The organism is Christiangramia sediminis, from assembly GCF_020552705.1.
GTDB classification, from domain to species: domain Bacteria; phylum Bacteroidota; class Bacteroidia; order Flavobacteriales; family Flavobacteriaceae; genus Christiangramia; species Christiangramia sediminis.
Map to the genome: position 1 here is coordinate 345,753 of NZ_JAJBZG010000001.1, position 115,343 is coordinate 461,095.

The 115,343-nt window shown below is 36.8% G+C and carries 97 protein-coding genes (1 of these 97 only partly in view); 39 read left to right on the top strand and 58 right to left on the bottom strand.

Annotated features, from left to right (window positions below; genetic code table 11):
- The 3 genes in view from LGQ90_RS01745 to LGQ90_RS01755 are tightly spaced (at most 52 nt apart) and all read right to left on the bottom strand, a layout consistent with a single transcriptional unit that may run on beyond the window.
- A protein-coding gene (locus tag LGQ90_RS01745; RefSeq protein WP_229337498.1) for a TIGR02757 family protein crosses the window boundary here: on the bottom strand, window positions 1–623 show its 5' portion. 148 nt of this gene lie to the left of the window's left edge; the window shows 623 of its 771 coding nt (coding positions 1–623); its start codon is at window positions 621–623; its stop codon lies off the left edge, out of view.
- A 21-nt stretch (window positions 624–644) separates the two neighbouring features.
- Entirely contained in the window at window positions 645–1,304 is a 660-nt protein-coding gene (locus LGQ90_RS01750) for an ABC transporter ATP-binding protein (RefSeq protein ID WP_229337500.1), read from the bottom strand.
- Window positions 1,305–1,356: 52 nt separating this feature from the next.
- Complete coding sequence (locus LGQ90_RS01755; RefSeq protein WP_229337502.1) at window positions 1,357–3,795, bottom strand: DUF5916 domain-containing protein; 2,439 nt, start codon at window positions 3,793–3,795, stop codon at window positions 1,357–1,359.
- Window positions 3,796–3,941: 146 nt separating this feature from the next.
- Between LGQ90_RS01755 and msrA the strand changes: the two genes are divergently transcribed.
- From msrA to LGQ90_RS01770, 3 genes are read left to right on the top strand one after another with little or no spacing between them, the layout of a single operon-like run.
- The gene (gene msrA / locus LGQ90_RS01760; protein WP_229337505.1) at window positions 3,942–4,484 is read left to right on the top strand and encodes a peptide-methionine (S)-S-oxide reductase MsrA; all 543 of its coding nucleotides are present in this window, start codon (window positions 3,942–3,944) and stop codon (window positions 4,482–4,484) included.
- A gap of 7 nt (window positions 4,485–4,491) precedes the next feature.
- On the top strand, window positions 4,492–5,088 hold the full coding sequence (gene folE / locus LGQ90_RS01765) for a GTP cyclohydrolase I FolE (protein WP_229337507.1): 597 nt from the start codon (window positions 4,492–4,494) through the stop codon (window positions 5,086–5,088).
- 42 nt (window positions 5,089–5,130) lie between these two features.
- Window positions 5,131–5,433, top strand: coding sequence for a hypothetical protein (locus LGQ90_RS01770; RefSeq protein ID WP_229337509.1), 303 nt, complete (start codon window positions 5,131–5,133; stop codon window positions 5,431–5,433).
- Window positions 5,434–5,517: 84 nt separating this feature from the next.
- Here LGQ90_RS01770 and LGQ90_RS01775 read toward each other — a convergent pair whose 3' ends face one another.
- Together LGQ90_RS01775 and LGQ90_RS01780 are read right to left on the bottom strand one after the other, a co-directional pair.
- The gene (locus tag LGQ90_RS01775) at window positions 5,518–6,156 is read right to left on the bottom strand and encodes a hypothetical protein (RefSeq protein WP_229337511.1); all 639 of its coding nucleotides are present in this window, start codon (window positions 6,154–6,156) and stop codon (window positions 5,518–5,520) included.
- Between the two features lie 6 nt (window positions 6,157–6,162).
- Complete coding sequence (locus tag LGQ90_RS01780) at window positions 6,163–6,657, bottom strand: RNA polymerase sigma factor (RefSeq protein WP_229337513.1); 495 nt, start codon at window positions 6,655–6,657, stop codon at window positions 6,163–6,165.
- Window positions 6,658–6,783: 126 nt separating this feature from the next.
- Between LGQ90_RS01780 and LGQ90_RS01785 the strand changes: the two genes are divergently transcribed.
- The gene (locus LGQ90_RS01785) at window positions 6,784–8,091 is read left to right on the top strand and encodes an NAD(P)/FAD-dependent oxidoreductase (protein WP_229337515.1); all 1,308 of its coding nucleotides are present in this window, start codon (window positions 6,784–6,786) and stop codon (window positions 8,089–8,091) included.
- Window positions 8,092–8,124: 33 nt separating this feature from the next.
- Here LGQ90_RS01785 and LGQ90_RS01790 read toward each other — a convergent pair whose 3' ends face one another.
- The gene (locus LGQ90_RS01790) at window positions 8,125–8,559 is read right to left on the bottom strand and encodes a hemerythrin domain-containing protein (RefSeq protein ID WP_229337517.1); all 435 of its coding nucleotides are present in this window, start codon (window positions 8,557–8,559) and stop codon (window positions 8,125–8,127) included.
- Window positions 8,560–8,738: 179 nt separating this feature from the next.
- On the opposite strand from LGQ90_RS01790, the gene LGQ90_RS01795 reads away from it, so the two are divergent.
- From LGQ90_RS01795 to LGQ90_RS01805, 3 genes are read left to right on the top strand one after another with little or no spacing between them, the layout of a single operon-like run.
- A complete protein-coding gene (locus LGQ90_RS01795) occupies window positions 8,739–10,064 on the top strand; it encodes a 2TM domain-containing protein (protein ID WP_229337518.1) in 1,326 nt (441 codons plus the stop codon).
- Window positions 10,064–10,378, top strand: coding sequence for a 2TM domain-containing protein (locus tag LGQ90_RS01800; protein WP_229337520.1), 315 nt, complete (start codon window positions 10,064–10,066; stop codon window positions 10,376–10,378). The genes LGQ90_RS01795 and LGQ90_RS01800 overlap by 1 nt, the downstream gene beginning before the upstream one ends.
- 25 nt (window positions 10,379–10,403) lie before the next feature.
- Window positions 10,404–11,162 carry a LytR/AlgR family response regulator transcription factor gene (locus LGQ90_RS01805; protein ID WP_229338526.1) on the top strand — a complete coding sequence of 253 codons (759 nt, stop codon included), beginning with the start codon at window positions 10,404–10,406 and terminating at the stop codon, window positions 11,160–11,162.
- A gap of 248 nt (window positions 11,163–11,410) precedes the next feature.
- Here LGQ90_RS01805 and LGQ90_RS01810 read toward each other — a convergent pair whose 3' ends face one another.
- From LGQ90_RS01810 to LGQ90_RS01850, 9 genes are all read right to left on the bottom strand, one after another.
- Window positions 11,411–12,217, bottom strand: coding sequence for an anti-sigma factor (locus LGQ90_RS01810; protein WP_229337522.1), 807 nt, complete (start codon window positions 12,215–12,217; stop codon window positions 11,411–11,413).
- Window positions 12,218–12,220: 3 nt separating this feature from the next.
- A complete protein-coding gene (locus LGQ90_RS01815; protein ID WP_229337524.1) occupies window positions 12,221–12,751 on the bottom strand; it encodes an RNA polymerase sigma factor in 531 nt (176 codons plus the stop codon).
- Between the two features lie 91 nt (window positions 12,752–12,842).
- Window positions 12,843–13,436, bottom strand: a complete 594-nt coding sequence (locus LGQ90_RS01820) for a superoxide dismutase family protein (RefSeq protein WP_229337526.1) — start codon at window positions 13,434–13,436, stop codon at window positions 12,843–12,845.
- 109 nt (window positions 13,437–13,545) lie between these two features.
- The gene (locus tag LGQ90_RS01825; RefSeq protein WP_229337527.1) at window positions 13,546–14,757 is read right to left on the bottom strand and encodes a bifunctional alpha/beta hydrolase/OsmC family protein; all 1,212 of its coding nucleotides are present in this window, start codon (window positions 14,755–14,757) and stop codon (window positions 13,546–13,548) included.
- Window positions 14,758–14,850: 93 nt separating this feature from the next.
- Window positions 14,851–15,600, bottom strand: a complete 750-nt coding sequence (locus LGQ90_RS01830; RefSeq protein WP_229337529.1) for a 3-keto-disaccharide hydrolase — start codon at window positions 15,598–15,600, stop codon at window positions 14,851–14,853.
- A gap of 10 nt (window positions 15,601–15,610) precedes the next feature.
- Window positions 15,611–16,663, bottom strand: coding sequence for a sugar phosphate isomerase/epimerase family protein (locus LGQ90_RS01835; RefSeq protein WP_229337531.1), 1,053 nt, complete (start codon window positions 16,661–16,663; stop codon window positions 15,611–15,613).
- A 12-nt stretch (window positions 16,664–16,675) separates the two neighbouring features.
- Complete coding sequence (locus LGQ90_RS01840; RefSeq protein WP_229337533.1) at window positions 16,676–17,812, bottom strand: Gfo/Idh/MocA family protein; 1,137 nt, start codon at window positions 17,810–17,812, stop codon at window positions 16,676–16,678.
- A gap of 10 nt (window positions 17,813–17,822) precedes the next feature.
- Window positions 17,823–19,058 (bottom strand): nucleoside permease, encoded by a 1,236-nt coding sequence (locus LGQ90_RS01845; RefSeq protein ID WP_229337535.1) that lies wholly within the window; start codon window positions 19,056–19,058, stop codon window positions 17,823–17,825.
- Between the two features lie 20 nt (window positions 19,059–19,078).
- Complete coding sequence (locus LGQ90_RS01850; RefSeq protein ID WP_229337537.1) at window positions 19,079–20,077, bottom strand: sugar phosphate isomerase/epimerase family protein; 999 nt, start codon at window positions 20,075–20,077, stop codon at window positions 19,079–19,081.
- Between the two features lie 148 nt (window positions 20,078–20,225).
- Here LGQ90_RS01850 and LGQ90_RS01855 point away from each other — a divergent pair, with 148 nt between their 5' ends.
- The 8 genes from LGQ90_RS01855 (at window position 20,226) to LGQ90_RS01890 (ending at window position 36,670) form a co-directional block, all read left to right on the top strand.
- Window positions 20,226–21,929, top strand: coding sequence for a GMC oxidoreductase (locus LGQ90_RS01855; RefSeq protein WP_229337539.1), 1,704 nt, complete (start codon window positions 20,226–20,228; stop codon window positions 21,927–21,929).
- Window positions 21,930–21,940: 11 nt separating this feature from the next.
- Window positions 21,941–22,585, top strand: coding sequence for a gluconate 2-dehydrogenase subunit 3 family protein (locus tag LGQ90_RS01860; protein WP_229337542.1), 645 nt, complete (start codon window positions 21,941–21,943; stop codon window positions 22,583–22,585).
- A 283-nt stretch (window positions 22,586–22,868) separates the two neighbouring features.
- Window positions 22,869–25,967 (top strand): SusC/RagA family TonB-linked outer membrane protein, encoded by a 3,099-nt coding sequence (locus LGQ90_RS01865; RefSeq protein ID WP_229337544.1) that lies wholly within the window; start codon window positions 22,869–22,871, stop codon window positions 25,965–25,967.
- Between the two features lie 10 nt (window positions 25,968–25,977).
- Entirely contained in the window at window positions 25,978–27,579 is a 1,602-nt protein-coding gene (locus tag LGQ90_RS01870) for a RagB/SusD family nutrient uptake outer membrane protein (protein ID WP_229337547.1), read from the top strand.
- A 200-nt stretch (window positions 27,580–27,779) separates the two neighbouring features.
- Entirely contained in the window at window positions 27,780–31,136 is a 3,357-nt protein-coding gene (locus LGQ90_RS01875; protein ID WP_229337549.1) for a VCBS repeat-containing protein, read from the top strand.
- Window positions 31,099–34,398 (top strand): VCBS repeat-containing protein, encoded by a 3,300-nt coding sequence (locus LGQ90_RS01880; protein ID WP_229337551.1) that lies wholly within the window; start codon window positions 31,099–31,101, stop codon window positions 34,396–34,398. The genes LGQ90_RS01875 and LGQ90_RS01880 overlap by 38 nt, the downstream gene beginning before the upstream one ends.
- 1 nt (window position 34,399) lies before the next feature.
- Window positions 34,400–35,746 (top strand): vanadium-dependent haloperoxidase, encoded by a 1,347-nt coding sequence (locus tag LGQ90_RS01885; protein WP_229337553.1) that lies wholly within the window; start codon window positions 34,400–34,402, stop codon window positions 35,744–35,746.
- Window positions 35,747–35,749: 3 nt separating this feature from the next.
- Window positions 35,750–36,670, top strand: a complete 921-nt coding sequence (locus LGQ90_RS01890) for a GyrI-like domain-containing protein (RefSeq protein WP_229337555.1) — start codon at window positions 35,750–35,752, stop codon at window positions 36,668–36,670.
- 15 nt (window positions 36,671–36,685) lie between these two features.
- Here LGQ90_RS01890 and LGQ90_RS01895 read toward each other — a convergent pair whose 3' ends face one another.
- The gene (locus tag LGQ90_RS01895) at window positions 36,686–37,558 is read right to left on the bottom strand and encodes a diacylglycerol/lipid kinase family protein (protein WP_229337557.1); all 873 of its coding nucleotides are present in this window, start codon (window positions 37,556–37,558) and stop codon (window positions 36,686–36,688) included.
- A 70-nt stretch (window positions 37,559–37,628) separates the two neighbouring features.
- On the opposite strand from LGQ90_RS01895, the gene LGQ90_RS01900 reads away from it, so the two are divergent.
- Window positions 37,629–38,594 carry an App1 family protein gene (locus LGQ90_RS01900; protein WP_229337559.1) on the top strand — a complete coding sequence of 322 codons (966 nt, stop codon included), beginning with the start codon at window positions 37,629–37,631 and terminating at the stop codon, window positions 38,592–38,594.
- 56 nt (window positions 38,595–38,650) lie between these two features.
- Here the strand turns inward: LGQ90_RS01900 and LGQ90_RS01905 are convergent, their stop codons facing one another.
- The 6 genes from LGQ90_RS01905 to LGQ90_RS01930 all read right to left on the bottom strand — a co-directional run bounded on the left by LGQ90_RS01905 (window position 38,651) and on the right by LGQ90_RS01930 (window position 44,847).
- Complete coding sequence (locus LGQ90_RS01905) at window positions 38,651–39,493, bottom strand: PRC-barrel domain-containing protein (RefSeq protein ID WP_229337561.1); 843 nt, start codon at window positions 39,491–39,493, stop codon at window positions 38,651–38,653.
- Between the two features lie 14 nt (window positions 39,494–39,507).
- Window positions 39,508–39,708 (bottom strand): hypothetical protein, encoded by a 201-nt coding sequence (locus LGQ90_RS01910; protein WP_229337563.1) that lies wholly within the window; start codon window positions 39,706–39,708, stop codon window positions 39,508–39,510.
- Between the two features lie 177 nt (window positions 39,709–39,885).
- On the bottom strand, window positions 39,886–40,734 hold the full coding sequence (locus LGQ90_RS01915) for a dienelactone hydrolase family protein (RefSeq protein WP_229337564.1): 849 nt from the start codon (window positions 40,732–40,734) through the stop codon (window positions 39,886–39,888).
- A 14-nt stretch (window positions 40,735–40,748) separates the two neighbouring features.
- Complete coding sequence (locus LGQ90_RS01920) at window positions 40,749–42,104, bottom strand: M28 family metallopeptidase (RefSeq protein WP_229337566.1); 1,356 nt, start codon at window positions 42,102–42,104, stop codon at window positions 40,749–40,751.
- A 107-nt stretch (window positions 42,105–42,211) separates the two neighbouring features.
- Window positions 42,212–42,496 (bottom strand): YtxH domain-containing protein, encoded by a 285-nt coding sequence (locus tag LGQ90_RS01925; protein ID WP_229337568.1) that lies wholly within the window; start codon window positions 42,494–42,496, stop codon window positions 42,212–42,214.
- 137 nt (window positions 42,497–42,633) lie between these two features.
- Window positions 42,634–44,847, bottom strand: coding sequence for a bifunctional alpha,alpha-trehalose-phosphate synthase (UDP-forming)/trehalose-phosphatase (locus LGQ90_RS01930; protein WP_229337570.1), 2,214 nt, complete (start codon window positions 44,845–44,847; stop codon window positions 42,634–42,636).
- A gap of 95 nt (window positions 44,848–44,942) precedes the next feature.
- On the opposite strand from LGQ90_RS01930, the gene LGQ90_RS01935 reads away from it, so the two are divergent.
- Entirely contained in the window at window positions 44,943–46,739 is a 1,797-nt protein-coding gene (locus tag LGQ90_RS01935) for a glycoside hydrolase family 15 protein (RefSeq protein ID WP_229337572.1), read from the top strand.
- A gap of 200 nt (window positions 46,740–46,939) precedes the next feature.
- Here the strand turns inward: LGQ90_RS01935 and LGQ90_RS01940 are convergent, their stop codons facing one another.
- The 8 genes from LGQ90_RS01940 to purL all read right to left on the bottom strand — a co-directional run bounded on the left by LGQ90_RS01940 (window position 46,940) and on the right by purL (window position 61,824).
- On the bottom strand, window positions 46,940–48,697 hold the full coding sequence (locus LGQ90_RS01940; RefSeq protein ID WP_229337574.1) for a mechanosensitive ion channel family protein: 1,758 nt from the start codon (window positions 48,695–48,697) through the stop codon (window positions 46,940–46,942).
- Window positions 48,698–48,820: 123 nt separating this feature from the next.
- The gene (locus LGQ90_RS01945) at window positions 48,821–49,888 is read right to left on the bottom strand and encodes a zinc metalloprotease (protein WP_229337576.1); all 1,068 of its coding nucleotides are present in this window, start codon (window positions 49,886–49,888) and stop codon (window positions 48,821–48,823) included.
- Between the two features lie 164 nt (window positions 49,889–50,052).
- Window positions 50,053–51,861, bottom strand: coding sequence for an acyl-CoA dehydrogenase family protein (locus LGQ90_RS01950; RefSeq protein ID WP_229337578.1), 1,809 nt, complete (start codon window positions 51,859–51,861; stop codon window positions 50,053–50,055).
- Window positions 51,862–51,971: 110 nt separating this feature from the next.
- The gene (locus LGQ90_RS01955) at window positions 51,972–53,162 is read right to left on the bottom strand and encodes an acetyl-CoA C-acyltransferase (protein WP_229337580.1); all 1,191 of its coding nucleotides are present in this window, start codon (window positions 53,160–53,162) and stop codon (window positions 51,972–51,974) included.
- A gap of 42 nt (window positions 53,163–53,204) precedes the next feature.
- On the bottom strand, window positions 53,205–55,610 hold the full coding sequence (locus LGQ90_RS01960; protein WP_229337582.1) for a 3-hydroxyacyl-CoA dehydrogenase/enoyl-CoA hydratase family protein: 2,406 nt from the start codon (window positions 55,608–55,610) through the stop codon (window positions 53,205–53,207).
- A gap of 18 nt (window positions 55,611–55,628) precedes the next feature.
- Window positions 55,629–56,081, bottom strand: coding sequence for a MarR family winged helix-turn-helix transcriptional regulator (locus LGQ90_RS01965; protein ID WP_229337585.1), 453 nt, complete (start codon window positions 56,079–56,081; stop codon window positions 55,629–55,631).
- A gap of 160 nt (window positions 56,082–56,241) precedes the next feature.
- A complete protein-coding gene (locus tag LGQ90_RS01970) occupies window positions 56,242–58,023 on the bottom strand; it encodes an AMP-dependent synthetase/ligase (RefSeq protein ID WP_229337587.1) in 1,782 nt (593 codons plus the stop codon).
- Between the two features lie 123 nt (window positions 58,024–58,146).
- Window positions 58,147–61,824, bottom strand: coding sequence for a phosphoribosylformylglycinamidine synthase (gene purL, locus LGQ90_RS01975; RefSeq protein ID WP_229337589.1), 3,678 nt, complete (start codon window positions 61,822–61,824; stop codon window positions 58,147–58,149).
- A gap of 340 nt (window positions 61,825–62,164) precedes the next feature.
- Between purL and LGQ90_RS01980 the strand changes: the two genes are divergently transcribed.
- A complete protein-coding gene (locus tag LGQ90_RS01980) occupies window positions 62,165–62,731 on the top strand; it encodes a DUF4377 domain-containing protein (protein WP_229337591.1) in 567 nt (188 codons plus the stop codon).
- Between the two features lie 39 nt (window positions 62,732–62,770).
- Here LGQ90_RS01980 and LGQ90_RS01985 read toward each other — a convergent pair whose 3' ends face one another.
- Complete coding sequence (locus LGQ90_RS01985; RefSeq protein WP_229337593.1) at window positions 62,771–63,982, bottom strand: RsmB/NOP family class I SAM-dependent RNA methyltransferase; 1,212 nt, start codon at window positions 63,980–63,982, stop codon at window positions 62,771–62,773.
- 72 nt (window positions 63,983–64,054) lie between these two features.
- Between LGQ90_RS01985 and LGQ90_RS01990 the strand changes: the two genes are divergently transcribed.
- The gene (locus tag LGQ90_RS01990) at window positions 64,055–65,122 is read left to right on the top strand and encodes a WD40/YVTN/BNR-like repeat-containing protein (RefSeq protein ID WP_229337595.1); all 1,068 of its coding nucleotides are present in this window, start codon (window positions 64,055–64,057) and stop codon (window positions 65,120–65,122) included.
- Between the two features lie 78 nt (window positions 65,123–65,200).
- Here the strand turns inward: LGQ90_RS01990 and LGQ90_RS01995 are convergent, their stop codons facing one another.
- The 3 genes from LGQ90_RS01995 to LGQ90_RS02005 are packed head-to-tail and all read right to left on the bottom strand — an operon-like array spanning window position 65,201 to window position 66,770.
- Window positions 65,201–65,656 (bottom strand): hypothetical protein, encoded by a 456-nt coding sequence (locus tag LGQ90_RS01995; protein WP_229337597.1) that lies wholly within the window; start codon window positions 65,654–65,656, stop codon window positions 65,201–65,203.
- Window positions 65,657–65,659: 3 nt separating this feature from the next.
- On the bottom strand, window positions 65,660–66,193 hold the full coding sequence (locus LGQ90_RS02000) for a hypothetical protein (RefSeq protein ID WP_229337599.1): 534 nt from the start codon (window positions 66,191–66,193) through the stop codon (window positions 65,660–65,662).
- 31 nt (window positions 66,194–66,224) lie between these two features.
- Window positions 66,225–66,770, bottom strand: coding sequence for an RNA polymerase sigma factor (locus LGQ90_RS02005; protein ID WP_229337600.1), 546 nt, complete (start codon window positions 66,768–66,770; stop codon window positions 66,225–66,227).
- A 355-nt stretch (window positions 66,771–67,125) separates the two neighbouring features.
- Between LGQ90_RS02005 and LGQ90_RS02010 the strand changes: the two genes are divergently transcribed.
- A complete protein-coding gene (locus LGQ90_RS02010; RefSeq protein ID WP_229337602.1) occupies window positions 67,126–67,485 on the top strand; it encodes a hypothetical protein in 360 nt (119 codons plus the stop codon).
- A 15-nt stretch (window positions 67,486–67,500) separates the two neighbouring features.
- Here the strand turns inward: LGQ90_RS02010 and LGQ90_RS02015 are convergent, their stop codons facing one another.
- Genes LGQ90_RS02015 through LGQ90_RS02030 form a run of 4 tightly spaced genes read right to left on the bottom strand, consistent with a single transcriptional unit; the run spans window position 67,501 to window position 72,608 of the window.
- Entirely contained in the window at window positions 67,501–69,324 is a 1,824-nt protein-coding gene (locus tag LGQ90_RS02015; protein ID WP_229337604.1) for an ABC transporter ATP-binding protein, read from the bottom strand.
- A 10-nt stretch (window positions 69,325–69,334) separates the two neighbouring features.
- Complete coding sequence (locus LGQ90_RS02020; RefSeq protein WP_229337606.1) at window positions 69,335–71,065, bottom strand: phospho-sugar mutase; 1,731 nt, start codon at window positions 71,063–71,065, stop codon at window positions 69,335–69,337.
- 49 nt (window positions 71,066–71,114) lie between these two features.
- Window positions 71,115–72,074 carry a glycosyltransferase family 2 protein gene (locus tag LGQ90_RS02025; RefSeq protein ID WP_229337607.1) on the bottom strand — a complete coding sequence of 320 codons (960 nt, stop codon included), beginning with the start codon at window positions 72,072–72,074 and terminating at the stop codon, window positions 71,115–71,117.
- A gap of 3 nt (window positions 72,075–72,077) precedes the next feature.
- Window positions 72,078–72,608 (bottom strand): DUF4199 domain-containing protein, encoded by a 531-nt coding sequence (locus LGQ90_RS02030; protein ID WP_229337609.1) that lies wholly within the window; start codon window positions 72,606–72,608, stop codon window positions 72,078–72,080.
- Window positions 72,609–72,756: 148 nt separating this feature from the next.
- On the opposite strand from LGQ90_RS02030, the gene LGQ90_RS02035 reads away from it, so the two are divergent.
- Window positions 72,757–73,011 carry a type B 50S ribosomal protein L31 gene (locus LGQ90_RS02035; RefSeq protein ID WP_108171751.1) on the top strand — a complete coding sequence of 85 codons (255 nt, stop codon included), beginning with the start codon at window positions 72,757–72,759 and terminating at the stop codon, window positions 73,009–73,011.
- Window positions 73,012–73,161: 150 nt separating this feature from the next.
- On the opposite strand, the gene LGQ90_RS02040 is transcribed toward LGQ90_RS02035, so the two are convergent.
- The 8 genes from LGQ90_RS02040 to LGQ90_RS02075 all read right to left on the bottom strand — a co-directional run bounded on the left by LGQ90_RS02040 (window position 73,162) and on the right by LGQ90_RS02075 (window position 80,487).
- Window positions 73,162–75,450, bottom strand: a complete 2,289-nt coding sequence (locus LGQ90_RS02040; protein WP_229337611.1) for a TonB-dependent receptor — start codon at window positions 75,448–75,450, stop codon at window positions 73,162–73,164.
- Window positions 75,451–75,500: 50 nt separating this feature from the next.
- Window positions 75,501–75,818: a hypothetical protein gene (locus LGQ90_RS02045; RefSeq protein WP_229337613.1), complete on the bottom strand. Its 318-nt coding sequence runs from the start codon at window positions 75,816–75,818 to the stop codon at window positions 75,501–75,503.
- Window position 75,819: 1 nt separating this feature from the next.
- Window positions 75,820–76,125, bottom strand: a complete 306-nt coding sequence (locus tag LGQ90_RS02050) for a DUF6787 family protein (protein WP_229337615.1) — start codon at window positions 76,123–76,125, stop codon at window positions 75,820–75,822.
- 29 nt (window positions 76,126–76,154) lie between these two features.
- A complete protein-coding gene (locus tag LGQ90_RS02055; protein ID WP_229337617.1) occupies window positions 76,155–76,583 on the bottom strand; it encodes a DUF6146 family protein in 429 nt (142 codons plus the stop codon).
- A 38-nt stretch (window positions 76,584–76,621) separates the two neighbouring features.
- Window positions 76,622–77,188 (bottom strand): hypothetical protein, encoded by a 567-nt coding sequence (locus LGQ90_RS02060; protein WP_229337619.1) that lies wholly within the window; start codon window positions 77,186–77,188, stop codon window positions 76,622–76,624.
- A 119-nt stretch (window positions 77,189–77,307) separates the two neighbouring features.
- On the bottom strand, window positions 77,308–78,270 hold the full coding sequence (locus LGQ90_RS02065) for a D-2-hydroxyacid dehydrogenase (protein ID WP_229337621.1): 963 nt from the start codon (window positions 78,268–78,270) through the stop codon (window positions 77,308–77,310).
- Window positions 78,271–78,294: 24 nt separating this feature from the next.
- Window positions 78,295–79,359 carry a 3-phosphoserine/phosphohydroxythreonine transaminase gene (gene serC / locus LGQ90_RS02070; protein ID WP_229337623.1) on the bottom strand — a complete coding sequence of 355 codons (1,065 nt, stop codon included), beginning with the start codon at window positions 79,357–79,359 and terminating at the stop codon, window positions 78,295–78,297.
- Between the two features lie 69 nt (window positions 79,360–79,428).
- A complete protein-coding gene (locus LGQ90_RS02075) occupies window positions 79,429–80,487 on the bottom strand; it encodes an acyl-CoA reductase (RefSeq protein ID WP_229337625.1) in 1,059 nt (352 codons plus the stop codon).
- A gap of 141 nt (window positions 80,488–80,628) precedes the next feature.
- Between LGQ90_RS02075 and LGQ90_RS02080 the strand changes: the two genes are divergently transcribed.
- The gene (locus LGQ90_RS02080) at window positions 80,629–80,982 is read left to right on the top strand and encodes a 4Fe-4S dicluster domain-containing protein (RefSeq protein ID WP_229337627.1); all 354 of its coding nucleotides are present in this window, start codon (window positions 80,629–80,631) and stop codon (window positions 80,980–80,982) included.
- Window positions 80,983–81,054: 72 nt separating this feature from the next.
- Here LGQ90_RS02080 and LGQ90_RS02085 read toward each other — a convergent pair whose 3' ends face one another.
- Window positions 81,055–82,332 (bottom strand): carboxypeptidase-like regulatory domain-containing protein, encoded by a 1,278-nt coding sequence (locus tag LGQ90_RS02085; protein WP_229337629.1) that lies wholly within the window; start codon window positions 82,330–82,332, stop codon window positions 81,055–81,057.
- Window positions 82,333–82,500: 168 nt separating this feature from the next.
- Between LGQ90_RS02085 and LGQ90_RS02090 the strand changes: the two genes are divergently transcribed.
- Window positions 82,501–83,241, top strand: a complete 741-nt coding sequence (locus tag LGQ90_RS02090) for a class I SAM-dependent methyltransferase (RefSeq protein ID WP_229337631.1) — start codon at window positions 82,501–82,503, stop codon at window positions 83,239–83,241.
- A 110-nt stretch (window positions 83,242–83,351) separates the two neighbouring features.
- Window positions 83,352–84,548 carry a hypothetical protein gene (locus tag LGQ90_RS02095; RefSeq protein ID WP_229337633.1) on the top strand — a complete coding sequence of 399 codons (1,197 nt, stop codon included), beginning with the start codon at window positions 83,352–83,354 and terminating at the stop codon, window positions 84,546–84,548.
- A gap of 1 nt (window position 84,549) precedes the next feature.
- On the opposite strand, the gene treS is transcribed toward LGQ90_RS02095, so the two are convergent.
- Window positions 84,550–87,864 carry a maltose alpha-D-glucosyltransferase gene (gene treS / locus LGQ90_RS02100; RefSeq protein WP_229337635.1) on the bottom strand — a complete coding sequence of 1,105 codons (3,315 nt, stop codon included), beginning with the start codon at window positions 87,862–87,864 and terminating at the stop codon, window positions 84,550–84,552.
- A gap of 218 nt (window positions 87,865–88,082) precedes the next feature.
- On the opposite strand from treS, the gene ychF reads away from it, so the two are divergent.
- From ychF to mscL, 5 genes are all read left to right on the top strand, one after another.
- Window positions 88,083–89,177 carry a redox-regulated ATPase YchF gene (gene ychF, locus LGQ90_RS02105; protein ID WP_229337637.1) on the top strand — a complete coding sequence of 365 codons (1,095 nt, stop codon included), beginning with the start codon at window positions 88,083–88,085 and terminating at the stop codon, window positions 89,175–89,177.
- Window positions 89,178–89,448: 271 nt separating this feature from the next.
- Window positions 89,449–91,311: a DNA topoisomerase IV subunit B gene (locus LGQ90_RS02110; RefSeq protein WP_229337640.1), complete on the top strand. Its 1,863-nt coding sequence runs from the start codon at window positions 89,449–89,451 to the stop codon at window positions 91,309–91,311.
- A complete protein-coding gene (locus LGQ90_RS02115; protein WP_229337642.1) occupies window positions 91,308–91,802 on the top strand; it encodes a hypothetical protein in 495 nt (164 codons plus the stop codon). Before LGQ90_RS02110 ends, LGQ90_RS02115 begins: the two co-directional genes overlap by 4 nt.
- Window positions 91,802–94,441 (top strand): DNA gyrase/topoisomerase IV subunit A, encoded by a 2,640-nt coding sequence (locus LGQ90_RS02120; RefSeq protein ID WP_229337644.1) that lies wholly within the window; start codon window positions 91,802–91,804, stop codon window positions 94,439–94,441. Before LGQ90_RS02115 ends, LGQ90_RS02120 begins: the two co-directional genes overlap by 1 nt.
- Window positions 94,441–94,887, top strand: a complete 447-nt coding sequence (mscL, locus tag LGQ90_RS02125; protein ID WP_229337646.1) for a large conductance mechanosensitive channel protein MscL — start codon at window positions 94,441–94,443, stop codon at window positions 94,885–94,887. The genes LGQ90_RS02120 and mscL overlap by 1 nt, the downstream gene beginning before the upstream one ends.
- On the opposite strand, the gene LGQ90_RS02130 is transcribed toward mscL, so the two are convergent.
- Window positions 94,884–95,261 (bottom strand): DNA topoisomerase IV, encoded by a 378-nt coding sequence (locus LGQ90_RS02130; RefSeq protein ID WP_229337647.1) that lies wholly within the window; start codon window positions 95,259–95,261, stop codon window positions 94,884–94,886. The genes mscL and LGQ90_RS02130 overlap by 4 nt on opposite strands.
- Before the next feature lie 31 nt (window positions 95,262–95,292).
- Entirely contained in the window at window positions 95,293–95,715 is a 423-nt protein-coding gene (locus LGQ90_RS02135) for a helix-turn-helix domain-containing protein (RefSeq protein WP_229337649.1), read from the bottom strand.
- A 280-nt stretch (window positions 95,716–95,995) separates the two neighbouring features.
- Between LGQ90_RS02135 and LGQ90_RS02140 the strand changes: the two genes are divergently transcribed.
- The 6 genes from LGQ90_RS02140 (at window position 95,996) to LGQ90_RS02165 (ending at window position 102,557) form a co-directional block, all read left to right on the top strand.
- Window positions 95,996–97,162 carry a M14 family metallopeptidase gene (locus LGQ90_RS02140; RefSeq protein ID WP_229337651.1) on the top strand — a complete coding sequence of 389 codons (1,167 nt, stop codon included), beginning with the start codon at window positions 95,996–95,998 and terminating at the stop codon, window positions 97,160–97,162.
- 73 nt (window positions 97,163–97,235) lie between these two features.
- On the top strand, window positions 97,236–97,715 hold the full coding sequence (locus LGQ90_RS02145) for an Lrp/AsnC family transcriptional regulator (protein WP_089664830.1): 480 nt from the start codon (window positions 97,236–97,238) through the stop codon (window positions 97,713–97,715).
- A gap of 93 nt (window positions 97,716–97,808) precedes the next feature.
- Window positions 97,809–100,382 (top strand): phosphoenolpyruvate carboxylase, encoded by a 2,574-nt coding sequence (locus tag LGQ90_RS02150; RefSeq protein WP_229337653.1) that lies wholly within the window; start codon window positions 97,809–97,811, stop codon window positions 100,380–100,382.
- Window positions 100,383–100,901: a DinB family protein gene (locus tag LGQ90_RS02155; protein WP_229337655.1), complete on the top strand. Its 519-nt coding sequence runs from the start codon at window positions 100,383–100,385 to the stop codon at window positions 100,899–100,901.
- A complete protein-coding gene (locus LGQ90_RS02160; RefSeq protein ID WP_229337657.1) occupies window positions 100,901–101,911 on the top strand; it encodes a YihY/virulence factor BrkB family protein in 1,011 nt (336 codons plus the stop codon). Before LGQ90_RS02155 ends, LGQ90_RS02160 begins: the two co-directional genes overlap by 1 nt.
- Before the next feature lie 97 nt (window positions 101,912–102,008).
- Window positions 102,009–102,557 carry a type 1 glutamine amidotransferase domain-containing protein gene (locus tag LGQ90_RS02165; protein ID WP_229337659.1) on the top strand — a complete coding sequence of 183 codons (549 nt, stop codon included), beginning with the start codon at window positions 102,009–102,011 and terminating at the stop codon, window positions 102,555–102,557.
- A gap of 50 nt (window positions 102,558–102,607) precedes the next feature.
- Here LGQ90_RS02165 and LGQ90_RS02170 read toward each other — a convergent pair whose 3' ends face one another.
- Together LGQ90_RS02170 and aroB are read right to left on the bottom strand one after the other, a co-directional pair.
- Entirely contained in the window at window positions 102,608–102,919 is a 312-nt protein-coding gene (locus tag LGQ90_RS02170) for a hypothetical protein (RefSeq protein ID WP_229337661.1), read from the bottom strand.
- Between the two features lie 91 nt (window positions 102,920–103,010).
- Window positions 103,011–104,081, bottom strand: a complete 1,071-nt coding sequence (aroB, locus tag LGQ90_RS02175) for a 3-dehydroquinate synthase (protein ID WP_229337663.1) — start codon at window positions 104,079–104,081, stop codon at window positions 103,011–103,013.
- Window positions 104,082–104,169: 88 nt separating this feature from the next.
- On the opposite strand from aroB, the gene LGQ90_RS02180 reads away from it, so the two are divergent.
- Both LGQ90_RS02180 and LGQ90_RS02185 read left to right on the top strand, forming a co-directional pair.
- Window positions 104,170–105,369: a proline dehydrogenase family protein gene (locus tag LGQ90_RS02180; RefSeq protein ID WP_229337665.1), complete on the top strand. Its 1,200-nt coding sequence runs from the start codon at window positions 104,170–104,172 to the stop codon at window positions 105,367–105,369.
- A 9-nt stretch (window positions 105,370–105,378) separates the two neighbouring features.
- Window positions 105,379–105,918, top strand: coding sequence for a 1-acyl-sn-glycerol-3-phosphate acyltransferase (locus tag LGQ90_RS02185; RefSeq protein ID WP_229338528.1), 540 nt, complete (start codon window positions 105,379–105,381; stop codon window positions 105,916–105,918).
- On the opposite strand, the gene LGQ90_RS02190 is transcribed toward LGQ90_RS02185, so the two are convergent.
- The 4 genes from LGQ90_RS02190 to gcvT all read right to left on the bottom strand — a co-directional run bounded on the left by LGQ90_RS02190 (window position 105,919) and on the right by gcvT (window position 109,023).
- Complete coding sequence (locus LGQ90_RS02190; RefSeq protein ID WP_229337667.1) at window positions 105,919–106,644, bottom strand: YebC/PmpR family DNA-binding transcriptional regulator; 726 nt, start codon at window positions 106,642–106,644, stop codon at window positions 105,919–105,921. It abuts the gene before it with no gap.
- Window positions 106,645–106,738: 94 nt separating this feature from the next.
- Window positions 106,739–107,029 (bottom strand): 4a-hydroxytetrahydrobiopterin dehydratase, encoded by a 291-nt coding sequence (locus tag LGQ90_RS02195; protein ID WP_229337669.1) that lies wholly within the window; start codon window positions 107,027–107,029, stop codon window positions 106,739–106,741.
- Window positions 107,030–107,119: 90 nt separating this feature from the next.
- Window positions 107,120–107,935 (bottom strand): sugar nucleotide-binding protein, encoded by an 816-nt coding sequence (locus tag LGQ90_RS02200; RefSeq protein ID WP_229337671.1) that lies wholly within the window; start codon window positions 107,933–107,935, stop codon window positions 107,120–107,122.
- Between the two features lie 5 nt (window positions 107,936–107,940).
- Window positions 107,941–109,023: a glycine cleavage system aminomethyltransferase GcvT gene (gcvT, locus tag LGQ90_RS02205; RefSeq protein ID WP_229337673.1), complete on the bottom strand. Its 1,083-nt coding sequence runs from the start codon at window positions 109,021–109,023 to the stop codon at window positions 107,941–107,943.
- 127 nt (window positions 109,024–109,150) lie between these two features.
- Here gcvT and LGQ90_RS02210 point away from each other — a divergent pair, with 127 nt between their 5' ends.
- Both LGQ90_RS02210 and hutH read left to right on the top strand, forming a co-directional pair.
- On the top strand, window positions 109,151–110,680 hold the full coding sequence (locus tag LGQ90_RS02210) for an NAD(P)H-hydrate dehydratase (protein ID WP_229337675.1): 1,530 nt from the start codon (window positions 109,151–109,153) through the stop codon (window positions 110,678–110,680).
- A 100-nt stretch (window positions 110,681–110,780) separates the two neighbouring features.
- Entirely contained in the window at window positions 110,781–112,286 is a 1,506-nt protein-coding gene (gene hutH, locus LGQ90_RS02215) for a histidine ammonia-lyase (RefSeq protein WP_229337677.1), read from the top strand.
- Here hutH and LGQ90_RS02220 read toward each other — a convergent pair.
- Together LGQ90_RS02220 and LGQ90_RS02225 are read right to left on the bottom strand one after the other, a co-directional pair.
- A complete protein-coding gene (locus LGQ90_RS02220) occupies window positions 112,283–112,657 on the bottom strand; it encodes a DUF7793 family protein (RefSeq protein ID WP_229337679.1) in 375 nt (124 codons plus the stop codon). The two genes, hutH and LGQ90_RS02220, sit on opposite strands and share 4 nt — an antisense overlap.
- A gap of 115 nt (window positions 112,658–112,772) precedes the next feature.
- Window positions 112,773–115,325 (bottom strand): ATP-dependent Clp protease ATP-binding subunit, encoded by a 2,553-nt coding sequence (locus tag LGQ90_RS02225; RefSeq protein ID WP_229338530.1) that lies wholly within the window; start codon window positions 115,323–115,325, stop codon window positions 112,773–112,775.
- Window positions 115,326–115,343: the final 18 nt, after the last annotated feature.

Consider the following 115,343-nt stretch of genomic DNA (forward strand, 5'->3'; position numbering starts at 1 on the left):
CTTGCCACGTTTCCGGAGTGCACATCTAAAGGGCAGGAAAGTTGTGATGGAGATATAGTTTTCCATAATCCAAAATCTACCCCCTTTTCATCATTTCTTACCATCCACCTCAGGAACATATTAATGCGTTTTGCGGCTGATTTTTTTAAAGGATCACTCACGTGTTTTTCGGTCCTTTTTAGATGCGGCAGTTCAAAGAAAATGTTTTTAAAATGATGAATTGCAGGTTGTAAGCCTTTAGCGGTGGCGTAAGTATTAAAAATACTTTCTAATCCTCTATGCTTGGAATAAATATTCTTCAAGGCTGTAATAAAATACTTTAGATCTTCAGCATTAAAAGTTCTGTGAACAAATCCGTCCAGGTTATCCAGATCACTTTTCTCATGGTTTAAAATAAAATCCAGCGGGCTCATATCCATGAGCTTCATGAGTTTCTCTGAATTATTCAGAATACTTTTTCTGTTTCCCCAAGCTATAGTTGCTGTTAGAAATCCGGCAATTTCAATATCCTCTTTCTGGTGGAATAAATGCGGGATTTGAATAGGATCAGATTGTATAAATTCAGGAGTATTATATTTTTCAACTTTGAAATCGAGAAAAGACTTTAATTCAGATTTATTCAAAAACCTATTGAGTTTAAAAGATTAAACAATCTCACCATCTACCATGGTAAGTTTCCGGTCGGCCATATTGGCCAGTTCCTCGTTATGTGTAACGATCACAAAAGTTTGATCGAACTCATCCCTTAAACGAAAGAATAATTTGTGAAGATTTTCAGCAGATTCGCTATCAAGATTTCCGGAGGGTTCATCCGCAAAGATTACCGCGGGATTATTTATAAGGCTCCTAGCCACGGCAATTCTCTGTTGTTCACCACCACTTAATTCACCTGGTTTGTGAGAGGCTCTGTTCTTCAGCCCCAGAAAATTTAAAAGTTCCATAGCTCTTTTCTCAGCCTCTTTTCTGGGAGTTTTTTTTATAAATGCAGGAATACAAATATTTTCTAGAGCAGTAAATTCTGGTAATAACTGGTGAAACTGAAAGATAAAACCAATGTGTTTATTCCTGAACCTGGAAAGCTCCCTGGATTTTAAGCCATAAATATCGGTACCGTTTATCTTAAGTTCAGAATTCTTCTTTTTTGAGGGTTTATCCAGCGTCCCCATTATTTGCAAAAGAGTTGTTTTACCAGCTCCCGAAGCACCCACTATAGATACGATCTCACTTTTTTTAATATGAAGATCCACAGATTTTAATACATGCAGGTCTCCGTAATATTTATGAATGTTTTTGGCAATTATCATTTAGGAAAAATAAGAGCACCGAAAATAGCCAAATTAGCCAGATTCCCCAAGTTTAACTCTGGAATAAGTTCTTAACCCTATTGTAATCTATAAAATAAACAACACGCAAGCTTAAATTATGCCTTGCAGGCTGGGCAAAAAGATTGTCCAAACTCTTATTAAAATCCAGATAGCTAAGTTTATCCTCCTTAAATATGGCATTTCTGTAGAGTAGAACGGCTTCACTACCGGGAGCAAAACGCCACCTGTAGCTTAGATCCAGGTTCCAGATATTGAAATTAGCATCGGGATTGTTTCTATCGGTGATCTGGTAATTTATAGGATTTAATTTTCCCTGGCCCATCAATTCGGTATAACTGTCTTCTAAAAAACTGGCGGTAGACCAGAAGTGCCTGAAACTTAAATTCAATCCCTGGTTTGTATTGAAATTATAAGTACCATTAAGGGAATTTTCGATACTTTTTTGATCCCTTATTCCAAATATTACCTGATCACTGGTCTGGTTTACATAACTAGGCCTGTCATTTTGATAGGAATACTGGAATTCATAGATCATATTGAATTTGTCACTAAATCGGTATCTGGGTTCAAGACTAAGATTAAAATCACTCTGGGAAGATTGATGATATTCTTCAAAGTAAACTCTAATGTCATAAGCAAAAGTCTTTCTGTAATCTGTAGAAACGAAAGCGTTCAGGCTTCCAAATGGTTTATACAGGATATAAGTATTTTCAGCTCTGGGTTCAAAATAATCCCTGAATTCAGAATTTATATCCATTGATCCTCCGAAAGCAAATCTCTTTCGGGTCATTCCAAAGAATTCTCCACCAATTCCCGTATTCACCGGTACGTCTGGCCTGTATCTTCTAAGATGTTGCCCATATAAGCCAATTCTATAATTGTTATAATTTCCGGTTGGTTCAAAGATCTGGTAAGAGGCACTCCAGGAAAAGTTGTTGTAATTATTGGTGAAATTTATTCCCAGATCATTAATATCGAAAGTTTCGTTAGCAAATTCATTAGAAAGATTATAGCGAATATTTCCCTTGGTGCGTTCCACCGATAGAAAAGAAGCGAAACCTGTCTTGTTTTGTCCAGGAAGATTGACGTTACTCATTTTCGCCTGACCTTCAAAATTGAAAGAATTGTTCTTGTTATAAATATCGAATAGAAAGCCGGTAACATTTCCATCTCTAAAATGCCCATCCCGGGTTACATTAGTATTTGTCAATGAAATGGAGGAATTTTTATTAAAACGCTGATCCAGCACCAGAATATTATAATTCGCAACAGACTCCGTTACTTTTCTTCTGGTATTGCCTGTAATAGTATCCCGAAAAAGGGCTTCCTGTTTATCTGTAATTGCATTAAAGAATCCAATTCCGAGACCTTTGTCCGTCCGTCCGGATACTTTTAAAGCGTTTAAAAGATCAGCTTTATCTGGGTTTTCAATAATCTCTTCATTCTCCAGAGCTTCCCTTTGCGCATCATTAAATCCCAAAGGTGTGCTACCCACTCTTCTTGAATAAAAGAGATTTCCTTTATTGAATAGCTCTGTTCCTTCCGTAAAAAAAGCCCTGTTCTCGCCAAATATCTGTTCAAAAGGTCCCAGGTTTAATTCTACCTCGTCAAAGGCGGTTTGTCCAAAATCTGGTACCAGGGTCATATCTAAGGTAAATGAATCATTGATCCCGTATTTAAGATCCATCCCCGCATTAAAATTAAAGTTGGTATTCCCATCGAACTGGTCCAGCACCAGGGAAGTAAAAGGGTAAAGGCTAAGGCGTACCGGCGGATTAATATTGGAAATCCCTGTCAATAGACCAGTGTATTGACTCATTTGTCCCACAGATTTATCGATGTAATTCCAAACATAAGTAGCGTTTAAATGGGTAATCTCCCTGGCGAATTGAATTCCCCATAGCTGCTTTGGCTTCTCCGGAAATCTCAAGGCCGAATATGGTATTTTCATTTCTACATACCATCCATTTTCATCTTGAGACACGGCTGATTCCCATACTACGTTATAGGCGTAATCTTCATTAGTTCCAGTCATTCTCGCATCTGCCTGAGTTCCGGTAGAAGTGACAATAAATCTCGTTTGGTTCTCTCCGTCATCATAGGTATTAATGTCTATAAGAAAGTATTCAGATTGATTTAAGTTATCCCTCTGCGTAAACTGACGCATTGTTTTTTCAGGATTACTCTCTTTCATAATCGCAGCCACATAGATCGCTTCATCATCATAAAGAATCTTTGCAGTGGTTGCGTGTGATTCCGGGATTTTATCCCCATCACCAGGTTCTACCATCACAAAATTATTTGCATCAGCGGCTTTTTCCCAAATTTGGTCATTGGGAATTCCGTCAATTTTTGGAGAGCTTATAATTCTATTCGCATTATAAATCTTTCTCTCTGTAGGTATATTTTGGGAATATGAGTATAGACTGGAAATAAAAAGAATTAAAAATAGACTTCGATTTAGGGGCATTGATTGTTGAATTGTTATTTAATAACCAGCCAAATGTATTATTGTTATTAATATTGGGCAAAACTTTTCTTTAAAATCAAGTTAAACTGAGATTGTTTTGTTTATTAAAAAGTTAGTTTTGCTAAACAAAAAAGTATATTGTTTGTATGAATGAGTTAAAATTGAAGAAGGCCACCTTAGCGGGAGGATGTTTTTGGTGTACGGAAGCTGTTTTTCAAAGACTGGACGGAGTAGAGAACGTTAAATCTGGTTTTACAGGAGGAGAGATCAAGAATCCAGCATATCGTGAAATAATAACAGGAAGAACCGGCCACGCAGAAGCTATTCAAATGGAATTTGATCCCAATACTATAAGTTTTGAAGAATTGTTACTTGTATTCTTCTCCACGCATGATCCAACTACTTTGAACAGGCAGCAAAATGATGTGGGTACTCAGTATAGAAGTGCTGTTTTTTACCATGATGAAGAACAAAAGAGAAAGGCAGAAGAGGTAATAACTTTGTTAGAAGAAAAAAAGATGTTTGAAAAATCAATCGTTACAGAAGTAAGCGAGGCATCAGAATTCTATGTTGCAGAACTAGAACATCAGGATTTTTACAATCAACACAGGCAGCAACCCTATTGTCAATATATTATCGATCCTAAGATCACCAAGCTAAATAAATTATTTTCTGATAAATTGAAATAAAAATTTTATGTCCTATAAATATTTTGAAGAGTATGATCAAGAGATCACTGAAAGCATGAAAAATAATTTTCATGAGATCATAAAAGGTGTAGGTGAAAATCCCGATAGGGAAGGAGTTCTGAAAACTCCGGAAAGAGCAGCCAAAGCCATGCAGTTTCTTACCCAGGGGTATTCTATGGATGCCGAAGAGATTCTTAAACAGGCGGTATTTGAAGAAAGCTACGATGAAATGGTAGTGGTTAAAGATATAGAGCTATACTCCCTTTGTGAACATCATATGCTTCCTTTCTTTGGAAAGGCTCATATAGCTTATATTCCCAATGGAAAAATTATAGGTTTAAGTAAACTGCCCAGGGTAGTGGATGTATTTGCACGTAGACTACAGGTTCAGGAACGGCTTACCCATGACATTCTGGAATGTTTGAATAAAACCTTGCAGCCCCAGGGGGTAGCCGTGGTCATTGAAGCTGTGCATATGTGTATGATGATGAGAGGAGTACAGAAACAGAATAGTGCGACTACCACTTCAGGTTTTAGGGGACAATTCAAAAAAATTGAAACCAGAAATGAATTTCTAAAACTTATCAGCTCCGACCTTAAATAGGCTTTGGCACCTTATTTGATTTATGTAACTAAAATAAAAAAAATGAGATTATTTAGAGATAAAACTTTTATAAAAGGACTTGCTTATGATCTGGCCGGTATGGCTACTGTTGCAATTCCTCTATTTGGTCCCTTTCTGGATCTTATCTGGGCGCCATATGCTGCTAAGAAAATGAGAGAAATGTATCCTGGCAAAAAAGGTAAACTTGCATCTGTGCTTGTATTTGTAGAGGAGATTCTACCGGGAACTGATATTATACCAACTTTCACCTTAATGTATTTGTATACTTATGTATGGAAGAAAGAACCATCAAGAGTGCAGATGATTGAAGTTGAAAGTTATTAGAGTTTGTTTAATTAGTTAGAAGAAAAAGGCTGTCAGAATTTAGACAGCCTTTTTTTATATCTATAAGGAAGAATTCTTCGAGATTTATTCCATTTCAAGCTTTTTGAGCTCTTTATAATTCTTATTCAATCTTCTAAGGAGTATACCATAAACCACTCTGTAAATAAGCCAGATAATGCCAAGAAGAATGGCAAGCACCAATAAAGTTCCACCTATAAATATAAACCACTGACTCATGTCAAATTCCATATTGGTAGTGGTAGCCTCGGCAGTAGTGGCGTGATTGCGAAGCATTAAATAAAGGGTAACTAAAAATACCACCGCACTGGAAATTAATATAAACCCAATATAATGTTTAACGGTTTTACGGGTTCTCAAAATACTCTTCATTAATTTGGAAGCACTGTCTGTACTTGAGATTTTTTTATAATTCATATAAAATTTATATATGAAGTAAAAGGTAATAGCATAAGTAAAAATATAGACTCCAATAATAAATTCAGTGAGTTTATATTTTTCCATTTGCAGCCAGTATTCTTCATCGGCCAGTACAAAATTTAATACAGCTCCCAGTAGAAATTCAATAATACTAATGATAAATATCCATTTAACAATCGAAGAAGATTTCTTCCAGATCATTTTATAGATTTCATCGTAGGAAAGATGAGGCAGATTCTTTTCCTGCTTTTTCCAATCCTTTTTTAATAGATCTAAATCATCCATAACATATTAAGGATTTATGAGGTTCTTTAATTTGGTTTTTACCCGGTTCATTTTCACTCTCGCATTAACTTCGGTGATCCCAAGGGTATCAGAGATCTCGGCATAATTTTTATCTTCCAGGTATAAAAAAATAAGTGCTTTGTCAATATCGTTTAGCTGCCTTATGGCATCATACATCAGTTTTAAATGTTGTTCAACTTCGTCGTTATATTCTTCAGACTTTATTTTAAAATGTACGCTGTCATAATCCTGGGTGCGTATGCTTCGTTTTTTCTTTCGGTATAAAGTAATTGCTGTATTAAGAGCCACTCTGTACATCCAGGTGCTAAATTTAGAATCACCTCTAAATTTTGGGTATGCTTTCCATAACTGAATCGTAATTTCCTGAAAAAGATCATTATGAGAATCTTTATCATTGGTATAGATACGGCAGATCTTGTGCGCAATATTCTGGTGTTTCTCCAGATTGGTTACAAACTGATGTTCTAATTCTTTGTTCACGAATCCTTGGTTAGCTTATAATAGGTAGTTAATATACCGGTGATGTTACAAAAAACTTTAATTTAAAGTTAATCCATCCCTCATTACTTCTATAAATAGTAAATTTGATCTAAACCAGCCGAATTTATGAATATTCCAAGAACTGACTTACCCAGAGTAGTAATTATAGGAGGTGGTTTTGCCGGTATGGCACTCGCCAGAAAGATCTTAAAAGAAGACATGCAAATGGTGATGTTGGACAGGCATAATTACCACACGTTCCAACCACTATTATATCAGGTTTCCACCTCAGGGCTTGAGCCAGATTCTATCGCCTATCCATTGCGAAAGATCACCCGGTCGAGTAAAAAATGTTTTTTCCGTCTTGCTGAAGTAAAATCCATTTCTGCGGAAAATAATACCGTGCATACCAATATTGGGGACCTTATCTATGATTACCTGGTAATTGCCACAGGTTCCAAGACTAATTTCTTTGGAAACGAGAGTATTGAAAAACATGGTATGTGGATGAAAACGGTTCCACAGGCTTTAAATATCAGGAGTCTTATTCTTGAGAATCTTGAACAGGCTACCATTACCGAAGATCCTGAAAAAAGAAAGGCATTGCTGAATTTTGTTCTAGCAGGTGCCGGTCCCACCGGAGTCGAATTAAGTGGAGCTATAGCTGAATTAAGGAATCATATCGTTCCTAAAGATTATCCAGATCTTGATCCAAACGAAATGAATATTCATCTGCTGGAAGGTCTGGACAGGGTTTTGCCACCTATGAGTGAGCACGCCTCTAAAAAAGCGCACGAAATGCTTGAAGAGCTCGGCGTGAAGATTCATCTAAATACCATGGTGGAAAATTATGATGGCCATTTGGTTGAAACCAATACTAAACTTTCTATTAAGACTGAAACTTTTATCTGGTCTGCTGGGGTTACCGGTGCACCAGTAGAAGGTTTAAACGCTTCAGCCCTTGTTGAAAAGGCAAACAGGTATGAAGTAAATGCCTTTAACCAGGTGAATGGTTATGAAAATATATTTGCAATTGGAGATATTGCCCTAATGCAATCTGAAGAATTTCCAAAAGGGCATCCTATGGTTGCTCAGCCCGCTATTCAACAGGGTAAACATTTGGCCAAGAATATAAAACATCTTATAAGGGGACAAAAACTTGAGCCTTTTGAATATTTTGATAAAGGCACCATGGCCACGGTTGGCAGGAACAGGGCAGTAGTAGATCTTCATAAATGGAAATTCTCTGGTTTCTTTGCCTGGTTTGTGTGGATGTTTGTACATCTATGGTTTCTTGTAGGCTTTAGAAACAGGACAGTGACTTTCTTTAACTGGATATATAATTATGTGAATTTTGATAAAGCTGCCCGGTTAATCATTCGTCCTTTTAAGGGCCGGGAAGAAACAATGACTATGGATAAGGATAAAGTATAAAAAAAAAAGGCTGCCAAATGGCAGCCTTCTCAATTATCTATTCTTTCTGATCTCGTTATTATAACTATCTGCCAGATCTGTTTTTTGTTTATCGGTAAGTACTTTTCCAGCCATCTGGAAAACTTCATGTTCTTCTTCTTCTAAATGGTGAATCAGTTGATGTTCCAGATCTTTTGCCAGTTTTAACCAGTTTGAGGCGTCCATCTCGGTATCTTCCATTTGCTCAACCAGCTCATCCATTTCATGATGTTCTGCAACACTATGGCGGGCTTTTTCCTGCGTCATATCTTTCTTCATTAAAGGAACGTAAAAGTGACGTTCTTCTGCATCTTCGTGGATCTTTAATTCATGTTTTAGATTTTCGAAGAGCTTTTTGCGGTCTTCGGTTTTTCCCTCGGTCTTTATCAGTTTGTCTATGAGGTGTCTCTGGATTTCATGTTCCTGTCTTAATGCTTCAAATATGGTCATTTACTTAATTTTTTGTATTTGTTCCAAGTTATTCAATTTAATGTTAAAGAATATTTAATTTTAGAATTGAAAAGCTAAAACTATTGAATTGACAGTTCAGCGTTAAAATATGACGGTTCAGAATTTTAATTTTCAAAACAAGCTATGAAGTTTTAATATTTGTTTCCTCATCAAAATTTATGAAGCTATTATTTAAAATATTAAAAATTACAGTGATCATCTGTTTAATGGTAGTACTAATAGATACTACATTTTCAAACAGGCCGCTGGAGAGACTTCTTCAAGTTGAATTGTGGGGAATGTATTTAATGTATACGTTCGTCCTTACCAGTATCAATGGGTTATATTTTTATTATTTCAGTGAAAAAATAGGTTGGGAGGGAGCCAGTTTAAAAAGGGTTTTGGGCGCAGCTATTGGTTCTATCATTTTAACCCTTATAGGCTTTTTCTTTTGTAGAATGATAGATAAAACTTTAATCAACGGGCAATCTGTTGAGGAGTTTCTAAGCAATGAATCTATAAACAATTACTTATTTCCTTTACTATTCACTGCAGTAGTCTCCATGTTTTTTCATTTGGTCTATTTCTACAAAGCCCTTCAGGAAAAGAGAGTTAAAGAGCAAAAGATCATTGCAGGTACGGCTTCAGCTAAATTTGATGCGCTAAAAAATCAATTAGATCCCCACTTTTTATTTAACAGTCTTAATGTACTGGCATCGCTTATTGATGAAAATCCAGATCAGGCACAGCGGTTCACAACAGGTTTATCTAAAGTTTACAGGTATGTTTTAGAACAAAAAGATAAAGAATTAGTGAGTCTTGGAGAAGAACTCAAATTTGCAGATACCTATATCAAGCTTTTGAAAATGCGTTTTGAAGATAGTATCTTCTTTGATATTCCTGAAAAACTTTCTAATGAAGATGCCAAAGTGGTTCCCCTTTCTCTGCAGTTATTACTTGAGAATACCATTAAACATAATATTGTTAATGAGAGCAATCCCTTAAGAATAAAAATTTATGAGGCTAACGACTATCTTATTGTGGAGAATAACTTTCAGAAAAAGGATGTTTTAAGCAGCAGGAAAGGAGTAGGGCTACATAATATTGTAGATCGATATAATTTAGTGACTGAAAGAAAAGTGCTAATAGAAAAAAACGATGATATTTTCAGGGTAAAATTACCCGTACTAACTCAACAAATTTCAATTATGGATACCAACGAAATTAACCAGGAAAATGCCTATTTTAAAGCAAAACAGCGAGTGAAAGAGATCAAGGAGTTTTATGGAAATCTTATTTCTTACTGTGTAGTGATTCCCTTCTTAATATTTATCAACTATTATACTTACTGGGAATTCCAGTGGTTCTGGTTTCCACTATTTGGATGGGGTATTGGATTAACAATTCACGCATTCTCCATATTTGGTTATGGCTCTAATTGGGAAGAACGTAAAATACAGGAGATCATGGAGAAAGATCAGCAACAATCAAAATCATGGAGGTAATGGAAAAGGATTTTAAAAAAGAGTTCAGCTATAAAGCTGCTCAAAAACGGGTAAAGGATATCAAAGGCTTTTATGTTCATTTAATAGTCTATTTATTTATCAATACGGCAATTTTAATTGTTACCACCAGGGGTGAAGGATTGATAAACGGATTGGGAGATATTTCCAGTTATTCTACTGTTTTCTTCTGGGGAATAGGTTTATTAGCCCATTGGGCAAGTGTATTTGGTCCTAGTTTTATCTTTGGAAAGAAATGGGAAGAGCGTAAGATTAAGGAATTGATGGACCGTGAGAAGAAGCAGATTTGGAAATAATTATAGATCAATATTCTAAAGCGTGATAAAAGTTATAATTATTGAAGATGAAAAACCCGCTGCAAGAAGACTTCAGCGTATGCTTTCAAAACTTGGAATAGAAACAGATACTATGTTGCATTCGGTGGCTGAATCTATAGAGTGGTTTAGTAATAATGCACATCCAGATCTTATATTTTTGGATATACAGCTCAGCGATGGTTTATCTTTTGAAATTTTTGATCATGTAAAGACTGAAAGTGCTATTATATTCACCACTGCTTACGATGAATATGCTTTAAAGGCATTTAAGCTGAATAGTATAGATTATCTATTAAAACCAATAGATGAAGAAGAATTACAAGTCGCCATTAATAAGTTTAAAAATACCCAGCAGCCATCAGAAAATATTAATGTAAAGGAGCTTAGGTCATTATTAAATAATTCATCTACCGGAAAAAAATCTTATAAATCACGCTTTACCGCACAAATAGGACAGCACATAAAACTTGTGGAGGTTGCTGATATTGCCTGTTTTTATTCTGAAAATAAAGCCACTTATATTCATTGTTTCTCCGGCAGGAATTATCCCATTGAAGTTCCCCTGGAACAACTTGCCGATGAGCTTGATATGGAGCGGTTCTACCGGATTAATCGTAAATGTATTTTGAATATCAATGCAATTAAAGACATTGTATCCTATACAAATTCAAGATTAGAAATAAAACTTGATAATTTTAATGAATTTCAACTCATAGTAAGCAGAGAAAGGGTTAAAGACTTCAAGACCTGGCTAAATAGCTGAAAGTGAAATGTTAAAATTCAATTTTTAAAAACCAGCCCGTATTTACTTTCGTATATCTTAATACATAAACTCTAGGTTTGTTTGAATAATTTATTTGGTCAAATTATGTCGATTTTGAGTTTTTGATTTTTTTGGTTGGTTAGATACCTGGAGCTAGAATTCCTTTTGGAATTTCCAGGTATTCTACAAAAAATAAGCCTCATGCTTTCGCATGGGGCTTATTTGATATATTGGTACTTAAAATCGGTCTAGGGTGCCGCAACTGCTCCCAGTACATAAAGTTGATCCATTGTTGGAGATTCACTACCTCCTTCAGGTTCAAGAGTAATTCCAAATGCTTCAGACTCATTGGCATTTTCAAGCGCAAAGATCTTATTCTCATCTACGGTGAAATCAGCCAAAAGACCAATACTGGTAGGGGTTAAAGGTTCGAGCTTTAACGACCATACCTGGTAAACTTTTCCTCTAGGAGGTTCAGGAAGATCTTTCGCATCTATATATGCGGTATTCTCTTTTTTGTTCCAGTAAACAGCTGCATAAGCTCCCGGATCTACATTTTGTCCCTGTAACGATATTTTTGAAACATCTTTGTCTCGAAGTACCGCAAGCAGTTCCTCAGTCTTTTCAGCATCATCCCTGGCATCGGCAATCTGCTGTTCCATTCTGGCATTACGAGCTTGTTCGGTATTGAGTTGTTCACGAAGATTATTTCTATCTTCAAATACGAAGAAGAGTCCGATAAGCAAAAGAATCGTTGCAGCCCAGCCGAAGTATGAAACCCAATCTGTTTCCTTTTTCCTTTCAATATTGATAACAGTATTATCAGATTTATTTGATAACTTCTGTTTTATACTCGCTAGCAATGCCTCTGCATTGTAAGACGGAGCAACTGCAGCAGATAATTTCTGTAAAGCAATTTCAATTTCCTCAACTTCTATACGAATTTCAGGGTGTTCCTTTAATGCCCGGGTTACCTCAAGACTTTCGGCTTCGGTAAGGGCTCCGTAAACATAGAGTTCGAGTACTCCAGATGATATGTATTCCTGTATATCCATTTTTTATTCTACTAAGATTTCCCGAAGTTTATTGATACAAGCCCTGTTCTTTGTTTTAACAGTGCCTAAAGGCATATCAAGTTCTTCGGCTGTTTCCTTTTGTGTAAATCCTTGAAAGAACAACAGGTCTATTAATTTCTTACATACCGGTTTTAAAATATCGATATATTTTTTAATTCCTATTGCATCTGCCTTCGATGAAAAATTAGAACTGCTCTCCAAAATATCTACGAAATTATCTGCCTTCAGGTTTTTTTGCGAGTTTTTATGACTTTTAGATCTTATTTGATCTATAGACGCATTTCGGGCAATATTAAGTACCCATGTAAAAAACCTTCCTTTATCTGAATTGTAAGAAGAAGAATTATTCCAGATTTTTAGAAAAACATCCTGAAGTATCTCTTCAGCAACTTTTTCATCGTGTACGATGCTATATATTATTCCGTAAGTACTCTCCGAGTATAATTCATAGATTCGTTCAAAAGCCCTCTGGTTACCGTTTTGTAATTCGAGGATTAATCCGTCTTGCTGCATAGGTGTTATTTGAGGAACTAAATATAACTTTAAATAATAAATAAAAAAAGCGGCAATTAAGCCGCTTTAATACTTCTAATTTTTAGAAAGCTTACATCTTGATAACACCACAACCTACTCGGGTTCCGGCTGCACCAGATGGTTGAGAAGTATAATCATCTACACCATCATGAACAATCACGGCTTTACCTAAAATATCTTTTTTATCATCTCCACAATCAATGCACCATTCATCTGTACTAAAGTTAACGGTACCGTTTCCATTGGCATCTACTTCAAAATTGCCAATATCTCCTTTGTGGTATCCATCTGCGCTTCCCCATTCACCATGTTGGGCATCTGTTGGGTTCCAGTGGCCTCCGGCAGATTTACCGTCGGCAGCAGAACAATCTCCTTTTTCGTGGATATGAATAGCATGCGTACCTTCAGCAAGTCCTGAAATAATAGCAGTCATAGAGACTTCACCATTTTCTTCAGTAAAAACAACATTTCCGCTCAGGTTTGAATCGCTAACAGCCTGCAGAGAAACTTTAACTTTTTTTACTTCTTCCTCTTTTTGGGTTTCCATATCAGAATTCATTTCAGATTCTGACTGTGCATCCATTTCTTGTTCTTTTTTCTCATTCTTACATCCGGTAAAAATTAATCCCGCGCAAAGAATAAGAGATAAACTAATTCGTTTCATAGTTTGGATTGGTTTAATATTACTATTATTAAACTAAATTAAGCCTATTCACAGGTATCACCAAAGATTTAAGGATAGCTTAACAAAGGCTGTGAAGCTATGAATTTTACTAATCTATTAGTTTGGTAATGATCTGTGCTTTGGAAGATAAAGTCTTGTGAACAGGACATTTGTCTGCAATTTCCATAAGTCGTTCTAATTGTGTTTTATCCAGATCTCCTTTTATGGATATTTCTCTTTCAAAACTGTCGATCTTAGCCATATCGTTCTCACAGTTCTCACAATCTTCTGCGTGTTTTTTTGAGTAGCTAACATGAGTTTCCACGTTACTGATCTCCCATTCTTTTCTACGCGCATACATTTGGATGGTCATAGAAGTACAGGCTGCCAATCCGCTGGACACTAATTCGTAAGGATTTGGTCCCAGGTCACTGCCACCTACTTTAACCGGTTCATCGGCAATAAGATGATGATTGCCTGCTATAATCTGAGTTGTAAACCCGGAAGCCCCAAGATTGGCCATTACTTCATGATCTGTTTCTAACTCAGGAGTTTTTGGCTCTTTGATATATTTACTTGCCCATGCCGAAATTACTGTTCCAACATATTCTGAATCTGCTTTGGTACTTAACATATGATCTGCACCATCCAGGGAAACAAAACTTTTAGGATGCCATGCAGCTTTATATAGTTCTTCGGCATGATCTATGGAAACTATTTCATCTTGCGGGGAATGCATTATCAATAATGATTTTTTAATATCTTTTAAAGCCGAAGCATCCTGATTCTTTTTAAGATCATTGATAAATTGTTTCTTGATCTTGAAACTGCGTCCTCCGATCTTAATATTCGCAAAACCTTCTTTTTCTATTTCCTCCAGGCTTGATTCAAAATGTTTCTGAACGTGAGAAAGATTTGATGGCGCATTAATGGTGACCATACATTTAACTGATTCAAGTTTTTTTGAAGCGAATAGGGCAGCAGCGCCTCCGAGAGAATGCCCGATGATCATTGACGGAGCCTTATACTCTCTTTCTAGAAATTCAGCAGCAGCCAGCAAGTCGTCTACATTGCTTGAAAAGTTTGTGTCTTCAAATTCACCCTCACTATCTCCGAGACCGGTAAAATCGAATCTTAAAATTCCATAACCTTTAGAAGCCAGGCTTTTACTGATATTTGAAGGTGCATGGAAGTTCTTATTGCAGGTGAAACAATGAGCAAAAAGTATAAAATTTGCAGGTTGGGTATTGGTAGGTAATTCCAGAACACCTTTAAGTTCTTTTGAATCAGAATTTTTAAAACTGACTTCTAGCTTTTGCATAATTACAGGGTTTTCATTTCAAACAGAGCCTAATATAAGGCAATAAAAAAAGCTGCCGTAAAAGGCAGCTTTAAAAAATATATAAATTCTAAATTAAAGTTCTTTAATCTTTATATTTCTAAACCATACCGGGTCACCATGATCCTGTAGAGCGATATGTCCTTTTTTAGTGGCTCCAAAACCTTCCCATTCACTGAATTTGGATTTGCTTACCATTTCTTTCCATTCATCTCCCTGTACCGGGAATTCAACTACTTTGGTTCCATTTAGTTCTACCCAGCCTTTATTTTTGCTGTAATCTATATGAATCACTTCCTTGTTCCATTCGCCTGCAGGTTTTGTCGCATCCTCGCTTGGCGCAACCATATCATACAAAGCACCGGCAGTGCGATTTAGTCCATTTTTAGCATCAGGATGTCTTTCATTGTCCAGCACCTGAATTTCAGGACCTGTTAAGTATGGTTCATCATATTTTTCTTCTTCCTGAACAGCCCACATAATCCCGCTATTTCCAGCTTCTGATATTTTCCATTCCAGAGATAATTCAAAACTTTCAAATTCATCTTCAGTAATAAGATTCTCTGATCCCGATCTTTCTCCTTCAGAAGGTGTGAAAGAAATCGTGCCATTTTCAGCCTTCCACTGGTTGGAAATTGAATCCTTATTAAAAGCTTTCCATCCCTGAAGATCTTCACCATTAAAAAGCTCCTGCCATTCTGATTCCTGATTTTCCTCTTTAATTTCGGTGTTTTCAGCAACTTTGGTTTCTTCAGCTTCTTTATTTTCATTTTTACATGCGGTGAAAGCAAGTATTGAACATCCTATTATTAATATTTTTTTCATTTTAATTGTTTTAAATTCCTAATATTCGTTTTAGTTTATTTTCGTCTACTTCAGATCCTGAGAAATCATCAAATCTTTTTTGAGTGGCTTCAATAATATTACTGGCTATAAATGGCGCACCTTCTTTTGCTCCCTGTTCCGGAGATTTTATGCAACATTCCCATTCTAATACTGCCCAAACATCACAACCATATTCAGTTAGTTTAGAAAATATGGTTTTGAAATCTACCTGTCCGTCGCCGGGATGTCGATATCTTCCGGCCCGGTCTTTCCAGTCTCCGTAACCACCAAACATTCCTTTTTTTCCGGTGGGATTAAATTCAGCATCCTTTACATGGAACATTTTAATAAAATCGTGATAATGGTCTATATACTCAATATAATCAAGCTGCTGAAGCACGAAGTGACTGGGATCGTATAATATATTTACTCTTTTGTGATTATTGGTGGCATCCAAAAAACGTTCAAAAGTAACCCCGTCATGAAGATCTTCTCCCGGATGTATTTCATAGCAAACGTCTACTCCCTGTTCATCAAATTCATTCAGAATAGGCATCCATCGTTTCGCTAATTCGTTAAAGCCCATTTCCAGAAGACCTTCCGGTCTTTGAGGCCAGGGATGAGCAGTGTGCCATAAAAAGGAACCGCTAAAGGTTCCATGAACATCAATTCCCAGATTTCTACTTGCCTTTGCCGCATATTTTAATTGCTGTATGGCCCAGTTAGTTCGTTTTTCAGGATTGTTTTTATATTCATCCGGGGCGAAATTATCAAACATGATATCATAGGCAGGATGTACCGCTACCAGTTGTCCCTGTAGGTGAGAACTTAATTCGGTGATCTCTAATCCATAGGATTGAACCTTTCCTTTAAGTTCATCACAATAAGTTTTGCTTTCAGCTGCTTTTTTCAGATCTATAAGTCTCGTTTCCCAGGTTGGGATCTGAATTCCTTTATAACCTAAACCTGAAGCCCATTTACATAAACCGTCCAGAGAATTGAAGGGTTCCTTGTCATCCATGAACTGAGCTAAAAAAACAGCTGGTCCTTTAATAGTCTTCATTTTTGTTTTTTTTTAATCTTCTAAGTTTATCCAAACATTCCCTTTTTTATGAGAATCGACGGTTTTTTCTATAAAATTCATTCCGCGTAAGCCATCATTTAATTTAGGATAGGCTCCTTCATGTTTCGACCTATCCTTGATAGCCATGGCTACCCCGTAATAGATATTCCCCATGGAATCGAAAATCCCTTCAGGATGTCCGGGTGGAAGTTTAGTTCCTTCCAGAGAAAACTCACTATTATATTCGTGGCCCGGTTTTAAAACCTGAAGTGCCATCCCTTCTTTTAATAAATAAAGATAATTGGGATTTTCCTGTTCCCATTTTAAACCGCCATTATCCCCGTAAACCTGAACCGTAAAATTATTCTCTTCTCCGGTAGCGATCTGGCTGGCCCTCAACACTCCTTTGATATTTTCCTGAAATCTAAGCAACACCGTTCCGTCAATATCCATAGGATTATCTTCATAAAGATAATTGAGATCTGCCAGCACTTTATCAACGTTTAGTCCGGTAACATATTCCGCCATATTGTAGGCATGCGTACCAATATCACCAATACAGCAACTAATACCCGACTTTTCAGGATCCAGTCTCCAGGTGTTGGATCTTTTTTCCTTATCGTGGATCAGCGGGTTTATCCAACCCTGATAATATTGCACATCTACCTTCTGGATCTTTCCGATTTCTCCGTTTGCGATCATGGTTTTCATTTGCCTGATCATAGGATATCCGGTATATGTATAAGTGACCGCAAATATGGTATTGTTTTTTTGCTGAATTTCATTCAGAATTTTAGCTTCTTCATAGGTGATGGTCAGCGGTTTTTCGCAAATAACATTGTACCCGTTCTCCAGCAATTGCTTTGCCATGGGAAAATGTAGAAAGTTGGGGGTAAGTACTGAAACAGCCTGAATTTTTTGATTTTCCGGAAGTTTAGCTTCCTTCGCAATCATGTCATCAAGATCCTTATAAATCCTTGAACTATCAAGCTGAAGCTTTTCTCCAAACTTTAAGCTTTTTTCATGCTGTACGTCAAAGACTCCTCCAACAATTTCGAACTGATCGAACATATTCGCGGCTACTCTGTGCAGAATTCCTATCAATGAATCTTCTCCGCCTCCTAATATTCCGAGTCGTATTTTACTCATAAAGTGTGTTTTATATTTCTATATCTTTCTTATCTATCTTTTCATTCTTAAAGAATAAAGCAAAAAGTAACATAACTAAAAAGGCAAATGCTGCCGGATAAATCCAGATGGTTTCCCAGTCGTGCATTTTTTCTCCTGTAAGATAAGCATTCGTGATAAGTCCCGCTACATAAAAACCTATAAGCATCCCAACTCCATAGGTAGCCAGAGTGATTAATCCCTGTGCGGAACTCTTATATTTTGATCCTGCTTTAAAATCTGTATAGATCTGTCCTGATACAAAGAAGAAGTCATAGCAGATTCCGTGAAGAGCAATACCTGTTAGGAGCATGAATATGAGTTCTCCTGAATCACCATACGCGAAGAGAAGATACCTGATAGTCCATGCGAGCATTCCTGCGATAATGGTTAATTTGAAACCGAACCTTTTAAAGAAAAAGGGCAACAATAACATAAATAATACTTCAGAAGCCTGGCCGATGGTCATTAAGCCTGTAGGATTATCAACTCCAATTTCCGAAAGGAATGGATTCGTATTCTGATAATAAAAAGCCAGAGGGATACAGATCAATACTGAAGCTACAAAGAACATTAAGAAGTTACGGTCTTTTAATAATCCCAGAGCATCAAGTCCAAGAGTTTCTACGATACTTACTTTTTTTGACCTGTCTGCCGTTGGTGGTGTTTTAGGAAGGGTGAAACTGAAAAGTCCTAGAAATGCGGAAGCTATACTCACCATAAGGAAGGTATATTTTAGCAACCCATCCTGACGTCCCTCTGCAGCATCCCAACTTAACCAGCTAATTACAAGACCAGCGACAATCCAGCCAACGGTTCCAAAAACCCTGATAAAAGAGAATTCTTTCGCCGGATCTTTCATTTGATTAAAACTAACTGAATTCACCAGGGCCAGCGTAGGCATATAAGCGATCATATAACCCAGAACTAATGGGTAAAATTCTATAAAATCTGTGCTTTGATACATCAGATATAATAGAACGGCTCCCACCAAATGTAAAATACCAAGAATTCTTTCAGCATTGAAAAACCTGTCGGCAATTAGTCCAATTATAAAGGGGGCTATAATAGCTCCCCATGATTGGGTTGAAAAAGCTGTGGAAATTTGAACGTCTGTTGCTTCCAGATTGTATCCAAGATAAGTTCCAAGTGTTACAAACCAGCCTCCCCAAATGAAGAATTCCAGAAACATCATTAGGGAAAGTTGAAATCGTATAAGTTTATTCATAATCTAAAAGGTTGGTGGTTTTAAAGTTCACTGCCGGCTTTAATTAATAAATCTTTTGTGGCCATAATGCCTTTTTCTGCAGAAATATCGCTTCCTTCAAATTCAACTCCTATATAACCTGAGTATCCGGCATCCTTTATTATCTGAAGCATTTTTTTATAATCAATAAGATCTTCATTCCCTTTTTCATCAAAAGTGTAAGACTTAGCACTAACAGCTTTTGCGTAAGACATCAGTTTTTCAACTCCTTCATATCTTGGAAATTCTTCAACGCATTTCGCATTCCATCTTTCTCCCCCTTCACGTTTTAGACAGAAATTTCCAAAATCGGGAAGAGTACCGCAATTCTCCATATTAACTTCCTTCATCACTTCTACAAGGAGATCGGCATTTGAAGATAAATACCCATGATTTTCTACCAGGACATTAATTCCTTTTGTTTGGCCATATTCTGAAAGCTTTTTTAAGGCATCCACAGAATTGTTTTTCCATTCTTCAGCATTATCACTTCCGAATAAATTTACACGTATAGAGTGACAACCAAGGTACTGGGCAGCATCTATCCATTTTTTATGATTTTCTACAGATTTATTTCTTTCTACGGAATCATTTATGGCAAGATCGCCTTCGCCATCTATCATTAATAATAAATTTTTAACCCCATATTTTTCGCTTCTGGCTTTAAGAGTGTCCAGAACTTCTTTCATCTTCGCTTCGGGATTTTCAGCATTTTTGATTGGGCCAGCGTAAAAACCTGTAACGTATTCTATACCTTCAAAACCCATTTCGCTTGCTTTTTGAGCAAAATCCATAGGATCCAGTTCCTTATTCTCAATTTGTGTGTGTAAAGACCATTGTGCAAGAGATAATTTGAAAAATAACGAATCCGAAGCTGGTTCTGGATTTTCTTCCTGGGCTATATCAGATTCATTTTTTTTAGTCTCCTTACAGGAGACCAGAGATAAAGAAAACGTAGTTAAAACCAGGATTAATAATAGTTGAAAGGATTTTAATTTCATAGTTATGGGATTGAATAGTATGTCTTTGATTTAGTTAAGAAAAATGAAAAATAAATGTAGGCTTTTTTTTAAAGATGTAAAATAATCCCTTTAAATTTATATATTTGAAAGACTTCGAGCTTAATTTTTATCAATAAAATAATCAATTGTGAGTAACTATTACGAAAATGACAATTATGACGCCATAGTTGTTGGAACAGGCATCAGCGGCGGATGGGCTGCTAAGGAGCTTTGCGAAAAAGGATTTAAAACTCTGGTTTTAGAAAGAGGAAGAATGGTGGAGCATGTTAAAGATTATCCAACCATGAATGACGATCCCTGGGACTATAAATTTAAAGGACAGGTTCCTCGGGAAGAAAAGAAACGCCAGCTTAAGCAAGCAAGAACAGGGTATACGGTAGCTGAACCTAGCAAACATTGGTTTGTAGATGATATTAAACATCCCTATAACGAAGTAAAGAGATTTGACTGGATGCGTGGTTACCACGTTGGTGGTAGATCTATCATGTGGGGAAGACATAGCTACAGATTGAGCGATATGGATTTTGAAGCCAATAAAAAAGATGGTCATGGTGTAGACTGGCCTATTAGATACAAAGATATCGCACCCTGGTATGATAAGGTTGAATCTTATATAGGTGTATGTGGTGAAAAGTTGGGGCTAAGTCAGTTGCCTGATGGGCAGTTCCTTCCGCCCATGGATCTTAATTGCGTGGAAGATTATTTTAGGGAAAGTATTGCCGAGAATTTTGATGGTCGGGTAATGACCTCAGGAAGGGTAGCTCATATAACCGGAGATAAAAAGTTTGAAGGTCGGTCTAAATGTCAATTTAGAAACCGATGTATTAGAGGTTGTCCTTATGGAGCATATTTTAGCAGTAACTCTTCTACCTTACCTGCAGCCGAAAGGACCGGAAATATGACCTTAAGACCTAATTCAGTAGTAAGCCAGGTTGTATATGATCCTGAAACTAAAAAAGCTTCCGGAGTTAAGGTTATTGATGCTAATACAAAGGAAACTATGGAGTTTAAGGCCAATGTGATCTTTCTTTGTGCTTCTGCAGTTGCTTCAACAAGTATTTTAATGCAATCTAAATCTGATAGATTTCCTGACGGAATGGGTAATGATTCGGGTGAGCTGGGACATAATGTTATGGATCATCACTTCAAGGCAGGTGCTTCAGGAAAGTATGACGGATTTGAAGATTCTTATTATAAAGGTAGAAAACCTAATGGTATCTATTTGCCAAGATTCAGGAATTTGAATGATAATGATAAAAACCTCGGATTTCTGAGAGGTTATGGGTATCAGGGGGGTGCAAGTAGAGGTGACTGGTCTAGTAGCATAGCTGAGGCAGCTTATGGAGAAGATCTTAAAAAAGCGATCACACAACCAGGAGGATGGACCATGGGACTTATGGGCTTTGGAGAAACCCTGCCATATCATGAAAATAAAATGACTCTGGATTATAATAAACTGGATGAATGGGATCTACCTACAATAACTTTTGACGCAGAGTTTAAAGAAAATGAACTCAAAATGAGGGAAGATATGGTCTCCCAGGCAGTAGAAATGTTAGATAAAGCAGGTTTTAAAGATGTGAATGGGTACGATGATATTGGAGCACCTGGATTAGGAATTCATGAAATGGGGATGGCTAGAATGGGTCGTGATCCAAAAACATCTGTATTAAATGGGAATAATCAGGTTCACGGAGTTCCTAATGTATATGTGACAGATGGAGCTTTTATGACCTCTGCAGGGTGCCAGAATCCATCTTTAACGTATATGGCAATGACCGCCAGAGCGGCAGATCATGCTTCAAAGAATTTCAAAAAGTCTAATGCTTAAATAATAGAATCATGAAAAGGAGACAAGCCTTAAAAAATATAGGACTAGGAGCAGGGATTTTTATTGTAGGTCCTTCAACGTTAAGCTTATTGCAAAGTTGTAAGAACGAGCCTGAATATGACTGGCAACCTACCTTTCTATCGGCATCTCACGGTTTTGCACTTCAGAGAATACTGGATATAATATTACCAGCTACAGATACTCCGGGAGCATCAGATCTTAATATAGCCCAATTCATAGATTCTTATATGGATCAGGTGGCAGATGAGGAAAGACGAAATCGATTTGAACGATCGGCAGGATCTTTTTCAAAAGCCTTTAAAGCTGAATATGATAAGGAGCAGGGGGAAGGAAAAGACGAAGAATTTGAGAATTTGATCAAGAAATATCTGAAAGCTACACCTGCAGAAAAAAAGGAGTATGCTAAAAGAAATACGGAAACCCAGGATGCTCAAAAACAGCAATCAGACATGGAAATTGATCCTGATGCAGGAGCATATGCTTATTTAACCACGGTTAGAGAAATGGGGATCTGGGCCTGGAAGAATAGTGAAGAGATCGGGGAGAATGTATTATGGTACGATCCAGTTCCAGGTGAATATATTCCTTGTGGCCCTGTTTCAGAATTAGGGAATGGTAAAGCAATGTCCCTCTAGATTGCGATTTTAATAAGTTTTTCTTTACTTATTAACAATTGTGAGTAAAATTTTATTTTTTATTGAATTTATAATAATTAGGTGATAATTAATTAATTTTTATCGAATTTATAGCGTATTTCGATTATTGCTAATAATTCTATGTTTTTTTTGTGTAAATTTTACATATAAATACTTCTAAAAATTTATTTCATAAAACCTAATTGTTTTATTAACAAATATTTGCATAATTTTATCCTAATTCAGATATTTTTCTGAATCATTCCAACTAAAACTTTAATTTATGAAACAAATTATCTTCAGGGGCTTTTTGTTTGCGGCTATCTTCCTATTTTATGGAATGGTCAATGCACAACAAACGGTCTCCGGGACAGTTACCGATGAATCTGGTCCGCTTCCCGGCGCAACAGTAGCTATTAAAGGAACTTCTACCGGTACTACTACTGATTTTGACGGAAACTACACTTTAAACGATGTGCCCGATGATGCTACACTTGTTTTTAGTTTTGTAGGTTTTGTAACTCAGGAAGTAGCTCTTAATGGTAGAACTACTATTAATGTCAACCTAGCTACAGATGCATCAGAACTTGAAGAAGTAGTGCTAATTGGTTACGGGCAGACTACAGTGCGGGATGCAACGGGAGCAGTTGCTTCAGTTAGTGCTGCAGAATTCAATAAAGGTAATATATCCTCTCCCGAGGAGTTAATCCAGGGTAAAACTGCGGGGGTGCAAATTACCCAGGCCAGTGGTGAACCTGGAGCAGGCGTGGCGCTTCGTATTCGAGGTACAACTTCCGTAAGATCCAATAATAATCCTCTTTTTGTAGTAGATGGAGTACCTCTAGCAGGAGGTGATACAGCAGCAGGAACAGGAGACCTTGGTTTTGGTTCCAGTTCTGCCAGAAACCCTCTAAACTTTATTAATCCAAGTGATATAGAAAGTATAAGTATCCTAAAAGATGCATCAGCAACGGCTATTTATGGTTCGAGAGGTGCAAACGGAGTGGTAATTGTTCAAACTAAATCTGGTAGAGGAGCTCAAGGTGGAGCTTTTACATATGATGCTTCCTTAAGTGTTGCATCTCCAGCTAATGAATTTGATTTATTAGACCGTAACGAGTATTTAGATGCTATTGAACAATTTGGAGGAGATGTGGAAGCTCAGGATTTTGGAGCTGACACAGATTGGCAGGATGTTATTACCAGAACTGCAATCTCTCAGAATCATGCGTTGTCTTATATGAATAATTATAATTCAGGGAACGTTCGTGTTTCTTTTGGATATAATGATATAGAAGGTGTGGTAGAGAATTCAGCTTTAGAACGAATTACGGGAAGAGTAAATGCTAACCATAGATTTTTTGATGATAAACTAAACCTTAGTTTACAATCAACCATATCCAGAGTTAACGATAAAGCTGCTCCTGTTACAAATACTGCAGGATCTTCAGGAGATTTAATAGGATCTGCTTATTACGCAAACCCAACCTGGCCAGCAACTTTAGATTTTTCACCGGGTGGAGGTAACTTAAATCCTTTGCAATTACTAAGATTTTCTAATGACGAAACTGAAACCGACAGGGTTTTAATCAATTTTTCTGCAGATTATGATATCCTTCCAGCACTTAATGCAAAAGTTACCCTTGGATATGATAAATCTGAGTCAGAAAAAACAGCTGTAGTTTCAGGTGATATTACCGGAGTAACTAATGGTACTCCTGGGAATGGGAGAGGTTTTATTTTTGATAGAGAACTTACCAATACCCTTTTTGATTTTGTATTAAACTACGAGAAGGAATTTGAAAATTCCAGCTTTACGGCATTAGCAGGATATTCTTATCAAAAATTCGATAGTCAGGGAAGAGATGCTTCTGCCTTTGGATTTGCTACTACAAACCTGGGTGAGATGGCTAATAATTTCAGAAGTGATCTTGATGCCCTTGCAGGTACTATAGACCGTTCATATAATCAATTTTATTACAGCAATGCAGGATTTTTTGCTGATGGACTTTTCCCAGAAATTTACCAAGGACAGGAATTTACTGCTCCCGGAAGTGTGTCTCTACAATCTATAACCAATGGAACATTTGATAATTATGACGAATTACAGTCCTTTTTTACGAGACTGAACTATTCATTGATGGATAAGTATTTATTTACTTTCACATTAAGAGCTGATGGTTCTTCAAGATTCGGACCTGAAAATCAATATGGTTATTTTCCATCAGGTGCATTTGCATGGAAGATAGATCAGGAAGATTTCATAAATAAGGAAACCTTCTCTACGTTGAAACTTCGTCTTGGTTACGGTATTACAGGAAACCAGGAAGGACTTGGATATGGGAACTTCACAATTAGAAGAGTTTTGAACGGATACGGGATTAATAACGGTGGCGATATAACCGGGGGTGGTCTTGGAACCGCTGGTTTTGCAAATCCTGATCTTAAATGGGAAGAAACCGCACAGGCAAATATTGGTCTGGATTTCGGATTTTTCAATGATAGGTTATCAGGAAGTTTGGATTTCTATCACAAGGATACTCAGGATCTCCTATTGGAAGCTCAAAATGCCCAGCCAAGCCCGGCTCCCTCTTCTTTTAGAAATATTGATGGAAGCGTGATAAATAAAGGGGTGGAATTTGCTATTGATTATGATATTTTTGATGATGAAGACTTCTTTTGGAATATAGGATTTAATATAGCTTACAATGATAATGAATTACAGGATTTTGATGGCTTAATTGAAAGTGCTCAGATTTCTGGACAGGGATTAACAGGAGCTTTTGCGCAACTGTTGGCTGAAGGAAGACCATTATTTTCTTATTATCTAAGAGAGTTTGCAGGTTTTGATGAAAACGGAATATCTATCTATCCAAATGGTGATGAACAGGAATTTGTAGGTAAGAGTGCTTTACCAACTACCAATGTAGGTATTAACACCAGAGCAGAATATAAGAACTGGGATGCGTCCTTATTCTTCGCTGGTCAGTTTGGACATTATATTTATAATAATACCGAGAATGCATTTTTCACAGCAGGAAGTATTAATGGAGGAAGAAATGTAATTCAGGACGTGCTTACAAATGGAGAATCGGCTGCGAATGCACCAGATGTTTCTACCAGATTTTTGGAAAGTGGTGATTTTCTTCGTTTGCAAAATGCCAGTCTGGGATATACATTTGACTTAGGTGAAAATTCTTTTCTTGATAATTTCAGACTCTATGTGAATGGCCAGAATCTATTTGTTATTACAGATTATAGTGGTTTAGATCCTGAAGTAAATACTCAAACTCCGCTGAATGGTATTCCAACAGCAGGGATTGATTATACAGCTTATCCAAGACCAAGAACATTTACTTTTGGTTTTAATGCTAAATTTTAAAAAATTGATCATGAAATATTCGAATTTAAAATTTTTAATCCTCGGTGCCTTAGCATTAAATATAAGCTCATGTACCGACCTTGAAATTGAGGAAACTGATTCCTTAATTGTAAATCAAACCGGAGAATTTACCGGTGTTGAAAATGTAGATGCTACTTTAGATGGTATTTACGATACTTACCGAGGGCAAATTGCTACTCAGGAGAATCTTTATGCCTTAAATGAGGTTAGTACAGATGAATTATTAGTGCCAACCCGTGGGACAGACTGGGGTGATAATGGACTATGGAGATCTTTACACCAGCATACCTGGTCATCTATCCATCCTTTTGTAAGAAATGTGTGGAATGATCAGAACTCCAATATTTTCCGTACTACGGAAGTTATTGATGAAAGAAGTAATCCTTCTCCTCAACAGGCTGCTGAAGCAAGATTTTTAAGAGCTTATAGCATGTTCTGGATCATGGACCTGTATGGACAGGTGCCTTTTAGAGCACCAGATGAGGGGATTGAGATAGATCCTATAGTTTATACCCGCCAGGAAGCATTCGAATTTATTTTGGATGATCTTACTACCGCCATGGATGACCTTCCTACTATTGGCCCAGGAGAAGGTACCATGCGAGCAAATAAAGCAGCAGCGCATTTTCTATTAGCAAAATTATATCTTAATAAGCATATTTATCTTGGAACCGATTCTGCTGCTCCGGCAGATATGGAAATGGTTGTAGAGAATGTAGAGGCAATTGAGGATATGGGGTTCGGTCTCGTAGAAGGTTATTTTGGAATTTTTTCTCCAAAACTTGATAATGAAACTATTTTCCATACTAATGCAGACTGGGGAAATAAAATATGGAATACTTTACATTATAATCAGAATTCTCCAGGAAATACTGGCGGTGGATGGAATGGTTTTACCACTTTATCTGAATTTTATGATCTATTTGAAGGAGATCCTAATACTAACTTTCCGGGAGATGGACAGGAAGAAAGAAGAGGTTTTGTTCCACTAGCAGGGACACCTATGAGTGGTGATATAGATTTTGATGGAGACGGCATTCCAGAAGAAGATACCGATTCAGATGGATTTGTAGATGCATCAGATATTGGTTTTGGTTTCCTTATTGATAATCAATATAATCTTCAGGGAGAAACTAAAAAGAACCGTCAAGGAGGAGATCTTTCTTATACAAAAGAATTGCCTGGTTTATTAGGTAATAACGAAGATACCGGAATCCGGGTTATAAAATATCACCCAACAAACGGAGCATTTACGGGACATCACATTTTATTCAGATTTTCAGATGCTCATCTTATGAAGGCCGAAGCTATTATGAGAGGTGCTGCAGGAGATGCAACTTCATTAGTTAATCAGTTAAGAGAATTGAGAAAAGCCTCTCCGCTTTCCAGTGTAACTGAACAGGATATGATTGCTGAAAGAGGTAGGGAGTTATATGGGGAATATTGGAGAAGAAACGATCAAATACGTTTTGGTACCTTTACCAATACATGGTCTTTTAAAGACAGTACTGAAGAATTCAGGGTACTTTATCCTATACCTGCCTCTGCAATTATTTCAAATCCTAACCTTACTCAGAATGAGGGTTATTAATCAATAATTTAACTGTATAAAAAAGAAGGCAATTATGCCTTCTTTTTTTATTCAATATTTCTATATTTAACAATATTTTATAAAAAAATTCAGCAAAATTTAAATTGGTTTGAAAAGGGATTTTAAAACATTTTCATGCCCTATAATGACTTTAGTTTAGCTTTATAAAAAGTTATTTTCGAAGACCCTAAATGCAGATTATGAGATTCTCTTCCTTCATAAAATTATTATTTTTCTTTTTTCTAATTTCCTGTGGATCCGATTCTGAAGAGGAAAATCAGGAAAAGCAGAAAAGTGATGAAAATACCTTGTATACCTTACTCGATTCAGAGGAAACAGGTATTGCATTTATAAACGAAGTAAAGAACAGCCCCGATTTCAATATTTTTAAATACCGTAATTTTTATAACGGTGGTGGTGTTGCAATTGGTGATATCAATAATGACGGCCTACCGGATATCTATCTTACGGCCAATATGAAACCCAATAAACTTTACCTTAATAAAGGAAATTTCAAATTTGAGGATATTTCAAAATCCGCCGGCATAGAAGGGAACAAGCCGTGGTCTACCGGTGTAAATATGGTAGACATCAATCAGGATGGTTTACTGGATATTTATGTGAGTAACGCTGGTAATATGGAAGGTGATAATCACAATAACGATCTCTATATTAATAATGGTGATCTTACTTTTACAGAGAAAGCTGCCGAATATAACCTGGCCGAAACAGGATTTAGTACTCATGCTTCATTTTTTGACTATGATAAAGATGGTGATTTGGATGCGTATATTCTGAATAACAGTAATATTCCTGTTAGTAGTCTTGGTTATGCTGAACAGCGTGAAGTAAGAGCCCAGGATTGGGAGGGAGTTCCAAAAATATTTCGCGGTGTGGGCGATATGCTTTTACGTAATGATAATGGGAAATTTGTGGATGTAAGTGAAGAGGCTAATATCTACGGAAGCCTTATTGGCTTTGGTCTGGGTGTTATGGTAAGCGATTTTAATAATGATCTCTATCCTGATATCTACGTTTCCAACGATTTCTACGAACGGGATTATCTATACATCAACAATCAGGATGGAACGTTTACGGAAGATATTGAGAATTGGACTTCCCATCTATCACTTTCTGCTATGGGAATAGATATGGCTGATATAAATAATGATGGCTTTGCCGATATCTTTATAACAGATATGCTTCCCGATACTGAAGAGCGCGTCAAGTCTGTAATGGAATTTGAAGGATATAATGTTTTTAAGCTTAAACAGAGTAAAGACTTTTTTCAGCAGTATATTCAAAACACTCTTCAACTGCACAATGGTAACAATTCTTTTTCTGAAATTGCAAATTTTAGTGGCGTAGAAAGTACCGACTGGAGCTGGGCCGGACTTATTTTTGATATGGATAATGACGGGAACCGGGATATCTACGTAACCAATGGAATTAACCATGATCTTACCGATCTCGATTTTGTGGAATTTTTTGCCAATGAGATCATTCAGAAAATGGCACTTACGGGAAAAAAAGAGGCTATAGATTCAATTATTGATAAAATGCCGGTTACCAAATTGCCTAATTATGCTTATAAGAATACCGGTAACTTAAAATTTAAAAATTCAGCAGAAGAGTGGGGTCTTGGAATTCCAAGCTTGTCAAACGGTTGTGCTTATGGAGACCTTGATAACGATGGAGACCTCGACTTGGTTGTAAATAACGTTAATATGGAGTCTTTTGTTTATCGAAATAATTCAGATAAACTAGAAGACAGAAATTATCTTAGGGTTAAGCTCAAAGGGAATAAGGAGAATAGCTTCGGAATTGGTAGCATATTGAGGCTTTATTACGGAAATGAAATAATAATGCAGGAACAAAATCCCTCGCGTGGTTTTCAGTCTTCCATGGATTATACCATGAACATGGGACTGGGGGAGGTTACTAAGATTGATTCCCTGCGTATAATCTGGCCTAATAGTAAAACACAATTGATGACAGATATTAAAGTTAACCAGACTTTAATTTTGGATCAAAAGGAGGCTTCAGAAATATTTACTCCGGAGAAACCGGTTCAGCAGAAAAAATTACTGACCGAACTTCCCAATAACAATTTTGAATCTCATCAGGAAAATAATTATACCGACTTTGATTTTGAAGGTATGATCTATAAAAAACTTTCTCAGGAAGGTCCTGCCTTAGCGGTGGCCGATGTTAATGGGGATGGTAGTGAAGATGTTTTTATTGGTGGAGCCAGAGAACAGGAAGGTTTCATTTATATCAACAACGGAGATGGAAATCTTAAATTAAGTAAGCAACCGGCCCTAAAAAATGATTTAAATTTTGAAGATACTTCCGCTGCATTTTTTGACGCTGACGGGGATGGTGATCAGGATCTTATGATTGGTTCAGGAGGTAATGAGATTGGAGAGGAAAATAATTACAGAGCCAGACTTTATATAAATGATGGTAGAGGCAATTTTACGCGTTCAACAAATACAATTCCATCCATTAACCAAAATATTGCGGTAATTGCTCCAAATGATTTTGATTCAGATGGCGATATCGATGTATTTATCGGTAGCAGAAGTGTAGCCGTAAATTATGGGCTGGATCCTCAGCACCTGTTTCTGGAAAATAGAGGTAACGGGGAATTTGTCAATGCCACTGAACGTATCTCTTATGATGTTAAATATGCAGGTATGATCACTGCTGCGATATGGCAGGATATAGATGGAGATGATATCAAGGACCTTATAACAGTTTCTGATTGGGGAGCTCCAAAGATCTTTAAAAATTCAGGAAGGAGACTCTCAAATTATAAAACCAACCTGAATGAGTATACCGGCTGGTGGAATACAGTGGAATCTGCAGATCTGGATAATGACGGAGATCAGGATCTTATTCTAGGAAACAAAGGCTCCAATATTCCTTATGAAACTTCTTTTGAAGCACCCATGAAAATGTGGGTCAATGATTTTGATAATAACGGAACTATAGAACAGGTGGTCACCACACATAAAGATGGTAAGGATTATCCGCTGCACATGAAAAGAGAGCTTACTTCCCAATTAGTATCTCTAAAAAAAGAAAATCTAAAAGCTTCCGAATATGCGAAGAAATCTATCACCGAATTATTATCTAAAGAAAAACTTGCCAACGCGCTGGTTAAAGAAGCAGTTATCTCAGAAACTATTTTAGCAGTGAATGAGGGGAATGGAAAATTTAGGATTAAAGAGTTGCCGGGACGTGTGCAATTCTCCTGTATTTGTGGAATATCCTGTATAGATGTAAATCAGGACGGGAATTTGGACCTGGTAATGGCGGGTAATAATTTTGAATTTAAACCCCAATTTTCACGTCTGGACGCAAGCTTTGGAAATGTTCTGCTTGGTGATGGTAAGATGAATTTCGAATGGCAGGATTACGGTGTTAGTGGTTTCAATATTAAAAGTGAAGTGAAATTTCTTAGGAAGTTTCAAGACAAGAATGGTAAAACGTACATTATAGCTGCGATAAATGATGAAAAACCGAAGATTTTTGAAGTTAGTAATCTATAAATTAGTCATATTTCAAATTCTGGTTATTTGTCTCTACGGATGTACTAAAAAGGAAGAAAAATTCTTTTCGAATCCAACGACAAAACTTTCCGGAATAGATTTTAATAATCAACTCACCCAGAACAGGGACCAGAATATTCTTGATTATTTGTATTACTATAATGGAGGAGGAGTGAGTATTGGAGACATCAATAATGATGGACTTGCAGATATTTATTTCACCGGAAATCAGGTAAAAAACAAACTTTACCTGAATAAAGGCAACCGGAAATTTGAAGATATCACTGCGAAAGCCGGGGTAGAAGGGAACAGTACCTGGAATACTGGAACCACAATGGCCGATGTAAATGGGGATGGCCTTTTAGATATATACGTGTCGGCAGTTGTAGGTATTAATGGATTTGTGGGGCATAATGAACTTTTTATCAATAACGGGGATCTCACATTTTCAGAAAAAGCACAGGAATTTGGCCTCGATCTGGAAAACTATTCTTCCCAGGCGGCATTTTTTGATCTTGAAAATGATGGTGATCTGGATGTTTATATTTTAAACCATGCAGTGCATACCAATGAATCTTATGGTCCCGCAGAGATCAGGAACAAAAGGGTTTATGAAAGCGGAGATAAATTATTCCTGAATGAAAACGGCAAATTTAAAGATATCAGTGAAGAAGCAGGTATCTATGGTGGAGCTAACAGTTATGGCCTTGGAATAAGCACTGCCGATTTCAATAATGACGGATTTACAGATTTATACGTAGGAAACGATTTTCATGAAGATGATTATTATTATTTGAATAATGGCGACGGGACTTTTAAGGAAGCTCTAAAATCTAATTTTGGACATATTTCCCGATTTTCCATGGGAAGCGATGCGGCTGATATTAATAATGATGGTTTTACAGATATTCTCACGCTTGATATGTTACCTGAAGATGAAGTCGTTTTAAAATCTTCAGCTGGTGATGATAATGTAAATCTTCATAATCTTAGAACTGAGCAATTAGGCTATCATCCGCAGTATACCCGAAATATGCTTCAGATGAACAAAGCAGGAGAATATTTTTCTGAAACAGCTCTAATGAGTGGGATCGCTGCAACAGATTGGAGTTGGGGCGCTGTTTTTGCAGATCTTGATCAGGACGGACAACAAGATGTGTTTATTAGTAACGGAATCCCAAAACGGCCTAATGATCTGGATTATATTAAATTCACCTCCAATGAACAGATAAGAAAAAAACTGGATCAAAGCACTTTAGTAGATAATCAGGCGCTGGAAAAAATGCCCTCGGGAGCAGTTACCAATTATATATTTAAGGGTGAGAAGAATGGAATGTTTGAAGATATGTCTGATGTTTGGATAGAAAATGATTCCATCATTTCTACAGGGCTGGCATATGGCGATCTGGATAATGACGGCGATCTGGATATCGTTACCAATAATATTAATAGTTCATCAAGTATTTATATAAACAATCATACTTCAGGAAACTTTCTAAAACTTAGGTTCGATTATAAAAGTGGCAATAATTTTGGAATTGGAACCAAAGCTATTTTATATACAGATGAAGGAAAACAATTCAGGCAACTTTACACCACTAAATCCTGGCAGTCTTCCTCTGAGCCGGTAATTCATTTTGGACTCTCCAAACAAGCTAATATTGATTCTCTGAGCATTATCTGGCCAGATCAAAGCATACAGACTCTAAAATCTGTTAAACCAAATACGTCTCTCGTCCTGGAACCCAAACCATCGGACAAACGTATTGATATTAAAAAATTATTTTACCGTGATAGTAAAACCTGGTTTTCTAAGGCTGAAAATGATTTTGGACTGAACTATGTTCATGAAGAGAATGCTTTCAATGACTTTGATGTTCAAAAACTTATTCCTCATAAAATGTCTGATCACGGGCCTGCGGTAAAGGTGGCTGATATTAATAACGATGGCTTAGAGGATGTGATCTTTGGAGCTTCAAGGTATATTTCTGCTCAGGTTTATCTTCAGGGAAATGATGGTTTTAAATCTGAAAAGCTGGATGAAGTAGCAAAAGATTCTCTTGCGGAAGATACCGATGTGATGGTAAAGGATTTTAATTCAGATGGAAAGGTAGATCTACTTTTTGCGTCAGGTGGCGGGGAACCTATTGGTAGGGATAGTAAACTTCTGGATCGGTTTTATTCTGGAAAAGGTGACTCAAAATTTAAAAAAGATGCTGTTTTTCCAGAGATGTATAGTAATTCTTCCGTAATACGAGCGGCAGATTTTGATAAAGACGGAGATGAAGATATTTTTATTGGGGCCAATGCAGTAAATTATAATTACGGAGCGATTCCTAAATCTTTTTTATTGAAAAACGAGAAAGGTAAATTTTCAATTTCTGAACAACCAGAAATTTTTGAAAATCTGGGTATGGTCAATGATGCCGTCTGGATAGATTTTGATAATGATGATGATCTCGATCTTATTGTGGTGGGCGAGTGGATGTCACCCAAATTTCTGGAAAACCAAAATTCGAAATTTAAAGATGTTTCAGCTCAAAAGCTGGGTGAAAAACTAAACGGTTTATGGCAAAAGATCTTGCCTGCTGATATAGATAATGATGGTGACATGGATCTTCTATTAGGCAACTGGGGATTAAATTCAAAGTTAAAAGCCTCGGCGGAATATCCTCTTTTAATGTATTATAAAGATTTTGATGATAATGGTCTAACCGAAACTTTACTGGCTACCGAAAAAAATGGGGACTATTATTTTCTATACGGGATGGATGAACTATCTGCTCAGTTAAGTCAGTTAATTAGGAAAAGATTTACCACGTATAAGGATTTTGCCGGAAAGACCGTAAATGAGATATTCAAACTTGAAGAGCTGGAAACTGCGGAAGTTCTTAAAGTTTATGAACTCGCATCTGGATACCTGGAAAATAATGCTGGGAAATATAAATTCAGGAGATTTGAAAATCAGCTGCAAACTGCTCCCATCATGGCAATGTTGAACTATGATTTCAATAAAGACGGACAAAAAGAAGTGCTGGTGGGAGGAAATTATTTTGGGGTTACTCCATATCACGGGGCTTTTGATGGTATGGGAGGGTCTTTAATAATTAAGCCGGATAAAATTCTGAATTCCAATGAAATTGGCTTAAATTTAACACAGAAGGCAGTGAAGGATTTTTCTATCATTACTATCAAGAATACACCATATCTACTGGTAACCGTTAATGATGGAAAAGCTGAACTTTATAAAATGAATTTTTGAGATGAAAAAACTCTTAATACTCCCAATATTATTTTTAACACTAATTTCCTGTGATCAAAAGGCTCAGGAAATAGTAGTTACCGGAGATGATTTTCATATGGCAAATGAAAATCTAAGCAAGACCATGGTGCATGATATTTTTTCGCCCCCGGTAGCAAGCAGAGTATATGCCTATTCTAATATAGCCGCTTATGAGGTAATGTCTCAGTTTAATCCGGAGTATAATTCCCTGGCGGGACAATTAAACGAATTTGGACCCACTCCCAAACCAGAATCTGATAAGATAAACCCGAATATAGCAGCGCTCACCGCATTTTATGAAATTGGGAAGAGTCTTGTTTTTTCAGAAGAAAGGATGACTGGCAAAAGAGATAGTCTTTTTGCTAACTGGAGAGAAAAGGACGAAGCGGTATTCATAGCTTCAGAAGCCTATGGGATGAAAGTAGCTCAGCATGTGAAAGACTGGATGAAGAATGATAATTATGCTGAAACCCGTACCATGCCGAAATTTACAGTTAGAACAGATGAAACCAGTAGATGGCAACCCACACCACCTTCTTATATGGATGGGATAGAGCCGCACTGGATGAAAATAAGACCTTTCGTAATAGATTCTTCAAGTCAATTTAAACCCGCACCACCACCGGAATTTTCAATGGAAGAAGGGAGTAGGTTTCATACCGAGTTGATGGAAGTCTACAACATTCGGGAAGAAATTGCCCAGGATGAAGAAAATAGTGATAAAATGGCTATTGCTAAATTCTGGGATTGTAACCCGTATGTTTCTATTCTTCGGGGGCATCTAATGTTTGCCACAAAAAAGATAACTCCTGGTGGGCATTGGATAGGAATTACCAAGATCGCCTGTGAAAAATCTAATGCCGATTTTGATAAATCGGTCTATGCCTATACTAAAACATCCATGGCGATTGCAGATGGTTTTATTAGCTGCTGGGAAGAGAAATACAGGAGTAATCTGGTAAGACCGGAAACCCTTATTAATAAGTATATAGATGAAAGCTGGAGTTCTGTTTTACAAACGCCGCCTTTTCCTGAATATACTAGTGGACATTCGGTAATTTCAGCCGCTGCAGCAACTGCTCTCACCGATATTTTTGGTGATAATTTTAGTTTTGAAGACGATACTGAAACAGAATATGGATTACCGGTTAGAAATTTCACCTCATTCAATGCAGCGTCTATAGAAGCTGCTAATAGCAGACTTTACGGCGGAATCCATTATCGCGCAGCGATAGAAGTTGGTTTAAAGCAAGGCCAGGACCTGGGAGCTTATGTTGTGAATAAACTTAAAATGACCAATTCAAAAGATAAAATTGCTTCTAAATAATTTATGAAGAAACTTCTATTTATAGTCCTGATACTTCTTTTTTCGGGATTAGGCTGGTATTTATTTATAAAAAAATACGATTACGAATTTCAAATGCAACTCAAGTATGGGCCAGGGGTCAGCTATTTTGAGGTTTCAGATTGGAAAAACTTCAGTTCAACATCTAAAAAAACAGATATCAATATTGTTAGCAGGGATCCCTTCAATACTATTACTCAGAAAATAGAGGGCGGTAAAACCGGGGATCTTGAGTTGTTCTGGGAGTTTGAGAAAAATAATGATTCTGTAACCAATGTAAATTTAAGTGTACGTTCATCTAAAGATCAATTGGCTAACAGATGGGATATTATAAATCCTTTTGTGTCCAGTATTTATATAGATACTTTAAAGCAAAGGATGTTAGGATTTAAAAAAAGACTGAATGAAGTACAGCAGACTTACAGAGTTAGCTTACAAAATGAGATAACCAGATCTCCAGATATGAACTGTATTTGTCATTCTTCAACCAATATTCCCGTAAAATCTAAAGCACAGGAGATGCTGGCCACCATTGGATTTTTAGAGAATTATGTATTAGAGAGAGACATTAAACTAACTGGGGCGCCTTTTGTTAAGATTACAAAATGGGATAGAGAAAGTGATCTTATAGACTTTGATTTTTGCTTCCCCGTTAACCTGGCGCAGGATATAAAACCTACCCCTCAGATTGATTTTAGAGAAATGAAGTCATTTACCGCTTTAAAGGCTGTTTTTAATGGGAACTACAGGCTTTCTCATCTGGCATGGTATGATCTACTTAATAAAGCCGAAGAACAGGATTTAAAAACAAATGCCCTGCCTTTGGAAATCTTTTATAATAATCCAAAAAAGGAAATTGAATCTGAAAACTGGAAGACTGATGTTTTTCTTCCAATTATTAAATAAATAGAAGAGTATTATTTAGGGAACCGCAATTCTTAGTTTTTCGGCTAATATTTTTATTTCGATTTCTGTTTCTTCTCCTATATATTCTCCATCTATCTGAAAGGATACAGGTTTTTTACAACTGATCTTCGCAGAGGTCGCTGGAATAATTTCCACGAAATCTGGATCATGATCTGTTTCATTACGTAAGGTCTTTAAGATCTCCAGGAGATTTAATTTTTTGAAGACCAGGATCTCGAAAATTCCATCATTTGGTTTACCATTAGGATTCACATTTGCCCCGGTTCCATATTTATTTGCATTCGCAATACCCAGTAAGACTGCTTTAGCATCCCGGGTTGTATTATTTGTTTCAATAAAAAAGTTAAAAGGATATTCACTTTTAATAAGAGTTGGAATAGAGTTGATAAAATATCCAACTTTTCCCCTAATTGAAGAACTTTCATAGTTTTTAATGAGTTCGGCATTAATCCCCAGGTCGGCAATATGAAGACATATTGCATCATTAAGACATAAGATATCCAGGTCTATAAAATTAGATCCCAAGGCAGTTTCCAATTGCTCTTCCAGGATCTGAGGTAGATTAAGGTTTTCTGCCAGGCCGTTAGCAGAACCCGCTGCAATAATACCTAAGGTGATTTTAGTTTTTTTAATAGCTTCGGCTACCAGATTAATGGTACCATCACCACCCGCAACTATGATTCGCTCAATACTATTTTTTGTGATCTCAGATTGGATCTTTTCTTTATCATTTTTCCCCGTGGTCGCATAAAGATGAAAAATCAAATTCTTTTCATTTAATTTTTTTTGAACTATAGAAATGATTTTTTTCTTATCTGTCTGTCCTGAAATAGGATTTACAACCAATAAAACTTCCTTAAAATTCATACGGTCTATATCTGAAATCCCTAAAATTAATTAATTTGGAGTGAAGGAATTTTAAAAAAAGGCTAATATTTTGAAACTCGACCTAAAGCTTTACAGAGGATATGTAAATGATGAAGAACTGATAGTTTTTGGACATTTATTTGAATCCTGGGCGCCAGATAAGTACAGTATTGAGAAAAGAGGAATCAAGCATGCCTATGCTATTCTGCATAAATTCCGCATAAAGCCATTAGAAAACTTTGAGGTAAGATTGAAATTCAAGGACCTGGATGTGACTACCAAAACTCAGGAAGACGGCTATTTTAGGTTTACGATACCTTATAAGGCTGATCTGGATCCGGGTTGGCATACTTACGAGGTGAGTTGTAAAATGTATGAATTCGGGATGGTGGAATTAGGGGAATTATTAAAACCCTACCCAGGCAAACTTGGAATAATTTCAGATATAGATGATACTTTTCTTATCTCCCATAGTAACAGCTTCTTTAAAAAGCTATACGTTATGCTTTCCAAGAATATTAATAAAAGAAAAATCTTCAACGATGTGGTCAAACACTACAAACGTTTAAGCAGGGCAGGGCAGGATAGTGAACACTCGTCGAATTCCTTTTTTTATGTTTCCAGCAGTGAATGGAACCTGTATGATTTTATTGCCGAATTTGCAGATCTTCATGAACTTCCCAAAGCGGTGATCAAGCTAAAGAAGATTAAAACAGGATTACGGGATTTTGTAAGATCGGGTAGGGGTAACCATGATCATAAATTCATCAAGATAAAAGATATAATTTCGTTTTATCCTCATATTCAATATGTCCTAATTGGTGATGATTCACAACATGATCCCTATTTGTATGAGCGAATTTGCAAGACTTTTCCGAAGAATATAAAAGCCGTTTATATTAGGCAAACTACCAGTAAGCAAAATAAGAAAGTTCAAAAAGTTATGGCGAATTTAAACAGTATGAATGTTAGCACCTGTTATTTTAGAGATAGTGAAAAAGCGATACATCATTCTGAAAGAGAGAATATCATTTAATATACCTCCTATGTATAAAAAAAAGGGAAGCTTTTAGACTTCCCATTTTTAGTAGTTTATTCTCTGTTATAGAATTCTCGCCGGTCATAAAAATCCTCATCAGTTCTATTTCTATTACGCCTGTTTTCGTGAAAATCTTCATCTTCAAAGTTGCGATCATCTCTTAACCAGTTACTATCCTCATCGAGACTTCTTTCTGGCTGAAGATCATGATGAGTATCATGATGGTGCATAGCCCGATTATGATCGTCTACCGGCCGGTTATGCTCTTGACTCTTATACCTGAGGTTTTCTTTTTCTCTGCGAATTCTTTCCTCTGTCTCATTTTCATTTCGGTCATCATGTAACCTGGAATCATTTATGCCAGCAGCTTCTTCTTTTCTCCTTCTTTCTTCTAACTCAGCATCGGTATAGGCAGTTCTGGTTCTTTTTAACTCATCTTCTCTGTTGTAGTGATCTTTTCTTCTTTCATAAGAACCTAATACATGCTGTTCATAATCCCTGCTAATTGTATTTCCTGAACGGTAACGCTTGGTTTCAGCAAATGTCTGATAATTGATGCTTTGCGTATATACATATTTATCATCCAGATTAAGATCAATTAGCCCAATGGGAATGATAATATGATTTTCCCCGTCTTTATTAAGGAATTCTTTAATTTCAGAATTAGGATTCGAGGAATAAGGATCATGGTTGGTATCTATAATACTTTGATCTACTTCCACATCTACATAGACCACTTTCCCTAGTTCTTTATTTACCAGCAGGTTGTCAACTTTACCAATAATCCTATTGTCCAGGTCTTTAACCATCCAGCCTCTAATATCCTGATCTTTATGGTTTACCTTATAATCCTTCAGTTCATTTAAATAATATAAGTGCTTCTCTTTTGTACTCATAACTTTCGTTTTAATTAACTAATCTCCTTTACATTTTTATGTAAATCCAATTGTGGTTTTACATAAGTCACTTCTTCTAATTCAGGTTCCTTATCATCGTTTTCTTCACTGTCCATGCTTCCGTATATATACAGAAATGCCACCACAGCTAAAATGACGATTAGTAGTATCCATGGCCAAACTGGCTTCTTTTTTTCTATTCTGATATCTGCCATAATTCAAATTTATTTGGTTGATCATATCTAAATTACCAAGGACTAGTGCTAATTTTAATTAATCTTAGTGTAAAGTATTGTTAATTAGTCTTTTGTTTGGAGTAGAGGTAAAATTTTGAAAATAAAAAGCCGGACATTTTTAAAATATCCGGCTTTTGAAATATTATTTATATTGAACTACGGAAGTAGCTCTAATAATCTTTTCCAGGCTTTATCATGTGCTTTTTTATTCCCTTCTTCAGCATTTGTTTCATGGCCACTTCTCATAAATGCGTGACCGGCATTCTCGTAAATTTCATATTCATAGGTCTTACCTGCATCATTCATCATCTTTTCAGTGTTTTCTATAGTTGAATTAACCCTGTTGTCATTCCCACCATAATAGCCATAAACAGGCGCTGATATATTTGAAAAAACTGATGCATCTTCTGGGGCAGTTCCATAGAATACATGAGCGGAAGTTATATTTTTATTATTGGTCGCATATCTGAAAGTTTGTGAGCCTCCCCAGCAAAAACCTACCACAGCAACCTCCCCGGTAGAAGCAGGGTCATTTTTAATATATTCATAAGCAGCATCGAGATCTGCCGTAACCTGTTCGGGTTTAAGATCATAAATAGCATCCCTGGCCGCATCTGAATTATCAAAATCTGTAGTCCGCTTTTTTCCTTCCACAGTATTCGAAATTAGGTCTGGAGCTATTACCAGATATCCTTTTTCCGCAAGCTTATCAGCAAATAGGCGAGCCCAATCATTTAATCCTCTATTCTCATGGATAACAATAACCGGTTTAGCTTTTTCCTTTTTTTCCGGATATACCACAAAAGCCTCAAATTCTCTGTCTCCGTGAGATAATGTTACCCATTCATGATGCCTGGGGGAATTAGAAAGCTCTCCAGATTCTGAAGTCGTTTTTACCTGACTTTTTACTTCCACAGAAGTTTTTTCAGATTTCTTTTCATTCTTACAGGAATAAAAACTTAGGCTAAGAATAACAAGAGCAAAGACAAATTTTATATTTTTCATAAACTGAATATTAATTATCTAAAAGTTCCGGAAGGAAAAACCACCATGCTTTCATGCCCATTTTCTCCAACTGCAGCCACCCCAAATAAATAGTTATCTATTACGATGCCTTCTAAGGTAAATTCTGTAAGCTTCCCTACAAATCTCGAGTGCTGCCATTGTGAGGCCGTAGTATCACGCCAATATATTTTATATCCAACAATATTACCATCAACAGGTTCCCATCGAAGTTTAGTGCTTGGTTCTACAATTCCTCCAATTTCCACTTTCGACGGAGCTGGAGGAGCCCAGGCCAGACTTGCAAGGTTTATAGCATTGACTGCGGTGAGTTTCTTCGCGTAATTAAAATTCACCCCTTCAATCACATCACCATATTCAATACCATTTTCGGTACGTATATCCTGATGCTGACGATTATAATTTTCATGAGCTTCCATTATACGAATACCTGCAAATCCAAGATCGTTAAAAGGTCTATGGTGACCGCCACGGCCAAATCTATCCAGGCGATAGATCATCATAGGATTCATTTCTGGCATATAGGTTTCTACTGTATGATGAACATATCTGGCAAGTTGTCTTGAGATTCCATCAACTTCTCCACCATAAAATCTTCGCATTCTTCTTTCCTGTTCAGTTTCGGTAGGAGGGACCGGTTCAGAAAATATTCTGAAACTTCGGTTATCTATCACTCCGTCCACACCTTCAATATTCCCGATCATATCGTTATTAAGAATGCCAATAACTTCCCAGTTATTCTTTTTAGCATATTCCGCAAGACCTTTACCACCGAACAAACCCTGTTCTTCACCGGAAAGTCCTACATAAATAATACTACTTTCAAAATCATATTTAGACAATACCCTGGCAGCTTCCATGGTACCGGCCATTCCGCTGGCATTGTCATTTGCTCCAGGAGCATCCGTGGTAAAATCCATAGTGTTGCTTGCACGCGAATCTATATCTCCACTCATGATGATATATCTATTGGGATACCTGGTCCCTTTTTGAATTGCAACCACATTAACCACCCAGGCCGCATGTGGGATACGTTGCCCATCTTCTGGAGTTACATGATCTTTCTGATAGAAAACATCCAGACAGTTGTCGCAATTATCTGATATATTATCAAATTCAGATTTAATCCATCTTCTTGCGGCACCTATTCCTCTGGTATCAGATACAGTATCACTAAAAGTATTTCTGGTGCCAAAACCCGCCAGTTTTCTAATATCGTGTTCGATACTGTCGGCTGAAACTTTTTCAATTATTTCATATAGTCGCTTATCTGTATCCTGAGCATTTACAGATTGAGAAAAAACGGCTACGCTTAACAGGCTTAGAATTTTAATGGGGGATATTATTTTCATAGTATTTATTTAATTAGGTCCCTAAAATACAGAAGTTTCCGGTATATATAAAATAACAAAGCCCCGGGGAAATCCCGAGGCTTTGTTATTATCAATTTTTCTATAAATTAACTGGCTACATCGTGCATTTCTGCTTTCGCCTTGTTCATTTTCTCTTCAGATTTTGATCCTGCTAGATTCGCTTTTGTTCTAGCTTTAAGAGCTTCCATTTTATGATTTACAGAATCTGTAAATTCATGGATACTTTTATTGGCTCCTTTGATGTAATCATCTCCTTTATCTGTGATAGCTTTACGCGTATCTTTTCCTTTTTTAGGTGCATATAAAAGTCCAACTACAGCTCCCGCTAGAGCTCCGGATACAAGACCTAATAACAATTTTCCTGATTTCATAGAATTTGGTTTTAAATTGGTTCGATTTAAATTCAATGGTAAAATTAAGCAGAAAATGAAGTTAAGCCATCTACTTTGAGTTAATGTATATTTAAACTTTTACAGGAATTCCTAAATAATTTAACATGGAAATTCAGCTACATATTTTCTTTAAATTTTTCTAATAGATCACGAACTTTAGAAGTTCCCTCTACATAGTATCTGGCACTGGTTTTCTTGATCCCAACTTTCACAGTATAAGAAGTTTCAGGAAGATCCTGAAACATATATTCGTCTGTCCAGTCATCGCCAATAGCAAAGATGAAATCATAATCTTTTCCCACTAGTTTTTTGGAAGAAGCCTTTCCCTTATTTACACCGCTACTTTTTATTTCCAGTACCTTATTTCCTTCCAAAACACTCAAGCCCCGATTGGAAATTAGTTCTTTTAATACATTACTTAATTCATTAGCTCTAATTTCTCCTAGTTCCGGATCGGCTTTTCTATAATGCCAGGCTAGGGAGTAATTTTTTTCTTCGATAAAGGTACCCGGGGTGCGATCTACGAAATTTTCAATGACCGGTCTAACGGCATCCATCCATTCACTTTTTACATTTTCTGAAAGTTCCCATTCTCCATCAATTTGTCTCATCCATACCCCATGTTCAGAAATCAATTCTACAGGGACATCTTTCCACCAGGTCCCAAGGGTATTTTTGTCTCTACCACTTATCAGAATTACATCTGTATTTTCCTGAGAATTCAATGTTCTAATCAGTTCTTTTAAATCTGAATCTGGTCGCGCATTTTCAGGTTTATCTACAAAATTCACCAGCGTTCCGTCATAGTCTATAAATAAGACTCTTTTTTTGGCATTCTGAAATTGGTTCATCATTTCCTGAGAAATTTCAGAAGTCACTCTTATAGATTTAAAGGAATCCCTATTCTCTTTGGTTCCCTTCAATGATTTCATAAAATCTTCTGCCCATTTCTCCACGCTATAACGTCTTAACCTCTTCTGAAGCATTTTGTTTCTTTCTATCTGCTCTTCTTCAGGCATTTCAATCGCTGTTTTAAGCGCTTCTGAGATCTGTTCGAAATTATTAGGATTAATGATCAGGGCTTCATTCATTTCATGTGCAGCACCTGCCATTTCACTTAAAATAAGAACACCTTTTTTATTGGTCCTGGTGGCGATATATTCTTTGGCTACCAGATTCATCCCATCTCTAATAGGTGTTAGTAAGGCAATATCGCAAGTGGTATAAAGATCTATTAAATTTTCAAAAGGCATAGATCTATAAAAGTACCAGATTGGTGTCCAGCTAACCGTGGAGAATTTACCATTTATCCTACCCACCAGTTCATCTATTTCTCTTTTTAGTCTTCTGTATTGCGGAACATTGGAGCGGGAAGGAACGGCTAGCATTACCAGTCTTACTTTTTCGATATATTCCGGATTTTTGTCAAGGAAATATTCATAAGCCCGTATACGGTGGGCAATTCCCTTAGTATAATCCAGCCTGTCTATACTTAGTATCATTTTAGCATCTGGTGTGGCTTCCAGATGATGATCTAATCTTCTCTGTAATTCAGATTGATCTGCAGAGGTGCTTTCAAAATGATCCAGGGCCGCCTGCTCAAACTTTTTATAATCTATTCCCATGGGGAAGGAGTCAACCTTTACAATCCTGTCTGGCAAAGTAATTTCATTAAAATCTACCTGATATCGTAAAATACGACTTACCGAACTCAAAAAGTGACGTTCATAGTCGTAAGTATGAAATCCTATAAGGTCTGCACCAAGAACTCCTTGAAGCACTTCATCCCGCCACGGGAGTGTTCGAAATACTTCATAAGAAGGAAAGGGAATATGGTTAAAGAAACCAATGATCGCGTCTGGTGCCTTCTCCCGAATCATATTGGGTACTAGTAGTAATTGATAATCATGAACCCAGATTACATCTCCATCTTCATAATGTTTAAGAATTTCATCAGCATATTTTTGATTTACCTGCTTATAATAGCGCCAGTAATCGTCATCAGATTCTGTATATTCCATAAAATAATGGAATAGCGGCCAAATAGTTCTGTTACTAAAGCCGTAGTAAAATCCGTCAATCTCATCTGAAGTTAAGTGCAGGGCTACACAATTTTCTTCTTTAGCCTTTTTCTGAACTTCATCTTTAAGATGAGCGGGAATTTCTTCTTCAGTCAATCCTGGCCAACCAATCCAGATACTATCTCCATCCTTATGAAATGATTTTAAGCCTGTTGCAAGTCCTCCCACGCTCGGAGTCACTTCCAGCTCGTTGTTTTCTATTGAAACCTGTAATGGTAATCGGTTGGAAATAATGATCGTTTTACTCATAATTTAATGTAAATGCTGTTGTGACGAATTCGATTTTTACTAAATTTCCGAAAATCATTTTACACAGCCATTGATTTATAAGATTTTTAAGATATATGGATAACCTTGATTACGGTATAATAAGCAATTGTAGAAGTGCAGCATTAATTTCAAAAACAGGTTCCCTTGACTGGTGTTGTATGCCTAATTTTGATTCATCAGCTATGTTTGCCAAAATACTGGATGAAAAAAAAGGAGGTAGCTTTGAGATAGAAATTAGTGATGAGTATGATATACAACAGGAATACCTCTGGGAAACCAATATTCTAAGTACTGTTTTTGATAATGGTAAAGACTCGTTTCAGCTTATAGATTTTATGCCGAGATATCCGCGGGAAGATGGCTCTTATTATGCTCCGCCAGATGTGATTAGATTTTTTAGACTAATTAGCGGAAAACCAAAATTCAGGATCAAGTATGATCCAAAACTGGATTTTGCCAGAGAAAAGACTTATAACGAGAACAAAGGTGAATACATTAAAAGTTTTACCAAGGAAGGAAAATACGATTCAACTTATTTCTACTCCAGTTTTAACCTGGATGATATTCTCCAAAAAAATGAACTTACACTTACCGGAAATTCATATTGCCTGGTTGGTTACCACGAAAAACTGGTAGAGCAATCTTTAGACAGGTCTTATTTAAAATTTCAAAGGACCAAGGTTTACTGGATGAACTGGAGTGATAAATCAACCCGTTATACTCATTACGGAAATGAGATCATGCGAAGTGCACTGGTATTAAAAGCTCTGAGTTATAAAAAATCTGGTGCCGTGCTTGCAGCAGCTACCACTTCATTGCCAGAAACAATTGGAGAGGAACGTAACTGGGATTATAGATTCTGCTGGATTCGTGATGCATCTATGGTTATAAAGGTAATGGCAGGACTTGGACATATAAAATCGGCTAAAGGCTTCCTGCAATTCATATTGGATATCATACCTCATAAAGATGAGAAGATACAGATCATGTATGGTATAAATGGTGAAAAGGAACTTACCGAGCATATTTTAAACCATCTGGAAGGTTATAAGGGTTCCAGTCCGGTTAGAACAGGTAATGCTGCCTATATTCAAAAGCAGAATGATATTTATGGAATTCTGATGGAAGTTATCTATCAGCAATTCTTAATGTTTGAAACCTCGCTTGAAAATTCAGAAGCCCTTTGGACCGTGGTTAGAGGAATTGTGATGATTGTAGAGGAGAACTGGAAGAAACCAGATAAAGGTATCTGGGAATTAAGAACCGAAGATCGTCATTTTGTATTCTCAAAACTTCTATGTTGGGTAGCTATAGACAGAGCTATTAAAATAGGGGAGGTGTTACGAATGGGAATCAATGATACCAAATGGAAAGCCCTAAGAGAAGATATCTATCAGGATATTTATCAGAATGGATGGAATGAAGAAAAGCAGGCCTATACACAATATTATGGCTCCTCAGATCTTGATGCTTCTACACTCCTGATGCAATCTTATGGATTTATAGAGGCAGATGATCCAAGATTTATAAGTACTGTTCAGGCTACTGAGAGAGAGCTTTGTGAAGACGGTTTGATGTACCGATATAGAAATAATGATGATTTTGGAAAACCAACTTCATCCTTTACTATTTGTACTTTCTGGTTAATTGACAGTCTTTACAAGATCGGGGAAAAGAAAAAAGCCAGAGCAATGTTTGATCAGCTTCTTTCTTATAGTAATCATTTAGGATTGTTCAGCGAGGATATAGATTTTAAGACAAAACGGCTACTGGGAAATTTCCCCCAGGCATATTCTCATCTAGCTCTTATAGAGACTGCGGCTAATTTTAGCAAAGGAATTGCTACCGAAGGTATGATGTTTCAGGATTAATTACTGATTTTATACAATTTGTCTCAGGATATAATAGACGATAGAAAAACTGATAACAAGAATCACTATTCCGCCAATAATATAAAGAGTCTTTTTTTTTCAGTGCAAGTATTCAATTGGAGTTTTCAATTTTAAGGTTAGTCAATATACTGAAAATCATAAATTTGGTAGCATAGTTTAACCTGTAAGCTTTTCGAAGACTATTCAGAGTTTTTCTTTTTTTCCAGTTCTACTCTTTCCTTTGTTAAATAGAAACCATCTTCTAATTCTGAAACATATTTTACGATCTTTTCTCTTAACTCGCAGTGTAGATCCCAGGTAGTGATAAAATCCTTACCGCTACATAGGCATCTTATTTCGAGAGCCTGGTGGGTCATTTCAGTAACCTGAACCGCGGGACTTTTTTCTTCATCACCATCCCAGAGTTCTGAACTTTTGACAAGTTCAGCCCATTTTTCACGAACCTTTGAAACGTCTATACGATGATCTGCATAGACTTTAACAATTCCATTCGTTTGGGAATTGGTCATGGAGAGATTTTCAAAACTATTTGATATGACCACTTTTAATGGAATAACTTTCCTGCGAAGATCCCAGGTCTTTAAGACCATATAGGTAAAGGTAATATCCTCTACATACCCAAATGAATCTTCTATGATAACAGAATCCCCGATTTTCGCAGGTTTGGTAATAGCTATCTGCACCCCGGCAATAATATTACCTAAAGTACTCTGTGCAGCAATACCAAAGACAATAGTTGCGATCCCGGCTGAAGCCATTAAAGAAATTCCAAGTCTCTCTAAGGACGGGAACTGCGAAAATATCACTGAAATGCCCAGGATCACAATAATAAAAATAAAGATCCTTCTACCTATAGAAATATAGGTCATCATTTTCTTTGCGTCTTCATTTTGTTCCTGGAGCTCACCCACTTTATTTTCCGCAAAGAAATCCATTATATAATCTATCACCCTCATTACAAGCCAGGTAAAAATACTAATAAAGGCAATTAGTAGGAGGGTGTATAAACCTCTGGCCAATTCACCGGTAAAGGAAATTAAGTTATTTAGTAAAAGATAAAATACCAGAATACCTACGGCGGCACCAGCAGGTGATGCGAGACGAATTGCAATATTTTTGATCCAGTATTTGTTTGTATTAGAAAATATTTTTCTGATGTAATGCGAGACGACCTTCGCTACAAAGTAGCCTAACATTAGAAGCAGGATAGTACCTATAAGTTTCCATATTGGAATACCCAGTATCTGAAAACTGATCCATTCAGGGATCATTCTGTCCAGTTTTCGTGGACCAAATGATCTATATAGCGGTTCAATATTTTCAACCGTTTGAGCGGAAATAAGCCAGATGGGACTTTTGTCTTTGTATTTCACTCTCTGAAGCCTGAACGTGATATCCCTGTTCTTAAAATCTGTTTTACCAAAACTTACACTTCTCCTAACTTTTCCTGCGATCGCCTTGTTGGTCGAGGTACTGAAATCTATCTGGCCGTCTGGTCGATCTGATAGTTCCTCCCAACCCACAGCTATTTTTTTCTCCATTAAAAAATAAAGCTTTTCTGCAAGTACCGCGGCCTGTTCCATATTGATATCATCAGGCAATAAATTCATATTAAGAACGTAAGCTGCCTGTCTGAAATCCTTATTCCTGGAGTTGATGATGAAGTGTTCCAGAGCTGCCTGAGGTGTTTGCAGATTGATATCCTCTGGAGGATAACCAATTCCTTTATTCCAGCGATTAACCTTGTAATATGCTTCGTTATATTCTCCTAAAGAATTACCTGCATTAGCAGTACTATCTTCAATAACTTCGTTCTTCAGGGGTAGTTTTTGATCTTCAGACTGGTTGATAGTATCATCCTTTTGCTGTTGAGGATAACTTACAGAACAATTCAGCAGTATTAGTAAAAGAGCCAGCTTAATCTTGGTAGAGTTCATTGCTATTTTTTTGGTCGGTAATTCAAGATAATATAAATAGGAATAGAATTAAAATCTCATGGATATTACAAATAAAAAAAGCCACCCGAATGGGTGGCTTTAATTTTTTGATATTAAATTAATTTAGTTCACAAAACCAGTTCTTGATCCACCATCCATAAAGATAGTTCTCATACGTGATTTTTGACCTTCAGAGAACATATACATGCACTCATCATATACATAATCCATATAGTTCATAGTCATATCTGTAGATCTACAGTTAACAGTAGGGTATGAAGGACATCCGTAGTTAGGACCATCAGAATCTGGAGTATCCGCTACGAAATCATCTTGCTTACATCTTCCATCACCCCAGATGTGACGAAGGTTTAAGTAATGACCAACTTCATGGGTTGCAGTTCTACCTCCATCATATGGAGCGGCTACATAACCTGTAGTTCCGAAGTATTGCGGAGAGATTACAACACCGTCGGTAGCTGCCGGACCTCCTGGAAATTGTGCATAACCTAGAATTCCACCACCAATATTTGCCACCCAGATATTCAAGGTTGAAGATGGTGAAGTTGGAGGGTAAGTAGCTTTTACTTCATCTCTGGTTCCCCATTCAGTTCTTGAATTACTGTAACGGTTTACAGCAGCAAGTGTAAATGAAACTTCTGAATCTGCTACGAGATTTGCAAATTCTGAAGGTGTATTACCCGCATCGCTATTGGTAGCTCTAAAATCTTCATTCAAAACAGCGATCTGGGAATTAATTTGTTGATCTGAAATATTCTCCTGAGAGTTACTGTAAACTACATGAACTACTACAGGGATATTAACTACACCAAGATTGTCTGTAGGATCTGTAGTTCCACCATCTCCACCATCATTTCCTCCACCACCGTTTCCATTTCCGGCACCATCAGGTTTTTTTGCGAGGATTTTTCTGGTATGAAATTCTACATCATACATTTTTTTGTGTAAACCTTTATTCTCGTTAAGAAGACGGTTAAGATTTCTCATAGAATAACATTTGGCTTTGCCATTTTCAGCACTTTTACCATCTGAATCGGCATCGGTGTAAAGGTAGAAATCACTCATGTCTACCTGAGCCTGTTGATCTTCTGTCACAGTTTCTTTGGGGTCCTGCTCACAAGAAGCAAATAGAAATGCCATTGCTGCCATTCCTAGAATAACTTTTTTCATAATTAATAGGGTTTTGTTTGATTTTGCCCGAATATATTTAAATTTTTAAGTTTTCTTAATATAATTCGAAAGTTTTTGTGCCGTTATTGAAATTTTATTCAAAATAGTGAATAAAAAAAGCCACCTCAGTGGGTGGCTCTTTTCAGTTTAAAAGAATGTTTCTATTAGAAACAATATTTATTTTCTGAAGTCAGTTTTTCTGCAATAGTATTTCTAAGTTCTACAACATTTGGCATATTGGTGTATTTAGTGAATCGTTTAAGACCCATCAACATCATTCGTTGCTCATCACCTTCAGCGAAAGAACCAATTCCTTCCTTAGCTTTCGTATTTACAGTATCAACGGCATGATATAAATATAATTTAGCCATAGCGATCTGTTCCTTTTGAGCATCAACACCTAATTTTTTAGCATTTTTCTCAGCTCTTAGAATTCCAGATTCAGCCATATAGATCTCGATCAGAATATCTGAAGCAGCCAGTAATAATTGCTGATGTTCTTCCAGTTGAGGTCCAAATTTCTGAACTGCACTACCAGCAACCATCAAAAATACTTTTTTCAGTTTGGCTACCATCTCTTTCTCTTCAGCAAACAATTCTGAATAATCAGGTTTTTCCATCGAAGGAATTCCAGTAAGCTCATCAGCCACCTTTGTAGCTGGACCTAAAAGATCTACATGACCTTTCATTGCTTTTTTCACCAACATTCCAACAGATAACATTCTGTTGATCTCATTGGTACCTTCATAAATTCTGGCAATTCTTGCATCTCTCCACGCAGATTCCATTGGAGTATCTGCAGAGAATCCCATACCTCCGTATACCTGGATTCCTTCATCACTACAATTCTGAACATCTTCAGAACAGGCAACTTTAAGAATAGAACATTCTATAGCATATTCTTCCACACCTTTTAATTCAGCTTCAGAATGTGAAGCTCCTTCTTCAAGGCGTATGTTGATCCTGTCCTCAATATTTTTGGCGGCACGATAAGAAGCTGCTTCACCCACATAAGCAGAAGTGGCCATTTCAGCCAATTTAGATTTAATGGCTCCAAACTTAGAGATAGGAGTGTCAAACTGTACTCTATCATTGGCATATTTTACAGAAAGATCTGTAACTCTTCTTTGCGCATCTAAAGAAGCTGCTGCTAATTTGATACGACCAATGTTAAGAGCGTTCATGCCGATCTTGAATCCGTTTCCACGTTCAGAAAGCATATTCTCCACAGGAACTTTCGTTTCATTGAAAAATACCTGACGGGTAGAGGAGGAGTGAATTCCTAACTTTTTCTCTTCTTCTCCGAAGCTGATTCCGTTTTCTTTATCATTTTCAACGATAAATCCGGTGATGTTTTTATCATCTTCGATTCTCGCGAAAACGATGAAAACATTAGCGAATCCTGCATTTGAGATCCACATTTTCTGTCCGCTAATGCTATAATGTTTACCATCTTCAGAAAGAACCGCCTTGGTCTTTCCTGAATTGGCGTCAGACCCAGCACCTGGCTCCGTTAAACAATAAGCACCGAACCATTCACCGGTAGCCAGTTTCGGAACATATTTTTTCTTTTGCTCTTCTGTACCATAAAGAGTAATGGGCATCGTACCAATTCCTGTATGCGCACCAAAAGCAGTAGCTACAGATCCTGTAGCGCCCGAGATATAATCACAAACCAGCATGGTAGAGACGAATCCCATTCCTAATCCATCATACTCTTCAGGAACGGCCACCCCAAGGAACCCCAGTTCCCCGGCTTTTCTCATTACCTCTTCGGTAAGAGCATAATTCTTCTTTTCAAATTCTTCCTTATGAGGCCAAATTTCACGTTCTACAAATTCCTTAACGGAATCGCGCATCATTATTTGTTCCTCGTTGAAATCTTCTGGAGTAAAAACGTCTTCACTCTTAGTTTCTTTAACTAAGAACTGACCACCTCTCAAAAGATCTTTTTTAGCTGTATCTGTACTCATTTTTTATTTGGATATTAGTATTGAGATGTGAGATCTTAGACTCAGCCTCTCAATTATAGTTATTTTTTAATTTTTAAAGAATCTCATTTTGAAGATCTTAGATATTATGTCTAATTAAGAAATTCGAAAATGCCGGCAGCACCCTGTCCTGTACCCACACACATCGTTACCATACAATGTTTATTTTTCAATTCACGCTTACGCATTTCATCAAAGATCTGAACAGATAATTTAGCTCCGGTGCATCCAAGTGGGTGCCCCATAGAGATCGCACCACCGTTTGGATTTAATTTATCTTTATCTAAACCTAATTCCCTTATTACGGCTAAAGACTGAGAAGCGAATGCTTCGTTCAATTCAATTAGCTCCATATCATCTTGTTTAAGGCCTGCCTGTTTTAAAGCTTTTGGAATTGCATGAACCGGTCCTATACCCATAATTCTTGGTTCTACGCCCACTGCAGCGTAGCTAACCATCCTGGCAATAGGCTCCAGATTCAATTCTTTCACCATATCCTCGCTCATTACCATTACAAATGCGGCACCATCACTCATTTGTGAAGCGTTTCCGGCAGTGACGCTTCCACCTTCAGCAAATACAGGTCTAAGCTTATTAAGAACTTCAATAGAAGTATCCTTTCTTGGACCTTCATCTTTATTTACGGTATAAGATCTTGTTTGTTTTTTACCATTCTCATCCACATAAGTTTCATCGATGGTGATAGGTGCTATCTGATCCTGAAAACGATCTTCAGCCTGTGCTTTAATCGCTTTTTGATGCGAATTGAATGCAAATTCATCCTGATCTTCACGAGATACCTTGTATTTATTGGCAACTGCTTCCGCAGTTAATCCCATTCCCCAGTAATAATCTTCATTTCCTGCTTTCGCTACTTCATAATCCGGGACCGGTTTGTAACCTCCCATGGGAATATAACTCATACTTTCTGCTCCACCTGCGATGACACAATCGGCCATACCGCTCTGAATCTTTGCGGTGGCGATAGAAATTGTTTCTAATCCTGATGCACAATATCTGTTAACAGTCATCCCCGGAACATCCTCGATCTTTAATCCCATAAGAGAAATTAATCTACCCACGTTCAATCCCTGTTCTGCTTCCGGCATGGCATTTCCGACCATCACATCGTCAATACGTGTTTTGTCGAAATCAGGTAATTTGTCCATCATGTACTGGATGGTTTCAGCCGCCAGTTCATCTGGTCTTTTAAAACGAAACACGCCTTTAGGTGCTTTTCCTACTGCGGTTCTGTATGCTTTTACTATATACGCTGTTTTCATTGTTTTTAGTATTTTTTGATTTTTAGAACTTTTAATCCCCTATTAATTTCTTAGCGGTTTCCCTTTTTTCAGCATATGCTGTAGTCGCTCCAGGGTTTTTCTTTCTCCTGTAAGCGATAGGAATGCCTCTCTTTCCAGTTCTAATAAATACTGTTCAGTTACTAGTTGATTTTCTGAAAGATCTCCCCCCGCCATTACATAAGCTAGTTTATTGGCGATCTTTTTATCATGTTCGCTAATATATTTTCCTGCAGCCATTTGATCTGTTCCTACTAGGAATGCTCCTAACGCCTGTTTACCAAGAACTTTTATATCTCTACGTGCAATTGGCTGAGTATATCCATTTTCAGCCATTAGCAAAGCATGCTTTTTAGCGATCGCTAATTGCCTATCTGGATTTACCACTACGATATCTTTTCCTTTTTGAAGAAGACCAAGATCATAAGCTTCATAGGCTGAAGTTGAAACTTTCGCCATACCAATGGTAAGGAAATTCTCTCTTAATCGGTTTAACTCCACATCATCCTTTTGATAAGTATCTGAAGCTCTTACCGTCATTTCCTTTGTTCCACCACCACCGGGGATGACACCTACACCAAATTCAACTAACCCGATATAAGTTTCAGCGGCTGCAACTACTTTATCTGCGTGTAAAGAAAGTTCACAACCACCACCAAGGGTCATTGCATGTGGTGCAGAAACCGTTGGAATAGAGGAGTAGCGCATTCTCATCATGGTATCCTGGAAATATTTGATCGCCATATTCAGCTCTTCATATTCCTGTTCTACAGCCATCATAAATATCATCCCTATATTAGCTCCAACAGAGAAGTTTTTACCGTTATTGGCCACAACCAGTCCCTGATAATCTTTTTCAGCAATATCTATGGCTTTATTAATTCCATCAAGAACATCTCCTCCAATAGAATTCATTTTGCTTCGGAATTCTACGTTTAGGATGCCATCACCAAGATCTTCAACTACAACTCCGCTGTTTTTGAAAACTTCCTTAGATTCCCTGATATTATCGAGAATGATAAATGCATCCTGACCTGGAACCTTCGTTTGCTTCTTATCGTCTATATTATAGTAATAAGTATTGCCTTCTTTTACGGTGTAAAAACTATCACTCCCGCTTTCCAGCATTTCGTTCACCCAGGCAGCAGGTTCATGACCTTCTTCCTTCATCATGTCAATACCTTTCTGAACTCCAATCGCATCCCAGATCTGGAATGGACCATGTTCCCAACCGAATCCGGCTTTCATCGCATCGTCAATCTTATATAATTCGTCTGAGATTTCTGGAATACGATTTGAAACATACGCGAAAAGTGCGGAAAAACTCTTTCTGTAGAAATCTCCGGCTTTATCTTTTCCTTTTACAAGTACTTCAAAACGATCGGCAACATTATCTATAGATTTTGTTTGTTCTAAAGTGCCGAAAGATGCACTTTTTCTATCACGGTATTCCATTGAATCGAGATCAAGTGATTTGATCTCGCTGGAACCATCGTCTTTTTTAATTTTCTTATAAAAACCCTGACCGGTTTTACTACCCAGCCATTTATTTTCCATCATGGTATCGATGAAATCTGGCAATTTGAAAAGATCATGTTGTTCGTCGTTCGGAACGTTTTCATATAGGCCGTTAGCAACATGCACAAGGGTATCTAAACCAACAACATCTACCGTTCTAAAGGTTGCCGACTTTTGGCGCCCAATAACCGGTCCGGTTAATTTATCAACTTCCTCGATGGTCATTCCCATATCCTTAACGGTATGGAATAGACTCATAATAGAGAAAATACCAATTCGGTTACCAATAAAAGCAGGAGTATCTTTTGCAAGAACTGCTTTTTTACCAAGGAACTTTTCACCGTACATCTCAAGGAAATCAAGAACTTCAGGAGAAGTTTCTTTTCCCGGGATGATCTCGAATAACCTTAAATATCGTGGAGGATTAAAGAAGTGAGTTCCGCAGAAATGCTTTTTGAAATCATCACTTCTACCATCGGTCATGAAATTGATAGGAATACCTGATGTATTTGAAGTAATTAAAGTTCCCGGCTTTCTATGCTTTTCCAGGTTTTCAAAAACCTGTTTCTTAATATCAAGACGTTCCACAACAACCTCAATGATCCAGTCAGCTTCAGAAACCTTTTCGATATCATCTTGCAAATTTCCTGTCTCTATTCTATTTACAAAATCTTTATGGTAAATAGGAGAAGGTTTAGATTTTACCGATTCCTGAAGTGAATCGTTCACAATTCTGTTGCGAACCACTTTATCGTCAAGACTTAGACCTTTTTTCTTTTCTTTTTCATTGAGTTCACGGGGAACGATGTCCAGAAGTAGCACTTCCACGCCGATATTGGCAAAATGGCAAGCGATACCGCTACCCATAATTCCAGATCCGATCACTGCGACTTTATTTATCCTTCTTTTCATTTCTTGATTTTTATTGTTTTACCTGATTTTTATTTCTTCGGTATAAATTTTCTTTTCACTAATTAGTTCCATGATAGTATTGGCCACTTCGATAAATGTTTTCAAATCTTTATCTGAAACATTTTCTTTAACAGCTTCATCAAACCTTAGAACTACCCTTTTAGAATAATCCCTCATTTCTTTTCCAAATTCGGTTAAATGAATTAAGACGCTACGACCATCATTAGGATTTTTCTTTCTTAGAATAAGACCTTTGTCTTCCATAGTTTTTAAAATTCTGGAAAGACTGGTAGCTTCCATACCCATTTTTGGGCCAAGTGAAGTAGATGGGGTGCCATCTTCAGGATCTATGCTTAAAAGAGCAAATCCTGTGGCCATTGTGCTGCCTGCTTTTCCTGCTTCCTCATTATACATTTTAGAAACAGCCATCCAGGTGGCACGCAATACATAATCTATAGTTTTTTCTTTCATCTGGATTTTGAATGAATCCAAAGTTAGGAAAAATTATTATGCATGCATAATAAAATTCGCTTAAAAATATTAATATACTGAATTTCTGGCCTTAATATTCTTAAAACAAAAAAACTCCTCGGGTTGGGAGGAGTTTTTTTTGTCAAATTCTTAATGCTATTTAAAAGCGGCTATAAAGTTTTTCATAGAGATCCTTATATTTTTCTCTAATTATACGACGTTTTAATTTCATGGTAGGGGTGAGGTGTTCATCTTCTACGGTCCAGGCTTCGGGGGTAAGTTCAAAAGTTTTAACTCTTTCCCACTTACCGAATTTTTGATTATAGAAATCTACTTCTTCCTGAATTCGATCTCTTACCATGCTATTTCTGGCAATATCTGCAGGAGTTCCCTCTCCAAGATCTATATTCTTTCTACCTGCCCAATCTTCGATAAATTCAAAATTAGGCTGAATTAAGGCTGCAGGCATTTTTTCTCCGTCTCCAACCACCATAATTTGTTCAATAAAGCGAGATTGCTTCATCGTGTTTTCAATCAATTGTGGAGCTACATATTTCCCACCAGAGGTCTTGAACATTTCTTTTTTCCGGTCTGTGATTTTAAGAAAACCATCTTTATCAATTTCTCCTATATCGCCGGTATGAAAGAACCCGTCCCCGTTAATTACTTCTTTAGTCTTTTCTTCATCCTTATAGTAACCCTTCATAACGTTAGGACCTTTGGTAAGTATCTCACCATCTTCAGCGATCTTCACTTCCACATTGTCTAACACTTTACCCACGGTTCCAATTCTGAAACCATGATTACGTTCATCATTTACGGCAATAACCGGTGAAGTTTCGGTTAGACCATAACCTTCCATTACCGGAATTTCTGCAGCTGCAAAAACCCGGGCCAGTCTTGGTTGTAGTGCAGCGCTACCTGAAACGATAAGATCAATATTTCCTCCCAGGCCTTCTTTCCATTTGGAAAAAATAAGTTTCCTGGCAAGTTTGAGTCTTGTTTCGTACCACCATCCATTGGCTCCGTAAGGTTCATATTCCAATCCAAGTTCTACCGCCCAGTAGAATAATTTTTGCTTAATCCCGCCAAGTGCCGTACCCTTAGCGATGATTTTATCATAAACTTTTTCCAGAAGCCTTGGTACCGCCGTAATTACATGAGGCTTCACTTCCTTAAGGTTGTCACTAATTTTTTCAATAGACTCAGCGAAATAGATAGACACTGAATAATACTGATATAGATAAAGGATCATTCTTTCGAAAATATGACAAACAGGTAGGAAACTTAACGCCTTATAAGTTCCAATTTCAAACGGAACCCTTGGTGCACTTCCTAAAACATTACTTACAATGTTTTCATGGGTTAGCATTACACCTTTAGGTCGCCCTGTAGTACCCGAAGTATAAATTAAGGTGGCAAGATCATTTGTCTTTACCGCATTTTTAAGTTTTTCAACTTCATCCTGGTTAGATTTATCTTCACCTCCTTTAAGTACCTCTTTCCAGTTTTGACAACCGGTTATTTCATCAAAGCTATAGACTTCTTTAAGTTCAGTGGTTCCTTTTATGGAATTAACTTTCCCCAAGACCTCTTCATCTGAAACAAAACAATAAGTTGCTCCACTATGATTTAATATATATTGATAGTCATCTTCAGAAATAGTTGGATAAATGGGAACATTTTGCGCCCCAATTTGAAGTATTCCAATATCCATCACATTCCACTCTGTCCTGTTACTTGTAGAAATAACAGCAATTTTATCGTTAGGTTTCACTCCTAATCTTAAAAGACCCCGGCTAATGGTATTGGCTTGGTCAATATATTCCTGTGTGGAGATAGTCTTCCATTTACCATCGTATTTTGTGGCCAGAGCTTCTTCCAACGGATGGTTCTCAAGTTGGTAATAAGGGAAGTCAAAGAGTCGTTTTATTTCATTCATGTAAAGGAACAATTTTAAATATGCCTTGCAAAATAGCAAAAAAGAGTGCTACTTCAAATTGATAATTCAAAAAAGAAGGGATGTTTTTAACATCCCTTCAAAATATATCATAAAAATTTCCGCTTACTGCTTCTTTTTCAGCCATTTTCTGGCATTCACAAAACCTTCATGCCACGGAGAAACTTCATCCTTTCTTCCTTTTGGATAATTAGCCCAGTTCCATTGAAAAGTAGAACGTTCCAGATGCGGCATCATTACCAGGTGTCTGCCGGTATCATCAGTTAGTACGGCGGTATTATAATGGGAGCCATTAGGATTGGCAGGATATCCTTCATAAGCATATTTCCCAACTATATTGTATTTCTCTTCCTCATACGGGAAACTGAATTTACCTTCTCCATGGGCAGCCCAGATCCCCAGTTTGCTACCTGCGAGCGTTGAAAGCATTACCGAATTGTTCTCCTGAATTTCTACGGAAGTGAAATTACATTCAAATTTATGGGACTCATTATGCAACATTTTAGGTTTTTGTTCATGTTCAGGATTAATGAGTCCTAGTTCAATGAATAATTGACAACCATTACACACCCCAAGGGAAAGAGTGTCTTTCCTGGCAAAGAATTTATCCAGTGCTTCTTTCGCCTTTTCATTATAAAGGAAAGCTCCGGCCCAGCCTTTAGCACTTCCCAGGACATCTGAATTGGAGAATCCACCCACTGCCGCTATAAATTGAATGTCTTCAAGGGTTTCGCGGCCGGTAATAAGATCGGTCATATGGACGTCCTTTACGTCGAATCCTGCCAGATACATGGCTCTGGCCATTTCTCGTTCAGAATTTGATCCTTTTTCCCGAATGATCGCTGCTTTTATTTTAGGTTGAGATTTCTCACTTTCGTTCGAAATGACAGGCAGTTTACCGGTGAAATGTTCCGGAAATTTGAATTCAAGTGGTTGCTCCTTATAGTTATGAAAACGCTCTGTGGCTTTATCAATCCCGCTTTGTTGCTCATCAAGGAGGAAGGAAGTTTTATACCAGGTATCTCTTAATTCTGAAATATTAAACTTAAGGTCTGCTCCAGAATTCTTTATTTTAAGTTCTTTTCCTTCTGTAACTTTTCCGATATTAAAAAATTCAATTTTCTTTTCTTTCAGGATATCTTCTACTGAATTGTCTTTTGCCTGGAATACAATTCCGCAGTTTTCATTAAAAAGAAGTTTTATAATATCCTTCTCATTCAATGCTGAAAGATCCAGATCTGCTCCCAGATTAACATCTGCAAAACACATTTCAAATAAGGTAGTGATCAAACCTCCTGAAGCAACATCATGCCCGGCAAGAATAAGATCTTTTTTGATCAATTCCTGGATGGCATTAAAAGCTGCTGCGAATTTTTTATCATCTTTTATTGTAGGTACTTCTTTCCCAACTTTATTCAGAATCTGAGCAAAAGAAGAACCGCCAAGTTTGAAATTATCCTGAGAAAGATTGATATAATAAATATCCCCACCGTCTTTTTGAAGAACCGGTTCTACAACTTTTGTGATATCATCACAATGCCCGGCCGCAGAAATGATCACGGTTCCCGGAGATATCACCTGCGAATCCTTATATTTCTGTTTCATGGAAAGCGAATCCTTTCCTGTTGGAACATTGATGCCCAGAGAAATGGCAAATTTCGACACAGCTTCCACAGCTTCATATAACCTGGCGTCTTCACCTTCGTTATTACAAGGCCACATCCAGTTCGCTGAAAGAGAAATAGATTTTAATCCTTTTTCCAGAGGCGCCCAGACGATATTTGAAAGGGACTCGGCAATGGAATTCTTTGATCCTGCCACCGGATCTACTAGCGCAGAAACAGGGGAGTGCCCAATTGAAGTGGCCACACCTTCTTTACCTTTATAATCCAGGGCCATTACTCCACAGTTATTTAGGGGTAACTGTAAGGGCCCGGCCGTTTGTTGTTTAGCAACTCGCCCGGAGACACAACGGTCTACTTTGTTGGTTAACCAGTCTTTACAGGCTACAGCTTCCAATTGCAGTACCTGGTTAAGGTATTCATGTATTTTAGATGTCTGGTAACTTACATCTTCATAATTCCTTTTGATCGTCTTATCGGTCATTATGGTTTTTGGAGAACTTCCGAACATATCAGATAATTCCAGATCCATAGGTTTCTGCCCTGACTTTTTTCCTTCGAAAGTAAAGCGATGGTCTCCGGTAACATTTCCTACTTCATACATAGGAGAACGTTCCCTATCTGCCACTCTTCGTAGTTTAGCGATATCTGCTTCCCCAATGACCAATCCCATTCTTTCCTGAGATTCATTTCCTATAATTTCCTTGGCTGAAAGGGTGGGATCTCCAACAGGAAGAGCTTCTAGGTCTATCTTTCCGCCTTTCTCTTCAACAAGTTCACTAAGACAATTTAAATGTCCGCCGGCACCATGATCATGAATGGAAACGATAGGATTCTCATCACTTTCTACCATTCCACGAACGGCGTTGGCAGCCCGTTTTTGCATTTCGGGGTTTGATCGTTGGATGGCATTTAGTTCTATTCCACTGCTAAATTCACCAGTGTCGGCAGATGATACCGCAGCACCGCCCATACCAATTCTATAATTCTCACCACCTAAAACAACTATTTTGTCTCCTTTATTTGGAATATCTTTTAAGGCCTGATCTTGTTTTCCGTATCCAATTCCGCCGGCAAGCATGATCACTTTATCATATCCAAGGGATCGGTCATGTTCAGCATGTTCAAAAGTAAGAACCGATCCTGATATCAATGGCTGACCAAATTTATTTCCAAAATCTGAAGCTCCGTTAGAAGCTTTTATAAGAATATCCATTGGAGTCTGGTATAACCAGTCTCTTTCCTTCATTCCATTTTCCCACTTTCTGTCCTTATCAAGACGGGAATAAGAGGTCATATATACTGCAGTTCCTGCCAATGGTAAGGAACCTTTTCCTCCGGCTAGCCTGTCACGGATCTCACCACCACTTCCGGTAGCAGCTCCATTAAAAGGTTCAACCGTTGTTGGGAAATTGTGTGTTTCAGCTTTGATAGAAATTACGGAATCAAAATCTTTCACCTGGTAATATTCAGGAATATCAGCAGCTTTAGGAGCGAACTGTTCCACTCTAGGACCTTTTACAAAAGCAACATTATCTTTATATGCAGAAACAATATCATTAGGATTCTCTTCCGAAGTCTGTCTGATCATTTTAAAAAGAGAGACCGGTTTTTCTCTACCATCTATCACAAAAGTTCCATTGAAGATCTTATGACGGCAGTGTTCAGAATTTACCTGAGAGAAACCAAAAACTTCAGAATCTGTGAGTTTTCTATCCAGTTTTTTAGCAAGGCCTTCCAGATATTTCACCTCTTCTTCATTTAGTGCCAGACCTTCTTGCTGGTTAAACGCACCAATATCATCAACCTCAATAATAGGAGCAGGGTTAACATGTATATCAAAAATATCCTGGTCCAGGCTTTTGTATTTTTGGGAAAGCATGGGGTCAAAATCGTGAAAATGCTCGTCCACTCTTAAAAACTCTTCAATCCTTATCAGTCCATGAACACCCATATTTTGAGTGATCTCCACAGCATTTGTACTCCAGGGAGTGATCATTGCGGCTCGTGGACCAACAAAAAAATCTGCCAGTGCAGATTTATTTATTTGTTGAGTGTTCCCAAAAAGCCAGTTAAGTTTTGAAATTTCCTGGGCTGAAAGTTCTGAGTGTGTTTCCACAGCAAAAACCTTAGTAGTTTGGTTTCCGAAGAAAAGAATCATTTATGTTGTGTTTGCGTTGTTTTTTAAAGGAACAAATTTACTTTTTTAAACCTAATCCATAAAATTAATGTTTGGAATAATTCCTTCTTTTACTATAATCTCACACATAATATTAATAAGAAATATTTCATCCTTTTATTACTTTAATTTCTATAACTACTTTGTTATTAAAAATAATTATCGCTTTTGATCTTAAAATGATTAAAATTTTCACTTTTTTCCTTATTACTTCTAAAACAATAAAAATTAACTCAAAAGATTGATTTTTAAATATTTATGATTTACCAGAGTTCTCTGAGTCTAGAATTTTCTTACCTTATTATAATCAATCAATTATGGTATGTATTTCAAATTAAACATCATCGTCTGTATGGGATTACTGGCTTCATTTTTCAGCACGTCCTGTTCCCTTAAAGGAAATCCGCCAAGCAAACCCGAAATGGTAGAAATGCGGATCAATCATTTTCGTCAAACAGCAGTAGGAGAAGGTCCTTATCTTGTGTATCTAATTCAAGAAGAGGAAGATATTGGAAATGAAAACTGGACCTATTTATATGACAGGATTGAAGGTTTTAATTATGAACCCGGCTATGTATATGACCTGAAAGTGAGAAAAATTAATATTGATAATCCTCCTGCCGATGGATCTTCTTTAAAATATATACTTGTAAACGTGATGTCTAAAGAAAAGGTACCCGAGGATGAAAGCTTTGATATACATTTAAAAGCATTTGGATATACTTTCGTGTGGGAATCAAATGATGAAATGACCTTATTAAATGAGTATTTAATAGCCTGCAATGATCTATGTGGAAAACTTTCTTCAGATCTACAAAAGGAAGAAGAGGTAACCGGAACTTTTATTCATGGGCCTGAAGAAACCCTAATACTTCAAACTATCTATTAATTAATAAATAAAAAAGCGACCCTTTTTGGTCGTTTTTATCTATGCTTTCTGAAGTAATGCCATATAGAAACCGTCATAACCACTTTCATTGGACAGGATCTTTTTTTCCTTTAATAAAGTGAAGTCTTTACCAACTTCTGTTTTCAAAAATTTCTGAACCTGTTTTTCATTTTCTGAAGGCAGGATAGAACAAGTTGCATAAACCAGTTTTCCACCATCTTTTACAATCCTTGAGTATTTTTCTAATATCTCGAGCTGGGTATTCTTTATCTTCTCAAGAAATTCTGGCTGTAGTTTCCATTTTGCATCTGGATTTCTACTTAAAACGCCTAAGCCGCTACAAGGAGCATCAATGAGCACCCTGTCTGCCGAATTGTAGAGTTTCTTGATCACTTTAGTGGAATCAATACTTCGGGTTTCTACATTGTGAGCACCGGCACGTTTAGCTCTTCTTTTAAGTTCTTTTAATTTATTTCCAAAGATATCCAGCGCGATGATCTGCCCTTTATTTTCCATGAGGGCAGCAAGATGAAGCGTTTTTCCTCCAGCACCTGCACAGGTGTCTACCACTCGCATTCCTGGTTGAACATCCAGCAATTCAGCAACTCTTTGGGAACTCGCATCCTGAACTTCAAAAAGTCCATCCTGAAAAGCCTGTGTTTTAAAAACATTCGCTCTTTCCACTAATTGCAATGCTTCAGGATAGTTACGAATACTAGTAGTTTCAATACCCTCTTTACTGAGTTTTGCTGCCAATTCTTCTGGGGTGGTCTTTAATTTATTTGCTCTTATAACAACCGGAGCCTGTTCGTTAAGCGCGTGAATTTCCTTAGTCCACACTTTCTCTCCTAATTCTTTTTCGCCTAACTCATCCATCCAATCTGGTACAGACTCTCTGAATTTTCTAATTCTGCTTAATTCATCAAACTTTCCTTTGATACGTCTTACAGGTGTTCCTTCAAATTGTGGCCACTCGGGTAATTTTACTCCTCTTAGTACACACCATACCGCAAAAATCCTAAAAAGGTCTTCTCTTTTAAAAGGTTCTTTTACTTCAGCAATTTCAGCATAAAGTCGTTTCCATCTTACAATATCATAAGTAGTTTCAGCAATAAAGCTACGATCGCGGGAACCCCAGCGTTTATCTCTTTTTAGAGTTTTAGCTATTACCTTATCGGCATAATTACCTTCATTAAAAATTTCGGCTAAAGCATCAATGGTAGCAAAAACAAGATTCCTGTGTAGGCGCATAAATATTCTTTAAAGCGGCAAAGTTACGTTTTTTTGAATCGGAATAATTTATATTTGGATCAAATTCCTGATATGAGAAAAATATGTTTTTTGTTGATTTTGCTGGCTTTTGCCTGTAAGGACGCTTCGAAAGAGAATAAAACTGAAACTGCTGAACATACTAATATTAAAAACTTCAAAGCTGTAGAAATTGAAGTGATACTTGAAGATGATTCTCTAAGTGTGAGAGCTATTGATGTTATTGGTAAGAATTTGGCTTTTGCAGGAAATAATGGAAAGTATGGTTTGTATAATTCTATAGACAAGACCTGGAAAACCAATGTTCAGAAATTTGATACCATAATCCCTGAATACAGGGCAGTAGGCAGTACCTCAAATGACTTTTTTATGTTAAGTGTGGCCAGTCCGGCACTACTATATAAAACGGGAAATTCGGGAAAAATGGAATTGGTTTATAAGGAAGGACATGAAAAGGCTTTTTATGATGCAATGGCTTTCTGGAACGACAATGAAGGAATTGCCATGGGAGATCCTACAGATGGCTGTATATCTATAATTATCACCCGTAATGGAGGGGACAGCTGGAGTAAAATAGATTGCGAAGATTTACCTGATGCTGCAGAAGGTGAAGCCGCTTTTGCAGCAAGTAATTCTAATATTTCTATACAGGGCGATAAAACATGGATATTAACTGGAGGGATGAAGTCCAGAATTCTGTTTTCTCCCGATAAGGGAAAATCCTGGGAAGTTTTTGAAACACCTCTTTTACAGGGGAAACCTACCACAGGCGGTTATAGTCTGGATTTTTATGATGATAAGAGAGGAATTATTATTGGTGGTGATTATACAAATGAGGAAGCTAATAAGGGGAACAAAGCGGTAACCAAAGATGGAGGAAAAACCTGGGAGCTAATCGCTGAAGGAGAAGCCCCAGGTTATAAAAGCAGTGTGCGTTACATTCCAAATTCTGATGCAAAGCAAATAGTTGCAACTGGTTTTACAGGGATTCATTACAGCAAAAACGGCGGTAAATCCTGGAAAAAATTATCTGATGAAGGTTTCTATACATTAAGGTTTGTGAACGATACGCTCGCTTATGCTGCAGGGAAGGGGAGGATCGCAAAATTGATCTTCCGTTAAAAAGAAATAATCCGACAGATGAAAACCTGCCGGATTATAACTACTAACTAACCAAAAAACTAAAAATGAATAGTCTCACTATTCACTGCTATTCGCATCTTTACGCTCGCGCTTGGAGCGATATTCTTTAATAAGCTTTTTATGGAATTCATCCTCCAGTTTATGAAGCTTGATAATATCTTTAGCGGAAATAATTTGTTTTAGATCTCTAAAAAGCTGCCTCTTAATTTTATATTCTTCACTTTCTACAGATAGAAATTCATCAAGAAGCTCATTAGCTTTATCCTCATCTATACATTTAATATTTTCAATTTCTATGTGTTCTCTTTTGTGCAGCTCTCTTCTTTTGGACTCATACTCATTATATATAGGCCAGAATTTTTCAGCAAGCTTATCATTAAGATTCAGCTCTTGAGTAAAAAAAGCGACTTTCAGGGCCTTTATTCTTTCTCTTTGTGCATCTTTATCTTCTTCCTGACCAAACACTTGAAAGGTAGAAGTAAGAATGAATAATAGTATTAAAAGATTCTTCATAGTTTATTCTAAAATATAAGCCGGATCTTCAATGTTTTCATCTATATAGTCAAAAACAGCATCAGAATTTACGGTTTTAAAGTCTGAGTCATCAATAATTTTACCGTTTTCAAATACAAAATCTGAAACTTCAGCAGAATTAAGTTCTATATAACCCATTTCATAACCTTCATCGATATAAGTTTCCATGGCTGAAATTTCTATATCATCCCATCCTATCGGTTGATCGTTTCCAGTTTGGAAAAAATTGCCAAGCATGAGAACAAAGATCGCAGCAACAGCAGCTGCGTAGTATAAATATTCTTTTCTAAATAATCTAACTACACGGGGTTCGCTGGTATTTGTTTTCGCGATGATCTTATCTTCCAATGAGTCAAAGTAAGTATCGGGTACAGAAAAAGCCTTTCCTTTAGGAGGAATCGCAGCAGATTTTTCATTCCCGAGCCTGCGCATCATTTTTTCCTCAAAGCTCCCGAAATAATCTTCAGGTGCTTTGAAGCCAGAATTTTGCGAGTATTTAGACTTATTGGTTTTCATCAGTTCTATGACTATAGTTTTATCTAATGGTTTAATTAGACTTTAAATATTCTTCTATTTTTTTTGCCGCTATATGATAGGAAGCCTTTAAAGCTCCTTCACTGGTTTCAAGTATTTCAGACATTTCCCTATACTTTAATTCTTCAAAATACTTCATATTAAAAACCTGTTGTTGTTTGTCAGGGAGGGTGGCAATGGCTTTTTGTAATTTTAGCTGGATTTCATCACCTTCAAAATAAACATCACTTTCCAGATTGTCGATAATTTGATTCTGTAATTCTTCTGAAGTGATTTGCAATCGTCGTGATCTTTTGTTTAAAAATGTGATAGACTCGTTTGTGGCAATACGGTACATCCAGCTGTAAAGTTTACTATCTCCTTTAAACTGACCTATATTTCGATAAACTTTTAAGAATGTGTTTTGTAGAATATCATCGGTGTCGTCATGACTTTTTACAATATTCCTAATATGCCAGTAGAGTCGTTCCTTATATTCAGATATAAGTTCCCTGAAAGCTTCCTGAGAGGAAGAGCTGTCCTGCAAGCGGCTTACGAATTTATCTTCAGAATATTGCAAAATTGAAAAATTACTGCTGCGTAAAGATATTGAAAGCTTTGAGCTTTGAAAAGTAAATTTTACATTTAAAATGTAGGAAAATAATGTCGAATAAGGAGACTTGTATCGGTAAAAGGTAAAAAAGTTTGATAAAAAGCGTTAAATTTTTGTACGCTTTCAATCTTTGAACTATATTTATCCTAACAAAAAGATTTATTCCTTTTTTTGCCCCTATAAAAATTGAATTAGATCGCATTATTTTCATTTGCCCCAAAGTGGAAATAATTTGATAAAAATGGATGGTATTATTTATATCATCCATTTTTTATTTTTTTATCAATTTCATATATTAGATAACAAATCAAATTATCATATTATGAAATTTATAAGCATACTTTCAGTATTTCTCATTTTTAGCTTTTCAAATTCAGTTCTCTCTCAGGAGAATGATGAAGCCAGAGTAGGTGAGATTTTAAAGATTGGGGATTCTAAAAATCATCAATATTCTGATGTGAGATTTCCCAAGCCTAATTTTATTATTAAAAAAGGAGGAATAGCAAATTATGAAAAACTAGCAGGTACCCTTGTAGAGATCACTGAAATCAAGACTTCTAGTAATAATCAAACAGTAGTACTATTAAAAAGGAGGGATGGTAAAAAGTTCTTTGGTAGTTTTCCTGAAATAAAAGCTTATTATAATGATGCTATTGCATCGGGTGAGTTAAGCAGAAGTTAACTTCGTTGCTTTTGCTTAGTCAAAAGATTGCATTTCCACGAGTTTTTTGTAGGTGCCGTTGGCAGCAATTAGATCCTGGTGTTTACCCTGTTCCACAATTTCACCTCTTTGCATTACAATGATCTTATCTGCGTTTTGAATGGTTGAAAGTCGGTGTGCAATCACGACAGAAGTTCTGTTTCTCATCATATTTTCCAATGCCTTTTGAACCAGTTTCTCACTTTCAGTATCCAGAGCCGAGGTAGCTTCATCCAGGATCATAACCGGCGGATTCTTTAAAACTGCCCTGGCAATAGATAAACGTTGTTTTTGTCCGCCACTAAGTTTATTTCCACTATCTCCAATATTAGTATCCAGAACAGCAGGAAGATCTTTTACAAATTCCCACGCATTGGCTATTTTCAAGGCGTCTATAATCTCTTCATCGCTCGCGTTCTCTTTCCCAAGTAAAATATTATTGCGTATAGTGTCATTAAACAAGATGGAATCCTGGGTTACCAGCCCCATAAGTTCTCGCAAAGATCTCTTTTTAATTTCACGAATATCTGTACCATCTACTTTAATACTACCCTCGTTCACGTCATAAAAACGGGTGATAAGATTGGCAATAGTAGATTTTCCCGAACCAGATTGTCCAACCAATGCCACTGTTTCTCCTTTAGGAACTTTGATACTAAAGTTCTTTAGCACTTTTTCTTCCTCATAACTAAAGCTGATATTCTCTATGCTGATCTCACTATTGAAATCCTTTTTATCAATAGCATTTGGAGCATCGGTAATGGTTGAAGGTGTTTCAAGAACATCCAGGATTCTTTCAGCAGCTGCATTTCCTTTTTTGACACTATAAGATGCCTTGGAGATCTGTTTTGCAGGAGTTAAAATGTTGTATGCAAGACCAAGAAAGGCAATAAAAGTAGCTGCATCCAGAGTCCCTTCTACGAGTACCATGTTTCCTCCAAACCAAAGTATAATAACAATAACAAAGATCCCCAGAAATTCACTGGTAGGGGAGGCCATGTTCTGCCTGTTAATAAGCTTATTTAGAATATTATTTAATCTATTTGTTGATTCTTGAAAACGATTATAGAACCTGTTTTCGGCATTAAAACCTTTTACGATCTTAAGGCTGGAAAGCGTTTCTTCCACAATACTTAGAAAATGACCATTTTCTTCCTGAGCTAGATTTGATTGTTTTTTTAGTTGTTTTCCTATTAAAGAGATCACAAATCCAGAAATTGGGAGGAATACAAAAACGAACAACGTAAGTTTTGCACTCATCAAGAGCATCGCAATTATCGTAAAAAGAATAGTGAGAGGTTCCCGTACAATTAATTCCAGAATAGATAAAAAGGAAGTTTGTACTTCGTTTACATCAGCAGTGATCCTTGAAATGGTATCACCTTTTCTTTTCTCTGAAAAATAAGAAACAGGAAGTGCTAGTATTTTCTCATACATGGCATCACGAACATCTCTAAGCACTCCATTGCGGAGAAAAGTGAGAAAAAAGGAGCTTAAGTAACCAAATAAATTTTTCAGAAAAAACAGCAGGACGACTATACCACAAATAAAGACAAGTGCCGCGACTTCATCTTCATTTACCCTTTGTGTGACCTCGTAATTAAAATAATCTGCTACATAATCTTTTATACCACTAAGGCCATCCCAGACGGGTTCTTTTGATACTCGTTTGGTCTTATCAAATAAAACCTGAATTACCGGTATAAGGGCAATGAAAGAGAGAGTACTAAAAATTGCATAAAAAACATTGCAAATAATATTCAGTATCGCAAACTTTTTATAGGGTATTGCGAACTGGAGTATTTTCCGAAAATAGGTCATGTAAAATGAGTTAGCCCAGTTTTAATTCTTCTTTGATACGGGCAATTTTATCGCTTAATTTTTGATCTTCTGCAGCAAAATTTTCAATACTATCCAGATCTGTGTTTACACTAATATAGAATTTGATCTTAGGCTCAGTTCCACTTGGTCTCGCCGCGATCTTAGTTCCGTTTTCAGTATAATAAATAAGGACGTTGGATTTTGGAACATCTATTTGTTCTTCAGTATAGTTCTGTGTATTCTTTGCTATAGAAGTCTTATAATCTTCAACCAGGACAACTTTTTCACCATCAATCTGTTCCCATGGATTTTCTCTAAGATCTATAAGCATTTGTTTTATTTCCTGTTCTCCCTGAATTCCTTTCTTAACCAAAGAAATAAGTTCCTCCCTGTAAAGTCCGTATTCAGTATAAAGTTCAAGTAGTTTTTCGTAGATAGATTTTCCTTCAGCTTTCATTTTTGCTGCGATCTCACAAGCGAGTAGGGTAGCGGTCACCGCATCTTTATCCCTCACAAAATCACCCACCATATAGCCAAAACTTTCTTCCCCGCCACCAATAAAATCCAGTTCAGGATGATCTTTTATCAATTTTGCGATCCATTTAAAGCCGGTAAGCACTTCCATATATTTAACGCCGAAATCTTCAGTAAGATTTTTAAGCATAGGGGTGGAGACAATGGTTGAGGCTACAAATTCTTTTCCTTTAATCTTACCTTCTTTTTTCCATTGATCTAAAAGGAACCAGGTCATCACGAGCATGGTCTGGTTTCCGTTCAGTAAAATCATTTCACCATCAAGGTCTCTAACCGCAACACCAAGTCGGTCACAATCGGGGTCTGTTCCAATTACGATATCAGCATTTTTAGATTCTGCAAGTTCCAAAGCCATTTTTAATGCTTCTGGTTCTTCAGGATTTGGAGATTTCACCGTTGGGAAATTACCATTGGGCTCTCTTTGTTCTTCAACAATATGAACATTGCTGAAGCCTGCTTTTTCCAGAACTTCAGGAACCATGGTGATAGAAGTTCCATGCAGAGAAGTGAAAACAATATTTAAATTTTCTCGTGCGGAAGCAGAATTATCAAAACTTCCATTTTTTACTGAAGCTTCAGCAAATGCTTTATCTACCTTGGTATCTATTTTTTCAATTAAAGATTCGTTTGCTTTGAAATTTATGGCGGAATACTCCAGGGTATTAATGGTGTCCACCACTTCAGTATCCTGTGGTGGTACCAATTGACCTCCATCTTCCCAATAAACTTTGTATCCGTTATATTCAGGCGGATTATGACTTGCTGTAAGAACAATTCCACATTGACAGTCTAATTTCTTAACCGCAAAAGAAAGTTCTGGCGTAGGTCTTAATTCAGAAAATAAGAATACTTTAATTCCATTTGCTGAAAATACATCAGCTACTACCTGGGCCAGCTCCTGACTTTTATTTCTACAATCGTAAGCTATAGCTACTTTAATATCTTTATTAGGAAAGGATTTCTTCAGATAATCTGAAAGTCCCTGTGTGTTTTTTCCGAGGGTATATTTATTGATACGGTTAGTACCAACGCCCATTACTCCACGCATCCCACCGGTCCCAAATTCAGCATTCTTATAGAAGCTTTCTTCGAGTTCTTTAGGATTTTCAGCAATAAGCCTATTTATTTCAGACTTAGTGTCATTATCAAAAATATCGGTTAGCCATGCTTCGGCTTTCTGAAGAATTTCAGGTTTATAAGTAGCCATAATTTGATTGTTTTGCTTAGCAAAAATAATGATTAATCCTTGAAAGGGACTAAATATTAGAAGTGGTTTTCTTTATAAGGTACCGTTCTTTATCCCTTTTGGACCTCAAAATAAGTTCACCCAAAAATCCGGCAAGAAAAAACTGAGTACCAATAATCATCACTGCAAGAGAAATATAGAACCATGGGTTATCTACAACAAGGATATTGGGCATTCCATGATATAATTTATAAAGTTTTGAAAGTCCTATCCATCCGGCGGAAATAAAACCAATAATAAACATTAGCACTCCCAGTGAGCCGAATAGATGCATGGGTCTGCGACCAAATTTTGAGAGAAACCAAATACTGATTAGATCAAGAAAGCCGTAAATAAAGCGACTTGCTCCAAACTTAGTCTTACCGTATTTCCTGGCCTGATGCTGAACTTCTTTTTCGGTTATTTTGTAAAAACCGGCATTTTTGGCCAACACGGGGATATACCGGTGCATTTCACCATATACATCAATATTTTTTATTACTTCGTTTCGGTATGCTTTTAAACCACAATTGAAATCATGAAGTTTTACTCCGGAAGTTTTTCTTGCTGCCGCATTAAAGACTTTTGAGGGAAGGTTTTTAGTGATGACATTATCATATCGTTTCTTTTTCCAGCCTGAAACAAGATCATTACCTTCATTCACGATCATATCATAGAGTTCAGGGATTTCTTCGGGATTGTCCTGAAGGTCAGCATCCATGGTTATAACCACATCTCCCTGAGCTTTTAAGAAGCCTGCATGAAGCGCCTGGGATTTTCCGTAGTTACGATTAAACCGGATGCCTTTTACGCGGTCATCATTTTCAGATAGAGATTCTATGGTTCGCCATGAAGCATCTGTACTGCCGTCATCTATAAATATGATCTCATAAGAAAAGGAATTGGACCGCAATACTTTTGCGATCCAATTATATAATTCTACCAGAGATTGTTCTTCGTTAAGAAGTGGTATTACAACCGATATCTGCATTTATTATGCGTTTGTAGGATCTTTTTCTCTAAATATTAATGCAATTATAAGCCCAATAATGGAGAAAATTACCAGTTGAGAAGCAAAACTAATTCCAATATTTTTTAATGAAAATGTCTCTTGCTTCTGCATCTCAACCATAGCTTCATTGATTTGAGCCTCGGTCATTCCAAAATTCTCGAACATGGCAGCTTGTTTTTCCATCGTAAGTTCCTTTAAAGTTTCAGCTGCTTCCGGATCTATTAAGTTGAATAAGATAAGACTAAAGATGGTTGCTATAAACAAGCCGATCAACACAGTTAAAAAATAAGATGAGAAAGCATTTTTAAAACTAAATAGGCTAGTGCTTGCTTCTTTTGATTTTTTAACTGCCATAGTCCCTAATGCTAATATAAGAACTAAATTGATCACCATTAAATACCATTCTGTCATTAAAGAAATGTCGAAGGCATAAATAAGTACAGTAATAAGAATTAATGCAATTCCTAAGTAAAGGCCATAACTGGTGGCAAGTTTTTTAGTTGATTTTTCCATGGGTTAGTTTAGATTGATTAATTTAGCAGTTAGTTAACAAATATAGCAAAACGTTACAATCTTAAATCATTAAAAAAATTATTGATTTTATTTGTAGTTCAGGAGTTATTAATTAAATTTGCACCTCCAAAATTAAAAGATTAAAGCGATGAAGCAGGGAATCCATCCGGAAAATTATAGACTAGTAGCTTTTAAAGATATGTCAAATGAAGACGTATTTATTACAAAATCTACTGCAAAGACAAAAGAAAGTATTGAAGTTGACGGAACTGAATACCCGTTGGTAAAACTGGAGATCTCCAGAACTTCTCACCCATACTACACAGGTCAGACTAAGCTTGTGGATAGTGCAGGTAGAATTGACAAGTTCAAGAACAAATACTCAAAATTCAAGAAGAAGTAATTTCTTGTTGTTTTAATAAATATATAAGCCGCTATTCAGCGGCTTTTTTTGTTATAGTTTTCTTATGAGAAATAGGTTGATGGGTTGTCACCTTACTCAGGACGGGATCAAATAAAAAAAGGCTATCGAATTTTCGATAGCCTTTTTTTGCTAAATACTTATGTTAGCTGAAAATATAAGATTTCTACCTATATTAAAAATACCATCCTGTTTAAGTCTCGACAAGTGTGATATATAAGTTTTATTTAAAAGGTTTGTACCACTAAGATTCAGATCTAACTGAACGTTGTTGACTTTTAGTACTGTACCTATACCTGCTCCCAGAAGTGAGTAGCCATTAGTTTCGGTTTCAAACCTTCCAGGATTATTTTGATCAAAAACATTCTTAAGTCTTACAAAGGTGTATTTTTCTGTAAAAGTATTTCCTCCTTCTAATTCTATCCTTAAGGTATTGGTTAAGGAATTTGCCGGAATAAGTGGTAGGTAACCACCGCTATTTAATTTACCGGTCACTGTTTCAAAACTACTTTCCAGGTGTAACCAGTCTAAAGGATGCGGATGAATATGTACCCCAATTTCTCCCCCGTATAAATTAGCATTAGCCTGCTCGTATTGAAAAACCGGTTCTTCCTCAATTGTCTGCCCTGTTGGATTTATATAAATATAATTATTGATATTGTTGGTGAAAGCATTTGCAAAAGCCTCAAAATGCTCATTTCTCCATTCTAATTCAAGATCTACCTGAAAGTTCTGTTCATTCTCCAGGTCTGGATTACCAATTTCATAACGGTTGGCTCCATTGTGGTTTCCGTTCGAGGTTAGTTCAGAAAGATTAGGTGCACGAAAACCACTTGCAAGGTTAAGTCTTGCGATAAATTTTTGTTCGAAATGATATTTCGCCCCTAATGCGGCATTGATACTATTAAAACTTCTGTCTATTCCTTCAATTATCTCAGCTTCTTCGGTTTGGAAGGTACTTGTTTCTAGATTCCTTGTATCAAATCTTAAACCACCCTGAAAGTCCCAGTTATCAAGGTGATAATGGGTAGTGGCAAAAATTCCAAAATCCAGTGTTTCCGCATCCGGTATTAAGATCTCTTCCCCAAAATTAGTATTGGTTTGATACATCCCCTGGATACCGGCAATAGTTTCAAAATTTCCTAATTTCGGAAGGTTATATTTTAGATTATAATTTATAGTTTCCAAATGCATTTCCAAGGCAGGTTCAACAGAGGCGTCAGCTTCTTCCGAATGTTCTTCTTCATGGTCTGCCTCCTCTTCATGTTCTTCATGTTCTTCGTGTCCTTCGTGATCATGATGTTCTTCGAACTCTTTGCGATCATTAAACTGATACCCCAGTTTGAAATCAATACTGGAATTAGGAAAATAAAATTTGTTATCCAGGCTTAATACATGGTTATCGATTTCCTGAAAGGGCAGCATAGGCTCTTTATCTTTAGACTGAAGACCTATTTCTTCCGGAATCCCAATTTCACTTCTATTGAAATTATATCTTAGATCGGCTTTATAATTTTTGTCCTGAAACCCTATTCCGGCTTTTAAATCTTTCTCATTAAACCTGGTATTGGTAACTCGAGTTTCATTCCCATCTTTATAGTCGCTATGTGCGGCATAACTACCACGAGCCAGAAATTTTAATTTTTCACCTGAAGTTTTTGCCATTAAACTGGCCTGATATCCAAGGGTGTTACTAAAATAATCACTCTCTAATGCAGCATTGGTTTCTCCGGCTTCAGCATATCTTTCAGGATTTAGATAAAGAACTCCTCCAATAGCATCGCTCCCATAAAGAAGAGAAGCAGGACCTTTTATAACTTCAACACTTCCTATACCTTTAGAGCTGATCCCCAGACCGTGCTCGTCTCCATATTGCTGGTTTTCCAGTCGAATCCCCTGGGTGTATACCAAAACTCTGTTGGAACTGAGTCCCCGAATTACCGGCTTTCCTATTCCTACACCTGTAGTTATGCTCTCTACTCCGGCAATTTGAGTAATCCCATCAGAAAGATTTATTGCACCTTTCTTATTTAATTCTGAAATGCTCTGCCGTTCAACCTTCATCACATTCTCACTTTGAAGCTGATGAAAAGGCGTAGAAACAATTACTTCTTCCATTTCTATAGCAGAAGGGTTGAGATCTATATTAATGTCTTCAGAAGGGATTTTTACTTCACGATTAAGAGTAGTATAGCCTATAGAAGAAATAATGAGTTTGTAAGTTCCGTCAGGAATATTTCTAAGTGTAAATTTTCCGCTTTCATCACTCATGGTTCCTTTTTCCAGTTGAGGAAAGTAAACGCTTGCGCTAAAAACAGGTTCGCCAGAATTAGCATCTGTAATAGTTCCTGATAATTGATTCTGACTGTAAACAATAGTATTTACTGCTAATAGCAGTATAATTAACAATGTATTTCGCATTGGTAAATTTTAAATGATTTGTATTTTTTGCTTAATTAAAAAGTGGTGGATTAAGCAAAAGATGGAGGGCCCCGGAGATAAAAATTAAGGGGTTCATATTCATTTAAAAATTTATAGTAGTCAAATATTTCTTCCTGAGAATGCTCTTCGATTACCAGAAAATATTCAGGGAAATCGAGACTAAGTGCAGGATTCTTATGAAATTTGTGAAGTTCACAATCTATAGACTTGGCATGATAATGATGTTCAGCGTAATTATCGCAAAGTTTATGACTGTGATCTGTGAAAATATGGGAAAAGCTAACTATAGGCGGAAGTAGGATAAGTACCGCTGTAAAAACAAAAAATATGTTTTTATATAGTTTCACTTTATATATTAAAGATTTTACCTAATCCTAGCCTGTGTAGCATTTTCTTTTCAAAAGCCCAGAAAAATTGAAACTGGCCAAAGATCCAGCCAAAACTCACTAATAGAACCTGATATATAGGAAATATAAGCAAGATTCTTAAGGCCCAATAAATTCCCCAGGCTGTATTTTCCTGAGTGATATTCAATAGTTCACATAGTGGACTGGCTAATTTAGCCGAAGACGAACCGGTAATTGCAAATACCAGAAAAATGATGAATAATTGCCAATTGGAATCTATTCCCCAGCGATCTTTCAATTTCTTCATGCTGCAAATATAAGGAATTGACTAAAGAATCAAATCCTTGTAGGAACACTAAATCTTTGATTGTAATTTCTGCTGAAATAAACAAAATAATTATATAGCAAATAATTTACTTCATAACCATAATCAATATTAGGGTCGTAATTGATTTCGTTTAGATAAAGTTCAGGATTATAGGTCATTGGCTGAGTAACTCTTTGATTGTATTCAGGAACAAGGAACCTATTCTTATTTTCAAGATAATTTTGAGAATAAAAGCCTCTAGGTTTTGCAATTGAATTTATAAAAAGATTGAATCCAGGCTCGATAATTATAATCTCGTACTCAAGACTGTCATTCGCGATTCTTACGGTATCGTTCTCTGCATTTTTGATCTTATCTGAAGGGAAGTTTTTACCCCCTGAAGATCCACAGCCGTAAACAAAAAGGCCTAGTAATAATATGTAGATAATATTTTTCATCTTAACTTTTTAAATTTATATCAAAAATCATTCCTGTCCTAACGTCCGCCAGCATAGCCGCCAAGTATACTGGGATCGTTATCGTCCCAGTTTTTATTTAATGCGATCTCTTCTCTGCTATCTATAATATTGGCATCATCCGGGTTTTTGATCAGAACCTTTACGAAATCCTCGTTGTATTTTGTGTCCAGGCCGCAAAGAGTTTTTGAAATATCCCTAGCCTCAGCATTTTTATTTTCTCTAATTTCTGAAATAATGATAGCAATCACTGCTGCAGAAATATGAAGGATCATTTCAAAATTTACTTTATTAATTTCTAAAATTTGAGAAAAATCAAGTATGATTTTTTTCTCAGATGATTCTAGTAAAAGTTCCGTCTTCTCTTTACCAAAGTCAACAAGATTTTCATTTTCAATAAATTTGATAAGATCTTTTGGTTGTTCATTAAAGGTAAACTCCTTTTTCTCATAAATAGTGAGTAGGGCCGGGAGAGTAAAAATAAATGCTTGTTGAACTGTTCCAACATCGAGCTCAGTTATTTCCCTGCTTCTTTCCAAAAGCTTCTTACCAGTTTGAGTCCTGAATATATCCAGAATATTTGCCATGTCTTAGTATTTTGGTAAACAAGCTTAAGTTAGCAAGTTTAAGCCTGGATTTTCCTAATGTAATAATAAAAAAAGCCGATGAATTTGTTTCACCGGCTTAAGTTAGTACATAAAAAAAATTATGCTTTTTCTTTTTTAAGGATGGAAATGATCTGTTCAGCCAGTTCAACTCCAATCCGTTCCTGTGCTTCATTAGTCGCAGCACCAATATGCGGGCTTAATGAAATACTCTCATTCATAAGTAGTTTGATCGCAGGATTAGGCTCATTTTCATAAGTGTCCAAAGCGGCAAATGAAACTTTACCACTTTCTATCGCGGCCAATAGAGCTTCTTCATCTATGACTCCACCACGAGCAGCATTAATAATTCCAACACCATCTTTCATTTTTTCAAATTCATTGGCACCTATAATTGGTTTGCCCTGTGCAGGAACATGTAAGGTGATAAAATCTGAATCTTTAATAAGCATATCTACAGGTTCCGTCTTAATTGGAATCTTTATACTTTGATCATTATAGAACTCCAGAGTTATTTCAGCTTCACCAACATTTTGATCACTGGCGATCACTCTCATTCCTACTCCCAGGGCTATTTTGGCTACTTCCCGACCAATCCTTCCGAAACCAATAATACCAAGGGTTTTTCCTCTAAGTTCAACTCCGCCGGCATATGCTTCTTTAAGTTCTTTAAATTTTGAATCTCCTTCTAAAGGCATGTTTCGGTTTGAATCATGCAATTTGCGGACTCCACCAAATAGGTGAGCAAACACCAGTTCTGCAACAGAACTTGAAGATGCAGCGGGAGTATTAATAACAGCAATACCTTTACTTCGGGCGTATTCCACATCAATATTATCCATCCCAACGCCACCACGACCTATCACTTTTAAATGGATACAATTATCAATAATATCTTTTCTTACCTTGGTTGCACTTCTAACGAGAAGTACGCTAATAGCATTTTCATTCAAATAATCCTTGAGCTGTTCCTGAGCTACTTTTTTTACAATGACTTCAAAACCGGCATTCTTAAGAGTGTCGATTCCACTTTGCGAAATACCATCATTAGCTAATACTTTCATTTTAAAAATGATCTATAATTAGTTTTATTTTTTTCTTTCCAGTTCTTTCATGCAGTCGACTACCACCTGTACACTTTCTAAGGGTAATGCATTATACATGGAGGCTCTGTAACCACCCACACTTCTATGCCCATTTAATCCATTCACACCGGCATCTTTCCACATTTTATCAAAAACATCCTTATGAGATTCGTCTACTAGGTTAAAAGTTGCATTCATGGGTGAGCGATCTTCTTTAGCAGCGAATCCCTTAAATAAAGGATTTCGGTCTACTTCAGAATAAAGGAGCTCAGCTTTTTTATTATTGAGTTCTTCCATCGCCTTAATGCCGCCCTTAGATTTGATCCATCTTAAGGTTAACATGGACACATAAACAGCATATACAGCCGGGGTATTGAACATACTGTCTTTGCTAATATGAGTTGAATAATCCATCATTGACGGAATCTCTCTTGAAACTTTTCCTAGAACATCTTCCTTAACGATCACTAGAGTCGTGCCTGCCGGGCCCATATTCTTTTGAGCCCCCGCATATATAATGTCAAATTTTGAGAAATCCATTTCCCTTGAAAAAATATCACTGCTCATATCGCAAACCAAAGGTTTTGAAGTAGCAGGAAATTCTTTCATTTGAGTTCCGAAAATTGTATTGTTACTGGTACAGTGGAAGTAATCAATGTCTTCTGGAATAGAGTATGACTTCGGGATATAGTTGAAATTCTTATCCTTGGAAGAAGCAACTTCAACAACACCTCCAAATAGTTTAGCTTCCTTGATCGCTTTGGAAGACCAGGTTCCTGTATTTAGATATGCTGCTTTTTTCTCGAGTAGATTATAAGCCACCATTAAAAACTGCATACTTGCTCCGCCCTGAAGAAAGAGGGCTTTATAGCCTTTATCTTGTAAGCCTAACAGCTCCAGAGCCAGTGATTGTGCTTCTTCCATTACTGAAACAAAATCAGCACTTCGGTGAGATATTTCTAAAATAGATAAACCTGAATTATTAAAATCTAAAATAGCCTGGGAAGCCTCTTTAAATACCTCTTGTGGTAAAATACAGGGTCCTGCGCTAAAGTTGTGCTTTTTCATAAATTGTTATGTTGGTTATCGCAAAGATGCCAAAAATTGTACGGAATAGCTGTTAGGGAAATTATAAGATTAGAGTTTAGAAAGGAAGTCTATAGTATCAATATTGTCGGCATAATCCCAGAGCTGGGGTTTTTGGGTCTGGCCAAAGGTAACTTCGTTTGTATTACTCTCCTTTTTAACTATACACTGAATTTTCTCTTCGTTTTCTTTCAGACGATCTTTCAATTCTTTTTCGTCCTGATACTTTTCGTAGAAAAGTGTGGCTATAGGAGATCCGAAACTTTCATCTTCTTTCAACATCAAAAATCCATTATCCAGTAATTTAAATTCACTCATCAAATAAACCGCCTTATTATAATCATAATTATTGGCATATTTATCCTGATTAATTATAGGATTCCATTTATACATGGCTTTGAAAAATGAATCAAAATCATAATTTTCAGGAACATAGAGTTTAGAAACGTTTCTGCAACCAAGGCCATAATATCTAAAGATATCCTCGCTTAGTTTTTCCAGTTCTTCTTTTGTTTCATTTCCGGTGATAATGGCTACTGAATTCCTGTTCTTTCTTATAATGCTTGGCTTATCCTTAAAATAATATTCAAAGTACCTGGCCGTGTTATTACTTCCCGTAGCAATTACAGCATCAAAATCTTTCATTCTGTTATCTGTAAATCTAATTCGGTTTTCATACCTGCTATCAAGATGCATGAGGTAAGATGCTATAACCGGAAGCAATTGCCTGTCATTAGTAGATAATTTAACCAAAACTTTATGGCCAGATACCAATACCGAAAGGAAATCATGAAATCCTACCAATGGGATATTTCCAGCCATTACAATTCCCACCGTTTTATCACCACTTTCGGAAAGGTCGTATTCTCCCAGCCATAATTTTAGATTCCGGGGAGTTAAAGCTTCACTCCATTGTTGAAGTGCAAAAATGATATTTTCACGGGTAAACCAGCCATTGTGATGAATTGCCGAATCTATTTTCTGGTTCATTTCCTCAAAGAATTTATTATTCCCTGGAATATCACTGTTCATTACAGAATTAGAGGTTTGAAATTGCTTCAGAAATTTCCCTAATGTAATTAGATGTGATTTATGGTCATCAATTGTCATCTTCTTATTTGGTTAAGAGGCTGTCCTATGTTAAATTTGTGCAGCGAAATTAAAGTTTCCCTAGCTTAAAACCATAAAATTTCTAAAAAGCTACCGGACTTTTTTCTTTCAGTTTTTAAATTTACAAATAAAAGAAGAGCTATGGCAATTGTTATAACCGATGAATGTATAAACTGCGGGGCCTGCGAGCCGGAATGTCCTAATACTGCAATTTATGAAGGTGCTGATGACTGGAGGTATGCCGACGGAACCGATCTTGAAGGTAACGTAGTACTTCCTGGCGGTAAAGAAGCCGATGCAAATGAAGCACAGGAACCAATTAGTGATGAGATATATTATATCGTACCAGATAAGTGTACAGAATGTAAGGGCTTTCATGAGGAGCCACAGTGTGCTGCTGTGTGTCCTGTAGATTGTTGTGTTCCTGATGATGAGCATGTAGAAAGTGAAGAAGAACTGCTGGCTAAACAACGCTTTATGCACCAGGATGAATAGGAAAGTTTATTTCTAAAATAAAAAATCCCGTTCTAACGAGCGGGATTTTTTAATTCTTAATTTTAATACTTTCTATTTATCCATTTTACGTTTTATCTTATCAATAGCATTTTGGATTGATTTTTCAGGTTCAATAATATTATTACTTCCCCAGAATTCAGAATCGTAAAATCCTGAAACATCATCTACCATTACGATATTTGGCCTAATTAGATCAACGGTTTTCTTCCAGTCTTCCCCGGCATATGCCTGCCAATCTGTTACCACCATTTCACTATTGATCTTGTATTTAGAATTGAAGATCTTTCTTTTCCAATTTACTACATATTCAAGTTGAGCTTTTCCGTAAGCATAATGCCATTTTCCATCATTTTGGGCATAATCAACCTGATAATTTAACTCGGTAGGATATACCTTGGATCCATTAGGTTTTTTCTTGACGAACATTGCTGCAGCTGCATCCCTGTTATCCACATTTAAGCTGTAATCAGCCTTCACCAGGGTTGAAGTTTCTGCATCAATGAATAACTTTCCATAATACCAGGGATTTGATTTATCCAGTTCCTGAAAGTTGACCACATAGGTATAACGATCATTAATTTTGGTAGGATCATCAAACTGAAAATCATAACTATCCATCATTTCAGGTCTCAGCACATACTCAGTATACTTCATCATATCCAGGTAAAGGGTATTAAAAGGACCTCCACGTAACTTCAATGCGATTGTGTCTAATTTATCATAGTCTGTACTCTTTCTGGCTTTGTAAAGAGATACGAGATCTTTCTGGGATGAGTTATAGGGACCTTTGGAAATTTTCACCACCGCTTCGGAAAGGCTGATGTTGCTCCATCCTTTTTTAATGGTTTCTCTGTAGAATGAAGTCATCAAACTTTCATCTGAAAGGTAATTTTCATCCTTCTTGTCCAGCATTTCCTTCACCAGTAAACTTGCACTAGTAGCCTTGTAAAGACTTACTTCTGTAAGTTCTTCTACAGTCTCTTCCAGTTCAATTCTGGTTCCTTCAGGTTTGAAATAGTCTAAAGGCAGCGTCTTGCTTTGAAAACCAAGAACAGAAGTGGTTACTGTGGCTTCTGTAAGATCTTCCGGTACTTTTAAGGAAAATTCTCCATCAGAATTTGTAATTGTGGAGATATTACTATTATTAAGGGCCAGGTAAGCCGAAGCTATAGACCTTCCATTGCTGGCATTAACCACTTCACCGCGATATTCTACATATTCGATATCTGCTGGCTGAAAAGCAAAACTATGTAGTGATATAAATAACATACTCAGCATAAAAAATATGCTTTGCTTCTTAACTTTTAAAATTGCATCAAATCTTTTCATAATTGTTTGAATTAAGTTCTGAATAAACTTATGTAATATAATGAATTTTCAGCGTAATATGATGTGAATCAATTAGTATTTGAAGTGAACGCTTGAAATATTTATAAATAATTCACTTATTTTTTTAAAATTGCATATTTCCACGCCCTCATTTATAAAATTTAAAAATTGAAAGATAATTTTTCCTCCAAATCAGCTAACTATAAAAAATTCAGGCCAGGTTATCCCTCTGAGGTCTATGAATTTATAAAATCCAAACTGGGATCATTTGAGTATGCCTGGGACTGCGGGACCGGAAACGGTCAGGTCGCGGGTGAATTAGCTAAATTCTTTGATAGGGTGGAGGCTACAGATATTAGCGAGAATCAACTTAAAAATGCAATTCAAACTCCAGCCATTTCTTATTCCATTCAACCCGCTGAGAAAACTAACTTCAAAAAAGATCAATTTGATCTCATTATCTGTGCTCAGGCAGTACATTGGTTCGATTTTGATAGATTCTATACTGAAGTAAAAAGATGTCTTAAACCAAATGGTCTTTTGGTACTCATGGGTTATGGATTATTTACAAGCAATCCTGAAACCAATAGAGTAATCGCTGAATTTTATGAGAAAACTATAGGTCCTTATTGGGATGCTGAACGTAAATATTTAGATGAAAAATATCAAAATATACCTTTTCCATTCACTGAAATCAAGACACCTGAATTTCACCAGATTTATGATTGGAATATTGAGCATTTACTTGGCTACCTAAGAACCTGGTCTGCTGTAAAGCATTATAAAAATAAACATAACGAAGACCCCGTCGCTTTGATTGAGGATTCCCTGCGAGAGACTTTTGGAAATAAAAACAAAGTTGTATTTCCAATTCTTTTCAGAATGGGGAAAATTGAGAGTTCTACATAATAATTCTACACTTATTAGACCTCTGAGCACTAATTAACTAGCTGTTATTGTATGGCATGAAATATGTAAAATGATCCAGCGTTAATTATATTGACTAAAACCAATACCATATGAAGAAGATGATCTTCGTTTTTTCGGCTGTAATATTTAGCCTTAATTGTGTAAATGCACAAATATATAGTGACAACCAGAGTGCTTCGGTTACCGAACAGGTTCTCAAGGAACTAAACCGGGAACGCTCATTGCTGAGTCAGAATTTAGAATTTCGAATAAAAGAGATCGACTCCAAGATCACCAATCTGGATGAAAGTATCAAGAACACCAATTCCGCATCAGAAAAGGTGGAAAAATTACTGGAAAGAGTAAAATATCTTGAAGAAAGACAGGAGGAAATTGATAAAAATACCATTAGTGTCTATAAATATAATTATAGTTCTGCGGTGTTAAATCTTGCTTCAATGGAAAGAGAGATTAAGCCATTGAATCTTTTTAATACCTCCCGTGAATTTTATACTACGGTAGACGCCATTGGAAACCCGATGAATTATCAAGGTTACCAGGAATGGTTTGGGAAATTCAAGAACTATATCGCTGAAGAAAAAGAGGACAATGCGCGCCTGGAAGCTCTAAATCACATGCTTCAGGTGACCGGTGACCTGGCAAAAGGGACTCCGTTTACCGGAATGTTTGCTGGTAGTCTAATTGATGGAATAAGTCAGTTTATAGGTTCTTTAAATAGAAGGGATAGGGAATTGAGAGAACAGAGTATGAAAATGCTGAAACTTACTACTTCTATCGCCCAGTTTACCCATGATAAAGATCTTATTGAAACCGAATGGGAAGCGATCAATAAAAGTTTGAATGAGTTGAAAGAACTTCAGAACAAAGCCATGGCAGATAACCTGGTAGAAATCCTGGATATCAAAAAGAAAGATTTCACCGAGAATTTCACTAATGAAACTGATGCCAAGAAGCGGACGCAGTATATTCTGGATATTTCTAAAATAGCCGAGAATAAGATCGCAGAAGAACGTAAAAAAAATCCCGAAAACTGGAAACAGGAATATCACGATCAGATGCTATCGGTACAAAATCTAAAGATCAGATTCGGAATGCTGACTTTCAGGATCCTTGAAAATCTGGATAAATATGAGAAGCTAATTCAGAAATATCAAAACGATCCATATTTAAGTGATGAGATGAAGACGCTCAAACTTAAGCTGGATCTTGTAAGGAACAGTTTTGAATCAACTTTTAACCCACAGGAATATATAAAGGCATCTAATGAGATGTATATAGTGGAGTAGATTAATCTTCCCTGTTGTAATGTTGCAATACAGATTTAATTCCACGTAAAGGAATAATGATCCATTCAGGACGGTTTTCGATTTCATAATTTAATTCATGCAGGGCTTTTTCCAGTAAAAAAGTATGCATGAGAATTTTAAAATCGTCCTGATCTTTTGGAATATAATCTTTATTTCCCGCCTTATCAAAATAGCCTTTTATATATAACCTACTTATATAATAGTGCCAGGTTTCGGCCCATTCTTCAAGATTCCCTTCTTTTCTTTGTTGGTCATATTCCGGAGATAAAATATTGCTATAGGCCGCATAATGTAAGGAGCGGATCATAGCTGCGAGATCGCGCATGGCAGATCTCCTGATCCTTCTTTCGCTGAAAGATTTTGATGGATCACCTTCAAAGCTGTTCATAATATATTCACGCCCGGTCCATAAGATCTGACGCAGGTGGTAATCTCCGTGAGTCCTGATTTTCATAACAGGTATTTTATGATCATAGATGTCACGGAAACATCTAAGGATTTCATTTTTTAAACCAATAACTTCAGCTGCTTCAATGCTGGTTTCTTCCGGCAGATCATCAATTACCGATTTTAGATTTTCCAGGCTAGTTCTGGTTAGCGTTTGTAAGCCGGAGAAAAGAGATCTTTGATAATGCAGAGAAGATTCTTCTTTATCAAAATCTTTGTCTGAAGAATCTTGCGATAAAGCATCGTGCAATTCGGCCGTAAACTCTCCAAGCTGATAGATCCTTTCCGGAAGAATTATCCCGGTCATTTCCTGAATAGCTGGAGGAAAATCCTCGTAACCTAAGGGTTCGGTGATATTGTTATCTATTTCCTCTATTTCAATTTGTTTTGAAGCGGTAAGAACCCTTTCAAAGTACCGGTCTAAGGAATCTTTTACGTGGGTCCAGACCTCACCCTGATTTTCCACTATTTTTTGCAGCATCCCAAAATAAAATGCTTTTCCGCCTTTTTGACTGAATTTGATCGTACCTGCATAATTAGATATCTTATCAAAATTGGTTGTAGTAGAGAGGAATTTTATAGTTTCTACATCTGGATTAAAGGTTTGATCCAGCTTCCTGTATAGTTTTAATATAAACTCATTATTATAAGTAATAATGCTTTGTCTATGTTCGGTATTCACGAGCTCTGATCTTGATTCTTTTATATCTTCTGAATAAGATTTTTCTAAGGAGAATTCAAGTTGTCCAGAGCCTGTTTTCGATTTTCTTGAATCCCGAAAACTTTCCATTAAATGATCCCTGAAATCTTCTGAATATACTGAGTCAAATAAATAACCTTCATCCTTGGCTATTTTTAGTTTTGCAATAATTCCGCGCTTGGGAATTTCATTCAATATATTTTCATTGTCTACATGAGCAAATGATACCGGTAACTGATATAATTCCGGTAATCCCTCATTAAAAATAATCTCAAGAATGACTATTCTCGTTGGCAATTTTTTAATTTTTACCTCAAGAGATTCCTTGACATTAATTTCCTGAATAGTTCTTCCTGCACTTTCAAACCATCTTCTGTTTTCAAGGTATGGCGGAAGAATTTTTTCAGAAAGTTTCTGAAGGGTCCTGTTTTTAAGAAGGTTATTCCAATTGTCAATTTTCAATACAGGGATCGTGGATTCTCCTTCCACCCGTTCTCTTTCCTTTTCTAATACAAACCAGTAATACCCATAGGGAGAAAGGGTGAACAAGTAAGGTCTTTCAGTAATCCTGGGGAATTTGTTATGACTAAAGACCTCTACAGGAGTATTTCCCTTAAACTCTTGCAGATCGAGTTCTGCAGGCTGGGAAAACCTGGATAAATTTGCAAGAACCAGGATAGTTTCATCTTCATAAGTCCGGGTATAAGCAATGATCCTTGAATTTGCGGGAGAAAGGAATTCAATATTCCCTCTTCCAAAAGCTTTGTATTTTTTACGCATTCCAATGATCCTTTTCATCCACCATAAAAGGGAAGAGGAGATCATTTGTTGTGTTTCTACGTTGATAGATTCATATTTATATTCCGGATCTATGATCAAAGGCAGGTATAATTTCTGTGGATTAGCCATAGAAAATCCTGCATTCCGGTCTGCAGTCCATTGCATAGGTGTTCTTACCCCATCCCGATCTCCCAGATAGAAATTGTCTCCCATTCCAATTTCGTCGCCGTAATAAATTATTGGGGTGCCGGGGAGAGAGAACAATAGAACATTCATTAGTTCTATTTTGTTGCGATTATTATCCAGCAGTGGTGCCAGCCTGTGTCTAATCCCGACATTTATCTTTGCCTGCGGATCTTTGGTATACACCTTATACATATAATCGCGTTCCTCATCGGTGACCATTTCCAGGGTTAGCTCGTCATGATTTCGCAAAAATATTCCCCACTGGCAGTTTTCAGGAATATCGGGAGTTTGATCTATAATGTCGATAATAGGGTAGCGGTCTTCCATTTTCACCGACATGAACATACGCGGCATAATGGGAAAATGGTAATTCATATGACATTCATCGCCATCACCAAAGTACGCAGCTGAATCTTCCGGCCACATATTGGCTTCGGCAAGTAACACCTTATTATTATAGTTCTTATCTACATGCGCTCTGAGCTTTTTTAGAAATTCATGAGTCGGCGGTAAATTTTCGCAGTTGGTGTCTTCTCTTTCAAATAAATAAGGAACGGCATCCAGTCTAAAGCCATCAACTCCCATTTCGCACCAATAATCCATAATATCAAAAACTTCTTTCTGAACCTGGGGATTATCAAAATTCAGGTCTGGCTGGTGAGAAAAAAATCTATGCCAGTAATAAGATTGAGCTTCTGCGTCCCAGCTCCAGTTGGAAGGTTCAGTATCTGTAAATATTATTCGTGCGTCACTATATTTATGGGGATCGTCGCTCCATACGTAGTAATCTCGTTGAGGAGAGCCTTCAGGTGCCTTTCTGGCTCTTTGAAACCAGGGATGCTGATCGGAGGTATGATTTATAACAAGTTCTGTAATAACCTTTAATCCTCGACTATGAGCTTCTTCAATGAAATTTTTAAAATCTTCAACATTTCCATAAGACTCATTAATAGAGTAGTAGTCTGCAATATCATACCCATCATCACGCAAAGGGGAAGGATAAAATGGCAGTAGCCAGATAGCGGTAACTCCAAGGTCTTCCAGATAATCCAGCTTTTGCATTAAGCCTTCAAAATCGCCAATTCCATCACCGTTACTGTCAAAAAAAGCCTTGATGTGAAGTTCATAAATAATAGCGTCTTTATACCAGAGGGTTTCTTTAGAATGGGAAGTTTTCGACATAGAAGGATTTTAAATGATTATGTGTCAGGTCTTAGTCTCTCTTTAAATTTATAAAATATGTAGGCTCCTGAAGTTAAAAAAATACTAAACAAGTAAACAGCTTGGCGCATTTTCAAAATATTTTATCAAAAATTAAAGCTGAGTCATCATACTATTAGATTCTCATTTCTAATACTTATCTTTGCAGCCGCAAAAACAAAGCATCTAAATTACTATATATGAAAGCTGGAATTGTAGGACTACCTAACGTTGGTAAATCAACACTTTTTAACTGTTTGAGTAACGCCAAGGCTCAAAGTGCAAACTTTCCATTTTGTACTATTGAACCTAACGTTGGAGTAGTGAATGTTCCAGATCAAAGACTTTTGAAGTTAGAAGAACTGGTAAATCCTGAAAGAGTGATGCCTGCCACGGTAGAGATTGTTGATATTGCCGGATTGGTGAAAGGAGCGAGTAAAGGTGAAGGTTTAGGGAATCAATTCCTGGGGAATATCAGGGAGACAGACGCTATCCTTCATGTATTGAGATGCTTTGAAGATGACAATATTGTTCATGTGGATGGTTCTATAGATCCAATAAGAGATAAGGAAACCATTGATATGGAACTACAGCTTAAAGATCTTGAGACTGCGGAAAAGAAACTCGAAAAAGTAAAGAGAGCTGCCAAGACAGGGAATAAGGAAGCCCAGAAAGAAGAGGCGGCTTTGTTAAAGGTTAAAAAAGGTCTTGAAGAAGGAAAGTCTGTTCGTGCTATTGAACTTACTGAAGACGAAAGAAAAGAATTCATCGCTCCCTTACAGTTTATTACAGACAAACCGGTAATGTACCTTTGTAATGTGGACGAAGGTGCTGCCGTAAATGGAAACGCCCATGTTGAAAAAGTTAGAGAAGCTGTAAAAGATGAAAATGCGGAGGTTTTAGTGCTTGCTGTTGGAACCGAAGCAGATATTACTGAATTAGATGATTTTGAAGAAAGACAAATGTTTCTTCAGGATATTGGTTTAGAGGAACCGGGTTCTGCAAAACTTATTCGCGGAGCTTATGAACTTCTGGACCTTCAAACATATTTTACCGCCGGAGTTAAAGAAGTTAGAGCATGGACAATCCCGGTTGGTTCTTCTGCACCTCAGGCTGCCGGAGTGATCCATACCGATTTCGAGAAAGGTTTTATTCGGGCTGAGGTAATTGGATACGATGATTATGTAAGTTACGGCAGCGAGGCTAAGGTAAAAGAGGCCGGGAAAATGAGAGTTGAAGGAAAAGATTATATCGTTAAGGATGGAGATGTGATGCATTTCCGTTTTAATGTATAATGAAATTAGTATTTAGAAATATGAAGTGAGAATCCCTGGAACTCTTTTTTTAACGATTCAGTAACTCTTCTATTTTATTCGTTTATAATTTTAGAATAGGCTCTGCTAGAACTTCTTAAATATAGATTAAGAGGGAGGTCTAATTCATATTTTCATTTACAGGCTGCTTAATTAACATTTCTTCCAAATTCTTTGTTAATTACTTTAGTGGTTTACTATTTCAGTTTTTTAGCTATTGCCTTATATTTAGGCCATAACTCCATTACTACCTATGAGCGAGAATACTAAATATACCGAAGATAATATTCGGTCATTAGACTGGAAGGAACATATTCGCATGCGTCCCGGGATGTACATCGGGAAACTGGGAGATGGATCCAGTCAGGATGACGGGATATATATTCTTTTAAAAGAAGTTATAGATAACAGTATTGATGAGTTCGTCATGGGCGCAGGGAAAACTATTGAAATCTCTGTGCAGAATCAGCGGGTCATCGTTCGTGACTTTGGGAGGGGAATTCCGCTAGGTAAGGTTGTTGATGTTGTTTCCAAAATGAATACCGGGGGTAAATATGACACCCGTGCCTTTAAAAAATCTGTAGGTCTTAATGGAGTTGGTACAAAAGCAGTAAATGCGCTTTCTTCCTATTTTCGTGTGGAATCTTCCAGGGATTCAAAAAGTCATGCAGCAGAATTTGAGCAGGGAGAATTAAAGGATGAAGAACACCTCGAGGAAACTTCACGCAGAAGAGGAACCAAGATCACTTTTGTGCCAGATGAGGTGATTTTCAAGAACTATAAGTACAGAAATGAATATATAGAGAAAATGCTTAAAAACTATGTCTATCTCAACCCGGGATTGACCATAGTTTTTAATGGCGAAAAATTTTATTCTGAAAATGGGCTAAAAGATCTTCTAGGGGACAGCATTCATGAAGATGATATGTTGTATCCAATTCTTCACTTAAAAGGAGAGGATATTGAAGTTGCCATCACCCATAGTAAATCCCAGTATAGTGAAGAATATCATTCCTTCGTAAACGGGCAAAATACTTCGCAAGGTGGAACGCATCTTGCTGCTTTTAGAGAATCTGTAGTTAAAACTATCCGGGAATATTACGGAAAGAATTACGAGGCCAGTGATATAAGGAAATCTATTGTAGCTGCCATTAGTATCAAGGTAATGGAGCCGGTTTTTGAAAGCCAGACCAAGACAAAACTTGGTTCTACAGATATGGGTGGAAAACTGCCTACTGTAAGAACTTATATCAATGATTTTGTAAAAAGGAATCTGGATAATTATTTACATAAAAATACTGAAACTGCTGAAAGCCTTCAGCGCAAGATCCTTCAGGCGGAAAGAGAACGAAAAGACCTTTCCGGAATTAGAAAACTTGCCAAGGACAGGGCTAAAAAAGCCAGTCTTCATAATAAGAAATTAAGGGATTGCCGGGTGCATTTAGGAGATAGTAAACATGAACGCTGTCTAGAAACTACTTTGTTTATTACTGAGGGTGATTCTGCGAGTGGATCTATTACTAAAAGCCGTGATGTGGTAACCCAGGCAGTTTTCAGTTTAAAGGGAAAACCTCTGAACAGTTATGGTCTTTCTAAAAAGATCGTTTATGAAAATGAGGAATTCAATCTTCTGCAGGCAGCTCTTAATATTGAAGATTCATTAGAAGACCTTAGATATCATAACATCGTGATCGCTACCGATGCCGATGTTGATGGGATGCATATTCGTTTGTTATTGATCACGTTTTTCCTACAGTTCTTTCCAGAATTGATTAAGGAAAATCATTTGTATATTCTGCAAACTCCATTGTTTAGAGTTCGTAATAAAAAGGAAACTATTTATTGCTACAGCGAAATGGAACGTAAGCAGGCTATTGAAAAGCTTTCTGGCAAACCCGAGATCACTCGATTTAAAGGTTTAGGTGAAATCTCTCCAGATGAATTTGTACATTTTATTGGCGAAAATATTCGTCTTGACCCGGTGATGTTAGATAAGGACAAATCTATCGAGGAAATGCTGAGTTTTTATATGGGCAAGAATACACCAGACCGTCAGGAATTCATTATTGAAAATCTGAAATTTGAACTGGACCTTGTTGAAGAGCTTGGAATATGAGATTTACCAATAAAAACGAGGTCAAGATAATACCATCTATTTATATTGTGCTGGTTGCGGTATTTGTCACTAATATATTTGTGAATATTGAAATCATGGCATCTTCAGATACAGAACAGGAGATAAGTTTCAGCCATTTCGTACCCAATATTGTTACCCTGCTCTTAGGTTTATATATTCATAAGATTGGCCAGTCATTCGATTTTGACAGTGACGGGGAAACGCTGAATTTTAAAAATAATGGCGTATTTTTTTCAAAATTCATGGAATACAGGGTTAAGAAAGCAGAATTTCCAAAACGCAAATTGGGGAAGTTCAAATTTGTAGATTTCGGATTTTATTCGGCCTTAACCATATATATTAAGTCCAGAAGAAAAACAGGTTATAGAAAATATACCTTCAATACCACATTTTTAAACCGAAAAAAGAAAAAGGGAATGGTTGATTCCTTGAACAAAGTTCTAGAAACCATTCCTAAAGCTACTGCCTAATGGAAGAAAACCAAGAAGGAGCTCAGGACGAGCAGTTTGAGAGTAAAGAAGAACTTATAAAAGTTACCGGCATGTACAAAGACTGGTTCCTGGATTATGCTTCATACGTAATCCTGGAACGGGCGGTACCTGCAATAGAAGACGGATTTAAACCCGTACAACGCCGAATCATGCATTCCATGAAGGATCTTGACGACGGTCGTTATAATAAGGTGGCCAATATTGTAGGTCATACCATGCAGTATCACCCTCACGGTGATGCCAGTATTGGGGATGCTATGGTTCAAATTGGGCAAAAAGATATTCTTATAGATACACAGGGTAACTGGGGGAATATCTTAACCGGTGACCGTGCGGCAGCTCCGCGTTATATTGAAGCCAGGCTTTCAAAATTTGCCTTAGAGGTTCTTTTTAGTCCGAAATTGACCGAATGGCAACTTTCTTACGACGGTAGAAAACAGGAACCGGTGAATCTTCCGGTAAAATTCCCCATGTTGCTTGCACAGGGAGCTGAAGGTATTGCTGTAGGACTGAGTACCAGATTTCTTCCGCATAATTTTAATGAACTTATAGATGCTTCCATTCAGCATTTGAAAGGAAAGAGTTTTAAACTTTTCCCTGATTTTCCAACAGGCGGGATTGCCGATGTTTCCAATTATAATGATGGAAAACGTGGAGGTAGAGTTAGAATAAGGGCAAAGATCAATCAGCTGGATAAAAATACGCTGGTGATCAATGAAATTCCTTACGGAACCAATACTTCCAGCCTTATTGATTCTATTCTGAAAGCGAATGATAAAGGTAAGATCAAGATCAAAAAGATCGAAGATAATACGGCTGCTGAGGTTGAGATCCTTATTCATTTACCAAATAATTTATCACCAGATAAAACTATTGATGCGTTGTATGCTTTCACTCAATGTGAAAATTCGCTAGCGCCACTTGGTTGTGTGATCATAGATCATAAGCCGATATTTTTAGGAGTTTCAGAAGTTTTGCGTAGATCTACAGATCATACTTTGCATCTTCTAAAGCGGGAACTGGAGATTAAGCTGGATGAACTGGAAGAGCAATGGCACTTCGCTTCCCTGGAAAGGATCTTTATTGAAAATCGTATTTATCGCGATATTGAAGAGGAAGAAACATGGCCAGGCGTGATCCAGGCGATAGACCGAGGTTTAAAACCTTTTACCAGACATCTTAAGAGAGCGGTTACTGAAGAAGATATTGTTAGGTTGACTGAAATTCGAATTAAAAGAATTTCAAAATTTGATATAGACAAAGCCCAACAAAAGATTGATGCTTTAGAGGATGAGATTGCCAAAGTGAAACACCACCTGGATAATATTGTTGATTTTGCGGTAGATTATTTCAAAAAGCTTAAAAAAGATTACGGAACAGGAAAAGAAAGAAAAACTGAACTTAGGCTTTTTGAAGATATTGAAGCCACCAAGGTGGTAATAAGAAATACCAAGCTTTATGTGAACAGGGCTGAAGGTTTTGTGGGGACCTCTTTGAAAAAAGATGAATATGTCACCGAATGTTCAGATATTGATGATGTGATCTGTTTCACTGCAGACGGTAAAATGATGATCACAAAAGTTGATTCTAAAACTTTTATTGGTAAGGATATTATTCACGTTGCCATCTTTAAGAAGAAAGATAAGAGAACCACTTATAATATGGTTTACCGTGACGGTAAGGCCGGTAATACTTATGTAAAGCGTTTTGCTGTTACTTCGGTAACCCGGGATCGCGAATATGATCTTAGTCAGGGTAAAAAGGATTCCAAGGTGCTTTATTTCTCAGCAAATCCAAATGGAGAAGCAGAAGTTATTACAGTACTATTACGACAGGTAGGAAGTATTAGAAAGGTAAAATTTGATCTTGATTTTGCTGAAATTCTTATCAAAGGCCGAAATGTAAAAGGAAATATAGTCACAAAATATTCTGTAAAAAGAATTGAACTCAAAGAAGAAGGCGTTTCTACCCTGAAACCACGTAGAATCTGGTTTGATGATACCGTAAAAAGGCTGAATGTTGATGAACGTGGCGAACTTCTGGGAGAATTCAGAGGAGAAGATAGGTTGCTCATCATAACTCAGGATGGAGTTGCGAAAACCATCAAACCGGAACTTACCACCAGATTTGACAATGAGATCATCGTTTTAGAAAAATGGATAAAAGATAAACCCGTTTCGGCAATTTACTGGGAGCCTGAAAAAGAACGTTTCTATGTGAAACGTTTTCTTATAGAGCATCCAGATAAAGAAGAAAAGTTTATTTCAGAACATGAAGATTCTTTCCTGGAAATGGTTTCCACCGATTATTACCCAATGGCTGAAATCGTTTATACCAAACTAAAAGGAAAAGAACGCCGGGAGAATGAGAAAGTAAATATTGAAGAGTTTATAGCCATTAAAGGTATAAAAGCACAGGGAAATCAGCTTACTTCAGAAAAAGTGAATGAAATAAATCTTCTGGATCCCATGCCTTATGAAAAAGAGGAGGAAATAGAAGAGGACAATGAAACAGATTCCGAAGAAGCAATAACCGGAGAAGAAATTAAGTCGGGCAAACTCAAAGCTCCCGATAAAAAATCTAATTCAGACGACCAACCTTCCTTATTTGACGAATAATGGGATTATTTAAAGAGTTTAAAGAATTTGCCGTAAAAGGCAACATGGTAGATATGGCCGTGGGTATCATTATTGGTACCGCCTTTAATAAAGTGGTAGATGTACTGGTGAAACAGGTGATCATGCCTCCTTTAACCATGATGACCGATGGAATCAATTACGCTGATCGCAAGCTGGTTTTAAGAGAGGGCGAAGGTGTAGAAGGGGCAACCAATTTCACTGAAGAAGTATCCGTAGGCTATGGGCTACTTATAGAAACGCTCATAGATTTTGTGGTTATCGGATTTGTGGTTTTCCTGGTGGTTAAATTTATGAACCGTTTTAGAAATAAGGCACAGGATCCCAAGAATAAACAAGTGGTAACTCCAAAAGATATTGAACTGCTTTCCAGCTTGAATGATAAAATGGAGGAGCAGAATAAGCTGCTACGAGAAAGGCATAATTAATTAACTGAAATTTTCCTTACTTCACCCCGGGCTTTTTTGGGATCCCCCACCTGGCCATATTCAAATTTATAGCTGTTCTTCGTGGTAGTAAGTATTTTGATATGGATCGGCTTTTCTTCTGCCATGCTCTTCGGATTCGTATTTTTAAGTATATACTCACAGTCATTGATCCATCTTACCGAAGAAGTATCTGTTTTACCCTGGAATTCCTCAATTTCAATACTGTCATTCCTAATAAAGCGTGAAGTCTGTAATTCCCCGTTTATATAAGTTTCAAACTCGAAAGTACCGGTGCGAAAGTCCTGACAATTGCGTTGAGCATCAAAACATGAAGTAAGCAGCAAAATGGCAAGTAGAGGCAAAATTCTTTTCATGCTGCAAAATAATTCAATTTAAGTGGGATAATCAATTTTCAAAGGCCTCAAAACTTCCATCTGCATAAAAAATAACGATTTTCTGAATTTGTTTTCCTGATCTGTTTGCAGGAAAGCTAACTGGAGTATCTGATTTTGTCTCTGAAATTTCTTTCTTCGGATTAGAAGCGGAAGGAATTACGTTCTCTGTTTTTTTTTCAGATTCGTTTTCGGGTTTGGATTCAGGAGTAGAAGGAAAGCTCCCTTTTCCATTTAGCAACCAATACAATTCTACCTCCGGAAAATTCTTTACAACCTTCATCACAAAATCAAGACTCGGCTTATTTCTGCCCGATAGGATATGAGAGATCGAGGAACGTCCAACTTCAATTTTATCAGCGAAAGAAGCCGCTGAAATATCATAGTATTCCAAGATCTTATTGAGTCTCGAAGAGAATTTTTGAGTGTTTACCATTGTAACAGATATAGATTGAGTTCTACATTTACAAATGTAAATAATATTTACAATAGAACAATGTTACATCTGTAAACAATATAAAATATATTAAACCAAAATATTAAATAAAACGGTGTAAATATCTAAAAATATGATTATTAAGTTAATTTTATCTGAGTGTAGGATATTTTCCAACATGACCAGTACTAACATCTCTCGTCAAGTTTACAAATGTATACACCAAGATTAAAAACATGTGTTTACAATTGTAAAATATACATTGTTTAGTTTTGTAAACATGAAGAATACATTGCTTAAAAAGCTCTTCAGGAATGAGGCTTACCATCAAATTAAATTTGAAAAAATTACCGGCAGGTATGTTGCCAATTCCAGTCTTAAACTGGTGCGTGATGAATTTGAAAATGATTTCAAAATTGATGCGTTGGGAAAATCTGTACTGGATAGACCCATATATCGATTTAAGATCGGCTCGGGGAAAATTAAAATTTTAGTATGGTCTCAGATGCATGGAAATGAATCTACCACCACCAAAGCTGTTTTTGATCTGTTCAATTGTTTTAAGCTGAATGCGAATGATTCTGAAATTTCAGCAATACTTAAAAATTGTTCCATTTTTGTAATCCCTATTCTCAATCCCGATGGAGCTGAAGCTTATACACGGGTTAATGCAAATTCCATAGACTTGAATCGGGATCTTCAGGAGCTTAGTCAGCCGGAAAGTTATTTGCTTAAAAGGCTATATGATGAGTTCCAGCCGGATTTCTGTTTAAATCTCCACGATCAACGAACTATTTTCAGTGCCGGGAATCAACCTAAGCCAGCGACCTTATCATTTCTTACTCCAGCCAAGGATAAAGAAAGAAGTATAGATAAGAACAGAATGCAGAGTATGGGGGTGATTTCAGGAATAGTTAAAGATCTTGCTGAATATCTTCCAGAATCTATTGGAAGGTATGATGATGCCTTTAATATTAACTGTGCCGGGGATACTTTTCAGAATCTTGGAACTCCTACCATTTTATTTGAGGCGGGTCATTTTCCAGGGGATTACGAAAGAGAGAAGACCAGAAAGCAGGTATACAGAGCTTTGCTTTCCTGTTTATATCAGATCTCTCACGAAGAGTTGGGGACAGCAGATTATAAAGCCTATTTTGAAATTCCTGAGAATGAGAAGCTTTTTAATGATATCATTATTCGAAGAGCAATGTTAAATGGAAAAGTTGTGGATATAAGTATTCAATTTAAAGAAGTGCTTAAAAACAATAAAATTCACTTTCAGCCTGTTGTTGATAAAATAGCTCCTGAAATTTCAAATTACGGGCATCGGGAGATTGACGCTGAGGAAAATATAATAAAACTCGAGGATAATGCAGAAATCCTCGAAAACGTTATAGTTAATAAAATTATCTTAAATGATGAGGATTTAGAGTTTAAATACGGATAATTATCCAATTATTTGTCAATAATTCAACGATTTTGTATTAATTTTGAAGTTCATTAAAAAAAAGGACTTTAAAATGGCCAAGTTTAAATTAGACGAAACAGACCACCAGATTCTTGATATGCTTATCGAGAATACCAGGACACCATTTACAGATATTGCTAAGAAACTTCTTATTTCTGCAGGAACGGTTCATGTAAGAGTGAAGAAAATGGAAGAAGCGGGAATTATCATTGGTTCCTCTTTAACTCTGGACTATAAAAAGCTTGGATACGCTTTTATCGCTTACGTTGGAGTTTTTCTTAAGAATACTTCCCAGACAAAATTTGTCTTAGAAAGAATAAATGAAATCCCTTTTGTGACGGTTGCTCATGTTACTACAGGAAAGTTCAACGTTTTTTGTAAGATACGTGCGAAAAATACGCAACATGCCAAGGATATTATTTTCTTATTAGACGATATAGAAGGAGTTTATAGAACTGAAACTATGATTTCCCTGGAAGAGAGTATAAATGACAAAAAGAGACTGATGCATTCCATCTTTAAAGACATGTAAGCAGTCCTAAACTTTTATTAAAGACCCTTTAGACTGCTTTGTTTAAAGGGTTTTTTTATAAATTTAAATAATTGACCACCCTAAAAATTAATTATGCACAGAGAACCAAGATTAGATAGATTTAATGATAACGTGCTTGCAAAATACCAGGTTTATAATAGTATTTTTTTAACCCTGCCGTATGATGACATTAAAAAGACGGGCGCTCTTTTGCCGTTGTTTCAGGAAATTTGTGAAACCGGCTTTGAGAATAATGAGAATCCATCAGAAATTGTAGACCGATTTTTTAGTAAATATGGTGAAGATCCTTCAGAAGAGGAAAAAGTAGATCTCCTTTTCAGGTTTATTCAGTATATAGAAAGACAGGTGGTGTTATTTGATGCTATAGAAGATGCCTCTTTCTCTATAGTAAACAATATGGACGGCCGCGGAACACTTAGAAGTGTGAAAGAAGAGGCTGAAGCTAAACAGAAAGTAGGGGAATTAAAAGAATACTTAAAAAGGTTTAATGTGAGGCCCACCCTTACCGCCCATCCAACTCAGTTTTATCCCGGGAGTGTATTGGGTATAATTACAGATCTGGATAAGGCTATTCAAAAAAACAATATTGTTAAGATCAAGCAGTTGCTTGCTCAGTTGGGTAAAACGCCTTTTTTCAAGAAAGAAAAGCCTACTCCTTATGATGAGGCTGTGAATTTAATCTGGTATTTTGAAAACGTATTTTACCAGAGCGCCAGTAAGATCCATAATTATATTCAGCAAAATATCTTCGATGGCGAAGATGTGGGTAATCAGGTTGTAAATCTTGGTTTCTGGCCCGGAGGTGACCGTGATGGAAATCCATTTGTGACTACAGATATAACTTTGAGAGTTGCACAAAGACTTAGAAGAACAATTCTTCTAAATTACTATCGTGATATTAGAAAATTAAAGAGACGACTTACCTTTAGAGAGGTTCATGAGTTGATGGCTGAAATAGAAAAAGGGCTTTATGAGTCGGCAATTTCTAGATCTGGTACTATTAAACTTTCACTTGAAGATTTAAATTCTAAATTGCTTAATATCAGGAATATATTAAAAGAAAAACATCAGTCACTATTTCTTGATGAAGTAGATGATATGCTTAATAAGGTACATCTGTTCGGGTATCATTTTGCGACCCTGGATATTCGTCAGGACTCCAGTATTCACCAGGAAGTTTTAGAAGATTTAAGCAAGTTGTATCCTGAATTAATTCCTTCAGATTATAATGATCTGGATGATGCTAAACAAATAGAGATATTAAGTAATGTCCAGGGGAAACTTGATCCTGAAAAAATGGAGGAAGGGATGACCAAAGCTACAATTTCTTCTATCTATGCCATGCAGGAAATTCAGAAGAAAAGTGGTGAGCCTGGGGCCAACAGGTATATAATTAGTAACTGCGGAAGTGTACAGGGAGTGTTGGAGCCTTTTGCATTTATAAGAATGACCGGTTGGAAAAAACCAAGTGTAGACGTAATTCCTTTATTTGAAACAGTACCAGATCTTCAGGAAGCTCATAACGTAATGGAAAAACTTTATACAAATCCTGTTTATAGCGAGCATTTAAAGAGAAGGGGAAATAAACAAACGATCATGTTAGGTTTTAGTGATGGAACCAAAGATGGTGGTTATCTTATGGCTAACTGGAGTATTTTTAAAGCTAAAGAAGCTTTGACCAAGATTTCCAGGGAATACGGGATTAAAGTAGTTTTCTTTGATGGTAGAGGAGGACCGCCAGCAAGAGGTGGTGGAAAAACGCACCAATTCTATGCTTCATTAGGTCCAACCATAGAAAATGAAGAAATTCAGCTAACAGTTCAGGGACAAACGATCAGTTCAAATTTTGGAACCAAAGATTCATGTACCTATAACCTTGAGCAATTGTTAAGTTCTGGAGTTTCCAACGAGATTTTCAGCAATGGGAAGAACGTTCTAAAGGATGAGGATAGAAAAACCATGACCGAGCTTGCGGAAATAAGTTATGAGACCTATACGAATTTCAAAAAGCATCCAAGGTTCATACCTTACCTGGAAAAGATGAGTACCCTGAAGTATTACGCTAAAACGAATATAGGAAGCAGACCTTCAAAACGAAATAAATCTGCTGAGTTGAATCTTTCAGATCTTAGAGCCATTCCATTTGTGGGAAGTTGGAGTCAATTAAAACAAAATGTGCCTGGGTTCTTTGGAGTAGGTACGGCAATGGAAAAACTGGAAAAAAATGGTGAATTTGATAAAGTAAAACAGCTTTATGAGAATTCAGAATTTTTCAGGACTTTGCTGGAAAATAGTATGATGAGTCTTACCAAGTCATTCTTTCCTTTAACTGCATACATGAAGAATGATGAAGAATTTGGTGAATTCTGGCAATTGATACACGAAGAATTTGAGCGTACCAAAAAGATGCTTTTAAAGGTAACGGGTTATGAAGTGTTAATGCAAAATCAACCTGCAGGTAGGGCTTCAATTCAGGCCAGGGAAAGAATTGTTTTACCTTTGCTAACTATTCAGCAACATGCTTTAAGGCAGGTTCAGGAGTTAAGTAAAAATCCTGAAAAAGCCGGAGAAAAACTGGAAACTTTCGAGAAGATGGTGACCCGTTCGCTTTACGGTAATATTAATGCCAGTAGAAATTCAGCTTAAATGATAAAATCAGATTTAACCAAAGGCGAAATAGGAGATTTTTATTGGGGTTATATAGATAGGATACCTCCTGATGCTAAACTAATTGAGACTTTAGAGAAAAATACTGAAGAATTTAGTGAGTTTCTAAAATCTATCCCTGAAGACCGATGGCAGTATCGTTATTCCCCTGTGAAGTGGAGTATCCTGGAGATGGTTCAGCATATTATTGATACAGAACGAATTTTCCAGTACAGGGCGCTTTGTTTTGCCAGAAATGAGCCTAATCCGCTTCCGGGCTTTGATCATGATATTTATGTGCTCAATTCTGAAGCAGAGAAAAGAAAGGCGGCAGATCTTATTGAGGAGTTTAAAATTGTTAGAAGATCCTGCTTATTTCTTTTTAAAAGTTTTTCTGAAAAAAGATTAAAACTTAGCGGCAATATGAACGATATGAACGCGACACCCCGGGCACTTGGTTTTATAATGGCCGGGCATGCGTTGCATCATAAAGATGTGATTAGCAATAAATATCTTTAATGTTTAGTTCTCTAAAGATTTTTTTCAAACTTTTAAAACGTTCCTATATAAGCTGGGATAAGAATGAACCATACGCCCGTAGCGCTACTATTGCTTATTATGCTTTATTTTCCTTGCCATCCTTATTAATAATTGTAGTTAGCATTGCCGGCTACTTTTTTGGGAGAAAAGCAGTACAGGGACGTATAACCGGGCAGATTGGTGAATTTATAGGTGAAGATACTGCCATAGCGATTGAAAAAATGATCGAGAACGCAGCATTATCTCAGGATTCTACTTTGGCGATAGTTTTTGGTTTAGCTATGTTAATCTTTGGTGCTACCGGGGTATTTTTTCAACTCAAGGTGGCAATGAACAATATTTGGAATGTAGCAGCTAAAAAAACAAACTTTCTTAGAATGGTCTTAGATAGGGTGATCTCTTTAGGGATGATCTTTGTTATTGGCTTATTGCTTTTAATTGCGCTTGTTGTTTCAGCTCTTATGAAGGTGATCGCAGACAGAGTAGAAGAAATTTTCCCGCATATTACCGAACTAGCGGTGATAGTTTCTAATTTCGTTTTGTCATTTTTCTTTATAACCACGCTTTTTGCAATGATCTTTAAGCTACTTCCAGATATTAAGATCAGGTTAAAGACTACTTATACCGGGGCAGCACTTACTGCTACATTATTTCTTATTGGTGAATTTTTGATCAGTTTTTATTTCGGGCAAAGTGAACCCGCATCAGTATACGGTGGAGCATCTTCTGTGGTACTTATATTATTATGGGTTTATTATACCTGCCTTATCTTATTTTTTGGAGCGGAATTTACGGTTCAGTATGCTTTAATTAAAAAAGAAAAGGTGGAACCAAATAGGTTCGGGGAACCGGCGATTTACCAGGAAATGAAAAAACTTGAACAAAGACGGGTTCAACTTAAAGAAGAAAAGCATATAGTAGATCGCCTAAAATCATACCTGGATATGGACGAAGAAAAAGCTAAACAAAACGATTCTTCCCAGACTTAATAAAGCTTTAACTTATACAGAATTTTTTTAGTAGAGCCTTAATATACTATCCCTGGGCTTCTTTTTATCTTTATGGAAATAAAAAAATAAAATAATTATGGAAAAGAGAATTGCAATTTTGGCAACGCATGGTTTTGAAGAAAGCGAGTTGACATCTCCGAAAGAAGCAATGGAGAAAGAAGGTTTTAATGTAGAAATAGTAAGCCTGGAAAAAGGAAAAATCAAATCCTGGGATAAAGATAACTGGGGTAAAGAATATGAAGTAAATAAAACTTTGGATGAAGTCTCTGCAAAAGATTATCATGCTCTGGTGCTTCCGGGTGGAGTGATAAACCCCGATAATTTAAGAAGAGAAGAGAAAGCTTTGATATTCGTGAGAGATTTCTTTAAACAAAGTAAGCCGGTAGCAGCAATATGCCACGCACCGTGGACTTTGATTAGCGCCGATGTGGTAGAAGGAAGAACCATGACATCTTTTAATTCTATTAGAAAAGATCTGGAAAATGCCGGAGCTCTTTGGGTAGATAAAGAAGTAGTGGTTGATGAAGCACTGGTTACCAGTAGAAATCCTGATGACCTTCCTGCTTTTAATGCTAAAGTAATTGAAGAGATTAAAGAGGGTAAGCATGATTTACAACATGCCTGATTTTCTTTAAAATATACTAAGAGAAAAGGAACGCCTAAGCGTTCCTTTTTTTATTTATCCTCGTCTTCATCTTCGTCTTCCAGATCTTCACCTTTTTCAGGGATCTCAACGATTGGATCATTAAATTCTGAATCATCGTAGTCATCCTCGTCAAAATTAGCCATAGAGTTTTCTAATCGTGTACTAACTTTTACAAGATAGATGGTATCCTCGGTTTTAACTTCTACAGCATCTACAGTTTCATTTTTTGCATTCTTAAATGAAATGACCTGGTCATCATCATATCCATCAGGATACTTATCTACAAGCAGTCCTAAAATTTCGGGAGTGAGCTTTTTATAATCTACGATTATCCTTTTCATAGTTTCATTGGTTTATGCAAGTATAAATAAAAAATTAAATCAGATACAAGACTTAAGCAGATATTCTAAATAAATTTTAAATATTTGAAATTCAGATTTTTGAATAATAATCAAATGCTCTTTGGATAAGTTCCTCCGGCACAATGACATCATAAACGGGCTTTCCAATATCTTCCAGGAGAACAAAATTGATATTTCCCCGTTCATTTTTTTTATCAAACTTCATGAGACTGCTTATTTCCTTAATATCACTTTCTGAAAACTTTTCATTTCCATAGATATCTCTTATAATTTCAGAGATCTTTTGAAGTTTGGTTTGAGGAAAACCCTTAATTTCAGTTGATAAATAAGTCTCCAGGATCATACCTGCGGCAATTGCCTCCCCATGTAGAAGTTTTTTCTTTTCGGGATGTGTAAGACAATAAGATTCTATCGCATGACCCAGGGTATGCCCGTAATTTAAAGTTTTCCGAATATTCTGTTCAAAAGGATCTTTTTCAACAATTTCACCTTTAATGTTTACTGACTCTTTTATGATCTCATCCAGGTGAGAGAGATCTAATTCCGAAAAATTAGAAACTTTATTCCAGTAAGATTCATCAGCAATTAAACCGTGCTTCAATATTTCTGCAAGACCGCTTCTCATTTCCTGAGGAGAAAGTGTCGCCAGGTAAGAAGAGTCAATAAGAACCATTTCCGGCTGATTGATCACCCCAATTTGATTTTTTAGATTCCCCAGGTCCACTCCTGTTTTTCCACCAACCGAAGCATCTACCATAGAAAGCAGGGTAGTAGGGATATTGATGAATTTTATTCCACGTTTAAAGGTAGATGCAACAAAGCCGCCAAGGTCTGTAACCACTCCGCCGCCAAGATTAATAAGAAGGCTTTTCCTGTCTGCCTCCAATTCAGAAAGAGCATTCCAAACTCCTTCGCAAGTCTGAAGGTTTTTAAATTCTTCCCCGGCCTCAATTTCAATCACTTCCGTTTGAACTTCATTTTGAAAATGCTGGAGAAACCTGGAAAGACATTTTTCATGAGTGTTAGTATCTACTAAAATGAAAATTTTGGAAGGCTGATCTTCTTTTAAAAAATCATTCAGCCTGGAATATCCACTTTCAGCATAAAATACAGAATCTAAAGATGCCGGTAAATCGTTCATTTTGTTAAAATTTATACGGTCGAAATTAAATAGAAATTATGAATTAACTCGACTTCAATAATTATATTTGCCCGATTAACAGCTCGAAATGATAAATAAAAAGATATTTAACAACACAAAATCGGCTTTTAAATTAAAGTCAAACGCAGAACTGGATAGAGCGATTTTTTTATTCAGTATGATGAATTACTCTTCATTAGTAAAAGCCGGTAGTGCCTTAACTAAGCTTTCTTTAAAGCTTCATCTTCCTGTAGAAACCCTGATCAAGAAAACAATTTTTGAGCAATTCTGCGGTGGGGTTACAGAAGAAGACTGCAAACCGGTGACCAAAGAAATGTATGATGAAAATCTACATAGTATCCTGGATTACTCTGTTGAAGGTAAAAAGACTGAAGAAGAGTTTGATTCGGCTATGAAAAAGAAACTTAGCCTTATAGAATATGCCAAAAATAGTGATGAAGTATCTTTTGCGATGTTCAAACCAACTGGTATTGGAAGGTTCGAGATCTGGGAGAAGGTGAGTGAAAAGGTGAGTCTGACTGATGAAGAAAAAGAAGAGTGGGATAGAGTTAAAAAGCGTGTGGATACGCTTTGTAGTAAAGCTTATGAACTTGGAGTAAGATTGTATGCTGATGGTGAGGAAACTTGGATGCAAACCTCTGCAGATGATCTTATGGAAGAGATGATGAGAAAGTACAACAAGGAGAAAGTGCTTATCTTCAATACCCTACAGTGTTACCGATGGGATAGGCTACAGTATTTAAAAGATCTTCATGAAAAAGCAAAAAATGAAGGTTTTAAAATTGGAGCAAAAATAGTGCGTGGTGCCTATATGGAAAAAGAAAATGCACGAGCAAAAAAACTAGGGTATCCATCACCAATTTGTGAAAGTAAAGAAGCTACCGATGTTAATTTTAATAGTGTACTTTCCTATTGTTTAAATCATTTGGAAGACATCTCTGTGTTTATTGGTACACATAACGAGGTAAGTAGTTACCTGGCGCTTCAGATCATTGAGGACAAGGGAATTTCCATTGACGATAAAAGGATATGGTTTAGTCAACTATATGGGATGAGTGATCATCTTAGTTATAATCTTGCCAAAAAAGGCTATAATGCGGTGAAACTGGTGCCTTTTGGACCGGTAAGGGATGTGGTGCCCTATCTTTTACGTCGTGCGCAAGAAAATACCTCTGTGAAAGGGCAAACGGGTAGAGAGCTTTCATTGCTTAGAGAAGAGAAAAAGAGACGTAAGGGAGATCAATCTACCAAGCATCACCGAGAGTAAAATTAAATGATGAAATGGCTGGCGAAATTTGTCTATTTTAAACTACTTGGCTGGAAGCTGGAAAACCGTTTTGATCCGGCCATTAAAAAATGTGTTCTAATAGTAGCTCCACATACTAGCTCCTATGATTTTCTAATCGGAATTCTGGTTAGAAAAATTATGGGGATTCAAATTAATTTTGTTGGAAAAAAAGAGCTTTTTAAACCTCCCTTTGGCTGGTATTTTAAAGCTGTGGGTGGTTCGCCGATAGATCGAACAGGAAAGCAGAAAAAGGTTGATGCTATCGCACAAATCTTTCGGGAAAAGAAAATATTCAGATTGGCAATGTCCCCGGAAGGAACCAGGGAAAAGACGGAAAAGTGGAAAACCGGCTTTTATTATATAGCATTAAAAGCTGAAGTTCCTATCACCCGTGTTTCATTTGACTATGCTACTAAAAAAGTAAAAATCTCCGAGCCGTACTGGCCTACCGGAGATTTTCAAAAAGATTATACTGAGATTTTTAGTTATTACGATGGAGTAGTAGGTAAAATTCCTGAAAAATTTTAATTAATCCTCTTCTTCTGAAGATTCCATGGTGTGATATACATTTTGAACATCATCATCTTCTTCCAGTTTTTCCAGTAATTTTTCAACATCAGCAGTCTGTTCTTCATTCAGACTTTTGGTTACTTGTGGGATTCTTTCAAATCCTGAAGAAACAATTTCGATCTCACGATTTTCAAGTTCTTTCTGGATAGCTCCAAAATTTTCAAAAGGGGCGTAGATATGAATTCCATCTTCATCTTCAAAAACTTCTTCAGCACCAAAATCGATTAATTCCAGTTCCAGCTCTTCCGGATCCAGGCCTTCAGCGTTAATGGTGAAATTGCAAGTATGGTCGAACATAAATTCAACAGAACCGGAAGTTCCCAGGTTTCCATCAGATTTATTAAAGTGAGAACGAATATTGGCCACAGTACGATTATTATTATCTGTGGCAGTTTCCACCAGTACTGCGATCCCGTGAGGAGCATAGCCCTCAAAAAGAACGATCTTATAATCACCCTGAGACTTATCAGACGCGCGTTTTATGGCACGTTCAACATTGTCTTTAGGCATGTTCACACTTTTCGCATTTTGAATTACGGCGCGTAACTTTGCATTGGTGTCAGGATCTGGCCCTCCTTCTTTAACTGCCATCACTATATCTTTACCAATTCTGGTAAATGCTTTGGACATTGCGGACCAACGCTTCATTTTACGTGCTTTTCGAAATTCGAATGCTCTTCCCATGCTTTAATAAAATTAGATTCGGGCAAAAATATAAAAAAAGCTCCTAATTTTCCCCGGAAAATTAAGGAGCAGTTAATTCTTACAATTTTTATTTTTAATTAGTTGCCTCGATTATATCTTCAATGGCACGTGCCATTTTAAAATCTTTTTCGGTGACTCCATCAGCGTCATGAGTAGATAAAGAGATCTCTAATTGATTATAGACATTTCCCCAATTTGGATGATGCTGTTGAGCTTCCGCTTCAAAAGCAATACGCGTCATTACCGTAAATGCTTCTTTGAAGCTTTCAAATTGGAACGAAGTATGAATCGCTTTTTTTGCATAGGTCCAGCCATCAAACTGTTTTAGTTTTTCCTGGATTTCTTCCTCGCTTAATTTTTTCATCACTTTAAATTTTTTGGTTTTACTTAAAGTTAGAAATTAAGCAGAGATTTAGCCTGTTTAAACTTTGGTTTAGTATAAGATTAACAGCGACTATAATTTAGTTGAAGCTTCTATAACCTGGTGCACGGTAATTTGAAGATTTGCCGGTAATTTATTGTCTTTTGGCAGCACTGCTAGAAATCTGTCGTAGTTAGAATCATATACATTCTTAAAAAGAGGTTTCTCATAGCCTAGTTCTTCACAAAGCTCTTCGATAAAATCTTTTTGATGAATAAGATCTGTACTTCCCAGGTGAAATACACCCTGTCTATTCCTGTTTATAAGATAATGTACCTGTTGAGTAAGCTTAAGGATTTCGGTAGTATTAATAACTACATTGGGGAAAACTTCCAGAGGTTCTCCTAAATCCAGAATGGTTTTAATTTGCTTTACCCGGGGTGAAGATTTACCAAAAACCATAGGTAGTCTTATGATATTATAATTATGATTGGGTAACCTTAATAAAGCATTTTCGATCTTTATCTTAAACCTACCGTAGATACTCTGACTTAAGGTTTTGTCGTATTCGTACGAAGGAAAATTTGTAAAAGCATCAAAAACATTTGCTGAACTTATAAAAATAAGCTTGCTATTATATTTTAAAAGATGATTTATAATAGAGAAATGTGTGGAAATTTGTGCGTCAAAACTTCCCCGAAGCGAAGAAATGATAACATCTGGTCGTAAATTTTCAAGTAGGATCTCGATATTCTCAGTATCCATATCAAAATGGTGGAACTGATGATTCTCCTCAAAAAACCGGTTTGCAGTATGAAAAGTGCCATGGGTATCAAAATAGGAGCATAGCTCTTTGTATAAGGCATTGCCTATAAAACCGCTAGCTCCTAAAATGAGTATTCGTTTCAAATAAATTAGCCTTTATAAAAGGGCAATTTCACCTGAGTTGCAGTAACGGTTTTTTTACGTATTTGAATTGAAATCTTATTTCCAACACCTGCAAGTTCAGCCGGTACATATCCTAAGCCTATTCCTTTTTCAAGGGAAGGGGACATGGTGCCCGAAGTTACCTCTCCAATTTTCTTACCATTTTCATCTACTATATCATATCCCTGGCGTGGAATTCCTCTCTCGTCAAGTTCAAAAGCTACAAGTTTACGGGCTGGTCCATTTTCCTTCTGAGCTTTAAGTTCTTCACTATTGATAAAGTCTTTCGTAAATTTTGTGATCCAACCCAGACCGGCTTCAATAGGGGAGGTAGTGTCATCGATATCGTTGCCATACAGGCAGAATCCCATTTCCAGTCTTAGGGTGTCACGGGCAGCCAAACCTATTGGCTTAATCCCATAATCTTTTCCTGCTGCCATTACCGCATCCCAAACCTGTTCAGCGTCTTCATTTCTGAAATAGATCTCGAATCCGCCGCTTCCGGTATAGCCGGTGGCCGATATAATTACTTTTTCGACATCAGCAAATTTGCCAACTTCGAAAGTATAGAACTTCATATTTTCAAGATCTACTTCAGTAATAGATTGCATAGCCTCTGCCGCTTTTGGTCCCTGAATTGCCAGTAATGACATTTCATCGCTCATATCACGTATGGTAGCATCCATGGTATTGTGGTGTGCGATCCAGTTCCAGTCTTTCTCAATGTTAGAGGCATTTACCACCAATAGATATTTTTCAGCATCAATCCGGTAGATGATCAGGTCATCTACAATCCCGCCTTCTTCATTTGGCATGCATGAATACTGGGCTTTACCGTCCACGAGTTTTGAAGCGTCATTAGAACTGATCTTCTGGATCAATTCCAGTGCATTTTCTCCTGAAATTAGAAACTCACCCATATGAGAAACATCAAAAACCCCCAGTTTTTCTCTTACGGTTTCATGCTCAATATTAACTCCTTCATAGGATACAGGCATATAGAAACCGGCAAAGGGAACCATTTTGGCGTTCAATTCTTTGTGCTTTTCAGATAGGGCTATTTCTTTCATTATTTTTAAAAATTTGGGCAAATTTATTCAATTCAGGATGAATACAATATTTATTTAGGCTTTTTATCGTTTTATATTTATGATTCCTTTACTTTATATTTAAGCACCAATTCAGAAATCAAATTTTATGAAAGTTCTTTCTGCTGAGCAGTTGTCGGGAGCCGATAAGGAAACGATAAGAAAACAAAATATAACTTCGGAAGAATTAATGGAGCGTGCAGCTACTTTAGTCTTCAATGAAATAAATCAGCGGTTACAGGGAGCACCAATCCCTATTAAGATCTTCTGCGGAATTGGGAATAATGGGGGAGACGGGCTGGTAATTGCCAGACACTTGATCCAACACGGTTATCACGTTACCGTATATGTGGTAAATTACAGCGATAAGCGATCTGAAGATTTTCTAGCCAATTACGAAAAACTTAAAGTTATCACTAACGACTGGCCGCACTTAATTAAGGAGGAAGACCATTTTCCCGAGATTAATACAGGAGATTTCGTGATCGATGCCATGTTTGGAATTGGTTTAAACAGACCAATTGAAGGCTGGGTAGCGAAGCTGGTAAAATTGATCAATAATTCACAGGCTTTTATTCTGGCGGTGGATATGCCCAGTGGTTTGTTTTCAGATAAAACACCCGGGAAAAAAGCGGCGGTAATAGAGGCGAATTATACTTTGAGTTTTCAATCTCCAAAACTGGTATTTTTTCTTCCTGAAACTATGGATTATATTGGCGATCTCCAGGTTTTAGATATTGGGCTGGATAGAGAATATATTAGTAAACTAATCTCAGAAACATTCCTTATAGGAAAGCAGGAAGCAGTAAGCTTGTATATTCCCAGAAAAAAGAATTCTCATAAAGGAGATTATGGAAAAGTTTTGATAGTTGGTGGCAGCTACGGTAAGATAGGAAGTGTTTTGTTAACAGCAACCGCTGCCCTAAAAACTGGTACAGGTTTGTGTAGCCTTTATATTCCTGAATGCGGATACGATATTATTCAAACAGGATTGCCGGAGGCAATGCTAATGACAGACACAGATAAAAAAATGCTTACCACCTACCCAAAAGATTTTGATGCTGATGTAGTATGTTTTGGGATGGGAGTTGGTACTGATGAAAAATCTGTCCAGGCCTTAAAAGAGCTTTTGCAAGCTAATAATGATCCTGTGGTTATTGATGCTGACGGACTGAATATCCTATCAAATAATAAAGAATTTCTAAAAATGCTTCCTAAAAATTCAGTTCTTACACCACATCCGGGAGAATTGAAAAGACTAATAGGTGCGTGGGAAGATGATTTTCAAAAACTAGAAAAGGTAAAGAAATTCAGTAAAAAATATAATGTGATCCTTGTGGTGAAAGGCGCACATACATTTACTATTGACAGAGAATATATTTATATCAACGATTCTGGAAACCCGGGAATGGCAACTGCCGGAAGTGGTGACGTACTTTCGGGAATTATAACTTCACTTATTGGGCAGGGGTATGAACCTGTAAATGCTGCTGTATTTGGAGTTTATCTGCATGGGCTTTCGGGAGATATAACTGCTGAAGAAATAGGTTATGAATCCTTATTAGCCGGAGATATTGCCAGGAATATGGGGAAAGCGGTGAAAGCTCTTTTTGAAAGGGAATCAATGGAATCAAAATAAATTTAAGAATTGTTTAAAATATATTGATTTTAAACACTAATAATTTGGAATCTTATTTTTGAAGTAGGATTTTTGCTCACTATAAACCTAATCGCAACTAATGCAAAGTCATCATTATATAAGTTCAGCCGTTTTGGATCTTGAAGTAATCCATAATATTCTAAAAAATCAAACAAAACTGGCTTTGAGTGATGAATCAAGGTTGAATATAGAAAAGTCGAGATCCTATCTAAACAATAAAATAAAAGCAAGCGATGTTCCTGTCTATGGTATAAACACTGGTTTTGGAGCACTTTGTAATGTAAAGATCACTTCAGAAAAGCTTACCGAATTACAGGAAAACCTGGTAAGGTCACATGCCTGTGGTACCGGAGATAAAGTTTCTAAGCCTGTAATAAGGCTAATGTTACTTCTGAAGATCCAGTCGCTTAGTTATGGAAATTCAGGAATAGCACTGGCGACAGTTGAAAGATTAATAGACCTTTATAATAATGATTTTTTACCTGTAATTTATGAACAGGGATCTTTGGGAGCCTCGGGAGATCTTGCTCCACTGGCTCATTTGGCATTGCCCTTAATTGGAGATGGGGAAGTATATGTTGAAGATACTATAATTTCTGGAGCAGAGCTTTTAGAAAAGATGAGTTGGAACCCGGTTAAGTTGCAAAGTAAGGAAGGTTTGGCCTTGCTTAACGGAACCCAGTTTATGAGTGCTCATGGGGTGCATGCATTATTAAAGGCTTATAAACTTTCATATATGGCAGATCTTATTGGGTCTATCTCGGTAGATGCATTCGACTGTAATCTTTCCCCATTTGATGAACTTGTACACCTGGTAAGGCCACATCGGGGTCAGGTGAAAACTGCCGAAAGGATCAGGCAATTTTTAGAGGGTAGTGAAATTGCTTCCTCTGAAAAAGAGAATGTCCAGGATCCTTATTCCTTCAGGTGTATCCCGCAAGTGCACGGAGCTACAAAAGATACTTTGTCTTTCGTTAGAAAAACGATGAAGACTGAAATTAATTCTGTTACCGATAATCCAAATATTTTTATTGAAGCAGATAAGATCATTTCCGGAGGGAATTTTCATGGGCAACCCTTAGCTTTAGGATTGGATTATCTTGCGATTGCACTTTCTGAGCTTGCTAATATTTCTGAAAGAAGAACTTATCAATTAGTATCAGGATTAAGAGGTCTGCCTAATTTTCTGGTGGAAAATCCTGGTTTAAATAGCGGATTTATGATTCCGCAATATACAGCGGCCAGTATCGTAAGTCAAAATAAGCAATTATCAGCTCCTGCTTCAGTAGATTCTATTGTTTCCTCTAACGGGCAGGAAGATCATGTTAGTATGGGAGCAAATAGTGCCACCAAATTGCTTAAAGTTGTTGAAAATCTTAATTCGGTATTAGCTATAGAACTGTTTAACGCATCTCAGGCGATCCATTTCAGAGAGCCTGCGAAAACTTCAGAAAAATTAGCTAAGGTGATACAGCTTTTTAGAAAAGATGTTCCGGTTCTTACCGAAGATAGAACCATGGCTCCCTACATTAAAAAAGCTAAGGATTTTGTAGATCGGTTTGAAGTGGAAGACTTTCTGGATTAAATTATGGTTTTAATCCAGGTGACGGCTTCTTCTAAAGTTTGAAACACTTCAAAGCAATTATTGTCTTTATAGAACTTTTTCTCAACTCCTTCAGCATTTTTACGGGTCATTTCATTTTCACTTACCACCGCAATAGCTTTTAAATTATTCACATTGGCAGATTCCATATAGACCATCGGATCTACTGCATAAGAATTTACCCGGTGAGAAATATAGCCGTAGTTTTTTTCCTTAAAGATCTCGGCACCGATTTCTAGAAGTTTTTTATTTGACTCCACGTCAAAAAGGACGCCTTCATTAAGTTTTGCGATTAAAATATTTTCGTGGATATATACATTTCCGAAGCTTAGTTGAATCTCTTGTGGTAGCATTATTTGTAGGGCTGTTTTGCGCTAATTTAGAATATTTAAACAATTGATAAAAGAATAATTTAAAAAAAGCCGCTTCGTTAAAAGCGGCTTTTTTAGAGACTTGTGGGTTAACCACTTAAGATTCAGTTTCTTTTATTGATTTTTGAATATCTATTGTCAGTTCATTTTTCTCTTCATCCAGGTCCATTTGAATTTTGTCCCCTTCTTTTAAGTTTGAAGTGATAATCTCTTCGGCCAGGGCATCCTCGATATATTTCTGAATTGCCCGATTTAAAGGACGAGCCCCATATTGTTTATCGAAGCCTTTTTCAGCAATAAAATCTTTGGCTTTGTCTGTCAATTTAAGATCATATCCAAGGCCGTGAATTCTATCAAATAGTTTTCCAAGCTCGATATCAATGATTTTATGAATATCTTCTCTTTCAAGACTATTGAAGATCACAACATCGTCTATACGGTTCAGGAATTCCGGAGCGAAAGCTTTTTTCAAGGCATTTTCAATAACACTTCTCGCATTGTCATCTACCTGAGATTTTTGAGAAGCTGTACCAAATCCAACTCCCTGTCCAAAATCTTTCAATTTTCTGGCCCCGATATTTGAGGTCATAATAATAATAGTATTCCTAAAGTCGATTTTTCTACCAAGACTATCTGTTAAATAGCCATCATCCAGCACCTGAAGTAACATATTGAATACGTCTGGGTGAGCTTTTTCTACCTCGTCAAGAAGCACCACCGCGTAAGGTTTTCTTCTTACTTTTTCAGTAAGCTGTCCGCCTTCTTCGTAGCCAACATATCCCGGAGGAGCACCAATTAAACGAGATACTGCGAATTTTTCCATGTATTCACTCATGTCTATACGAATAAGCGCATCGTCATTATCAAATAATTCACGTGCCAGAACTTTTGCCAACTGAGTTTTACCAACTCCTGTCTGACCAAGGAAGATAAATGAACCAATTGGTTTATTAGGGTCTTTTAAGCCGGCACGGTTTCGTTGAATGGCTTTAACGACCTTTCCAACCGCCTCATCCTGACCAATGACTTTTCCTTTAATTTTCTTAGGGAGTTCCACCAGTTTATTGCTTTCTGTCTGGGCAATTCTGTTAACAGGAATTCCTGTCATCATAGAAACCACATCGGCCACACTATCTTCTGAAACCGTTTCTTTGTGTTTCTTTGATTCCTCTTCCCATTTTTCCTGGGCTATGCTAAGTTCTTTTTCTAGATTTTTCTCATCATCCCTTAACTTGGCAGCTTCTTCATACTTCTGTTTCTTAACAACAGAATTTTTGCTTTCCCGTACTTCTTCCAGTTTTCTTTCTAATTCCAGGATCTGTTTTGGAACATCAATATTTATGATATGAACTCTGGATCCTGCTTCATCCAAAGCGTCTATTGCTTTGTCTGGAAGAAATCTGTCCGTCATATATCTATTAGTAAGATGTACACAGGCCTGAATTGCTTCATCTGTGTAAACTACATTGTGATGTTCTTCGTACTTATCTTTTATATTATTAAGAATTTCAATTGTTTCTTCAACCGTGGTAGGCTCAACAATTACTTTCTGAAATCTTCTTTCCAGGGCTCCATCTTTTTCAATATACTGTCTGTACTCATCAAGAGTAGTGGCTCCAATACATTGAATTTCACCTCTGGCCAGGGCAGGTTTGAACATATTACTGGCATCAAGACTACCTGTAGCGCCACCGGCACCTACGATCGTATGAATTTCATCTATAAAAAGGATGATGTCATCATTCTTTTCCAGCTCATTCATTACGGCCTTCATGCGCTCTTCAAACTGTCCGCGATACTTGGTTCCGGCAACAAGGCTGGCAAGATCTAGGGTTACCACTCTTTTATCAAAAAGAATCCTGGAAACCTTACGCTTTACAATTCGTAAAGCCAGTCCTTCAGCAATAGCAGATTTACCAACACCCGGTTCTCCAATGAGTAGCGGATTGTTCTTTTTTCTTCTGCTTAATATCTGGGAAACTCTTTCAATTTCTTTTTCTCGTCCAACTACAGGGTCTAATTTATCAGCTTCGGCTAAAGAAGTAAGGTCTCTTCCAAAGTTATCCAGCACCGGAGTTTTGGATTTTTTAGAAGGTTTACCTGTCGTTCCACCGCCACTGAATGGATTTTCCCTGGTTGCTTCATCACCATCGTCATCTGAAAATGATTCTGCAGACGGGCTATCTGTGAAATCGTCTTCGTCGCTTGCGATCATGTATTTAAACTGATCTTTTACACCGTCGTAATCTATTTTCAATTTATTCAGCAGTTTAGTTGTGGGATCGTTCTCGTTTCTTAAAATGCACAACAATAGGTGAGCGGTGTTTATAGAAGAACTCTGGAAAAGTTTGGCTTCCAGAAAAGTTGTTTTCAAAGCACGCTCAGCCTGTCTCGTTAAATGCAGGTTCTTTTTCTCGTTATTTATTGTAACGGTGTTGGGATTTGCCGGGCTTAGAATTTCAACCTTGCGTCTTAAATGATTAAGATCTATATCCAGTGCCGATAGTATTTCTATAGCTTTCCCATCACCATCTCTCAGTAAACCAAGCATAAGATGTTCAGTCCCGATAAAATCGTGGCCAAGTCTTAAGGCTTCCTCTTTACTGTAAGCAATAACATCTTTTACTCTTGGTGAAAAATTATCATCCATTTTATCTTCCTTTCTCAA

Coding starts and splice junctions, on each gene's coding strand:
- LGQ90_RS01950 (WP_229337578.1), bottom strand. CDS start 51,861: ATGAGTACAGATACAGCTAAAAAAGATCTTTTGAGAGGTGGTCAGTTC.
- LGQ90_RS02190 (WP_229337667.1), bottom strand. CDS start 106,644: ATGGGAAGAGCATTCGAATTTCGAAAAGCACGTAAAATGAAGCGTTGG.
- LGQ90_RS02025 (WP_229337607.1), bottom strand. CDS start 72,074: ATGCAGATATCGGTTGTAATACCACTTCTTAACGAAGAACAATCTCTG.
- LGQ90_RS02020 (WP_229337606.1), bottom strand. CDS start 71,065: ATGGCTACTTATAAACCTGAAATTCTTCAGAAAGCCGAAGCATGGCTA.
- LGQ90_RS02030 (WP_229337609.1), bottom strand. CDS start 72,608: ATGGAAAAATCAACTAAAAAACTTGCCACCAGTTATGGCCTTTACTTA.
- LGQ90_RS01750 (WP_229337500.1), bottom strand. CDS start 1,304: ATGATAATTGCCAAAAACATTCATAAATATTACGGAGACCTGCATGTA.
- aroB (WP_229337663.1), bottom strand. CDS start 104,081: ATGAACGATTTACCGGCATCTTTAGATTCTGTATTTTATGCTGAAAGT.
- LGQ90_RS01915 (WP_229337564.1), bottom strand. CDS start 40,734: ATGAAAAATATAAAATTTGTCTTTGCTCTTGTTATTCTTAGCCTAAGT.
- LGQ90_RS02160 (WP_229337657.1), top strand. CDS start 100,901: ATGTTTAGTTCTCTAAAGATTTTTTTCAAACTTTTAAAACGTTCCTAT.
- LGQ90_RS02060 (WP_229337619.1), bottom strand. CDS start 77,188: ATGGCAAATATTCTGGATATATTCAGGACTCAAACTGGTAAGAAGCTT.
- LGQ90_RS01810 (WP_229337522.1), bottom strand. CDS start 12,217: ATGGATATACAGGAATACATATCATCTGGAGTACTCGAACTCTATGTT.
- LGQ90_RS02080 (WP_229337627.1), top strand. CDS start 80,629: ATGGCAATTGTTATAACCGATGAATGTATAAACTGCGGGGCCTGCGAG.
- LGQ90_RS01820 (WP_229337526.1), bottom strand. CDS start 13,436: ATGAAACGAATTAGTTTATCTCTTATTCTTTGCGCGGGATTAATTTTT.
- LGQ90_RS01930 (WP_229337570.1), bottom strand. CDS start 44,847: ATGAGTAAAACGATCATTATTTCCAACCGATTACCATTACAGGTTTCA.
- LGQ90_RS01770 (WP_229337509.1), top strand. CDS start 5,131: ATGAGATTATTTAGAGATAAAACTTTTATAAAAGGACTTGCTTATGAT.
- mscL (WP_229337646.1), top strand. CDS start 94,441: ATGGGATTATTTAAAGAGTTTAAAGAATTTGCCGTAAAAGGCAACATG.
- LGQ90_RS02220 (WP_229337679.1), bottom strand. CDS start 112,657: ATGCTACCACAAGAGATTCAACTAAGCTTCGGAAATGTATATATCCAC.
- ychF (WP_229337637.1), top strand. CDS start 88,083: ATGAAAGCTGGAATTGTAGGACTACCTAACGTTGGTAAATCAACACTT.
- LGQ90_RS01960 (WP_229337582.1), bottom strand. CDS start 55,610: ATGAAAAGAAGGATAAATAAAGTCGCAGTGATCGGATCTGGAATTATG.
- LGQ90_RS02185 (WP_229338528.1), top strand. CDS start 105,379: ATGAAATGGCTGGCGAAATTTGTCTATTTTAAACTACTTGGCTGGAAG.
- LGQ90_RS01785 (WP_229337515.1), top strand. CDS start 6,784: ATGAATATTCCAAGAACTGACTTACCCAGAGTAGTAATTATAGGAGGT.
- LGQ90_RS01800 (WP_229337520.1), top strand. CDS start 10,064: ATGGAAAAGGATTTTAAAAAAGAGTTCAGCTATAAAGCTGCTCAAAAA.
- LGQ90_RS02095 (WP_229337633.1), top strand. CDS start 83,352: ATGAAGAAGATGATCTTCGTTTTTTCGGCTGTAATATTTAGCCTTAAT.
- LGQ90_RS01895 (WP_229337557.1), bottom strand. CDS start 37,558: ATGAATTTTAAGGAAGTTTTATTGGTTGTAAATCCTATTTCAGGACAG.
- LGQ90_RS02085 (WP_229337629.1), bottom strand. CDS start 82,332: ATGAAAAGATTTGATGCAATTTTAAAAGTTAAGAAGCAAAGCATATTT.
- LGQ90_RS01825 (WP_229337527.1), bottom strand. CDS start 14,757: ATGCAAAAGCTAGAAGTCAGTTTTAAAAATTCTGATTCAAAAGAACTT.
- LGQ90_RS01755 (WP_229337502.1), bottom strand. CDS start 3,795: ATGCCCCTAAATCGAAGTCTATTTTTAATTCTTTTTATTTCCAGTCTA.
- LGQ90_RS01910 (WP_229337563.1), bottom strand. CDS start 39,708: ATGGCAGATATCAGAATAGAAAAAAAGAAGCCAGTTTGGCCATGGATA.
- LGQ90_RS02225 (WP_229338530.1), bottom strand. CDS start 115,325: ATGGATGATAATTTTTCACCAAGAGTAAAAGATGTTATTGCTTACAGT.
- LGQ90_RS01890 (WP_229337555.1), top strand. CDS start 35,750: ATGAAGAAACTTCTATTTATAGTCCTGATACTTCTTTTTTCGGGATTA.
- LGQ90_RS02140 (WP_229337651.1), top strand. CDS start 95,996: ATGAAGAATACATTGCTTAAAAAGCTCTTCAGGAATGAGGCTTACCAT.
- LGQ90_RS02155 (WP_229337655.1), top strand. CDS start 100,383: ATGATAAAATCAGATTTAACCAAAGGCGAAATAGGAGATTTTTATTGG.
- LGQ90_RS01905 (WP_229337561.1), bottom strand. CDS start 39,493: ATGAGTACAAAAGAGAAGCACTTATATTATTTAAATGAACTGAAGGAT.
- LGQ90_RS01935 (WP_229337572.1), top strand. CDS start 44,943: ATGGATAACCTTGATTACGGTATAATAAGCAATTGTAGAAGTGCAGCA.
- LGQ90_RS01920 (WP_229337566.1), bottom strand. CDS start 42,104: ATGAAAATAATATCCCCCATTAAAATTCTAAGCCTGTTAAGCGTAGCC.
- LGQ90_RS02075 (WP_229337625.1), bottom strand. CDS start 80,487: ATGACAATTGATGACCATAAATCACATCTAATTACATTAGGGAAATTT.
- LGQ90_RS02165 (WP_229337659.1), top strand. CDS start 102,009: ATGGAAAAGAGAATTGCAATTTTGGCAACGCATGGTTTTGAAGAAAGC.
- LGQ90_RS02000 (WP_229337599.1), bottom strand. CDS start 66,193: ATGAAAACCAATAAGTCTAAATACTCGCAAAATTCTGGCTTCAAAGCA.
- LGQ90_RS02065 (WP_229337621.1), bottom strand. CDS start 78,270: ATGAAAGTATTAGCTAATGATGGTATTTCGCAAAGTGGAATCGACACT.
- LGQ90_RS01790 (WP_229337517.1), bottom strand. CDS start 8,559: ATGACCATATTTGAAGCATTAAGACAGGAACATGAAATCCAGAGACAC.
- LGQ90_RS02135 (WP_229337649.1), bottom strand. CDS start 95,715: ATGGTAAACACTCAAAAATTCTCTTCGAGACTCAATAAGATCTTGGAA.
- LGQ90_RS01775 (WP_229337511.1), bottom strand. CDS start 6,156: ATGGATGATTTAGATCTATTAAAAAAGGATTGGAAAAAGCAGGAAAAG.
- serC (WP_229337623.1), bottom strand. CDS start 79,359: ATGAAAAAGCACAACTTTAGCGCAGGACCCTGTATTTTACCACAAGAG.
- LGQ90_RS01990 (WP_229337595.1), top strand. CDS start 64,055: ATGAGAAAAATATGTTTTTTGTTGATTTTGCTGGCTTTTGCCTGTAAG.
- LGQ90_RS01970 (WP_229337587.1), bottom strand. CDS start 58,023: ATGAATGAAATAAAACGACTCTTTGACTTCCCTTATTACCAACTTGAG.
- treS (WP_229337635.1), bottom strand. CDS start 87,864: ATGTCGAAAACTTCCCATTCTAAAGAAACCCTCTGGTATAAAGACGCT.
- LGQ90_RS02110 (WP_229337640.1), top strand. CDS start 89,449: ATGAGCGAGAATACTAAATATACCGAAGATAATATTCGGTCATTAGAC.
- LGQ90_RS02180 (WP_229337665.1), top strand. CDS start 104,170: ATGATAAATAAAAAGATATTTAACAACACAAAATCGGCTTTTAAATTA.
- LGQ90_RS02050 (WP_229337615.1), bottom strand. CDS start 76,125: ATGAAGAAATTGAAAGATCGCTGGGGAATAGATTCCAATTGGCAATTA.
- LGQ90_RS02120 (WP_229337644.1), top strand. CDS start 91,802: ATGGAAGAAAACCAAGAAGGAGCTCAGGACGAGCAGTTTGAGAGTAAA.
- LGQ90_RS01870 (WP_229337547.1), top strand. CDS start 25,978: ATGAAATATTCGAATTTAAAATTTTTAATCCTCGGTGCCTTAGCATTA.
- LGQ90_RS01795 (WP_229337518.1), top strand. CDS start 8,739: ATGAAGCTATTATTTAAAATATTAAAAATTACAGTGATCATCTGTTTA.
- folE (WP_229337507.1), top strand. CDS start 4,492: ATGTCCTATAAATATTTTGAAGAGTATGATCAAGAGATCACTGAAAGC.
- msrA (WP_229337505.1), top strand. CDS start 3,942: ATGAATGAGTTAAAATTGAAGAAGGCCACCTTAGCGGGAGGATGTTTT.
- LGQ90_RS02010 (WP_229337602.1), top strand. CDS start 67,126: ATGAAATTTATAAGCATACTTTCAGTATTTCTCATTTTTAGCTTTTCA.
- LGQ90_RS02035 (WP_108171751.1), top strand. CDS start 72,757: ATGAAGCAGGGAATCCATCCGGAAAATTATAGACTAGTAGCTTTTAAA.
- LGQ90_RS01815 (WP_229337524.1), bottom strand. CDS start 12,751: ATGCAGCAAGACGGATTAATCCTCGAATTACAAAACGGTAACCAGAGG.
- LGQ90_RS01940 (WP_229337574.1), bottom strand. CDS start 48,697: ATGAACTCTACCAAGATTAAGCTGGCTCTTTTACTAATACTGCTGAAT.
- LGQ90_RS02195 (WP_229337669.1), bottom strand. CDS start 107,029: ATGAAAAAATTAAGCGAGGAAGAAATCCAGGAAAAACTAAAACAGTTT.
- LGQ90_RS02130 (WP_229337647.1), bottom strand. CDS start 95,261: ATGAAAAGAATTTTGCCTCTACTTGCCATTTTGCTGCTTACTTCATGT.
- LGQ90_RS01845 (WP_229337535.1), bottom strand. CDS start 19,058: ATGAATAAACTTATACGATTTCAACTTTCCCTAATGATGTTTCTGGAA.
- LGQ90_RS01955 (WP_229337580.1), bottom strand. CDS start 53,162: ATGAAAACAGCGTATATAGTAAAAGCATACAGAACCGCAGTAGGAAAA.
- LGQ90_RS01865 (WP_229337544.1), top strand. CDS start 22,869: ATGAAACAAATTATCTTCAGGGGCTTTTTGTTTGCGGCTATCTTCCTA.
- LGQ90_RS01835 (WP_229337531.1), bottom strand. CDS start 16,663: ATGAAGACTATTAAAGGACCAGCTGTTTTTTTAGCTCAGTTCATGGAT.
- LGQ90_RS01830 (WP_229337529.1), bottom strand. CDS start 15,600: ATGAAAAAAATATTAATAATAGGATGTTCAATACTTGCTTTCACCGCA.
- gcvT (WP_229337673.1), bottom strand. CDS start 109,023: ATGAAAGAAATAGCCCTATCTGAAAAGCACAAAGAATTGAACGCCAAA.
- LGQ90_RS01840 (WP_229337533.1), bottom strand. CDS start 17,812: ATGAGTAAAATACGACTCGGAATATTAGGAGGCGGAGAAGATTCATTG.
- hutH (WP_229337677.1), top strand. CDS start 110,781: ATGCAAAGTCATCATTATATAAGTTCAGCCGTTTTGGATCTTGAAGTA.
- LGQ90_RS01925 (WP_229337568.1), bottom strand. CDS start 42,496: ATGAAATCAGGAAAATTGTTATTAGGTCTTGTATCCGGAGCTCTAGCG.
- LGQ90_RS01850 (WP_229337537.1), bottom strand. CDS start 20,077: ATGAAATTAAAATCCTTTCAACTATTATTAATCCTGGTTTTAACTACG.
- LGQ90_RS01980 (WP_229337591.1), top strand. CDS start 62,165: ATGTATTTCAAATTAAACATCATCGTCTGTATGGGATTACTGGCTTCA.
- LGQ90_RS01945 (WP_229337576.1), bottom strand. CDS start 49,888: ATGAAAAAAGTTATTCTAGGAATGGCAGCAATGGCATTTCTATTTGCT.
- LGQ90_RS02170 (WP_229337661.1), bottom strand. CDS start 102,919: ATGAAAAGGATAATCGTAGATTATAAAAAGCTCACTCCCGAAATTTTA.
- LGQ90_RS01860 (WP_229337542.1), top strand. CDS start 21,941: ATGAAAAGGAGACAAGCCTTAAAAAATATAGGACTAGGAGCAGGGATT.
- LGQ90_RS01985 (WP_229337593.1), bottom strand. CDS start 63,982: ATGCGCCTACACAGGAATCTTGTTTTTGCTACCATTGATGCTTTAGCC.
- LGQ90_RS01880 (WP_229337551.1), top strand. CDS start 31,099: ATGAAAAACCGAAGATTTTTGAAGTTAGTAATCTATAAATTAGTCATA.
- LGQ90_RS01875 (WP_229337549.1), top strand. CDS start 27,780: ATGAGATTCTCTTCCTTCATAAAATTATTATTTTTCTTTTTTCTAATT.
- LGQ90_RS02150 (WP_229337653.1), top strand. CDS start 97,809: ATGCACAGAGAACCAAGATTAGATAGATTTAATGATAACGTGCTTGCA.
- LGQ90_RS02040 (WP_229337611.1), bottom strand. CDS start 75,450: ATGCGAAATACATTGTTAATTATACTGCTATTAGCAGTAAATACTATT.
- LGQ90_RS02210 (WP_229337675.1), top strand. CDS start 109,151: ATGAAAGTTCTTTCTGCTGAGCAGTTGTCGGGAGCCGATAAGGAAACG.
- purL (WP_229337589.1), bottom strand. CDS start 61,824: ATGATTCTTTTCTTCGGAAACCAAACTACTAAGGTTTTTGCTGTGGAA.
- LGQ90_RS01995 (WP_229337597.1), bottom strand. CDS start 65,656: ATGAAGAATCTTTTAATACTATTATTCATTCTTACTTCTACCTTTCAA.
- LGQ90_RS02115 (WP_229337642.1), top strand. CDS start 91,308: ATGAGATTTACCAATAAAAACGAGGTCAAGATAATACCATCTATTTAT.
- LGQ90_RS02145 (WP_089664830.1), top strand. CDS start 97,236: ATGGCCAAGTTTAAATTAGACGAAACAGACCACCAGATTCTTGATATG.
- LGQ90_RS02055 (WP_229337617.1), bottom strand. CDS start 76,583: ATGAAAAATATTATCTACATATTATTACTAGGCCTTTTTGTTTACGGC.
- LGQ90_RS02015 (WP_229337604.1), bottom strand. CDS start 69,324: ATGACCTATTTTCGGAAAATACTCCAGTTCGCAATACCCTATAAAAAG.
- LGQ90_RS01965 (WP_229337585.1), bottom strand. CDS start 56,081: ATGAAAGAAAAAACTATAGATTATGTATTGCGTGCCACCTGGATGGCT.
- LGQ90_RS01885 (WP_229337553.1), top strand. CDS start 34,400: ATGAAAAAACTCTTAATACTCCCAATATTATTTTTAACACTAATTTCC.